74 protein-coding genes, 1 tRNA gene and 6 pseudogenes are annotated in these 95516 nt (G+C 70.1%); 42 read left to right on the top strand and 39 right to left on the bottom strand.

The annotated features are described in order from the left end of the window. Positions 1 to 200: 200 nt before the first annotated feature. Both ACFU95_RS27200 and ACFU95_RS27195 read right to left on the bottom strand, forming a co-directional pair. Positions 201 to 1499: a phosphatase PAP2 family protein gene (locus tag ACFU95_RS27200; RefSeq protein ID WP_383832298.1), complete on the bottom strand. Its 1299-nt coding sequence runs from the start codon at positions 1497 to 1499 to the stop codon at positions 201 to 203. Between the two features lie 188 nt (positions 1500 to 1687). Beyond that, positions 1688 to 1993 carry a hypothetical protein gene (locus ACFU95_RS27195; protein ID WP_383832296.1) on the bottom strand — a complete coding sequence of 102 codons (306 nt, stop codon included), beginning with the start codon at positions 1991 to 1993 and terminating at the stop codon, positions 1688 to 1690. Between the two features lie 406 nt (positions 1994 to 2399). Here ACFU95_RS27195 and ACFU95_RS27190 point away from each other — a divergent pair, with 406 nt between their 5' ends. Beyond that, positions 2400 to 3785, top strand: a complete 1386-nt coding sequence (locus ACFU95_RS27190; protein WP_383832294.1) for a M1 family metallopeptidase — start codon at positions 2400 to 2402, stop codon at positions 3783 to 3785. 37 nt (positions 3786 to 3822) lie between these two features. On the opposite strand, the gene ACFU95_RS27185 is transcribed toward ACFU95_RS27190, so the two are convergent. Beyond that, complete coding sequence (locus tag ACFU95_RS27185; RefSeq protein ID WP_383832292.1) at positions 3823 to 5700, bottom strand: trypsin-like peptidase domain-containing protein; 1878 nt, start codon at positions 5698 to 5700, stop codon at positions 3823 to 3825. A 155-nt stretch (positions 5701 to 5855) separates the two neighbouring features. Here ACFU95_RS27185 and ACFU95_RS27180 point away from each other — a divergent pair, with 155 nt between their 5' ends. Together ACFU95_RS27180 and ACFU95_RS27175 are read left to right on the top strand one after the other, a co-directional pair. Next, positions 5856 to 6389: a hypothetical protein gene (locus ACFU95_RS27180; RefSeq protein WP_383832290.1), complete on the top strand. Its 534-nt coding sequence runs from the start codon at positions 5856 to 5858 to the stop codon at positions 6387 to 6389. Between the two features lie 146 nt (positions 6390 to 6535). Next, entirely contained in the window at positions 6536 to 7309 is a 774-nt protein-coding gene (locus ACFU95_RS27175; RefSeq protein WP_383832288.1) for a DUF5707 domain-containing protein, read from the top strand. A gap of 52 nt (positions 7310 to 7361) precedes the next feature. Here ACFU95_RS27175 and ACFU95_RS27170 read toward each other — a convergent pair whose 3' ends face one another. Further along, a complete protein-coding gene (locus ACFU95_RS27170; RefSeq protein WP_383832286.1) occupies positions 7362 to 8966 on the bottom strand; it encodes a cation acetate symporter in 1605 nt (534 codons plus the stop codon). Continuing rightward, the gene (locus ACFU95_RS27165) at positions 8963 to 9673 is read right to left on the bottom strand and encodes a DUF485 domain-containing protein (protein ID WP_383832284.1); all 711 of its coding nucleotides are present in this window, start codon (positions 9671 to 9673) and stop codon (positions 8963 to 8965) included. Before ACFU95_RS27165 ends, ACFU95_RS27170 begins: the two co-directional genes overlap by 4 nt. Before the next feature lie 355 nt (positions 9674 to 10028). On the opposite strand from ACFU95_RS27165, the gene ACFU95_RS27160 reads away from it, so the two are divergent. Continuing rightward, positions 10029 to 11948, top strand: a complete 1920-nt coding sequence (locus tag ACFU95_RS27160) for a serine/threonine-protein kinase (protein ID WP_383832282.1) — start codon at positions 10029 to 10031, stop codon at positions 11946 to 11948. A gap of 103 nt (positions 11949 to 12051) precedes the next feature. Here ACFU95_RS27160 and ACFU95_RS27155 read toward each other — a convergent pair whose 3' ends face one another. The 3 genes from ACFU95_RS27155 to ACFU95_RS27145 all read right to left on the bottom strand — a co-directional run bounded on the left by ACFU95_RS27155 (position 12052) and on the right by ACFU95_RS27145 (position 14079). Continuing rightward, the gene (locus ACFU95_RS27155) at positions 12052 to 12675 is read right to left on the bottom strand and encodes an FG-GAP repeat domain-containing protein (RefSeq protein ID WP_383832280.1); all 624 of its coding nucleotides are present in this window, start codon (positions 12673 to 12675) and stop codon (positions 12052 to 12054) included. Between the two features lies 1 nt (position 12676). After that, positions 12677 to 12904, bottom strand: coding sequence for a hypothetical protein (locus tag ACFU95_RS27150; RefSeq protein ID WP_383832278.1), 228 nt, complete (start codon positions 12902 to 12904; stop codon positions 12677 to 12679). A gap of 137 nt (positions 12905 to 13041) precedes the next feature. Further along, the gene (locus ACFU95_RS27145) at positions 13042 to 14079 is read right to left on the bottom strand and encodes a polysaccharide lyase family 1 protein (protein WP_383832276.1); all 1038 of its coding nucleotides are present in this window, start codon (positions 14077 to 14079) and stop codon (positions 13042 to 13044) included. A 190-nt stretch (positions 14080 to 14269) separates the two neighbouring features. Between ACFU95_RS27145 and ACFU95_RS27140 the strand changes: the two genes are divergently transcribed. Beyond that, positions 14270 to 15355, top strand: coding sequence for a LacI family DNA-binding transcriptional regulator (locus tag ACFU95_RS27140; RefSeq protein WP_383832274.1), 1086 nt, complete (start codon positions 14270 to 14272; stop codon positions 15353 to 15355). Here ACFU95_RS27140 and ACFU95_RS27135 read toward each other — a convergent pair. The 4 genes from ACFU95_RS27135 to ACFU95_RS27120 form a co-directional block, all read right to left on the bottom strand. Further along, a complete protein-coding gene (locus ACFU95_RS27135) occupies positions 15336 to 15602 on the bottom strand; it encodes a hypothetical protein (protein WP_383832272.1) in 267 nt (88 codons plus the stop codon). The genes ACFU95_RS27140 and ACFU95_RS27135 overlap by 20 nt on opposite strands. A gap of 186 nt (positions 15603 to 15788) precedes the next feature. Further along, the gene (locus tag ACFU95_RS27130; RefSeq protein WP_383832270.1) at positions 15789 to 16772 is read right to left on the bottom strand and encodes a D-alanyl-D-alanine carboxypeptidase family protein; all 984 of its coding nucleotides are present in this window, start codon (positions 16770 to 16772) and stop codon (positions 15789 to 15791) included. 166 nt (positions 16773 to 16938) lie between these two features. Next, the gene (dacB, locus tag ACFU95_RS27125; protein ID WP_383832268.1) at positions 16939 to 18270 is read right to left on the bottom strand and encodes a D-alanyl-D-alanine carboxypeptidase/D-alanyl-D-alanine-endopeptidase; all 1332 of its coding nucleotides are present in this window, start codon (positions 18268 to 18270) and stop codon (positions 16939 to 16941) included. 134 nt (positions 18271 to 18404) lie between these two features. Beyond that, positions 18405 to 21764, bottom strand: coding sequence for a S8 family serine peptidase (locus ACFU95_RS27120; protein WP_383832266.1), 3360 nt, complete (start codon positions 21762 to 21764; stop codon positions 18405 to 18407). 176 nt (positions 21765 to 21940) lie between these two features. Between ACFU95_RS27120 and ACFU95_RS27115 the strand changes: the two genes are divergently transcribed. Beyond that, entirely contained in the window at positions 21941 to 25807 is a 3867-nt protein-coding gene (locus ACFU95_RS27115) for a hypothetical protein (RefSeq protein WP_383832264.1), read from the top strand. A gap of 153 nt (positions 25808 to 25960) precedes the next feature. Further along, positions 25961 to 26907 (top strand): annotated as a pseudogene (locus ACFU95_RS27110) (tyrosine-type recombinase/integrase); the annotation flags it as partial. A 435-nt stretch (positions 26908 to 27342) separates the two neighbouring features. On the opposite strand, the pseudogene ACFU95_RS27105 reads toward ACFU95_RS27110, so the two are convergent. Next, a pseudogene (locus tag ACFU95_RS27105) lies at positions 27343 to 27579 on the bottom strand (aldo/keto reductase); the annotation flags it as partial. Between the two features lie 432 nt (positions 27580 to 28011). On the opposite strand from ACFU95_RS27105, the gene ACFU95_RS27100 reads away from it, so the two are divergent. The 4 genes from ACFU95_RS27100 (at position 28012) to ACFU95_RS27085 (ending at position 33569) form a co-directional block, all read left to right on the top strand. Continuing rightward, positions 28012 to 29304, top strand: coding sequence for an extracellular solute-binding protein (locus ACFU95_RS27100; RefSeq protein WP_383832262.1), 1293 nt, complete (start codon positions 28012 to 28014; stop codon positions 29302 to 29304). A gap of 47 nt (positions 29305 to 29351) precedes the next feature. After that, entirely contained in the window at positions 29352 to 30203 is an 852-nt protein-coding gene (locus ACFU95_RS27095) for a carbohydrate ABC transporter permease (RefSeq protein ID WP_383832302.1), read from the top strand. After that, on the top strand, positions 30200 to 31126 hold the full coding sequence (locus ACFU95_RS27090) for a carbohydrate ABC transporter permease (RefSeq protein WP_383832260.1): 927 nt from the start codon (positions 30200 to 30202) through the stop codon (positions 31124 to 31126). Before ACFU95_RS27095 ends, ACFU95_RS27090 begins: the two co-directional genes overlap by 4 nt. A gap of 88 nt (positions 31127 to 31214) precedes the next feature. Then, complete coding sequence (locus ACFU95_RS27085; RefSeq protein ID WP_383832258.1) at positions 31215 to 33569, top strand: glycoside hydrolase family 3 N-terminal domain-containing protein; 2355 nt, start codon at positions 31215 to 31217, stop codon at positions 33567 to 33569. A 77-nt stretch (positions 33570 to 33646) separates the two neighbouring features. On the opposite strand, the gene ACFU95_RS27080 is transcribed toward ACFU95_RS27085, so the two are convergent. Both ACFU95_RS27080 and ACFU95_RS27075 read right to left on the bottom strand, forming a co-directional pair. Further along, entirely contained in the window at positions 33647 to 35779 is a 2133-nt protein-coding gene (locus ACFU95_RS27080) for an RICIN domain-containing protein (protein WP_383832257.1), read from the bottom strand. A 157-nt stretch (positions 35780 to 35936) separates the two neighbouring features. After that, complete coding sequence (locus ACFU95_RS27075) at positions 35937 to 36977, bottom strand: LacI family DNA-binding transcriptional regulator (protein ID WP_383832255.1); 1041 nt, start codon at positions 36975 to 36977, stop codon at positions 35937 to 35939. Between the two features lie 560 nt (positions 36978 to 37537). On the opposite strand from ACFU95_RS27075, the gene ACFU95_RS27070 reads away from it, so the two are divergent. The 3 genes from ACFU95_RS27070 to ACFU95_RS27060 all read left to right on the top strand — a co-directional run bounded on the left by ACFU95_RS27070 (position 37538) and on the right by ACFU95_RS27060 (position 43665). Continuing rightward, positions 37538 to 38380 carry a hypothetical protein gene (locus ACFU95_RS27070; protein ID WP_383832253.1) on the top strand — a complete coding sequence of 281 codons (843 nt, stop codon included), beginning with the start codon at positions 37538 to 37540 and terminating at the stop codon, positions 38378 to 38380. Positions 38381 to 38592: 212 nt separating this feature from the next. Beyond that, complete coding sequence (locus ACFU95_RS27065) at positions 38593 to 39591, top strand: esterase/lipase family protein (protein ID WP_383832251.1); 999 nt, start codon at positions 38593 to 38595, stop codon at positions 39589 to 39591. A 987-nt stretch (positions 39592 to 40578) separates the two neighbouring features. Then, positions 40579 to 43665, top strand: coding sequence for an FG-GAP-like repeat-containing protein (locus tag ACFU95_RS27060; protein ID WP_383832249.1), 3087 nt, complete (start codon positions 40579 to 40581; stop codon positions 43663 to 43665). Positions 43666 to 43762: 97 nt separating this feature from the next. Here ACFU95_RS27060 and ACFU95_RS27055 read toward each other — a convergent pair whose 3' ends face one another. After that, positions 43763 to 43969, bottom strand: coding sequence for a hypothetical protein (locus tag ACFU95_RS27055; protein WP_383832247.1), 207 nt, complete (start codon positions 43967 to 43969; stop codon positions 43763 to 43765). 162 nt (positions 43970 to 44131) lie between these two features. Further along, entirely contained in the window at positions 44132 to 45031 is a 900-nt protein-coding gene (arsM, locus tag ACFU95_RS27050; protein ID WP_383832245.1) for an arsenite methyltransferase, read from the bottom strand. Between the two features lie 108 nt (positions 45032 to 45139). Between arsM and ACFU95_RS27045 the strand changes: the two genes are divergently transcribed. The 3 genes from ACFU95_RS27045 to ACFU95_RS27035 are packed head-to-tail and all read left to right on the top strand — an operon-like array spanning position 45140 to position 46707. Then, entirely contained in the window at positions 45140 to 45514 is a 375-nt protein-coding gene (locus ACFU95_RS27045) for an ArsR/SmtB family transcription factor (protein ID WP_383832243.1), read from the top strand. Continuing rightward, positions 45511 to 46257 (top strand): aquaporin, encoded by a 747-nt coding sequence (locus ACFU95_RS27040; protein ID WP_383832241.1) that lies wholly within the window; start codon positions 45511 to 45513, stop codon positions 46255 to 46257. Before ACFU95_RS27045 ends, ACFU95_RS27040 begins: the two co-directional genes overlap by 4 nt. 24 nt (positions 46258 to 46281) lie before the next feature. After that, positions 46282 to 46707, top strand: coding sequence for an arsenate reductase ArsC (locus tag ACFU95_RS27035; protein WP_383832239.1), 426 nt, complete (start codon positions 46282 to 46284; stop codon positions 46705 to 46707). A gap of 261 nt (positions 46708 to 46968) precedes the next feature. On the opposite strand, the gene ACFU95_RS27030 is transcribed toward ACFU95_RS27035, so the two are convergent. After that, positions 46969 to 47042 (bottom strand) — tRNA-Gly (locus ACFU95_RS27030). Positions 47043 to 47620: 578 nt separating this feature from the next. On the opposite strand from ACFU95_RS27030, the gene dcd reads away from it, so the two are divergent. Both dcd and ACFU95_RS27020 read left to right on the top strand, forming a co-directional pair. Next, on the top strand, positions 47621 to 48196 hold the full coding sequence (gene dcd / locus ACFU95_RS27025) for a dCTP deaminase (RefSeq protein ID WP_383832237.1): 576 nt from the start codon (positions 47621 to 47623) through the stop codon (positions 48194 to 48196). 32 nt (positions 48197 to 48228) lie between these two features. After that, a pseudogene (locus ACFU95_RS27020) lies at positions 48229 to 48429 on the top strand (phosphoribosyltransferase); the annotation flags it as partial. A 227-nt stretch (positions 48430 to 48656) separates the two neighbouring features. On the opposite strand, the gene ACFU95_RS27015 reads toward ACFU95_RS27020, so the two are convergent. Together ACFU95_RS27015 and ACFU95_RS27010 are read right to left on the bottom strand one after the other, a co-directional pair. Then, positions 48657 to 48866 carry a DUF397 domain-containing protein gene (locus ACFU95_RS27015; RefSeq protein WP_383832235.1) on the bottom strand — a complete coding sequence of 70 codons (210 nt, stop codon included), beginning with the start codon at positions 48864 to 48866 and terminating at the stop codon, positions 48657 to 48659. Continuing rightward, a complete protein-coding gene (locus ACFU95_RS27010) occupies positions 48863 to 49699 on the bottom strand; it encodes a Scr1 family TA system antitoxin-like transcriptional regulator (protein ID WP_383832233.1) in 837 nt (278 codons plus the stop codon). Before ACFU95_RS27010 ends, ACFU95_RS27015 begins: the two co-directional genes overlap by 4 nt. A gap of 943 nt (positions 49700 to 50642) precedes the next feature. Here ACFU95_RS27010 and ACFU95_RS27005 point away from each other — a divergent pair. From ACFU95_RS27005 to ACFU95_RS26990, 4 genes and pseudogenes are all read left to right on the top strand, one after another. Then, positions 50643 to 52091, top strand: coding sequence for a replication initiator (locus ACFU95_RS27005; RefSeq protein WP_383832231.1), 1449 nt, complete (start codon positions 50643 to 50645; stop codon positions 52089 to 52091). A 109-nt stretch (positions 52092 to 52200) separates the two neighbouring features. Further along, a complete protein-coding gene (locus ACFU95_RS27000) occupies positions 52201 to 52386 on the top strand; it encodes a helix-turn-helix domain-containing protein (RefSeq protein ID WP_383832229.1) in 186 nt (61 codons plus the stop codon). 77 nt (positions 52387 to 52463) lie between these two features. Beyond that, positions 52464 to 53660: a tyrosine-type recombinase/integrase gene (locus tag ACFU95_RS26995; RefSeq protein WP_383832227.1), complete on the top strand. Its 1197-nt coding sequence runs from the start codon at positions 52464 to 52466 to the stop codon at positions 53658 to 53660. Positions 53661 to 53749: 89 nt separating this feature from the next. Continuing rightward, positions 53750 to 54079 (top strand): annotated as a pseudogene (locus tag ACFU95_RS26990) (phosphoribosyltransferase); the annotation flags it as partial. An 81-nt stretch (positions 54080 to 54160) separates the two neighbouring features. Here the strand turns inward: ACFU95_RS26990 and ACFU95_RS26985 are convergent. The 9 genes and pseudogenes from ACFU95_RS26985 to ACFU95_RS26945 form a co-directional block, all read right to left on the bottom strand. Next, the gene (locus ACFU95_RS26985) at positions 54161 to 55195 is read right to left on the bottom strand and encodes a glycoside hydrolase family 5 protein (RefSeq protein ID WP_383832225.1); all 1035 of its coding nucleotides are present in this window, start codon (positions 55193 to 55195) and stop codon (positions 54161 to 54163) included. Between the two features lie 185 nt (positions 55196 to 55380). Further along, positions 55381 to 56343, bottom strand: a complete 963-nt coding sequence (locus ACFU95_RS26980; protein ID WP_383832223.1) for a Yip1 family protein — start codon at positions 56341 to 56343, stop codon at positions 55381 to 55383. A gap of 172 nt (positions 56344 to 56515) precedes the next feature. Further along, positions 56516 to 57964: an FG-GAP-like repeat-containing protein gene (locus ACFU95_RS26975; RefSeq protein WP_383832221.1), complete on the bottom strand. Its 1449-nt coding sequence runs from the start codon at positions 57962 to 57964 to the stop codon at positions 56516 to 56518. A 37-nt stretch (positions 57965 to 58001) separates the two neighbouring features. Then, the gene (locus ACFU95_RS26970) at positions 58002 to 59453 is read right to left on the bottom strand and encodes a hypothetical protein (protein ID WP_383832219.1); all 1452 of its coding nucleotides are present in this window, start codon (positions 59451 to 59453) and stop codon (positions 58002 to 58004) included. Beyond that, positions 59450 to 60862 (bottom strand): FG-GAP repeat protein, encoded by a 1413-nt coding sequence (locus ACFU95_RS26965; RefSeq protein ID WP_383832217.1) that lies wholly within the window; start codon positions 60860 to 60862, stop codon positions 59450 to 59452. Before ACFU95_RS26965 ends, ACFU95_RS26970 begins: the two co-directional genes overlap by 4 nt. 106 nt (positions 60863 to 60968) lie before the next feature. Beyond that, positions 60969 to 62468, bottom strand: coding sequence for an FG-GAP and VCBS repeat-containing protein (locus tag ACFU95_RS26960; protein WP_383832215.1), 1500 nt, complete (start codon positions 62466 to 62468; stop codon positions 60969 to 60971). 232 nt (positions 62469 to 62700) lie between these two features. Further along, positions 62701 to 64155 carry an FG-GAP-like repeat-containing protein gene (locus ACFU95_RS26955; protein ID WP_383832214.1) on the bottom strand — a complete coding sequence of 485 codons (1455 nt, stop codon included), beginning with the start codon at positions 64153 to 64155 and terminating at the stop codon, positions 62701 to 62703. Positions 64156 to 64353: 198 nt separating this feature from the next. Continuing rightward, positions 64354 to 65032: pseudogene (locus ACFU95_RS26950) on the bottom strand (haloacid dehalogenase type II); the annotation flags it as partial. A 134-nt stretch (positions 65033 to 65166) separates the two neighbouring features. Then, a complete protein-coding gene (locus ACFU95_RS26945) occupies positions 65167 to 65874 on the bottom strand; it encodes a DUF5701 family protein (RefSeq protein WP_383832212.1) in 708 nt (235 codons plus the stop codon). Positions 65875 to 66083: 209 nt separating this feature from the next. On the opposite strand from ACFU95_RS26945, the gene ACFU95_RS26940 reads away from it, so the two are divergent. The 4 genes from ACFU95_RS26940 to ACFU95_RS26925 are packed head-to-tail and all read left to right on the top strand — an operon-like array spanning position 66084 to position 69062. Next, the gene (locus tag ACFU95_RS26940) at positions 66084 to 66389 is read left to right on the top strand and encodes a hypothetical protein (protein ID WP_383832210.1); all 306 of its coding nucleotides are present in this window, start codon (positions 66084 to 66086) and stop codon (positions 66387 to 66389) included. 5 nt (positions 66390 to 66394) lie between these two features. Continuing rightward, complete coding sequence (locus tag ACFU95_RS26935; protein ID WP_383832208.1) at positions 66395 to 67696, top strand: hypothetical protein; 1302 nt, start codon at positions 66395 to 66397, stop codon at positions 67694 to 67696. Further along, positions 67693 to 68436 carry a hypothetical protein gene (locus ACFU95_RS26930; protein ID WP_383832206.1) on the top strand — a complete coding sequence of 248 codons (744 nt, stop codon included), beginning with the start codon at positions 67693 to 67695 and terminating at the stop codon, positions 68434 to 68436. The genes ACFU95_RS26935 and ACFU95_RS26930 overlap by 4 nt, the downstream gene beginning before the upstream one ends. 14 nt (positions 68437 to 68450) lie before the next feature. Then, positions 68451 to 69062, top strand: coding sequence for a hypothetical protein (locus tag ACFU95_RS26925; protein ID WP_383832204.1), 612 nt, complete (start codon positions 68451 to 68453; stop codon positions 69060 to 69062). Positions 69063 to 69082: 20 nt separating this feature from the next. On the opposite strand, the gene ACFU95_RS26920 is transcribed toward ACFU95_RS26925, so the two are convergent. Continuing rightward, positions 69083 to 70396: an FG-GAP repeat domain-containing protein gene (locus ACFU95_RS26920; protein WP_383832202.1), complete on the bottom strand. Its 1314-nt coding sequence runs from the start codon at positions 70394 to 70396 to the stop codon at positions 69083 to 69085. 181 nt (positions 70397 to 70577) lie between these two features. Here ACFU95_RS26920 and ACFU95_RS26915 point away from each other — a divergent pair, with 181 nt between their 5' ends. Beyond that, on the top strand, positions 70578 to 71087 hold the full coding sequence (locus ACFU95_RS26915) for a MarR family winged helix-turn-helix transcriptional regulator (RefSeq protein WP_383832200.1): 510 nt from the start codon (positions 70578 to 70580) through the stop codon (positions 71085 to 71087). Between the two features lie 40 nt (positions 71088 to 71127). Here ACFU95_RS26915 and ACFU95_RS26910 read toward each other — a convergent pair whose 3' ends face one another. Next, positions 71128 to 71778 carry an FMN-dependent NADH-azoreductase gene (locus ACFU95_RS26910; protein ID WP_383832198.1) on the bottom strand — a complete coding sequence of 217 codons (651 nt, stop codon included), beginning with the start codon at positions 71776 to 71778 and terminating at the stop codon, positions 71128 to 71130. Positions 71779 to 71945: 167 nt separating this feature from the next. Here ACFU95_RS26910 and ACFU95_RS26905 point away from each other — a divergent pair, with 167 nt between their 5' ends. Further along, positions 71946 to 72677: a nitroreductase gene (locus ACFU95_RS26905; protein ID WP_383832196.1), complete on the top strand. Its 732-nt coding sequence runs from the start codon at positions 71946 to 71948 to the stop codon at positions 72675 to 72677. 95 nt (positions 72678 to 72772) lie between these two features. Next, entirely contained in the window at positions 72773 to 73501 is a 729-nt protein-coding gene (locus ACFU95_RS26900) for an SDR family oxidoreductase (protein WP_383832194.1), read from the top strand. Here the strand turns inward: ACFU95_RS26900 and ACFU95_RS26895 are convergent. The 3 genes from ACFU95_RS26895 to ACFU95_RS26885 are packed head-to-tail and all read right to left on the bottom strand — an operon-like array spanning position 73480 to position 74777. Continuing rightward, positions 73480 to 73956, bottom strand: coding sequence for a GNAT family N-acetyltransferase (locus tag ACFU95_RS26895; RefSeq protein ID WP_383832192.1), 477 nt, complete (start codon positions 73954 to 73956; stop codon positions 73480 to 73482). The genes ACFU95_RS26900 and ACFU95_RS26895 overlap by 22 nt on opposite strands. A 60-nt stretch (positions 73957 to 74016) precedes the next feature. Next, entirely contained in the window at positions 74017 to 74280 is a 264-nt protein-coding gene (locus ACFU95_RS26890; protein ID WP_383832190.1) for a helix-turn-helix domain-containing protein, read from the bottom strand. Then, positions 74280 to 74777 (bottom strand): DUF2975 domain-containing protein, encoded by a 498-nt coding sequence (locus ACFU95_RS26885; RefSeq protein ID WP_383832188.1) that lies wholly within the window; start codon positions 74775 to 74777, stop codon positions 74280 to 74282. Before ACFU95_RS26885 ends, ACFU95_RS26890 begins: the two co-directional genes overlap by 1 nt. A gap of 173 nt (positions 74778 to 74950) precedes the next feature. Here ACFU95_RS26885 and ACFU95_RS26880 point away from each other — a divergent pair. Next, positions 74951 to 76113 (top strand): annotated as a pseudogene (locus tag ACFU95_RS26880) (MFS transporter). Between the two features lie 325 nt (positions 76114 to 76438). Then, complete coding sequence (locus ACFU95_RS26875; RefSeq protein ID WP_383832186.1) at positions 76439 to 77140, top strand: DUF2637 domain-containing protein; 702 nt, start codon at positions 76439 to 76441, stop codon at positions 77138 to 77140. A gap of 41 nt (positions 77141 to 77181) precedes the next feature. Here the strand turns inward: ACFU95_RS26875 and ACFU95_RS26870 are convergent, their stop codons facing one another. Both ACFU95_RS26870 and ACFU95_RS26865 read right to left on the bottom strand, forming a co-directional pair. Next, positions 77182 to 77475 carry a zinc-ribbon domain-containing protein gene (locus tag ACFU95_RS26870; RefSeq protein WP_383832184.1) on the bottom strand — a complete coding sequence of 98 codons (294 nt, stop codon included), beginning with the start codon at positions 77473 to 77475 and terminating at the stop codon, positions 77182 to 77184. Between the two features lie 101 nt (positions 77476 to 77576). Continuing rightward, on the bottom strand, positions 77577 to 79859 hold the full coding sequence (locus ACFU95_RS26865; RefSeq protein ID WP_383832182.1) for a (Fe-S)-binding protein: 2283 nt from the start codon (positions 79857 to 79859) through the stop codon (positions 77577 to 77579). Positions 79860 to 80101: 242 nt separating this feature from the next. Between ACFU95_RS26865 and ACFU95_RS26860 the strand changes: the two genes are divergently transcribed. From ACFU95_RS26860 to ACFU95_RS26835, 6 genes are all read left to right on the top strand, one after another. After that, complete coding sequence (locus ACFU95_RS26860; protein ID WP_383832180.1) at positions 80102 to 81166, top strand: MraY family glycosyltransferase; 1065 nt, start codon at positions 80102 to 80104, stop codon at positions 81164 to 81166. 94 nt (positions 81167 to 81260) lie between these two features. Further along, positions 81261 to 83108: a molecular chaperone DnaK gene (dnaK, locus tag ACFU95_RS26855; RefSeq protein ID WP_383832178.1), complete on the top strand. Its 1848-nt coding sequence runs from the start codon at positions 81261 to 81263 to the stop codon at positions 83106 to 83108. Next, entirely contained in the window at positions 83108 to 83761 is a 654-nt protein-coding gene (grpE, locus tag ACFU95_RS26850; protein WP_383832176.1) for a nucleotide exchange factor GrpE, read from the top strand. The genes dnaK and grpE overlap by 1 nt, the downstream gene beginning before the upstream one ends. A 42-nt stretch (positions 83762 to 83803) precedes the next feature. Next, positions 83804 to 84988 (top strand): molecular chaperone DnaJ, encoded by a 1185-nt coding sequence (dnaJ, locus tag ACFU95_RS26845; protein ID WP_383832174.1) that lies wholly within the window; start codon positions 83804 to 83806, stop codon positions 84986 to 84988. A gap of 5 nt (positions 84989 to 84993) precedes the next feature. Then, positions 84994 to 85446, top strand: coding sequence for a heat shock protein transcriptional repressor HspR (locus tag ACFU95_RS26840; RefSeq protein ID WP_383832172.1), 453 nt, complete (start codon positions 84994 to 84996; stop codon positions 85444 to 85446). An 84-nt stretch (positions 85447 to 85530) separates the two neighbouring features. Next, positions 85531 to 86406 carry an NAD(P)H-binding protein gene (locus tag ACFU95_RS26835; protein ID WP_383832170.1) on the top strand — a complete coding sequence of 292 codons (876 nt, stop codon included), beginning with the start codon at positions 85531 to 85533 and terminating at the stop codon, positions 86404 to 86406. Positions 86407 to 86415: 9 nt separating this feature from the next. Here the strand turns inward: ACFU95_RS26835 and ACFU95_RS26830 are convergent, their stop codons facing one another. Next, positions 86416 to 88089: a PA14 domain-containing protein gene (locus ACFU95_RS26830; RefSeq protein WP_383832168.1), complete on the bottom strand. Its 1674-nt coding sequence runs from the start codon at positions 88087 to 88089 to the stop codon at positions 86416 to 86418. Between the two features lie 294 nt (positions 88090 to 88383). On the opposite strand from ACFU95_RS26830, the gene ACFU95_RS26825 reads away from it, so the two are divergent. The 3 genes from ACFU95_RS26825 to ACFU95_RS26815 all read left to right on the top strand — a co-directional run bounded on the left by ACFU95_RS26825 (position 88384) and on the right by ACFU95_RS26815 (position 92732). Continuing rightward, complete coding sequence (locus ACFU95_RS26825; protein WP_383832166.1) at positions 88384 to 89514, top strand: sugar ABC transporter substrate-binding protein; 1131 nt, start codon at positions 88384 to 88386, stop codon at positions 89512 to 89514. Positions 89515 to 89586: 72 nt separating this feature from the next. Beyond that, positions 89587 to 91074 carry a hypothetical protein gene (locus ACFU95_RS26820; protein ID WP_383832164.1) on the top strand — a complete coding sequence of 496 codons (1488 nt, stop codon included), beginning with the start codon at positions 89587 to 89589 and terminating at the stop codon, positions 91072 to 91074. 581 nt (positions 91075 to 91655) lie between these two features. Next, positions 91656 to 92732: a LuxR C-terminal-related transcriptional regulator gene (locus ACFU95_RS26815; RefSeq protein WP_383832162.1), complete on the top strand. Its 1077-nt coding sequence runs from the start codon at positions 91656 to 91658 to the stop codon at positions 92730 to 92732. Here ACFU95_RS26815 and ACFU95_RS26810 read toward each other — a convergent pair. Further along, positions 92662 to 93675 (bottom strand): helix-turn-helix transcriptional regulator, encoded by a 1014-nt coding sequence (locus ACFU95_RS26810; protein WP_383832160.1) that lies wholly within the window; start codon positions 93673 to 93675, stop codon positions 92662 to 92664. The genes ACFU95_RS26815 and ACFU95_RS26810 overlap by 71 nt on opposite strands. A gap of 20 nt (positions 93676 to 93695) precedes the next feature. Further along, positions 93696 to 94706 carry a helix-turn-helix transcriptional regulator gene (locus tag ACFU95_RS26805; protein ID WP_383832158.1) on the bottom strand — a complete coding sequence of 337 codons (1011 nt, stop codon included), beginning with the start codon at positions 94704 to 94706 and terminating at the stop codon, positions 93696 to 93698. 307 nt (positions 94707 to 95013) lie between these two features. Between ACFU95_RS26805 and ACFU95_RS26800 the strand changes: the two genes are divergently transcribed. Continuing rightward, positions 95014 to 95349 carry a hypothetical protein gene (locus ACFU95_RS26800; RefSeq protein ID WP_062673604.1) on the top strand — a complete coding sequence of 112 codons (336 nt, stop codon included), beginning with the start codon at positions 95014 to 95016 and terminating at the stop codon, positions 95347 to 95349. The last annotated feature ends 167 nt before the right edge of the window (positions 95350 to 95516 follow it).

The following is a 95516-nucleotide window of genomic DNA, read 5'->3' as shown; positions in this document are numbered from 1 at the left end:
AACGGAGAACTCCGGGCGGGCAGTCGGCGACGAAGCAGAAACCCTCACGGCGCGAGCCGTAAGAATCCCCCTCCTTCAGGAGGGGGAGAAGTCAAGGGTACGCATGGACCCACACGTAGGGTGCCGGGGCCGAGGGCCCCAGGGACAGAGGGGCACGGCGGGGGCAACGCGCCTTGCCCCACCCGCGAGCCCGCCCTGACCTAAGCCGGTTCGGGTTGGGGTGCCGGCTGCCGCACCGGTGCGGATTCCGGTTCCCAGAGTCGGGTGACGCGTACGTATCCGTAGATCACCGAGGCCATCGCCAGAATGAGCAGTGGTCCGACGATCCGTGGATGTGCCGCCATCTCCATCGGCGCATAGCGATAACACGTCAAGAGCGCCGCGAAGACGACGGTGCCGTGGGTGACCAGCTGGATTCCCGACCGGTCCCAGCCGCGTTCGTGCGAACGCAGCGCCGCCTCGATGGTGAGCGCGAAGACCACGCCGGCGATGAGGTCCACGCCGTAGTGGTAGCCGAAGCCGAGGGTCGCGGCGAGCGTGGCGACCAGCCAGAACGTGCCGGCGTATCGCAGCAGCCGTGGGCCCTTGCGGGTATGGACGAAGATCACGGTGGCCCACGCCGTGTGCAGGCTGGGCATGCAGTTGCGGGGGGTTATCGCGTCGTACGGCATCGGGCTCGGGGTGTTGACCGGCGGCGGTATCTGCGGCCACAGGTTGGCCAGCGCCCAGTGCACGCCGCCGGTTCCGGAGGCGCCCGGGCCGTAGGCGAAGACCGGTCCGACCACCGGGAAGATCATGTAGAAGGCCGGCCCGAGGAGGCCGATGACCAGAAAGGTGCGCACCAGGTGATGGCGCGGGAAGCGCCGCTCGGCCGCCACGTCGCGCAGCTGGTAGAGGGCGACGACGACCGCGGCCACCGCGAGCTGGGCGTAGACGTAGCCGAGGACATGGTCGGCGATCGGGCCGGTGGCCGTGAGGATCCGGCCTGCCAGCCATGCGGGGTTGCCCAGTGCCTGGTCGGCCATGGCCACGTAGGGGTCGAGCACCGTCGGGCGGGTCTTCGAAGTGATCAGCAGCCAGGTGTCGCCGGTCCTGCGGCCGGCCACCAGCAGCAGGCCCAGCCCGACGCCCTTCAGCAGCAGGACGCGTTCCGGGCCGGTGCGGCGGGTGACAGCGATGACCGCACACCCGAGCATCACCCACAACGCGCCGCTGCCGAAGAAATAGCCGTCGGGAGTCCGGGCGTCGACCGCCCACCGTCCCAGTGCGAAGACGGTGTCGATGCCGATCGCGACACCAGCCGCGACGAACCTCTGCCGCCAGGTGAGCACCACCATCGTCAGCGCCATGCCCGCGTAGAGCGGCCCCGGCTTGGCGGCGAATATCAGGTCTTTCGCCTGGGTGGTCATCGGCCCCGGTACGCCGCCGTAGCGCCGCGCGGCGATCTCCAGCGTGATGAGGAAGCCGAGTGCCACCACACCCGCCGTGGCCCACAGCACCGCCCGTGGCTGTGGCTGACGCCATCCGGCGGGCGTCGTTCTTTCGTCTCTTCGTGAGAAGACCCGCGATGGTTTAGGTATCAACTGCCTGGCCGATTTGTTATGTGGTCAACCAGGCCACCTTTTGGCGCTGGACGGCATGGTTTCTGGTGGAGAGTGGAGGGGTGGTCGTCGTCGGTTCGAACATGCTATCCCCTCGGGCGGCTGATCCAGGTGACGAATGTGACCTTGGCCGTACCGCACGTGGCGGTAGAGGTGTGGTCCCGGTACCGGAACGGGCCTTCGGCCACCCAGGTCCGGCCGTCACTCGCCCGGCAGTTCACCATGGCCTTGTGGCGCATCACCGCCGACGACCCCCCGGTGCAGAGCACCTTTCCATAGTGTTTCCCGTCGGACGAATAGGCGGATTTGGTGCACGTGTAGGGCCGGGCATCCGCCGCGGGTGACGCATGGGCGGTGCCGACCGCGGCGCCGAGTGCGGCGACGACAGCCATTCCCAGAGATGCTCCTGCCGCGACGTATTTCTTCATGTTCCCCCCAGTGGTGCAGGCATCGAGAATTCGAGAACCCCCGCGCCCGGACATTCGCATGCTTGGGTGACGCGATATCGGCGAGCTCATTTCCGGAGCCATTGCTCTCGGTATGCCGGCCGAACTCTCCCCGTTCGGAGCCAAAGGCCGGTGGTCAGTTCGGCCCGCGCTCTCCACCATCATTGATCATGGTCGTGATCGTGTCAGCCGGAAGTCGCGTAAAGAAACCTTTACCTGCCATGAGGCAACCAGCAGGCAATACAGGCTTTCTGACGTCTCGCGTCCCCCGATCGATTGGAGGCACGAGATGAACCCTCACACAGCTGCCCGTCTGTCCGGAATGGTTCCGGCCGCTGTACTCCTCCTGGCCATGACGACCTCCTGCACCGGCTCCGCGCCCGGGGACGGCGCCGCCGCGGCCGCGAAGCCCGGCGCGCCCGGCGTGGGCGACCGGCTGTTTCCCGCACTCGGCAACGGCGGCTACGACGTGGCGCACTACGGACTGACCCTGGACTACGTGCCCGAGACCAACCGCCTGAAGGGCACGGCGGTCATCACGGCGCGCGCCACCCAGGACCTGAGCCGCTTCGACCTCGACCTGTCAGGGCTGCACGTCCGCCGGGCCACGGTGCAGGGCGAGCGGGCCCGGTACACGCGGGAGAAGGACGAGTTGCTGGTGACACCGGCGAAGCCGGTCAGGAAGGGCGACATCTTCAAGACGGTCGTCACCTACGACGGCACCCCCCGCACGATCGAGGACGACGACGGCGGCCTGGAAGGCTGGATCGAGACCGATGACGGCTCGACCGCCCTCGGCCAGCCCGCCGGTTCCATGACCTGGTTCCCGGGCAACCACCACCCCTCGGACAAGGCCACGTACGACATCACGGTCACCGTGCCCCAGGACGAGGACGGCGACCCGTACGACGTCGTCAGCAACGGCGAGCTGACCGCGCAGGAGGACAACGGCGGGACGGTGACCCGGCACTGGCACACCGAGGAGCCCATGGCCGGCTATCTCGCGCACGTCTCCGTCGGCTACTTCGAGGTCCACCAGGGCCGGACCGACGACGGCCTGCCCGTCTACGTCGCCGTCGACCCCGACGAGTCGGAGAACGCCGCGGACGTCAGGGATCTGGTGCCCGAGATCGTCGGCTGGGCGAGCGAACGCTTCGGTCCCTACCCCTTCTCCTCCACGGGCGCCGTCGTCGACCACGTGCCCGGGCTCGGCTACGCCCTGGAGACCCAGACCAAGCCCTACTTCGATCGGGCGCCGGACGAGGCGCTGCTCGTGCACGAGCTGGCGCACCAGTGGTTCGGCAACTCCGTCACCCCGCGCGAGTGGAAGGACATCTGGCTCAGCGAGGGCATGGCCACCTACGCGGAGTGGCTCTGGGAGGAGGAGCGGGGCGGCAGGAGGACCGACGAGATCTTCGAGGACTTCTACGACGGCACGGATGCCGAGAGCGAGGGCATCTGGGCCTTCCCGCCGGCCGATCCCCCCAGCGCGGCACGTGTCTCCGACCCGCCCGTCTACGGACGCGGCGCCATGGTCGTGCACAAGGTGCGGGAGGCCGTCGGCGACGAGACCTTCTTCGACATCCTCCGCACCTGGACCCGGCAGCACCGGCACGGCAACGCCGACACCGCGCAGTTCGTCGCCCTGTGCGAGGACAGGTCCGGGAAGGACCTGACGAAGCTCTTCGACCTCTGGCTCTTCAGCGGGAAGAAGCCGGAGAAGGACTCTTCCGCGTAGGCGTGGGAAGAGCCCTTCTCCTGTTCTGGGGCAGACCCTAGGCGGGCGGGTACACCAGCGTGATCTCGCGGTTCAGGCCGGTCTCGTCGGCGTCCGGGTACATGGAGACCTCACCGTCGGACCACCGCACCAGGAAGTCGTCGGGGTGGCGGTTCTCCGTGTAGTCGCCGGCGCCCAGGATGGTGGCGTGGGTCCAGAGCCGGTTGGGCTTCTTGACCTGGACCTCGCCGTGGAAGCCGTTCTGGTCGAGGTCCTTGTAGAGGGTCAGTTCGCCGTCCGTCCAGCGCACCATGAGGTCGTACTGGTCGTTGCCGGTGAAGTCGCCCGACGTGAGCGTCGCGGCGTGCTTCCAGGTGCCGTTGGGCGCGGCGAGCTTCTTCTCGCCGTGGAAGCCGTCGCGGTTGACGTCGGTGTACAGGGTGACCTCACCGTCGCTCCAGCGGACCAGGAGGTCGTCGGTCCACTTGTTGCCGCTCGTGTAGCGGCCGCCGGTGATGGAAACGGCGTGCTTCCACGTGGCGTTGGGCTTCTGCAACTGGACCTCGCCGTGAAAGCCGCGCTCGTCCACGTCGGGGTAGAGCGTCAGCTCGCCGTCGGTCCAGCGGACGATCAGGTCGTCCGTGTCGGCGCCGCTGAAGTCGCCCGCCGCGATGGTCTCGGCGTGCTTCCAGGTGCCGTTGGGCCCGATGAGACGAAACTCCTTGTCGAAGTTGTCGCCCTCCTCACCGGCACCGCGGTACAGGGTCACCTCGCCGTCGGACCAGCGCACGATCAGGTCGGAGTAGTCCCACGTGCCGGGGTTGCCGTCGGTGAAGTAGCCCCCGGCCATGACCTCGGCGTGCTGCCAGGTCTCGGCCTTGCCCAGGACGCCACGGCCGGCCGGCTGGCGGTTGTTGACCGCGTCGTCGTAGAGCGCCTTGGCGTCGGCGTCGAGGTAGGAGCTGTAGGAGATGTCGTCCTTGTCACCGCCGGTCTTCCAGCCGCCGATGACGCCGATGACGCCCCAGCCGCCGCCTCGCTTGACGAGGAACGGGCCGCCGGACGCGCCGCCGGAGTACTTGTCGCACGCGATACGCAGGAAGCTGCCCGGGATCTTCGGGTCGGTGCTGTCGTACCGGACGGTCTTGTCCGTGCAGTCCAGCGGGCGCTTCTGGTTGGCCGGGTAGCCGATGAGGCGGACCGGGTCGTGGGCGTACCCGGCATTGATCATCAACTCGGCCCCGCCGACGACCTCCTCGACGTTCTTGCCGCCGCGCGGTTCGATCTGAAGGAAGTTGAAGTCGAGGTCGGCCGCGGCGTCCGGGCCCTTGGCCAGGTACCGCTTGTCGACGTAGATCCGCCCGGGCCTGACGGTGAAGGCGCCGTGCGGCTTCCTGCCGTCGTCGTACTGCGGGACGAACGTGAGGTTCTTGCGCGCGTCCTGGTCGTCGAAGCAGTGACCGGCGCTCATCACGATGTTCTTGCCCGGGCTCTTGACGACCGTGCCACCGCAGAAGCGGCCGGTGTCGGTGCCGTCGTTCCAGAAGAAGGTGCCGACGACGGGCAGTCCTTCGAACGGCTTGCTGGGGGAGCGGGGCGTCCTGGCCGGAGCGGGAAACCGCTTGGCCTCCTGCTCCTGGACGGGCTTCGCGGCCCGCATGCGCTCCGGAGTCCAGTAGCTGTCGGCGTCGGCCGGCGTGAACCCGCGCGCGTCGTCGTCCCCGCCCGCCGGAACGGGAGTCGGCACGACGGAAGGCTCTTCCGCCGAGGCGCTCGGGGTGGCACTGCCCGGGGTGGCACTCCCGGGGGTGGCGCTCCCCAGGGTCGCGTTGCCCGAGGGAGGTGGATCGGTCTGGTCCGCGTACGCCGGAAGGCCCGGCAGCAGAACGAGTGCCGCGGCCCCCGCCGCGGCTCTCAGCGCTCTGCGCAACTTCATGGTCAAATCCCCCAGATTTATTGAGACGCGCGTCACGCCGCCTGGCGTGACTGCGTCAAGGTCGGTCATGATCGTATGACCACTTCATGCGGGGGACAGCGCATATGATCCACTTCACACGCTCATCCGCGTACAGCGGACTTGCCGCAATTGCCGTGCCTCTGCTCCTGCTTGGGCACACCGGGACGGCCTACGCCGCTTCCCTCCCGTTCCCCGGACGGGGATACGTCTCCGTCAGCGGTCCGGCACAACCCGGCGCGGCGGTGGAACTCACGGTCAAGGAACGCCCCGGCAATCCCCACCCGACGGCGGTGGAGGTCTCCAGCCCGGCACTCACCGACGACACCACCCTCGGCGACACCGAGAGCGCCTGGGTGGGCGCCGGCCGGATCAGGGAGAACCTCAAACCCGGCACGTATCCCGTGACGTTCACGCTGCGCCACAAGGACGCCGACTGCGTGGCGGAGAAGGACCGCGACTACCTGTGCGACTACCCCGCGATCGTCCTGCGTGCGGAGGTGAAGGTCTCCGCTCCGGACGAGACCCCGGCGGCGGACGACGCCACCGGCTTCGGCGGCGGCTTGGCGCTCGGCGTCGCGTCGGGTGCGGTGGGAACGCTGGCGGCGGGCGGCGTGTTCCTGCGGCTACGGCGGCGCGGGGCTCGGGACAGGCCGTCGCGGAGCCGGTGAGTCGCGCCGGACGGCGGAGACCGGATCGCCGGTCGGAAACCGTACGGCGATGTCTCCACCCCTGATCGCCGGTACGTACACTGCCGCCCATTACTGGCGGCCCGTCGAAGAGACGGGCCCAACCCTTCGGGGACTCCATGCGAAGAATGACGATCGGCTCCGCGCTGCTCGGAACGCTGGCCATAGCCGCCCTCCTCACTCCCGGCGCGCAGGCGGCCGAGGTGGTGGGCAACGCTGATGTGGGCGACTTCCGGATCACCGGCGGGGGCGGCTCGGGCAACGACGTGGTCCTGGGCACCACCGACTCGCGGACGATCACCGTCAAGCTGACGGCGAGCGACGACTCGGGCATCAGCTCCGCGGACTTCACGCTCTACCACGGAAGCAGCCGAACCAACGCCGACGCGGTGCTGAAGCCCAGCGAAGCGGCGCCGGTGTGCACGGCGGCCGGAACCACCTCCGTCTGCACCAGGCACTACACGATCGCCCCCCGACGGGATCTGACGAACTCGCTGGCCGGCATCTGGAAGGTCAGCGTCGAAGCCCACGCCAACGACGGGGACTACGTGAAGGCGGACGGCCACACCACCTTCTTCATGAAGCGCTACGCCAAGCTGACCGCCAACGCCTCCCCCGAGCCGGTCGCCAAGGGCCGCACCCTCACCGTCACGGGCAAGCTCACCCGGGCCAACTGGGACACACACGACTACCGCGGCTACACCAACCAGCGCGCCTACCTGGAGTTCCGCCGACCGGGCACCGACTACTACGAGTCCCTGGGCTACACCACCACGAACTCCACCGGGGTGGCCACGGCGAAGGTGACCGCGACCACCGACCGCTACTGGCGGTACGATTTCAGGAGCACCATGACGACCCGGGGCGTCAAGGCGACAGGCGACTTCGTGGACGTTCGATAGGCGGAGCGAACCGCCGTCGGGGGCAAGTCCGTCCGGGTCGAACTGCCCGGGGTCAGTCGCCGTGGCGGGCGTCGCCCGCGCCGGTGAGGACACGGACCTCGGTCTCCGTGTAGTCGGCCCCGCCCGGCTCGCGCCGGTCGCGCAACGAGCCGGCCCAGCCGAGCAGGAATCCCAGGGGAATGGAGATGAGACCGGGGTTGCGCAGCGGGAACACCGCGAAGTCCAGGTCCGGCAGCAGCGCCGTGGGATTCCCCGAGACCGCCGGGGACAGTGTCGTCAGCAGTACGGCGACCAGCAGGCCGCCGTACATGCTCCAGACCGCTCCCCTGGTCGTGAAGCCCTTCCACCACAGGTTGAACAGCAGGGCGGGCAGGATCGAGGAGGCCGCGATGGCGAAGGCGAGGCTGACCAGGAAGGCGATGTTGAGGTGCTGGGCGATCATCGACAGCGCGATCGCGGCCACGCCGATCACCACCACCCCCAGCCGGGCCACCAGGAGTTCGCTCTTCTCGGACGCTCTGCCCCGCATGATCGTCGCCCCGTAGACGTCATGGGCCAACGACGCCGCCGCGGTGAGCGTGAGCGCGGCGACGACGGCCATGATCGTGACGAAGGCGACGCAGGAGACCACGGTCAGCAGGAACGAGCCGCCCAGGCGCTCGGCCAGCAGCAGCACGGCCGTGTTGCCGGAGGCGGCGTCCCCGGCGATGACCTCCGTGCCGATCAGTGCCGCGGAGCCCAGGCCCGTCACGATCTCGAACAGGGTGAAGACGACGACCATGCCGGCCGCCCATGCCGCCGACTTGCGGGCTCTGCGCCCGCTGGAGACCGTGCCGATACGCATCAGGACGTGCGGCAGGGCGGCGGCGCCGAGCACGAACGCCAGTTGCAGGCTGATCTGGTCGGTCTTGCTGGTGCGGTCGTGGAAGCGGATGCCGGGTTCCAGGAAGGGCTCGCCGAAGCCGCTGTGCGCCACGGCCGCGTTCAGCAGACGCGCGGGGCTCCAGCCGAACTCCGACAGGAGCGCGAGCACGACGACGAGACCGGTGGCGAGAAGGATTACGGCTTTGATGCTCTGCACCAGGGTGGCCGCCCGCATTCCGCCGATGAGGACGTAGAGCACCATCAGCAGTCCGAGTCCGGCCACGACGACCCGCTGGGCGCCGTCGCCGTCGATGCCGATGACCGTCGCCGACAGCGCCCCGGCACCCACGAGCTGGGCGGTCAGATACAGCAGGCAGACGACCACGCTCGTGATGCCGGACGCCAGATGCGCGGGCCGGGCGCGCAGTCGCAGGGCGAGGGAGTCGCCGATCGTGAACCGTGAGGTGCTGTGGTAGGGCTGGGCGACCACCAGCACCAGCAGAGACCAGGCCACCATCGGCGCCAGCACATAGGCGATGCCGTCGTAGCCGGTGAGCGCGATGAGACCGGGGTTGCCCAGCATCCCCGCCGCGGACATGTAGGCGCCGAAGATCGCCAGCCCGTTGACCACGGACAACAGCCGCCGCTGACCGAGGTAGAACCCGCTCAGTTCGTCCTCCTCGGGGAGGATCGAGCCGACGGACAGGAACAGCGTGAGGACGATGCAGAGGCCGAAGACGGCAAGGACGGGAAAGGTGCCGCCGGAACCGGAGAGAGCGAGCACGACGTTCACCGGTGGCTCTCCAAGCGCGAGGTGGGACTGGAACCGTGCTGTGCCGTCACGGGTTTCGGCGAGTTCCGTGCGTGGCGCGTGTACCACAGGACCGCCGAGCCGGTGATCACCAGTTGCGCCAGCACGAGGGTGAGCCCGACGTTCAGCGGACCCGCCCAGGAGACCGCCATGAGACCGGGCGCCTCGTTGGCCAGGACGACGCCGGCCATCTGCGCGCCGACGACCGCGACGGTGACCAGCGCGGGCCGGCGGCGCGCGGCACGCAGTTCGCGCAGGGTCACGGTCCGACCGGGGGTGGGAGCGGGGGTGGGGGAGGGCGCAGGGCCCGCCGGACCGGACGGTGACGTCGCACGGATACGCGGGGCCGGCTCGGAGTGGGCCACGGGCGGCTCCGCCCACGCCGGTTGCCCCGCGCTCGCGGCCCGGGGCCGGCCGTCGTCCAGAGCGAGGTGCCGGACCATGCGAAGGGCCCAGGATCTTCGTGCGGCCCGGACGTCCGGCGCGGCGGTCGGGGACGCCTGAACAGACCGGAGGTACAGCTCCAGCAGCGCGGACGGCTGGTCGACGGCCGCGTAGGCGCGGGAGACGGCCTGCCGCAACTCCGACGCCGAGTAGAGGCGTTCATGGTCGAGGGCGCTGAGATAGAGCGCGGCAACCGCGGGAGGGTCCTGATCGGGGGAGAGGGGGAAGAGGGCGAGAGTGTCCATGAGTGCTCTTCGGCAAGGAGTGGCGCGGGAAGGGGGAGCGGGAAGGAGCGGGAAGGGGTGCGCGGGAAGGGCGCGCGGCATCAGGGGCTTGTGGCCGCACGTGTACGGCCGACCCGTGGATGGGGGCCGATGCCGCTGCCGGTGACGAAGAGGCCCGACAGAGGGGTGGGCTGAAACGGGTGCCGGATCCGGGCCAACCGTGCCGCAGCGATCACTGCCCGACAAGGATGCGAACGGCAACAATCCGGGCTACTTGCGTACATTGCGTTCCCCGCGGCTCGGTCCGGCCAGGTGCGGGCTGAGTACACTCCGTCCTCGGGCAGGACCGTCGGCTGTGGGCGCGAGGGGTGGGGCGGTGCCGGTGACGCCGGAGGCCGGGGACAGGATCGCCGACCGGTATCTCCTGCGGGAGCCCGTCGGCAGAGGCGGGATGGGCGTCGTCTGGCTGGCCTGGGACGAACGGCTCGAACGGCCGGTCGCGGTCAAGTGCGCACGCCTGGACGACGACCGGTCCGCACGACGGCTCATGGGCGAGGCGCGCAACGCCGGGCGGCTGCACCACCCGAACATCGTGGAAGTCTTCGACCTCGTCGACGAGGGCGCCACCTGCTGGATCATCATGGAATACGTCCCCTCGCGCAGCCTCGCGCAGATCGTCACGGAGCGCGGCCCGCTGACACCCGAGGAGGCCGGGTCGATCGGCCGGCAGATCGCGGCCGCGTTGGCGAAGTCCCACGACGCCGGTGTGGTGCACGGCGATGTGACGCCGGAGAACATCCTCGTCACCGACGAAGGCGTCGCGAGACTGACCGACTTCGGGATCTCGCGGGCTCTGTGGAGCGACGTCACACAGAGCACGACGGGCGCCGTGCGCGGCAAACCCCGCTATCTGGCCCCGGAGTTGGCCAAGGGCCAGCCCGCCGGGGAGAAGTCCGACGTGTTCTCCCTGGGCGCCTCCCTGTTCGCGGCGGTCGAGGGCCGCTCGCCGTACGGGGAGGCCGAACACCTCATGACGTACCTGGCCCGGGCCGTCGCGGGACACATCGAGCCGACGCGTCGGGCCGGCCTCCTCGACGGTCCCCTCGCCGCCCTGCTGGAGGTGGAGCCCCGGCGCCGACCCGATGCCCTCAGGGCCCAGAAGCTGCTGTCACGCGCCGCGCCACCGCCGCCGCACATACCGCGGGAGCCGCACGACAGCGGTACGCCGGGCCCCACGCCCCGCAAACTCCGACTGCCGCGACTCGTACACCGACGCCGGAACCGTTCGGCGATCACGGCGGTGGCACTGGTCTCGGCGGGCGCGATCACAGCCGGGCTCGTCCTCTTCGGCCCGTGGGCCTCGAAGGACGAGGGCGGCAAGGGAGACAAGGGCGGCCGTACCGCCGCGACCGACGCGCAACCCTCGGCCACGGCCCAGGCCGGCGCCCTCGGCGACGAGCGCACGGCGGACCCCTGCGGGCTGCTCGACGCCGCCTCCCTGAGCCGCTTCGGCAGCACCGCACTGGACCCCGCCTACGGTGAGATCGACCGGTGCGACGTCCTGGTGCGCAACAGCAGCGGTGACGACAACGCGGACGTGCAGGTCAATCTCGACTCGGACCGGGACGACTTCGACGACATCCGGTCCACCCGCCTGGTCGGCGGACTCACGGTCGTGACGCTCAAGCGCGCCGGCAGAGCCTGCGAACGGGCCGTCCTGACCACCGACGGCAAGCAGATCCGGGTCATCGGCAAGCAGCTCGCCGACCTGTCCCCCGACCCGTGCCACATGGCCGACGCCGCCACCGACCACGTGGTCGGCGTGCTGGCCGCCGGCCCGGTACCCCGGCGTTCGTCACCACCGGCCACGAACTCCCTGGCCCGGCTCGACACCTGCGCCCTCCTCGACGCCACCGACCTCAAACGGCTTCCCGGCGTCGAGGCGGACAACCAGGACCGCGGCTTCGGTTCCTGGGACTGCGACTGGTCGAGCGACGACGGCCGACGCGAGGTGGAGATCCAGTTCAGCCGGGACAACTCGCTGGACGCGGACGACGGGACGCCGGTGCACGTCGCCGGCACGAAGAGTTACGTCATCGCGGACGAGGCGGAGACCGACAGCTGCACCGTACGGACCCCGCACCGCACCTACCCGACCCCGTCCGGCCCCCGCACCACCGAACTCTTCCAACTGACCGTGTACGCCCCACAGCCGACCGAGCGACTGTGCGCCGTCGCGGAGGAGTTCGCGGCTGTCGTCGTCCGGAACGTCACCAGGCAGCTGACGCGGCGGTGAATCGCGACGTCGCAGGGCCCTGGGGTTCCTCGACGTCGGAGCGATCGACAGACGCCCTGTGACGCAGGCCGACGGGACGGCCCGCGCCACAGGGCGAGGATGCTCATACGACGGCCTTGTACCCCTGCCAGCCCGTCGCGATCTTCGTACGGCCGCCGAACGACCCCTTGCCGTCACCGCTGTTGCGCCACACGTTTCCGCTCGTGTCGCGCGAGAGCAGGTCGGCCTTCCCGTCGCCGGTGATGTCGCCGACCCCGACGACCGCGTTGTACGAGGCGCCCCAGCCGGCGAACACCTTCACGCGGGCGCCGAACGTGCCCTTGCCGGTGCCGTGGTAGCGGTACAGGTTGTTCGCCGTGTCCTGCGCGAGCAGGTCGCCGATGCCGTCACCGTTCAGGTCACCGGTGCCGACGACCTTCTTGTACGTCCTCCAGTTGTCGTACAGCTTCACGCGCGCCGCCAGCGTGCCCGTGCCGGTGCCCTTGTAGAGGTAGACGGCGCCGGTGGAGGAACTGCGGGCGATCAGGTCCGGGCGGCCGTCACCGCTCACGTCACCCGGCGAGGTGAGCGTGTCGTACTGGTTCCAGCCGGAGGTGCCGAGCGAGGTGTACGGCGTCGAGGGGGTCGGCGCCTTGCCGCACGCCGGGCGGTAGGCGCGCAGGGCGCCGCTGCTCAGCCGGACCAGGACGTCGTTGCAGCGGTCGCCGTCGAGATCGCCGTACGGCAATCTACAGGGCCGCCGCGAGGATCCCCGGCGTACAGGAACTCCCCGACGCCGTCGACGCGGCCGGCCGCCACGGCATCGCCGTCACACGGGAGGACGCCTCCTCCGCGACCCGTGACGAGTGGATCTTCGACAAGGACACCCTCGCGTTCCTCGGCGCCCGCTCGTACATCACCAAGGACGACGTCAAGGGGATCACTTCCGACACCCTGTTCGGGACCAGCGCGATCATGAAGCGCACGGTCGTCGACCAGCACGGCGAGACACCGGCACAGACCGACAGCTGAGCCCCGGGCGCACCGGCGCCGGTCGCGCCGGTGCGCCCGCTGACCGTTGTGCCGACCGGGAGTGACCTCCCGGCGTCCGGCCTCAGTTGCCGATGTCGGCCTGCGGACCGGCGCCGTCCGCGAGGATGCCGGGGACCTCCTCGGCGTCGTCCAGGGTGTAGTCGTAGAACGCGCCCGGGTCGAAGCCGCTGCCGCCCGTCTGCTGTTTGCCCTCGCTGTCGACCACGACGCTGCCGCGCACGACGAGCGAGGCGCCGGAGTCCTTGTAGTAGGGGTCCTTGACGCCCTTGAAGTAGCTGTTCTCGATCACGGTGTTGGACTTGCCCCGCGACCAGTTACCGCTGCCGGTGTTCTGCAGGTAGTTGTTGTACAGGTGGGCGTTGGCCACGTTGTCGATGCTCGGGTTGCGGGCCTCGGTGCCGCTGAACCAGTTGTGGTGGATCGTCATCCTGGCGGTGACGTTGTCCGTCCAGCCGATGCCGAAGGTCTTGTGGTTCTCGTTGATGATGTTCCAGGACACCGTCAGGTTCGTGGTGTCCTTGCGGCTGTCGATCAGGCCGTCGTTCATCCGCTCCAGGCGGTTGTGGTCGATCCAGATGTGGTCGGCGGTGTCCATCTGGATGGCGTCGTAGTCGTAGCCGTCGTCGTCCGGGTCGTCGTCCGTCATCCGGGTGTCGCGGATGGTGAGGTTGCGGATGATGACGTTGCTGACGCCCGCCTTGAGGAAGAAGCCGCCGCCGACGATCTCTCCCTTGGTCCCGGCCCCGATGATCGTCTTGTTCGAGGCCACGCGCACCTCGTGACCCTTCTCGGGGTACGTGATCGTCCCGCCGACCCGGATGACGTAGGCGGCGGTGGCGGTGGCGTACTTCTTCAGGTCGCTGAACGTGGTGACGGTGACGGTCTGGCCGCCGGCTCCGCCGGTGGTGCCGCCGTCCAGGGAGGCGAAGCCGTCGGCCTTGTCCGACCACGCCCTGGGGGCGGCGGTGGCGGGTGCGGCGGAGGCCTCCGGGGAGAGTGCCCGGGGGCCCAGCAGGGCGCCGCCGAGGACGATCACCCCGGCCAGCACGGCGTACGGCCGACGACGGATCATGCGGTGACTCGCGGTGGGTGAGGCCAAGGTCTTCTCCAGCGTCGTGGGGGGACGGACCGCCGGTCGAAGCCGCACCGGCGCACGAAATTTTCGTGATTTCGAGGAGGAGCGCAGCGAAGATAGAAAGGGCTTTCTTATCCGTCAAGGCCTGTGACAAAAGGAAGTTCGCGACCGCGGGGTCTTCGAAAAGTTCGCCGCGCGACCTACTCTGCTCGGCATGTCCCCGATCGAGCAGGGCCGGCCGCCTCGCCAAGGGCCGGCCGCCGGGCCGCTGACCAACGCCGAGATAGCGGCGCACGCCGGGGTCTCCGTCGCCACGGTCTCCAAGGTGATCAACGGGCGGACGGACGTGTCACCCGACACCCGGGCCCGCATCGAGGAGATCATCCGCAGCCACGGGCACCGTCGGCAGAAGCGGGCCGCGCGCCCCGCCCCCGTGCTGGAACTCGTCTTCCGCCAGATCCGGGACGCCTACCACGTCGAGATCATCAAGGGGGTGCAGCAGGTGGCGCGCGAACACCGGCTCGCCGTCGTCATCTCCGAACTGCAGGGCCGGCTGACCCCCGGGCGCGGCTGGGTCGAGGACGTCCTGTTCCGGCGGCCGACCGGCATCATCGAGGTCTATTCCGTCCTCGCCGACACTCAGAGCGGCCAACTGCGCAGCCGGGGCATCCCGTTCGTCCTCGTCGACCCCAACGGCGAGCCCGCCCACGCGTCCCCCTCCGTGGGCGCGGCCAACTGGACCGGCGGCCTCTCGGCCACCCGCCACCTCCTCCAGCTCGGGCACCGGCGCATCGCGGTCATCACCGGCCCCGAGGACGCCCTGGCCAGCCGTGCCCGGGCGGACGGCTACCGGACCGCCATGGAGACCGCCGGTGTGCCCATCGCCCCGGAGCTGGTCCGCGTCGGCGACTACCGCGCCGAGGACGGACTCAGGCGCGCACGGGAGTTGCTGCGCCTGCCCACTCCACCGACCGCCGTGTTCACCTGCAACGACGCACTGGCACTCGGCGTGTACCGGGCCGCCGCCGAGGCGGGACTCTCCATCCCCGGCGACCTCAGCGTCGTGGGGTTCGACGACCTGCGCCCGGCCCAGTGGACCGTGCCGCCGCTGACCACCGTGCACCAACCGCTCACCGAGATGGCCGTCACCGCCGCGGCGATGGTGGTCAAGCTCGCGAAGGGGCAGCCCCTGGCGCAGACCCGGGTGGAACTCGCCACCGAACTCGTCGTCCGCGACAGCACCGCGCCCCCGCGCTCGCTCGGCGTTGGAGCCGCTGGGATCAGGGGGTCCGGCAGGTGACCGTTCCTATCCAGAGGTCGCCGGACGCGTGGTAGGCGTAGGTGCCGTCGACGGGGGTGCCGCCGATGTCGTAGCAGGCGTCGGCGGCGAACTGGGCGGCCTGGGTCCAGCCGATGCCGGCCTTGCCCTGGACGGTCTGTTCGGCGGCCGACGCGGGGAGTGCGGCCGCTCCGACGACGGCTCCGGCCATGGCCAGGGTCGCAAGGCCTCGCTTGGCCCAGGAAATGCCGGGGGTGTTCGTGCTCACGAAGACTCTCCTTCTCGGTGGTTCGGACACTCCGTGTGGCAGGGAGCGTTCTGCTGACGCCTGTCAGAAATTTAATCTGACAGGCGTCAAGAGTGTCAAGGGGGCTGTCGTCGCTTGAAGTGCCCTGCGCCCAGCCATGGATGACAGTCCGTCAGGCTGCCCGGGTCTCCTTCGGAACTGGTCGCTTCAGCGCCGGGTGGTCGACCCGAAGTGCGCCTTCTCGTTCACGTGGAACATGTAGTCGCGCCAGTGCGCCTTGATGTAGGTGTAGCGCGCCGGGTCGTAGGCCCACTGCTCGTCCAGCGCGTCGCCGATGAGGGTCTGGTTCGCCTGGACGAAGGCGAGGACCGCCTCCGCGACCGGGGCGTACGACCAGTGCCAGCGCTCCTCGCTGATCGCCGGGGAAGCCTTGGCCGACTGAGCCGTGTACGTCTGGAGGAAGCCGTAGTGGGCCGCGTTCGCGCGCAGCCACGCGTAGTTGGCGCTCTCCGGTCCGTTGTCCGCCCAGTCCTGGGGCGTGGTGTCGAAGAAGTCCGCGTCGGAGCCCAGGTGGTGGCGCGAGACGCCGGGCGCCGTCGAGGTGCGGAGTATCTCGATCTGGCGTTCTTCGGAGGTCATGGCCTCCCAGACCGAGCGGTGGGAGACCTTGTCGGGGTCCCACTGGGGGTCCGAGCCCAGCTGGGTGGGGTACTTGGCGCGTATCTCGTCGGTGATGACGCCGAAAGTGCCGGCTCCGCCCGAACCGGTGCGCAGGAACTCGTACTTGCGGTCCCATATCGTGCGCTGCGTCGCCGCGGTGCGCACCCAGGAGACGAGGACCGTGTCGCGGGAGGTGTCCAGGCCGGTCGCCGCGGCGTCGGCGAGACCGTTGACCTGGGTGTCCATCTCTGTCTCGACCGTGCCGGGGGCGGACCCGGTGCCGGTGATCCAGGCGGCGACATCCTTCGGGGCGGCACTGTCCAGGGTCTTGCGTACGGACCTCACGCGCAGGTCGATGTCCTGCTGCGAGCGGAACGTCCGCGGCGGGTCGGCCGGGTCCGAGGCGAGCGCCGACCGGCCGACCCAGGCCGTGCCGACCGCGGCCGCTCCGGCCGTGGCCAGTACGAGGACGCGGCGCCGACTGGTCCCGCGGCGGTGGGCGGGGGCCGGCTTGTTGTCTGTCAAGTCCATCGTTTCCGTTCGTGTCTCGGCTCCGTGAGCCGGTGTGGGGGGAGAGGCGGAGTTCGGTGAGGCGCGCTCGTGACGGCACGGCACGGCATGGCACAGCACGGCACCGCCCCCGGACCGCGGGACGGCCGGTCCGGGGGCGGGTTGTGGGGGGTGGTTCGGGGAGCCCTTACGCCCAGCAGCCGTTGGCGGTGGCGGCCAGGCCGTCGAGGGCGTCCTTGATGTCGTTCGCGTTGGCGGTGGAGTCGTTCTCGATGAAGGAGAAGATCCGCCAGCTGCCGTCCTCGGCCTTGGTGAGGCCGCTGAGGGCGACGGCGCCGGTGAGGGTGCCGGTCTTGGCCTTGACCTTGCCGACGGCGCACTGGGAGTCGGGGGTGTCGAAGCGGCCGAACTCCGGGCCCAGGGTGGCGCCGGCCTCACCGGAGACGGGCAGCCCGTCGACGATGTACTTCAGCGTCTGGGCGTTCTTGGAGTCGTCGGCGACGTCGAGGATGTCGGCGATGGTCCGCGCGGGGATCCGGGTGGCGCGGGACAGCCCGCTGCCGTCGTACATCTCGAAGTCGTCGAGCGAGACGCCGTACTTGGTGAGGATGTCGCGGACGACGGCCGTGCCGTCCTCGAAGGTGGCGGAGCGGCCCGCGCCGAGCGCGGTGAGCCGCAGCAGGGACTCGGCGATGTCGTTGTCGCTGACCTTGAGCATCTGCTTGACGATCTTGGAAAGCTTGTCGGAGGTGTGCGTCGCGACCGGCACGTCCTTCTGGCCGGCCGCCGCGCGCGTGACCTCGCCGTCGACCGTGACCCCGCGCTCGGTGAGGAGCTTGGCGAAGACGCCGCCGGCGTCGAGGGAGGTGTCCTCGACGTTGTGGGAGTCGACGACCAGGGCGCGTACCGGGGCGATGGAGTCCGGGTAGTAGCCCGTGTTCCAGCCCTTGGCGAGCGTCGGCTCGGGGAAGAGGCTGTCGTCGACGCGGACCTTCACCGAGGTGAGGCCGGCGTTCTTCAGTCCGGCGACGGAGTCCTTGGCGAGCGCGGCGAGGTCGTCGGTGGTCAGGGTGCGGTCGCCGCCGCCGACGAGGGTGAGGGTGCCGTCGCCGTACACGACCTTCGTGGTGAGCCGGTGGTCCGGGCCGAGCACGGTCAGGGCGGCGGTGGAGGTGGCGAGCTTGGTGTTGGACGCGGGCATCAGCGCGGTGTCCGCGTTGTGGCCCCAGACCACCTTGTCGGACTTCGCGTCGATGACGACACCGCTGAGGTTGCTGCCCAGGCGGGTGTCCTTCGTGCGGGTGTTCAGGTTGTCCGCGATCTTCTGCTCGGCGGCGTCGAGTTCGGTGGCACCCGCCTTGGTGGTCGCCTTGCCCGCGGCGAAGGCGGAGGGACCGGCCAGGATCGCCCCGGCGACGGGCGCGGCCACCGCGAGCACGGCCGCCCGGCGGAGCGCCGGGTTCTGCGCGCGGGCCTTGCGGTGACGGCCGGTGCCGCGGACTGCGGAGGAAAGCTGCATGGGGGGCCTCGAGATGCGTGTCATATGAGTGGAAGGGTTACGGGTGTGGGGGGTGGAGCTCATGGGGCAGGCGGGACAGCAGTTCTTGAAAGTGAAAGTAACGGCTGTCCCTGCCGCGGGGGGCTGCTTTCGGACTACTTCCGGAAGTACGCGTCGTAGACCGAGATCATCGACGTGTTGCCCTTCTTGTCGGTGACCTTGGCGCGCAGCGAGACGGACTTGCCCTTCGCCGGGTTCTTCACGGTGACCTTGCCGTGCGTGACCGTGACCTTCTTCCAGGTGCGGCCGTGGTCGTACGACGCCCACACCGCGAGGGACTTGAGGTTGCCGCCCTTGGCGGGACCCTCGACGGTGACCGGGAAGGTGGCGGTCCTGCCGGTCACCGCGCCGTCCAGGCCGGTGGCCGGGCTGAAGCGGACCGAGGAGGCCGGGAGCCGGACGCCGTCGGCGCCGGTCTTCTTCGAGCGGAACGTCCAGGTGGCGTCGGTGCGGGTGGAGACGGCCGACAGCTTGGCGCTGCGCCTGGCCGAGGTCGTCAGCTTGTACGCTGCCTCGCCCGCCGGGACCTTGAAGGAGGTACCGGAGACGAGCGGGGCGCCGCGGGTGGCGAGCTTCTTGCCGTTGCGGTACAGCGTCGTCGTCGCGGAGGTGAGGTCCGATTCGCCGGAGTGGCCCGCGCTGTCCGTGAACGGGGCGAGCGAACCCGAGATCCTGTTCCCGTCGCGTCGGACACCGCTGTCGGTGCCGGACGGCATCCGCGGGCCGGCCACCGCGGCGTTGAAGCGGATCCGGTAGGTGCGGCCGGGCTTGGGCTTCAGGTAGTCGTCGACCGAGGAGGTCACCTCGGAGACCGGGTTGCCCTCCGCGTCCTTCCTCCCGGAGTACTGGTAGAAGTCGGGCCGCCACTGGGCGCCGCCGACGGCCGACACGTGGTAGGTGCGGGTGCCGGGCAGCTTCTGCGGGACCTCGGAGGCGAAGCCGGACCGGTAGCCGAAGCCGTCGGGCACGATGGCGGTGAGCGCGACCCCGCCGGTCTTCCCCGGCACCGAGGAGCCCATGCCGACCTTCAGGGTGGCGAACTCGGACGCCTTGTAGTGGTGGACGTACGCGCCCTTGATCTCCTTCACCGGGGTGGCGGCCGCGATGTTGTACTCGGTGTTGTCGGCCGTGGTCCACTGCCCGGACCAGTTCTGGGACAGGTTGTCGACCTTCGGGCCGACGTGGGCGAGCCGGACGTCGGAGAAGGAGCGCAGGATGACGCCGTTGCCGTTCTGGCCGCTGGGCCCCGCGTAGTACTTGTACGACACCCACGCGTTGATCTGCTTGGCCTTGGGGTCCGGCACCGTGATGTCGGGTGACTTCGCCTTGTTCAGGTCCAGCGTGACCGTCATGTCCTTGGTGACGCTCAGCCTGGGCGCGATCAGCCAGTCGAGGCCGCCCTCGTAGGTCTCCATGTTGTTCGAGCTGGCCGACTCCAGCATGTACGAGCCCGGCGCCACCCGGAGGGTGACGGTGTCGTTCGTGTGCTCGTCGGTGACGGTCGCGCTCTGCTCCGGGCTGTCGATCGACAGCAGGGAGGCGCGGTGCTGCGGGGTCTGCCCGGGGCGGTTGATGTACTTGAGCGTGAGGTTGTAGTGCTCGGTCTCACGGATGACGCCCAGCGGCGTGGTGACGCTCTGGCCGTCGCCCGCGGCCGTCACACGCCCCGACCAGCCGCCGTCGAGCTGGCCGCCGAGGCGGGTGTTCACGGTGACGTCGACCGAGGCGCTGCCGCCGGCCGGCACGGTGACCTTGTCCGCGCCGAGCTTGAGGAAGCCCTCGGGGGCCGCCTTGTACCTGGGGTTGTAGGCGGTGCCGGTGAGGTTCAGGGTGATGGCCTTCGTCCCGCTGTTGCGGTACGTCAGCTTCCGGGTGACCGGGGTGTCGTCGGTGTGCGGCCACTGCTGGAGGGGGAGGTCCAGCGAGGCCGGCTCGGCGACCACGGTCTGCGCGACGGCCCGGTCGACGCGGATCTGGCCCGCGCCGCCCTGGAACGCCGTGTACGAGCCGCCCTGCGCGGAGGCGATGAGCGCGGTCTTCAGCTGGGTGTACGTCCAGTCGGGGTGCTGCTGCTTGAGCAGGGCGGCGGCGCCCGCGACATGCGGGGTCGCCATCGACGTACCCGAGAGCGTCACGTATCCGGCGGGCTTCTCGGGATACTCCCTGGCGACGATGCTTCCCTTGGCCAAGGCCGCGGTGATGTCCACGCCGGGTGCGGTGACGTCCGGCTTGAGCGCGCTGTCGGCGGTCGGGCCCCGGCTGGAGAAGACGCCCAGCTCGCCCCTGCGGTCCACCGCGCCGACGGTCAGCGCGTCGGCGGCGCTGCCCGGGGAGCCCACGGTCTGGTCGCCGCCCTCGCCCTCGTTGCCGGCGGCGATGGCGAACAGGATGCCCTTCTCCTTGGAGAGCTTGTTCACCTCGGCCTCCAGCGGGTCCACCCCGGGGGTGTCCTCGCCGCCCAGGCTGAGGTTGACGATGTCGGCGCCCTGCGCGGCGGCCCACTCCATCCCGGCGAGGATCGAGGAGTCGTCGCCGCCGCCCTCGTCGCCCAGCACCTTCGCGTTGAGCAGCTTCGCGCCCGGCGCGACGCCCGCGTACTTCCCCTTGGACATGGCGCCCGTGCCGGCCACGATCGACGCGACATGCGTGCCGTGCCCGAAGTGGTCGGCGGTGTCCTTGGAGGTGGTGAAGTTCTTGGCCCCGACCACCTGGTTCTTCAGGTCCGGGTGGGTCGTGTCGATCCCCGTGTCGAGCACGGCGACCTTCACGCCCTTGCCGGTCAGGCCCTTGGCGTGTGCGGCCGGCGCGCCGGTCTGCGGCACCGACGTGTCGAGGGCCGCCTTGCGGATGCCGTCCAGCCAGACGTGCGAGATGCCGGGGGCGAGGGTGTCGCCCTTGGAGACGGCGCCACCGTTGGTGACGGCGTCCCACAGGTCGGGCGTGTTCTGCCGGGAGGTGCGCACGGCGTCCGCGTTGAGGGTCCGGAAGGCCGAACCGAGCGTGCCGGTGTCCCGGACGCCGGCCTTGGCCGTCCGCGCCGTGCCCCGGTAGCCGACGATGACCTTCAGGCCGCTCGTCCGGCTCCCGCGGGCGGCCACCTTGCTCAGCTCGGTGACGTCGAACAGCCGCTGGTCCAGCCTGCCGTTCGCCACCAGCCGGTCCGCGTCCATCGGCACGACCAGGGTGTGACCGCCGACGTTCCGCACCTGTACGGGCACGCGCTCGCGCCCCTTGGCCCGCTCCACGCCGACGACCTGGTTCTTGGTGCCGAGGATCACACGGTCGCCGGTGATGAGCGTGACCCGCCGGGTGCCGCCGCCCGTCGGCTTCCCGGCGGTGGCTTGGGTGGTCGTACCGGCCGGTGCCGCCTGGGCCGCGGCGGTCGGGCCCGCGACGGTCAGACCGGTGGTGAGCGCCGCTGTCGCGACCGTGGCCGCGACAGCGGCGTTTCTCACACGCTGGCGCAAGGCTCCCCCTCTTGGAGTGTGTCGAGCGAACTGCTGGGATGACACCGAGGCTGGCAAGCGCAACGTTGATGCACTGCCCCCTCCATCAGGCGAAACAATTCGGAACCCGCCGTACCGGATCGGCCTCCACCTGGGTGGGCCCGTCGGCAGGAAGAGGTTGGCCCGTGGGACGTCCAGAACGGCCGCTCGACCCGGAGTCCGGGCCCGTGCAGCAGCTCGCGCACGGACTGCGTGAACTGCGCCGCGCCGCGGGCAGCCCGTCGTACCAGGCCATGGCGAAGACGGCCGGCTGCTCGGCGACGACACTGTCCCGGGCCGCGGGCGGCGTGCGGCTGCCCTCGCTCGACGTCCTGCGCGGATACGTGCGGGCCTGCGGCGGCGACACCGGCGACATGGAGGAGTGGGAGACGCGCTGGAAGGAGGCCGAGGCCGGCACCACGGCCCCCCTGTCGGCGGCCCCCGAGGACACCCCGAGCGCGCCTTACCGGGGGCTGGCCCGCTTCGAACCCGGCGACCGGCATCTGTTCTTCGGCCGCGACCAGGTGACCGAGGAGCTGGGCGCTCTGGTGCGCGACCACCGGCTGGCGGTGCTGTTCGGTGCGTCGGGGAGCGGGAAGTCGTCGCTGCTGCGGGCGGGCCTGATCCCCCTGCTGCGGGAGCGGGCCGGGCGCCACGACGGCGCCGGGGGGCGGCCGGCGGCGCTGCGGATCCTCACGCCGGGGGCGCGGCCCGCCGCCACCTACGGCCATCTGCTGGCGCCCGCCGAGGGGGAGCCGGAGAGCTGGGTGGTGGTCGACCAGTTCGAGGAGGCGTTCACGCTCTGCCACGACCAGGCCGAGCGCGCCCGGTTCATCGACCTGCTGCTCGCGGCGCGGGACCCGGGCAGCCGACTGCGCGTACTGATCGCCGTACGCGCGGACTTCTACCCCCGCTGCCTGGAACACCGGGGCCTCGCGGACGCCCTGCGCGGCGCCGGGCTCGCCCTGGGCCCGATGACGGCCGACGAACTGCGCGAGGCCGTCGTCAAGCCGGCCGCGACCGCCGGTCTGCTGGTGGAGCGGGAGCTGACCGCCCGCCTCGTCGACGAGATCCTCGACGAACCCGGCGCGCTGCCGATGCTCTCCCACGCCCTGCTGGAGACCTGGCGGCGCCGCCGCAGCCGGATGCTGAGCCTGGCCGCTTACGAGGCGGCCGGCGGGGTGCGCGGTGCGATCGCGGCGACCGCCGAGGAGGTCTACGGCACGCTCGGCCCCGAGGAGCGGACCGTCGCGCGCCGGCTGCTGCTGCGGATGGTGGAGCCCGGGGGAGAGCCCGCCGGCCCCCATGGCCAGGGCGACGGCGCGACCACCGCCGACACCCGGCGCCCGCTGAGCCGCGCCGAACTCGACGAGTGGGCCGACCCCTTGGTGCCCGGCGTCGTCGAACGGCTGGCCGGTGCCCGGCTGCTCACCGCCGACGAGGACGGCGTCCAGCTCACCCACGAGGCGCTGATCAGCTGCTGGCCGAGGCTGGCCGGGTGGCTGGAGGAGGACCGGGAGCGGCTGCGTCAGCACCGGCGGCTCGCGCAGGCGGCCCGCGCCTGGCTGGAGGCCGACCGCGACCCCGGCGCCCTCTGGCGCGGCACCCGGCTCGACCTCGCGCGCGAAGGGTTCACACCCGAGGACCTGCTCACCGCGGCCGAGCGGGACTTCCTCGCCGCCGCCCTGGAGTCACGCGACGCGGAACACCGTGCGGTCGCCCGGGCCGCGCGCCGCTCCCGGCTGCTGCTCACCACGCTGTCCGTCGTCGTCGCGGTGGCCGTGGCCGTCGGCCTGGTCGCGGTGACGCAGGCACGCGCGGGCCAGCGGCAGCGCACGGAGGCCGCCGCCCGCCGCGCCGCCGCCGTCGCCGACTCCCTGCGCAGCACCGACCCGCGCACCGCGATGGGGCTGAGCGCCGCCGCCTGGCGGCTGGCCGCGCTGCCCGAGTCGCGCCGCGCCCTGCTCGGCGCCCTCGCCCAGCCCGAACTGGACACCTTCGCCGACCCCGGGCCGAGCGGCATGTCGACGGACTACCTCGTCGACTCGGGCCGGTCCCTGCTCGGCGTCAACGGCCGCACCTGGCGCACCTGGGACGTGGCCACGCACCGCCGCACCGCCTCGGGAACGCTGCCGGCCGGCGCCCAGGTGTTCGCCGCCGGACCTGACGCCCACACGCTCGCGCTCGTCGTGGACGACGGCATCCGGCTGTGGGACACCGCACGGGACCGCTGGGTGGGGGAGCCTCGTCCGCGGCCCCGCCGGACCACGTATCTCGCCCTCGGCGGCAGCGGACGCGGCTATGTGGTGGGCGGTGTCCGGGCCGACGGGGCCGACGGGATCGACGGCCGGGTGGAACTGCGTTCCGTCGCCGACGGCCGGCTGCTGTTCGCCACCCAGGCGCCCGGTGGCGCCCAGGTCGTCCCGAGCCCCGACGACCGGTATGTGGCCCTCTGCCCCGCCGGGAAGGCGCCCAGGCTCCTGGACACGGGGGACGGCCACGAGATCACGGGTGCCTGGCAGAACGCCGGCGGGCTGTGCGGCGACGGCGTACGGCTGCTGTTCGGCGGCGGCGCCAAGGGCGCGCCCCAGCGGTTCGCCGCCGTCGACACCAACGGCGTGAGCGTCTGGGACACCGGCACGCGGCGCGAGGTCGCCGCCCTCTCCGACTCCGAGGTGTCCTCCGCCGTGATCAGCGCGGACGGGGCGTTCCTGGCGACGGCCAACGGCACGGAGATCAAGGTCTGGCGGCTGTCGTCCCCCGACGCCCCGGTGTTCCGCCGGCCCCTCGACGACCAGCAGGCCTACGGCACCCTCGCCTGGGACCTGGCCCACACCACCCTGCGCTACCTGGACGTCAACACCGTCCACTCCTTCGACACCACGACCGCCACCACAGCGGCGTGGCGCGACGAGGCCCTGGCCGACGCCCTGCTCGCCCCGGACGGCGACACCGTGGCCACCGCACGGCTCGCCGGCGACGGCTACCGCTTCGAGCTGCGGGGGACCGCGCAGGACCGCGGCCCCGGTGGCGGGGACGACGCCGACGGCCCGGGAGTACGGGCGCTCCCCGCCGTGCCGCTGCCCGGCCCCGCCGACCCCGAACGGCCCGTCCTGGCGGGGGAGACGTCGCCGTTGATGGCGTTCAGCCCGGACGGCGAGATGTTCGCGTACGGGGCGTCGGCCCCCGCGCAGGACCCCGCCGCACAGCGGATCACCGTCTGGGACGTGGCCCGCGGCCGGGTCCTGGCCACCTTCGGGACGGCCCCGGCGGGGCAGTCCGCCGGCAGCGTGCTCTCGATCGCGCTCGGCCCCGGCGGCCGCACCCTGTACGCGGCCCGCCAGAACGCCGAGGGCGAGGTGGCGGACGAGGTGTGGGACGTGAGCCGGGGCCGCCGGTCGGGTGTGCTGGCGAAGCCGGCGGGCTCCCTGCTCGCGGTCCGCCCCGACGGCCGGCTGCTCGCGGGCGACAACCGTGCCGTCCGCCTCCCCTCGGGCCGTCCCACGGAACTGGGCCCGGACCCGGACGACGGGACCACGGCGCTCGCCTTCACCGCCGACGGCACCCGCCTCGCCGCGGGCGACCGCACCCGCCGCGTCACCGTCTGGGACGGCGACCTGAGCGACCACGCGGACATCCTGCGGGACGCCTTCCCCGACGCCGGGGCGGGCAGCCCGGAGGAGATCGGCTCCCTGGCCCTGAGCCCAGACGGCCGTACCCTCGCAGTCGGCGGTGACGAGGGAACGCTCCAGCTCTGGGACCTCGACACCCACCAGCCGCTGGGCGGGCCCCTGCCCACCCCCGGCGAGGCGATCACCTCCCTCGCCTTCGCCCCTGACGGCCAGACCCTGTACGTGAGCGGCACCCACGTCCCCGTCCGGCGGTACGACCTCGACGCCGCCCACGCGCTCCGCCGCGTCTGTGCCCGCGCGGCGGGCCAGGGCCTGACCCGGACCACCTGGAGGACGTATCTGCCGGACGCGACGTACCGGAAGGTGTGCGACGACGACTAGACGGCGACTGGACGACTGGGCGGCGGCCAGCGGTGGTGTCCTGACTCACAGAAGCACTTTGTGAGACGAGCTGACTCGCAAAGTCTCTGCGGTACATGACGTCTCACAGGCGAGGAGACCGTCAGCCCGAGGAGCCAGGTCATGTCCACGAACGCCGACAAGTGGGTGGAGGAACGGGAGTTGGCGCCCTTGTCTCAGGACCTGTACCGCTATCTCCTCGACAAGCACCTGTTCGCCCTCGCCGAGTTGGACTTGGACGAGATCACCGCACCGCGCGTCCGCGAGTGGCGGGCCGAACGGCTACGGCTCACGGGCGCCAAGACGATCACGGCCAGGGCGTACCCGCTGCTGAAGGCCATCATGGAAACCGCCGTGGATGACGAGCTGATCACGCGCAACCCGTGCCGGATCAAGGGCGCCGGTAAGGAGAAGGCCGCCGAGCGACGTATCGCCACCGTCGCCCAGGTCGACGCCCTCGCCAACGCCGTCGGGATGCGGTGGCGCCTGATGGTCTACCTCGGCCCATACGGTCCGATGCGGCCGGAAGAGCTGGTCGGCCTCCGTCGTCGGGACGTCGACCTCGACACTCTCCGTATCCGTGTCCGCCTCGCCGAGCCGGAGCGGATGAACGGGCGACGCGTCCAGGGCGACACCAAGTCCGAGGCCGGTACCCGGACTGTGATTCTTCCCGCGTTCCTCCATCGGGAGCTCCGCTGGCACCTGGAGAGCTACGCCGAGTCGGGCCCGACGGGCTGCTGTTCGTCGGCGAGAAGGGCGCTCCCTTCCGGCGGAGCACCTTCGGGCGGAAGTGGCGGAAGGCGCGTGAGATTGTCGGCGTGCCGGAGGGCTTCCGGTTCTACGATCTCCGGCACACGGGGCACACCCTCTCCACCCGCTCCGGTGCCACCCTCAAGGACACGATGGTCCGCGCCGGCCAGTCCTCGGAGAAGGCGGCGTTGATCTATCAGCACTCCGACGACGAGCGGCAAGAGGAGGTCGCCGCCGGGCTGGACGCGACGGTTCGGAAGGCTCGTGCCACAGCGCGTGCGGAGAGGGAGCCTGACAAGCCTTCTGGCACGAATCTGGCACGCGACCGCTGATCACAGCGGACAGCAAAAAGGCCCGGGTCTCTGACCTGGGCCTTAATCGTGGAGCGGGTGACGAGAATCGAACTCGCACTCTCAGCTTGGGAAGCGACGGCGCATACGGAGCACTACACCACCTGACCTGGGCAGATCTGGTGGGGTGGCTGCTGGTGTGGGCGCTTGACGGCACCGTTGTTGACCGTGGTTGTCCGCTCTCAAGGGCACGCTGTGGGCACGACGCTCCACAACGGGCGGGTGTCGCGCTGATGTGGCCCACTTTTTGCACGGGGTCCGTCGGTGAGTGGGCCGACCAGGCAGAGACGTTGCCGTTGCACATGATGACTGGCCTTCCTCAGCCCTGGTGCGGTGGAACCGCCTCCGGTGGCGTCACCGTGCAGCAGCATGTGTGAAACACGCCCCTCGGTCACCAGCGATGAGGCCCGCAGTACATCATTCGTCGCTGCCCCTTGGCCTTGCCGGGGGCCTGGCCGCGTCCTGCTGGTGGCCGATCTTGTCCAACTCTGCGAGTTCCTCGTCGGAGCGCGAGAGTCCTGCGCCGGCGATGTTCTCGCGCAGGTGCGCCACGGACGAGGTGCCGGGAAGGAGCAGGATGTTCGGCGACCGCCGCAGCAGCCAGGCCAGGGCGACCGACATCGGCGTCGCATCCAGCCGGGCGGCCACGGCGGAGTGCCTGTCCGGTGACGGCGGCGATGCGCTCGAAGTCCCGGTCGCGGTGCTGTCCGGACCGTGGGACACGATCTTCGTGGCGCGGCAGGTCGCGGCCACCGGTCGGAGCGTCGCCTTCCTGGGCGAGCGTCGCTCCCACGCGACCCGACCCTCCAGCGGTCGACCGCGTGCAATTCGAGCCATCCACGTGCCGCCGGTTCCGTAAGGGACGCCACTGACGAAAATATTTCGTAACCGAGGTATTTCCCGTGCTTGTCCCGGCCGTGAATCCCGTGTCAGTGTCCCGGCCAGCAGGCAGGCCGTCGGCAGCGGGGCATTCGAAAGCCTTTCGTACCGGTCTCCGATCTGCCTGGCTCACCGACGGCATGTGGAAAGAAGAGAGGCACCGTCATGCGGAGAATCCCGGTCAGCGGAAATCCCGGAAGCAGGGGAATGCGGCGTGCGGTCGCGTCCGCGGTCGTCCTCGCGGCGGCCATGGGCCTTGCCGCGTGCGGGACTTCGGGCCCGTCCGGATCGTCCGGGAACTCGTCCGCCAAGGGGCTGACGATGTGGGCGCTCAACGACCAGACGATCCTCAAGGAGTCCGTCGACGCCTACAACAAGGACCACCCGGACGAGAAGATCACGCTGCGGCTGTTCGCGAACGACGACTACAAGCAGAAGCTGCGCGTCGCCTTCGGCGCGAACCAGGCCCCGGACATCTTCTTCAGCTGGGGCGGCGGCGCCCTGAACGACTACGTCAAGGCCGGCAAGGTCGACGCGCTGACGGAGGCCGACGCGGACACGAACCGGTTCATGCCGAGCGTGCTGAGCAGTGCCACCTTCGACGACAAGGTCTACGGCGTGCCCGCCAACGGCCTCGCCCCCGTCGTCCTCTACTACAACAAGAAGGTGCTGGCCGACGCGGGTGTCGAGCCGCCGAAGACGTACGACGACCTGCTGGCGGCCGTGAAGAAGCTGAAGGCGAAGGATGTCGTACCGATCTCCCTCGCCGCGAACTCCAAGTGGCCGACGCTGATGTACCTGGAGTACCTGCTCGACCGGGTGGGCGGCTCCCGCGTCTTCACCGACATCGCCGCGGGCGACGCCTCGATGTGGAAGGACAAGTCGGTCACCGAGGCCAACCAGTACCTCCAGGACCTGTCGAAGGCCGGAGCGTTCGGGGACAACGCCTCCTCCGTCAGCTACGACCAGGGAGCCTCGACCGCCCTGCTCTACACGGGCAAGGCGGGCATGGAGCTGATGGGCACCTGGGAGTACGCCAACATCGCCAAGGCCGCGCCGGACTTCCTGAAGAACGGCGACCTCGGCTACACCGCCTTCCCGACGCTTCCCGACGGAGCCGGCGACGCGAACAACATCGTCGGCAACCCCTCGAACTTCCTCTCCCTGAACTCGTCCACGAAGAACAAGTCCGCCGCGCTGACCTACTTCAAGGACTACGTGCTCAACGACTCCCAGGTCGACTCCTACCTCGCCGCCGGCAGCGTGCCGCCGGTCAAGGGACTGGAATCCAAGCTGGCTGCCGTGAAGTCGTCCACCGACAAGGACTGGCTCACCTTCGTCTACGACCTGGTGCAGTCGTCGCAGAGCTTCCAGCTCTCGTGGGACCAGGCGCTCCCCTCCGACCAGGCCGACCCGCTGCTGACCAACACCGACAAGTCGTTCCTGCGCGAGATCTCGCCCGCCGAGTTCGGTACGAACATGAACAAGGCGGGATCGTGACGCCCACCACCCCCGCGCGCCGGTCAGGAGGAGGCTCCGGCCTCCTCATGGCCGCCCCCGCGCTGCTCCTGTTCGGGCTGTTCGGGCTGGTCCCCCTGCTCGGCGTGGCGGCGCTCAGCGTCGCCCGCTGGGACGGCCTCGGCTCCATCGGCTGGGCCGGCCTTGCCAACTGGAGCGGCGTCCTGACCGACGGCGCCACCTGGCAGGCGCTCGGCCTCACCGTCAAGGTGATGGTGGTGAGCTGGCTGGTCCAGACCCCGATCGCGCTGGCTCTGGGCGTCTTCCAGGCGCCCACGGGCCGGGTGCGGGCCCTGTTCGCCGTGCTGTTCTTCCTCCCGCTGCTGCTGTCGGCGGTGGCGATCGGTCTGACCTGGCAGGCGCTGCTCGACCCTTCCTTCGGCATCGGCGCCACACCCGGCCTGCACTGGCTGGCCAAGCCCCTGCTCGGCTCCCCGGACCTCGCGCTGTACACGGTCATCGCGGTGATCGCCTGGCAGTTCGTGCCGTTCCACGCCCTGCTCTACCAGGCCGGCATCCGGCAGATCCCGACCGCCCTGTTCGAGGCCGCCGCCCTCGACGGTGCGGGGCCGATCACCCGCTTCCGGCACATCACCCTGCCGCAGCTGAAGTACACGATGGTCACCTCCAGCACCCTGATGCTGGTCGGCTCGCTGACCTACTTCGATCTGATCTTCGTCCTGTCCGGCGGTACCGGCGGCCCCGGCACCGCCACCCGTGTCCTCCCCCTCGCCATGTACATCACCGGATTCCAGGCCCACGACATGGGCCGCGCCAGCGCCGTCGCCACGCTCCTGGTGGTCCTCGGCCTCGGCCTGTCGCTGCTGACCACCCGGCTGTCCGGCTTCACCCGGATGGACAGCCGACAGGAGGGCATGTGAGCACCACCATGACCAAGGCCCGTCACGCCCGCCCGGACACCGGCCACGAGGGTGCCGGTGCGCCGCCCGCGCGGACCGGCGGCCCGCGGCACCTCACCGCCTTCGGCACGGTACGCCGCGCCCTCACCGGCTGCACGACACTGCTCTGGGCGGCGATCGTCGTCGTACCCGTGTACTGGCTGGTGGTGACCAGTCTGCGCACCCGGGCCGACTTCACCGCGGACAGCCCGCTCGCCCTGCCCGGCCACCCGACCCTGGACAACTACCGGACCGTGCTGGCCGGCGACTTCACGACCTACCTGCTCAACAGCGTGATCGTGACCGCGGCGACGGTCACGGTCACCGTCGCCGTCGCCCTGATGGCCGCCTTCGCGATCGTGCGGGGCGCCGGAAGCCGGCTGTCCCGGGTGTCCTTCCGGCTGTACCTGCTGGGCCTGGCGATCCCGCTCCAGGCGGTGATCATCCCGGTCTACCTGCTGATCATCAGGATGCGGCTGTACGACAGCCTGCTCGCGATCGTCCTGCCGTCGGTGGCGTTCGCGCTGCCGATCACCGTGATGATCCTGGTGAGCTTCCTGCGGGACGTGCCCCGCTCGCTCTTCGAGGCGATGATCGTCGACGGCGCCGGCGACTGGCGCATGCTCTTCTCGCTCGCCGCGCCCCTGGCCCGACCCGCCCTGATGACGGTCGCCGTCTACGACGGACTCCAGGTCTGGAACGGCTTCCTCTTCCCGCTCATCCTCACCCAGAGCGGCGACAAGGCCGTACTCCCACTGGCGCTGACCCTCTACCGGGGCCAGTTCGGCATCGACGTACCGGCCACGATGGCCGCGGTGGTGCTGTCCACCCTGCCGATGCTCGCGCTGTTCGTTCTGGCGCGGCGCCAGCTCGTCGCCGGTCTCACCGCCGGCTTCTCCAAGTGACCCACTTCAGCTGACAGTTCACCGACCTGCGGCCGGGCGGCGTGCCCGGCCCCGTCGGCGTGCCCGCAACTCCCCGAGGAGTCGTGAAATGACGACCACCATGCCGGACCACGGCAGCGTTCCGCAGTACGAGGACGACCGTCCCTGGACCGACACCGCCCTGCCGATCCCCGAGCGCGTCGAGGCGCTGCTCGCCCGGCTCACCCTCCCGGAGAAGGTCGCGCAGCTCAGCAGCGCCTGGGAGGACGTCGAGCCGGCCGGCCCCGAGGTGGCGCCGGGCACCAGCATCTTCGACCGGGTCGGCGACCTCACCGAGACCGCCCGGCACGGCCTCGGCCAGCTCACCCGCCCGTACGGCACCCTGCCCCGGCCCGCCCTGGAGCACTCCCACGCCCTGGCCGAGCGGCAGCGGCGGATCGTGGCGCAGAGCAGGCTCGGCATCCCGGCCATGGCCCACGACGAGTGCCTGACCGGCTTCACCGCCTACGGGGCCACCATCTACCCCACCTCGCTGGGCATGGCGGCCACCTTCGACCCCGAGCTGATCCGCCGGGTCGGCGCGGCCATCGGCGCCGACATGGCCGAGGCCGGCGTCCACCAGGGGCTCGCCCCGGTCGTCGACGTGATCCGGGACTACCGTTGGGGCCGCTGCGAGGAGACCTACGGCGAGGACCCGTACCTGGTCGGGGAGATGGGAGAGGCGTACGTCACCGGCCTGCAGAGCGCCGGGGTGTACGCCACCCTCAAGCACTTCGCCGGGTACTCCGCCTCCATGGGCGGGCGCAACCACGCCCCGGTCGGCATCGGTCGACGCGAGCTGTTCGACGTCATCCTGCCGCCCTTCGAGCGCCTGGTCGCCGCGGGCGTCGGCTCGGTGATGAACTCGTACGCCGAGATCGACGGCGAGGCGCCCGCCGCCAGCCGGTGGCTGCTGACCGACGTCCTGCGGGACGCCTGGGGGTTCGAGGGCACCGTCGTCTCCGACTACTGGTCGCTGCCCTTCCTGGTCAGCGCCCACCGGGTGGCCACCGACCTCGCCGACGCCGGGGCGCTCGCCCTGCGCGCCGGCCTGGACGTCGAACTGCCCGACCAGCGCGGCTTCGGCGACGCCCTCGTCCAGGCGGTGCGGGAGGGCATGGTGGCGGAGGACCTGGTCGACCGCGCCGTGCGCCGGGTGCTGCGGCAGAAGGCCGAACTCGGCCTCCTGGACGAGGACTGGGACCCCCGGCCCCCGGCCCTGCGCGCGGGCGAACTCGACCTGGACAAGCCGTCGAGCCGCGCGCTCGCCCGGGACGTGGCCCGCGCGAGCGCGGTCCTGCTGTCGAACGACGGGACGCTGCCCCTTCCGTCCGGCGGACGGATCGCGCTGATCGGCCCGTGCGCCGACGACGTACGCACCATGTTCGGCTGCTACAGCTTCCCCAACCACGTCCTCGCCGACCGCGACGACCTCGGCAACGGTGTCGAGGCGGTCTCCCTGCGCACCGCGCTGACCGAGGAACTCCCCTCTGTGGAATGGGAGTTCGCGCCGGGCTGCCCGATCAGGGACGAGGACCGCTCCGGGATCCCGGCCGCGGTGGCCGCCAGTACCGCCGCCGACCTGACCGTCCTGGTCGTCGGCGACAAGGCGGGCATGTTCGGCATCGGCACCTCCGGCGAGGGCTGTGACGTGGAGGACCTGCGGCTGCCCGGCGTCCAGGAGGAGCTGGTGGAGGCGGTGCTGGCGACCGGGAAACCGGTCGTGCTGGTCGTCAGCAGCGGTCGGCCGTATGCCGTGGGCCGGTTCGCGTCCGCCGCCGCGGCCATGGTCCAGGTCTTCCTGCCGGGGGAGGAGGGCGGCCGGGCGGTGGCCCAACTCCTTTCCGGGAAAGCCAACTTCAGCGGCAGGCTGCCGGTGCAGATCCCCACCTCGCCCGGCGGGCAGCCGTACACCTATCTCCATCCGCCGCTGGGCGACCGGCAGAGCTTCCTGTCCAACCTCGACCCCACGCCCGCCTTCCCGTTCGGACACGGCCTGTCGTACACCGACTTCGAGATCGACCTGCTTGCCGTCGACCGTGAAGTCGTCTCCACCGACGGGGAGTTCACGGTCAGCGCACGGGTGCGGAACACCGGGAGCGTTCCGGGCGCCGAGACCGTGCAGCTGTACGCCGTCGACCCGGTCGCCCAGGTCACCCGGCCGGTGCGTTTCCTGCTCGGCTTCGCCAGGACCGAACTCGCCCCCGGCGAGCGGGCGACGGTCCGCTTCCGCGTCCACACCGACCGTCTGGCCTTCACCGGGCTCGACGGCCGCCGCGTCGTCGAGCCCGGTGAGATCCTGCTCTACGCGGGCTCCTCCAGCCTCGACACCCCGGTGCGGGAGGCCGTACGCCTCGTCGGTCCGGAGCGGGACGCGACCGTGCTGCGGGAGCACTCCGTGCCGGTGACGATCGAGCGGGAGTGAGCCCGCGGAATCTCTCTCGCACACGAAGAGGCGCCCCCGGGTCGACCCGGGGGCGCCTCTTCGTGCCGTCGCTGGAGCTAGCTCCGGGTCCAGGTCTGGGTGGCGTTGCCCAGACCGGTCCACAGCTGGACCTTCGAACCGTTGGCCGTGCCCCAGGCGCTGACGTCGATGACCAGGCCGTTGGAGCGGTTGACGATGGTGCCGTCGACCCGGAAGGCCCACTGCTGGCTGGTCTTCCCGTTGCAGGCCCACAGGATCAGCTTGGTGCCCGCGGTGGTTCCGTCGGCGTTCGCGGCCAGGCACTTGCCCGAGACGCGCAGCTCGCCCGCCGCGGTCTGGGTGATGGTCTGGTTGGCGTTGCCCGAGCAGGTGTAGATCTGCACCTGGACGCCCGTGGCGCCGTTCGGGACGTCCAGGCACTTCCCGGAGTAGGTGCCCTTCAGGGTGAACGTGGCGGCCGTGGGCAGCGGGTCCTGGACCAGCTGCCAGTCCTGGGAGCCGTCGTCGGCCGACGCGGCGAGGGTGACGGAGCCGCCCGCGGTCGCTCCGGTCATGTACAGGCCGGTGTTCCGTACGGACCTGAGCTTGTAGTACCCGGATGTGGGCGAGGAGACGAGGGTCCACTGCTTGTCGGTGGCTCCGTCGTCGACCCACTGGGCCAGTTTCTGCCCGGCCGTCGCGCTGCCGGTCCAGATGGCGGCCGCGCGGCCACCGGCCTTGTTGAGCAGGGTGACGTTGCCGCCCGTGCTGATCGTGTGCCAGCGCTGGGTGTCGGCCGCGGAGTCCGCGCCGAGGACGACGTCCGGGGTGTCCCCGGTGAGGTTCGCGTCCTGCGTCTTGCCGGACGCGGTGGACAGCACCTGGCCGGTCAGCCGGTTGACGAGGCTGTAGTAGGCGCCGTCGGAGCGGCCGAGGTCGACCTCCGCGTACTTCACGGGCCCGACGCTGCCGCCCGCCCACGCGGCCTGGAGGATCAGGACCCGTCCCGTGCCGTCGACGTACTGCAGGTTGCGGCTGTACCCGCCGGCGATCGGCGTCTGATACTGCTTCCAGGTGCCCGTGCTCAGACCGGACTCGTTCACCCACACGCTGCCGCTGCCCGAGGCGTTGTAGACGATCCGGCCGTCGGGCATGGGCAGCAGGACCGGGCTGCCGCCGGTGGCCGGCGTGTTCCCGCCCGAGGGCACGGGCAGCGCGGTGATCGCGGCGTCCGTGGCCGAGAAGAACTTCAGCGGGTCGTCGGAGATCCGGTAGCGGACGTTGGTGCCGCCGCCCCAGTACTCGTACGTCAGGAGCCACTTGCCGTCGGTCGTCGGCGCGACGGTCGTCATGCCGGGGCGTCCGCCGCCGATCTCCGTCTTGCCGCCGCCCATGCCCACGGTGGCGCCGGGGACGTCGACGACCGGGCTGCTCCAGGAGGAGGAGCTGGTGCCGGCCCAGGTGCGGTGGGCGAGGATCTGGCCGTGCGAGTCGGTCGCGGTGTCGTTGTCCGGGTCGAGGGTCGGGGCGCCGGTGGTGGTGTCGTAGCCGGTGTAGTCGTTCTCGTCCGAGTAGTAGGCGATGAGCCGGCCGTTGTGGGCGAGCAGATGTGGTTCCCAGATCGGGTCGACCTGGTTCTCGGTGTTGGCGGCCGAGGCGAGGCCGAGGCTGCCCGCGCTGCCGCCCTGCCAGCCGCCGGCCGTGATGATGTTCTTGAAGCTCCAGCTGACCCCGTCATCCACACTCGCATACAGGGCCAGCGCTACGTCCTTGCGGTCGCCGTCGCCGGTCGGTGTCCAGTTGGAGTCCGCGGCCTTCTGCTCCCGGTAGTAGTGGTCGTCGCCCGAGACGATGCTCGCCAGCAGCAGCGTGCCGGCGCTCAGGTCCCCGACGGCCTGCGGGAGCACGTAGAGGTGGGCGTTGGTCCAGTTGCTCGTGTACTTCGCGTACGCGGAGTCACCGGAGAGGTAGGCGGGCGCCTGGACGTCGGACAGCTTCGACCAGGTCGTGCCGTCGTCGTCGCTCTTGTAGACGGGCAGCGTCTGGCCCACCGGATCGCTCTCGCTGTCCTCGAACGTGGCCACGATCCGGCCGCTCGGCAGCTGGGCGGACTTCGGGTAGAGGACGCAGGGTCTCTTGTTGCAGGCGGCGGTGTTGGTCGCCGTATACAGATTCGCGGTACTCGGCTGATATGCCGACGCGGTCGTCACGGAGACGACGGCGAATGCCACGCCTATACCGAAGGCGGTCGCCGAAGCGAAAGCCTTTCGCGCCCAGGATCTTTTCAACGGCTTTCCTTTGCAGCGGGGTGCGGGGAGGAAGCCAGTATTCGCAGCGGACACCGCACTGTCATCGGCGGATTACGAAAGGGTTTCGCGCCGAGAGGGCTTACGGGGTATTGACTCGGCGCCGGACGGACGTCGAGGTCCGCAGCACCAGTTCCGTGGCGAGCTCGACGCGCGGGGAGGCGGGCACCCGTCCCTGGGCGAGGTCCATGAGCACCCGGGTCGCCTCCCGGCCCAGTTCCTCGAACGGCTGGCGCACCGCGCTCAGCGGCGGACAGGCCATGGCCGCCACGAGTGTGTCGTCGAAGGACATGACCGACAGTTCGTCCGGTACGGACAGCCCCAGCTGCCGGGCGGCCTCCAGTACGCCGAGCGCCTGCGCGTCGCTGGCCGCGAAGACGGCCGTGGGCGGGTCGTCGGCCCGCAGGATCTGCCGGCTGGCGGCGAGCGCCTCGGCGTAGTCGAAGTCGGTCGAGCGCACGATCGCCGCGTCGTAGGCGATCCCGGCCTCCTCGATCGCGGCCCGGTAACCGTGCACCCGCGCCGCGCCGGCCAGCGAGTGCGAGCGCCCCGCGACCATGCCGATCCGGGTGTGCCCGAGCTCCAGCAGGTGTTGGACGGCGTCCCGGGCCCCGCTCCAGTTCGTCACCCCGATGCTCGGGATGTCCTGCGAGGGCGCGCTGAGCGGGTCGATCAGCACCACGGGCAGCCGTTGCTCGACGATCCGGCGCTGGTCCTCCTCGGCCAGCATCGAGATGACGATCACGATGCCCGCCGCGCCGAGCGCCACACACTCCTCCAGCCAGCCGGAGATCGACCGCCGGCTCGTCGTCCCGGTCACCACGTCGATGCCGAGTTCCCCGGCCGCGTCCACGATGCCCCGCGCGACCTCCAGCGTGTAGGGGCCGGAGAGATCCCGGAAGACGACGATCATCTGCCGGGACGCCGTGGGATCCTGCTCCCAGGGCCGCACGTACCCGGAGCGCGTCAGCAGTTCCTCGATCCGCTCTCGTGTCGTCGCGCCCACGTCCCGGCGCCGGTGCACCACCTTGGACACGGTGCTGAGCGAGACTCCCGCCTCGGCGGCGATGCTCGTCAGCAGACCGTGCTGCGCTTCCTGCCGGACCTTGCCTCTGCCTGTCACCCGATGTCCGTTCCGTACGCCGGACACCGATGCGCCGGACCACACCGCGTCACCTGGCCAGAAACCTGGCCGCAAGGTAACGGGGCCCGGCGGGGGAGGCAAGAGGGGGGCACTGCGCTGTGAACCGCTCCGTGGGCGACGGCGCTGAGTTGGGCTGCGGGTGTGCTAGGCATACCGGCTGCTTCTGGGCCATGGTGGCCGGCTCTGCCACGCTGGTGGCGTGGGCGCTGTTGACCTGGTCGTGCGCGGCCATGATGCTTCCGTTCGTCCGCCGACGTCGTATCGTCCGCCGGCGCCGTACCAGCCGGCTCACGGCGCGTGACCGTCGCACGGCAGCCGGGTCCGGGGCAACGTCCCGGAGGACCAGGAAGCAGTGGTCGTTCACCGGCCCGCGGGGGTTGCCGGAGACCGATACCGCGTCTGTTTGGTCCCCGGCGACAGGGAGCGGCGCCGTTCCACAGGACGTAACAGACCACCCCGGTCCGCAGCCGCCGCACCGAGCGGGAGCGCGGTCGGCGTTTCGCATGGAGACGGCCTGGCAGGCGATCTACTCTCGGCCCGTGGGGCAACCCGAGCAACGCGCCGAGGGCGTGGGACCGTTCACCACCCGGCTCACCTGGCACCTCCCTGACGGGGGCACCGCCGTATGGGAGTCACGACCCGCCCGTCGGCGCGGGATCATCGCAGTCCGCCCGCCCGGCTCATCCGCCACCCGGCACACCAGCGCCGACGAAGCCGCGCTCCGCCGTCTGCGCAGGCTCAACGCGGCCGCCGCGACCGCCTTCGTCATCGGCGGAGCCCTCTTCGCGGTGGGCGCCGGTATCGCCCAGCTCGGCTCCGGAGACCCGACCACCTGCGCCTCCGTCTACTTCGCCGGCGGCCTCTTCTTCAACACCGGCGGCTACGTCTCACTGCTCCAGGTCATCAACGCTCCCCGCCATGTACCCGGTGGCGAAGGCCGACTCGTCACCCACGGCTGGAGCCGGTGGAGTTACGAGCCGACGCGAGTGGACTGGCTGAGCGCGTTCGTCCTCTTCGCCGGCACCCTGGTGTTCGCCGTCGACCTGCTGGACTCCTTCCTCCAGGGGCTGAGCATTCAGCAGATCAACCGGCTGATCTGGGCGCCGGACGTGATCGGATGCGTGCTCTTTTTGATCTCCGGCCACCTCGCGTTCGTCGAGATCTGCCACGGCCGGCTCTGCATCCGCCGTCGCAGTCTCGGCTGGTGGATCGTCGCCGTGAACCAGCTCGGCTCCGTCCTCTTCATGATCTCGGCGCTCGCCGCGTTCACCCGGCCCTCCACCGGCAGCCTGATCAACGCCGACATCGCCAACTGGGCCACCTTGATCGGCGCCTCGTGCTTCTCCCTCGGCGGCTTGCTTCAGATCTACGAGCGCCCCTGACTTGGTACGACGGCCGGATCCGTCGGCCGCTGAATGGTCCAGCCCATGCCGAAACTGTCCTTGATCCGCGTCCCCTCACTGCCCGTGGGCTGGACGGATGAAAGCGGGCTGCTCCATACGTAGTGCCCGCGAGCGGCCGCCGGTCTCTGCAGTGATCCGCTCCTCGATCATCTTCGCGTCGGCGCCCGGCCGGCCTGAGACGAGGAGTGCGCGTGTCGGAGCGGAATGCTTCCCGGAGACGGTCGAGTCGGCTGCGCGCCAAGTGGGCCACGGTCTGTGCGGGGCTCGCCCTGGCGCTGACCGCGGGCCTGCAGAGCGCGGCGGCCGCAGCCGACGATTCCCCGCCGCCGCGGGGACAACTCCTCGCCGCCCCGGTGGCGTTCGTCGGGAGCCTCGTCCACCCGGACGCGTCACCGCCCGGCGCCAACGACTGGAGCTGTCGGCCCACGCGTGAGCATCCGCGCCCGGTCGTGCTGCTGCACGCGACCCTGGCGAACGCGTACAACAACTGGAGCCTGCTCGCCCCGTGGCTGAAGCAGCAGGGCTACTGCGTCTTCGCCCCCAACTATGGTGGTGTCCCGGGCAGTCCGTTCCAGGCTTCCGGGCCCATCCCGGCGGCGGCCCGGCAGGTCGCCCGCTACGTCGACCGCGTGCTGGAGGCCACCGGAGCGCGCCAGGTCGACCTCGTCGGGCACTCTCAGGGAGGCGGTCCGACGCCCCGCTGGTACCTGCGGTTCGAGGGCGGAACAGATCCCGCGCATCCCAAGCGGAACAAGGTGCACAGCCTCATCGGCCTCGCACCCTCCAACCACGGTGGCAGCTTCTCCGGTGTCGGCACGTTGACCACCAAGCTGGGCCTCAACCCGGCCGTGTCCGCCGTCATCGGGCAGGCGTGGTCGGACCAGATGGTCGGCTCCGAGAGGAACAGCAAGCTGGACAAGGACGGGGACACCCAGCCCGGGGTCCACTACACCGTCATCTCCACCCGGTACGACGAGTTCGCCACGCCGTACCGGAACAACTTCCTGACCGCGGGACCGGGCGCGACCGTCCAGAACATCCTGCTCCAGGACATCTGCCCGCTGGACGTCTCCGAGCACCTGGCCATCGCGTACGACTCCAACGCCGCCCAACTCGTGCGCAACGCCCTCGACCCCGCCCACGCGAAGCCCGTCAGCTGCGGCCTCACCCTGCCCGTACTCGGCGGCTGAGACCAGGCCCACGTCACGGTCCCGAACGCGCAGGATCGCACCGTTGTCGGCCTGGCTGACCGGACTTACGGGCACGCCATGGGCATGATGCCGTGCCTTGCGAAAACGGGCACTTGACCGCGAAGGAGCCTGCATCAGAGAAGTGGCTGTGCCATATCAGGGTGGTCGCTGCTTGGACGGCGTTCGCCGCCGCAGCTCATAGTTGATGTCCTGCTCCGTGGCGTCAGCACGCAGAACGCTGCGCTGTTTGGCCATGTCCTGGGCGAGCAGCCAGCAGTGAGGGCACCCTGTCTTCGGGCACATAACCCTGCGAGGCCTGCGGCGCCGCGAAACAGCACTCGAAGACATCGCGCGACAGCAGACCGCCGCCGGGAGAGTAACAGCCCATCCGAAGCGGCGCCCGAATGCGCCCGAGGTGGCCGCCTGGCCTCGGCTTAGGCACGTGAAGGGCTTGGCACTCTCAAATTGGACTGGACAATAAACAAACCCCAGGTTGCTGACCTGGGGTTTCACATGGAGCGGGTGACGAGAATCGAACTCGCGCTCTCAGCTTGGGAAGCGACGGCGCTTGGGTAGGCTGCACGGCTCTGACCAGCGTAGGAACCTGGTGCTCGAAGTGGTCGTACGGGTCGGATCGCACCGCTGTTGACCGTGGTTCCCCGTCCTTGAGGGCACACGGAGGGCACGGAACCTCGGAAGGGGAGACGGTCGGCGCTGCTGGCGGCGCGGCCGCGCATGGGCCGCCTTGCGCGGAGACCAACTGTTGAAGTGACGTTGCTGTCGCATACGAGTGGCCCCGGCCGGGACATCGCGGAGGCGACGTCGGAGAACGAAGCGGCGCTGTCCGCTGCACGAAGGGCTACGTGGCGAACTCCAGGGCTATGTGGAGCTGACGTTCCCTGACCTTCCCCGACCGCAACCTTGTCGCCCGTTGGCGAGTCTTGATCGTGCAAGTGTCCTCGCTTTCCCCTCCCGTGGAGGAACCAAGTGGGCAGACGTGCCCTCATCCGTGGCGGTATCGCCGCCGCCACCTCGCTCACCCTGGCCGTCGGTCTCGGACCGCGGGCCCTCGACGCGCACGCGGACGCGGCCACCGAGGTGGTCATCCCGGCGTCGACGTCCCTGACGCCCGCGACCGATCTGTTCAGCGCGGGCCCGTCGGGGTTCCTGCGCCGCGAACCTGGGCGCGGCCACGTGTGGACCACCTACACCGGTGCGGACACGGTGGTGGACGCCTCGGCCACCGAGACCCGGGGCATGCCGGAGTTCGGCGCCGGATCGGACGTCGTCGCCCGCTATGACGACGGCACCCGGACCGTGAAGCTGCGGGACATGGCGGCCGGGGGGACGGCGACGACGATCCCGCTCCCGGACGGCCACACCTACCGGGGGACGCTCGGGCGGACCGTCGTCACCACCGGCTGGACGGACAGCAGGCTGACGTGGCACCTGCTCGCCCTCCAGGACGACGGCACGGTCGGCGACCGCGCGGTGGCAGGGCCCCCGGACGCCGGCTCCTCCAACACCTCCGTGTGGACCGGCGACTCGCCCGTGGCCGACGCCCACGGCATGGTGGTCCAGTACTGGATCGACGGAAAGCTGCGCAGCGGCTGGCTCGACGCCGACAAGGGCACGCACACCGAGCTGCCGTACAACCCGACCGTCACCACCAGCGGGCGTGTGGTCCTCACCTCCACCCACCTGGTGTCGTGGGACGGGAACAACACCGTCTCCGTCTACTCCCGCGACGACCTGACCAAGGCCGTCCGCACCGTGCCGCTGGAGAACGACTACGCGACCCACCTGCTGGGCATGGTCGGCGACCGGATCCTGGTCTCCCGCTACGACTCCTCTCTCGGAGCCAAGGACGGCAACCTGCCCGTCTGGCGGGTCGACGCGCTCGCCTCCGACGGCTCGACGACCGGGACCGTACTGGCCCGCTCGCAGAGCCTCTCCTACGCCCTCCCCACCCCCGACGGCGGTCTCCTGATACCCGGCAGCGGCCCCGACACCGCCGACTGGGGAGTGAACCTGGTCCGCGCGGGCGCCGACGGCAACCCCATGGTCCAGAAGGTCGCCGCCTCCGTGGTAAGCCCGATGCCCGACCCCGTTCGGGCGCTCACCCTGGACAACGGCCGGCTCACCGTGACGGAGCACGACCGCGACACGGGCCGTACGCACCTGTACAGCCGGACGGTCGGCACGGCCGGCGACACCCTCACCGTCGGCTCCCGCACCGACCACGGTGTCAGCACCGACCCCTGGCCCCGCCTCGTGGGCACGGGGGACGGCCGTACGGTGATCTGGAACGAGTGGAACGGGCAGGGCGACCCTGTCCCCCGGGTCGTCCAGCCGAAGGGCACGCTGCCCGGTACGGCGATCGACTCCCGGCGCAACTACGTCCGCGTGTGGGACGCCGAGGGCCGGTACGCCGCGATGGCCACCGAGTACACCGAAGAGGCCGGGTCCGAGACGCGGGTGGTCGACCTCGACACCGGCGCCACGACGCTCACCTCGGCGCAGCACGGCCGGACGATGTGGGGCACCACCCTGTGGATGCCGGGCGACGACGCCATCGCGACGCCGGTCGACGTCCGTACCGGCACCAAGGGCGAGTCGGTGTGGCTCGGCCCGAAGTGCGGCCTGGAGGACCTGGAGGCGGTCGGCCGCTGGCTGCTGTGGACGTGTTCGGGCTCGGGCCTGAACGAGAGCCAGGGCGTCTACGACACCGTCACGAAGACCAGGCTGACGCTCACGCAGGGCACTTGGCGGACCGCGAAACTCGGCGACGGCTTCGTCGCCATGGACGTCGACGGCGAGCTGAGGGTGACCGACGTCCGCGGCGGCACCCCCGTGACGCACACGGTGGGCACCCTCCCGGGCGGGCAGCCCTGGGACGTCGACCCGTACACCGGCCTGATCGCGTATGTCGACGGCAAGGAGAACACCCACCTGGTGCCCAGCGGCGTCCCGGTCTCGGCACTGTCCCAGCTCGACTCCTCCGTCGCGGCCTCGGCAGACGTCAAGGGCGGCGCCGCGCTCTGGAGCCCCCGATGGTGGCTGTCGAAGCCGGCCGCTTCCTGGACGCTCGCGCTCAGGAACAAGGCCACGGGTACGACGGTGCGCACGCTGTCCGGCGGTACGGCACAGGGCGTGCTCGCGCCGTCGTGGAACGGCAAGAACACGGCCGGCAAGCTCGTCGCCAACGGGGCCTACACCTGGACGCTCACCGCCACCCCGGCCGACGGCCAGGGCGCGGCCCTCACCAGGACCGGCACGCTCAAGGTCACCGGCGCGACCCCGGTCAGACGGGACTTCGCCACCGCGGACGGCTTCGGCGAGGTGCTCACCCTCAACGGCTCCGGCGGACTGACCTACCAGTACGGCACCGGCACCGGCACCCTGACTGCCAAGAAGACGGGCTCCGGCTGGCCGACGAGCGCGAAGTTCGTGCCGTACGGCGACCTCGACGGCGACCGGTGCAACGACGTCCTCGTGCGCTACACCAGCGGTGCGCTGCGCGCCTACCGGCCCGCGTGCGGGGCGGCGGTGACCCCGTCGACGGCGTACACCTCGCTGGCCACCAGCGGCTGGACACAATACGACGTGCTGACCTCGCCCGGGGACATCAGCGGTGACGGCCGCGCGGACCTGATCGCCCGTCAGGCCTCCACCGGGGACGTCTACCTGTACAAGGCGACGAGCACGGGCAAGCTGTCGACGCGGACGAAGATCGCCTCCAACTGGACCGGCTACAAGAAGATCGTGGGCGTCGGCGACCTCAACGGCGACGGCCACGGCGACCTGCTGGCGCAGGACAAGTCGAACGAGCTGTGGCGCTACGACGGCACCACGACGGGCAAGTTCAAGAGCCGGGTGAAGGTCTTCAACGACTGGGGAGCCTCGTACAACGTCATCGTCGGCGCGGGTGACATCACCGGCGACGGCAGGGCCGACCTTGTCTCCCGCGACACCTCCGGTGCCCTCTACCGCAACAACGGCAACGGCAAGGGCTCCTTCGGCGGCCGCACCAAACTCGCCACCGGCTGGCAGAGCTACAAGGGCGTGTCCTGACCCACGCCACACATCAAGGACGGGGTGCCGAGGTTGCTGAGCGTCGCGGTGAGGGCGAGGGCTCGGAGTTCCCGGTTGCCGAAGACGTGTCGCGCAGTCACTCGGCGATCTGTGATCTCAACCGGGTGTGCCGACCTCGGACGGTTCGGGGCTGTGCCGGTGTGCGACGGATTGCGGTGAGCCGCAGCGCGGAGGCCAGATACGCCACCGCCGCGCAGGCCACGGCCACCGGCGCCGTGAGCAGTTGGACGAGCCCTCCGCCCGCGCCCCGCCCGGCGGCGTTGCCGGCGGCGATGAGGCTCACCACCGCGGCGTTGGCCGGTACAAGGCCGTCACGGTCGACCAGCTGGGCAGAAAGGCGACGGTGCTCGGCCCGGCGAGCGCGCCGACCTGGCCGGGGGCGACGTGGGTGGTGCTCGTGCCGAGCTGGCTCAGGGCCGTCGAGGCGAACAGGGTGCCAGGCTGGTCAGCTCTGGCAACCGCACCCTGAGGCGGCCTTGGCTTCCGTCACCGTGGTGGAGGCATCGGTGGCCTGTTCGTCCGAGGTGCAGCAGGCGGTGACGCCGCAGCACGCGTCCGTTGCCGTTGCCGCGTTCGAGGAGTCCGGCTCATCGGTGGTGGAGGGCTTGACCGCCCGAACGATGGCTGAGTTCATCCCGTCGGCGACAGCGTGGGTGGGCGTGATCTCGACTCCGGTGAACCCGGCGGCTTCGAGCCCTTCCCGGTATTCGGCGAAGGACAGCGCGCCGGCGATGCAGCCGACGTAGTCGCCGCGCTCGGCCCGCTGTTCGGGCGTGAGGGTGTCGTCGGCGACCACGTCGGTGACGCCGATACGGCCGCCGGGCTTGAGCACGCGGAACGTCTCGGCGAAGACGGCGGGCTTGTCGACGGACAGGTTGATCACGCAGTTGGAGATGACGACGTCGATGGTGCCGGCGGGCAGGGGGATCGCCTCGATGGTGCCCTTGAGGAACTCGACGTTGGTGGCACCCGTCTTCCGCGCGTTGGCCAGGGCGAGGGCGAGCATCTCGTCGGTCATGTCCAACCCGTATGCCTTGCCGGTCGGACCGACGCGCCGTGCGGAGAGCAGAACGTCGATCCCGCCGCCGGACCCGAGGTCGAGGACGCGCTCACCGGTACGGAGTTCGGCTACGGCCGTGGGGTTGCCGCAGCCGAGAGAGGCGGCGAGGGCCTCGGCGGGCAGGGTGTCGCGGTCGTCGGCGGCGTAGAGGGCGGAGCCGAAGCTCTCGTCGACCTCGACCGGCTCCGGCCCGCAACAGGCGCTGCCGCCCTCGGTCACCTTCACAGCTGCCGCGGCGTAGCGCTGGCGGACGGTTTCGCGCAGGTCGGTGGACTGCTCGCTCATGGCGTCACTCCTGGATGAGATGGGGCATGGCGGTGCCCCGAAACGGCCTGTATTGACGTTCATTGATTCAACCTTGCGCCTTGGATTGAAAAACGTCAACATAGAGGCATGTCGAAACAAGAGCTTGAGGTCCTCGGCCAGGACGCCGACTGCTGCTCGGGAGTGTCCGAGGCGCCGCTCGACGACGAGCGGGCGGCGGAGCTGGCCAAGGTCTTCAAGGCCCTGGGTGACCCGGTCCGGCTGCGTCTGCTGTCGATGATCGCCTCGCGCGGGGCAGGCGGCGAGACCTGTGTCTGCGAGCTCACCCCGGCCTTCGATCTCGCCCAGCCGACGATCTCCCACCACCTCAAACTCCTGCGCCAGGCCGGTCTCATCGACTGCGAGCGACGCGGCACCTGGGTCTACTACTGGCTCCTGCCGGAGGCCCTGGACCGGCTCGCCGTGTTCCTGAGGACGCCGACCGCGGCCGAGACACTCGCGTGAGCGCCTCGCTCGGCCGCCGCGCCCTGGCCGAGGCCGTCGGCTCGGCAGCGCTGGTCGCGGTCGTGGTCGGTTCCGGCATCCAGGCCACCGAGCTGTCGCGAGACGTCGGTGTGCAACTGCTGGCCAACTCGCTGGCGACCGTCTTCGGCCTGGGCGTGCTCATCGTGCTGTTCGGCCCGGTCTCCGGAGCCCACTTCAACCCCGTCGTAACCCTCGCAGCCTGGTACACGGGCCGCCGCGAAGGCGATGGACTCACCGCGCGGGACGTGGCCGCGTACGTCCCCGCCCAGGTCGCGGGAGCGACAGCGGGCGCGGTCCTGGCCGACGCCATGTTCGGCGAGCCGTTGGTGCGCTGGTCGACGCACGACCGATCGGCGAACCATCTCCTGCTCGGTGAGGTCGTGGCCACCGCCGGCCTCGTCCTCCTGATCTTCGGCCTGGCCCGAGTCGGCCGTGCCCACGCCGCTCCGGTCGCGGTGGCCTCGTACATCGGCGCGGCCTACTGGTTCACGTCCTCGACGTCGTTCGCGAACCCGGCGGTGACGATCGGCCGGACCTTCACGGACACCTTCGCCGGCATCGCACCCGGCTCGGTCGCCCCGTTCATAGCGGCACAGATGCTCGGCGCCGTACTCGGACTGGCACTCACGGCGGGAGTCTTCGGCCGGCGCCCGGCTCCCGCACGGGCCGATGCCATCGCCCTGCACGGCGAGCCCGAACTCACCGCCCCCAGCCATCCCTGACCCACCGCCCAGGAAGACCTCCCCATGAGCGCTCGCGCCACCGACCAGCCCTCCGTCCTCTTCGTGTGCGTCCACAACGCCGGCCGCTCCCAGATGGCGGCAGCCTTCCTCGCGCACCTCGCCGGAGACGCGGTGGAGGTCCGCTCGGCCGGCTCGGCGCCCGCCGACACGGTCAACCCCGCCGTCGTAGAGGCGATGAACGAATCAGGCATCGACATCTCCGCCGAGACGCCGAAGATCCTTACCGTCGAGGCCGTCCAGGCGTCGGACGTCGTGATCACCATGGGCTGCGGCGACACATGCCCGGTCTTCCCCGGCAAGACCTACCTGGACTGGACCTTGGACGACCCGGCAGGGCGGGGCGTCGACGCCGTACGCCCCATCCGCGACCAGATCGAGGGCCGCGTCCGGAGCCTGCTCGCCGACCTCGGTGTGACGCCGCACGTATGACAACCACTACGTGTCCGCCGGGGTTCGTGAACTGCCGCTTTGCGTAAGCGGCTTCGCGTACATTGCCCGTAATGATGGCGCGGGTCACACGAAATGCGCCTCACTATTCGAGACGCTCGGGGGTTTGGGTCGCTCAAGACGGCGCCCGAGCGCCCCTCAAGATGCCGCTTGACCTGCACTTAGGGCACGCAGAGGGCACGCCACCCTCAAATTGGACTAGACAACAAACAAACCCCAGGCCACTGACCTGGGGTTTCATCGTGGAGCGGGTGACGAGAATCGAACTCGCGCTCTCAGCTTGGGAAGCTGATGTTCTACCATTAAACTACACCCGCGTAAGACGCCCGCCCCGTGATCATCCGGAGTCGGTGTCTGATCGCCTGGTCACTGTACCTCATCACCGGCCCCCGGCGCTGTCGCCGAGGGGCCTGAGGGCGTTTCAGGGGGTGGATGTGACTGTGGGGTACCGGAGTTGGGGCGTACGGTGGAGGGGTCGGAGAGGGTCAGGGCGGGGTCGGAGTGCCGCCTGGAGGGCCGTCCCTTTGATCCCGTAATGTGGCCTCTCGTCGTCAGGCAGGAAGTAGCCGGACGCGGCTCTTGGGGAAGGGACTCTAGGACTTGATGGAGCGCACCGTCGTCCGTTGTGCCGATGGGCACGTGTTCAGCACCGCTTCGTTCCCGATGCAGCAGGCCGATCGCCTGGGCCCCGGGCGGCTCCTCCGGTGTCCCCGGTGCGCCCGGCTCCGCAGTGTGGTGCCGGTGGCGTTGGAGAAGCGGTAGCAGCAGAGCAAGCAGTAGTCGGCAGTAGTCGGCAGCAGTAGTCAGCAGTAGTCAGCAGTAACAGCGAGTGTGGCGCCCGGCGCGTGGAGACCGTGATGGTGGTCGTTCCACGCGCCTTGCGTATCCTCGGGACGTGCTTCTCTCAGACAAGGACATCCGGGCCGAGATCGACGCCGGGCGGGTACGGATCGATCCCTACGACGACTCCATGGTGCAGCCCTCGAGCATCGATGTGCGGCTGGACCGTTACTTCCGGGTGTTCGAGAACCACCGTTACCCGCACATCGACCCCTCCGTCGAGCAGGCGGATCTCACGCGGCTCGTGGAGCCCGAGGGCGACGAGCCGTTCATCCTGCACCCCGGGGAGTTCGTGCTCGCCTCGACGTACGAGGTCATCTCGCTCCCCGACGATCTCGCCTCGCGGCTCGAGGGGAAGTCCTCGCTCGGGCGGCTCGGGCTCGTCACCCACTCCACCGCCGGGTTCATCGACCCCGGGTTCAGCGGGCACGTCACGCTTGAGCTGTCCAACCTCGCCACGCTCCCGATCAAGCTCTGGCCCGGCATGAAGATCGGCCAGCTGTGCATGTTCCGGCTCAGCTCGCCCGCCGAGTTCCCGTACGGGAGCGAGCGGTACGGGTCCCGGTACCAGGGGCAGCGCGGGCCCACCGCCTCGCGGTCCTTCCAGAACTTCCATCGGACCCAGGTGTGAGCGCAGGCGTGAGCGAAGGGATGAGTGGCGGGATGGGCGACGGCGCGGGCGTACGGGAGAATCTGACCTACGAGCGGTTCGGCGTCGCCGTCCGGGAGCTCGCGCAGAGCATCGCCGACGACGGGTTCCAGCCGGACATCGTGCTCAGCATCGCGCGCGGTGGGGTCTTCGTCGCCGGGGGGCTCGCTTACGCCCTCGACTGCAAGAATCTGCACCTCGTGAACGTCGAGTTTGGTTTGGCGTGCTAATAGCACATGGCCCTGACCTGGGCAAACTTGCTGCTCAGGACTTTGCCGTGGTGCCTGTTGGTACCCCTTGGGTGTAGGTCTGACCGGTTGCTCTGCTGAGTTTCTGCTGAGGCTTCGGAGCTGGTTCGGGCAGTGAGATGTCCCACGCAGAGATGCCCCATCGTGGTTTGCACGATGGGGCACTTCTCACCGGCACGCGCCGGAGGGTGTAGTCAGATCGAACCAAGATCTCCGGCCTTGACGCTCGTCACGAAGGACAAGAACGCGTCGGCCGGGATGTCCAGGACGGGACCACTCGGAACCTTGGAGTCACGGACGGGGACCACGCCGCGAGAGGCGACGAGGTTTCCGGCGACCTCGATGCAGGCGCCGCCGTTATTGCTGTACGAGGACGTGAACCAACGGGGGGATTCGGTCGTCACGGGGTGACCTTTCGCAACTGGTTGATCATGGCCACAGATGCTGCCTGCGAGCAGGCTTCGGCCTGCAACTGATGGTAGGCCGCTAGCAAGGGCAGTACGAACGAACTTTCGCGCTCAAGATGGCCTCGGTGCGCGGACTCGGCGTATGACATGAGAGAGCGGTCTGCCATGGTCAGGATGTAGAGCGGTAGGTCGAAGGGGCGTTGTGCTCCCATGTCGTACGGGGCGACCTGGAGCACGGTGTTGGGGAGTTCGGCGAACTCGACCAGTCTTGCCAACTGGGCGTCCATGACGGCGGGCTCGCCGATGGGCCGACGGAGACAGCTTTCGTCCAGCATCACGAACACCAGAGGTGATGAGGGGCGGGCGAGTGCTGCTTGCCGCTCGGCGACGAGCGCTACCCGCTCGTGTGCCTGCTCGGTGGTGATCGCTCTCCGCTTGACGGCGCTGTCCGCAAGTACTTCTGCGTACTCCGGTGTTTGGAGGAGTCCGGGGATGATTCCGATCTCAAACAGCCGGATCTCTGCTGCCCGGCCTTCGTGACCAACGTATTCGGGGAAGCCTTCCAACAGGCTGCCGTGTTTGATCTCGCGATACTCGCGCTCGAACGAGTCTTCTGTGCCCTCGATGCCGAAGGCGCGGTCTACGTTGCGCGAGAAACGGAGGGTTGGAGATTTCCGACCGTTTTCGACGGCTGAGACATGCACGCTGGAGTAATCCGTGTGTTCAGCGAGGTCTTCTTGCCTCCAGCCTCGCGCTTCTCGCAGGCTGCGTAAGCGCGCTCCGTAGGCTGCCTGGGGTGAGGCGTCTGGGTTCAACTCGTTGCGATTCAAGGTCTGTTCACGAACCTTCCGTGTTCCTCCAATAGGTTGGTTGGTTCCCCGGCGGGGGCACGTTGAACCTGCTTGGTGGTGGTGACGCCACGGAGAGGCGTGATCGTGTCCGATCAGTGCCCCGGGCGAGCGTTCGCCGGCGCTTGGCTGGGGTTGGATCAGTGCCCCTCTACGGGGGAAAGGTGCTGGTCACGTGCGTGGTGACCTCACGCGCGCACGGACATGGACCACGATGAGACCCGCATTCGCGCGTGAGGTTGCCACGCCTGGGCGGGGTCCAGGGGCGCGCTGTAGCGTCCCTGGTACCACCGGCCTGGATTGGGGTCGTCACGGCGCTGTGAGCCTCGGTGAGAGGCGTTGCTCTCCTGCGTGAACGAATCTGCATGGGCGAGCGGAATTGGTGCTCGTGCTGGGAGAGTGCGGGCCTCGTCGGTCGTGCGGCTCACCTCCCCGGTGAACGACAGAGCAGACGACAGGAGTCCTCGCGCGACGATTCGGCGGAGTGCTTCGCTGCTTGGTCGGGGGCGGGTCGGGTGTGTCGGGCGGCTGGCCGTCCGGACGGGACCGGCCGAAGGCCGCATGCCCGGCCGAGGCGGCCAGAGCCGCCCGGCGCGCGCGGAGCGCGCGCCCTTGAACAAGTAAAGAGAAGTCACTCCGATCGGGATCAGCATCGAGTGGGGGCGCCTGGCGGCTGACTTCGTCGGGGGCGCTGGGTAGGTGAGCTGGCATGTGGGGCGAGGGCATCCACTCCTCACGCATGCAGCGGGCGGTCCTGGTCCGCGTCGGCGGTGATGTAGTGCGCGCTCAGCAGGAGCCCAACCACTTATCCGGATAAGTGGTTGACATGAATCCAGTGATCGGGTGACGATGGCGCGCAACTCATCCGGATGAGTGGCCGGGTGGGTTGGTGGCCGTTGCGCCTGTCCCTCTTGAAAGGGGGCCCATGTATCCGCTGTCCCATGAGGCGCGGCGTTCAGCCCTTGACGAGGCTGAGCGGCTGCGCCGTCTGTCGCCCACAGAGCGCGACCTCATCCGGCTCGTCCACGAACCCGGCTTCTCTCGCTGGCTGGAGCAGATCAAGGCCATTGGTGGGTGCGCGCACCCCATCTACCTCGCCGGGCACACCACCACCCATGACGCCGTGACGGGTGAGGTTCTGCGGCACTACGACACCAGCGACGATCCCGGCGGCCGTATGCCGGTGCGGTGCCGCAACCGCCGAGAGACACGCTGCCCACCGTGCTCCTACCTCCATGCAGGCGACACCTTCCACCTGGTCCGCTCCGGCCTCCTGGGCGGCAAGGGCGTCACAGACGGCGTGCAGCGCCACCCCCGCTTGTTCGTCACCCTCACTGCCCCCTCCTTCGGCGCCGTGCACCGTGAGAGCGGCCCTGACGGGACCCTGTGCCGCCCCAGACGAGACGGCGGCACTTGCGAACACGGGCGGCCCCTCGGCTGCGGCCACAAGCACGCCGACACCGATTCCCTGGTAGGTCAGCCGCTCTGCCCGGACTGCTACGACTACGCCGGACACGTCCTGTGGCACGCTTCCGCCGGCACACTGTGGAACCGCTATTGCCACATGCTCAGGCGCCATCTGGCGACCGTTGCAGGAATCACGCAAACCCGTCTGCGCGAACACCTGACGGTGTCCTTCGCGAAAGTCGCCGAATACCAAAAGCGCGGAGCCGTGCACTTCCACGCGGTAATCCGGCTCGACGGACCCGACGGCCCTTCCTCACCCCCGCCGCTGTGGGCGACAACCGAACTCCTAGAAGGCGCCGTGCGGTCGGCTGCCGATCAGGTAGAGGTGCATACGCCGTATTCCCCGGCAACAGGTGAGCGCGCCATCAAGTGGGGGAAACAGATCGACGTACACCCGATCCGCAGCGATGCATTCACCGAATCATCGGCGGTGACGGATAACGCCGTTGCGGCCTACGTCGCTAAATACGTATCCAAGAGCGTCGGCGACGCGGGCGGAATCGACTACCGAATACAAGACTTCGACAGCATCCGCCTGGCCCCCGTAAGCACCCACCTGCGCGCTCTCATGGCTGCCTGCTGGCGCCTGGGCGGCCTGGTGGAGCTGGAGGAACTCAACCTCCGGGCATGGGCTCACACGCTCGGCTACCGGGGCCACGTCCTCACCAAATCACGCCAGTACTCCACGACATACGGAACGCTTCGCGCCGTACGCGCGGAACATCAAAGCGGTGGCCTGCTCGCCCTGGAGGACCGAGAGACCCTTACCGATTCAGCATGGCGCTATGTCGGCTCCGGGCATTCTCCGGCTGAGTCAGATGTCGCTTACGGCATAGCTGAGGACCTGGCGGCTCTACGTGAAATCAGAAGAGAAATGATCGCAGAGGGCTGGAAATATGCTGCGTGACGAATATGTGAATTGACCAAATCAATGGAGCCTCCCTGGAGATAGGGCTCCAGAGAGGCTCCGGCCCACAAGGGGCCGACAAGAGGTTACCGCAAGGAGGAGAAGGCATATGGCTGCGGGTGGGTCGAATCGACTTCTGACACCGGATGACACAGCGGAGCGGCTTGCTGTCTCGAAGCGCACGCTCTATGCGAAGTGGCGCAAGTGGGGGATACCAGCCTACAAGGTGGGTAAGCATCTCAGATTTCGCGAACGTGACGTAGATCACTGGATCGCTCAACAAGCTTGTGGCTAGGGCGAGTTGGCGTGTAAAACATGATGCTGAGTCGGAGATAGGGCTCCGACCCAAGTCAGTAAGGGAGTTGAAGCCTCATGGCTTCAGTCATCAAGCGCTGTGACTGCAAGGTCGGCGCATGGCCGCGCTGCAAGCACTCGTGGGTGGTCCGCTTCCGGGACGCCAACGGCGCCCAGACAGAGGAGTGGTTCGCCCACAACAAGAAGACCGAGGCGAAGAACCTCGCGATCAAGGTCGAGAACGATAAGAAGCTGGGCGTCTACGTCGACCGCAAGCACTCCAAGCGGACTTTCAAGGACTGCTGGGAAGAGTGGCTGAACTTCGGGACGCGGGAAGAGTCCACCATCGTTCAGTACCGCAGCATCTACAAGAACCACTTTGCCGACATGTTCGGCGCTCGGCGGATTGGCTCCCTGGTTCCCTCGGACCTCACCGACTGGGAGAAAGACCAGAAAGAGCGCGGGTACAAGGAATACGGAATCGCGAACCGTAAGGTGGTCCTGAAATCGTTCCTCAAGTACTGCTATGAGGCCGAAATCATCGCTAAGTACCCCGGGAAGACCATCAAGGTCAACGGGCGCAACGAGTCGGCTTACCGTCCCGTCGAGGACGACGAGATCCCGACTACGGCAGAAGTCATGGCCATCTATGAGGCGATGCGCCCCGTCTATAAATCCACCGTGTGGACTCAGGCGGGCTGCGGACTCCGAGTAGGTGAGGCCCTGGCCGTTTCGCAATCGCACCTGACTCGCCGAGACGGCTGGTACTTCGTTCAGAACCAGCTCACCAACTTCGGTAAGAACGAGGGAGCGAACCGGGGAACCAACGTCAAGAACGAACCGAAGTGGAGCCGAAAGGGTCGTTGGGTGCCCGTCCCTCCCTCGGTGGCTGACGAGCTGGAGAAGCACAGCGCGTTCTGGACGCCGTGGGGCGATGAGGGCTGGTACTACGAGTCAGAGACCTACCAGGGGCGCCACCCGTCCCGGACGACGTACACGGACCGCTGGAACGATGCACTGAAGCGGGCTGGGCTGGAAGACTCCGGCTACACGCCGAAGGCTCTCCGGCACTACTTCGCGAGCATGTCCATCGCGTCCGGCGTGCCCCTGTACGAGGTGGCGCGCTGGATGGGGCACAGCTCCACGAAGGTCACGGAACAGGTCTACGCGCACATCGTTGAGGGGGCGGAGGAACGCATCACCGGAGCGTTCGAGGCTGCGCTAGCGGATGCCTTCCGGGCGCGTCTTACGGTGGTAGGTGAAGACGCAGCATGATGAGGGTCGCTGACCCCCAATGCTGAGTTTTTGCTGAGTTTCAGGGCCTCTCGCCTGCATCTTCGCAGGTGGGAGGCCCTTCCGTTTTTAACGTCGAGTTCTATACCGGGGTGGGGACCACCCTCGACATGCCCGTCATGCTGGCTCCCGTTCCCAACGCGATCGACTTCACCGACAAGAAGGTGCTGATCGCCGACGACGTCGCCGACACCGGCAAGACGCTGAAGCTCGTCCACGACTTCTGCGTCGAGCACGTCGCCGAGGTGCGGTCCGCCGTCGTCTATGAGAAGTCCCACTCCCTCGTGAAGTGCGAGTACGTGTGGAAGCGCACCGATGAGTGGATCAACTTCCCCTGGAGTGTGTTGCCTCCGGTGCACAGGTCCGGAGACGCGGCCAAGCCGAACAAGGAAGCCGTCTGAAGCCGGCCGCGGCTTCCCTCCCTCACGCCGGAGCGCCCCCGTGGCCAGGCCACGAAGGCGCTCCTGGGGCCGTAGTGCCGGCTACTGCCGCCAGGCCAGGTGCAGGCGGTCCAGCCCGCTCTGGTTGTTCACCTTCAGGCTGAGGGCGGTGCCTGTGCCCTGGAGGGTGGTGAGGGAGTAGGTGTCGCCGCTGCGCAGGCCGGGCCAGTAGACCGAGCCCAGGCCCAGTTCACGGATGGTGTCGGTCGCGGCCTGTATGTAGGCGACCTCGCTGGAGCCGCCCACCGGGCCGTTGTAGTCCAGACCGGTGGTCATGGAAGCGCCGAACTCGTCGAGGATCGTGCGCGAGGCGCAGTCACCGATGCGTGCCTTGAAGTCCGCCTTCCACTGGTCGACGCTGGTCCAGTCGGTGTGCCAGAAGCCGTAGTTGTGCAGGGCGAGCCGGGTGCCCTTGAGGCGCGGGTCGGCGCAGACGGGCTTGACGTCCTCGCTGTACTTGTAGCCGCCGATCAGCATCCGGTCGCGGGGCACGTTGCGGTGGGTGGAAACCCACTTCGCGGCGATGTCGGTCCACTCCTGGGCGGTGTAGCCGAACGGCTCGTTCATCGGCTCGAAGTACACCTTGGAGTCGCGGGCGTAGGCGGAGGTGATCCGTGCCCACATCTGGTCCCAGGCGGCCTGGTCGTCGATCTTGCCGTCCTTGGCGTTGTCGGCCTCCCAGTAGCCCAGGATGACCTTGAACCCCCTGTCGGTGGCGGCGTCGATCGCGCCCTTGTACGACTTCCAGAAGGGGCCGTTGACGGAGGTCGGGTTGACCGGCAGCCGGACGGTGTTGGCGCCCAGCTTGGCGAACCCGCCGATGATCGCTCTGGACTTGGCGTAGGTGGTGGCGTACCCGTCGGTGGTGGACAGGCCCGAGGGGACGACCGCGTCATCGGCGTAGTTGTCGCGCGGGTCGGCCCAGTTGACCCCGCGGAAGTCGCTGACGGGAGGCACGGCCGCCTTGCCCGAGGTGGGGGCGGCGGATGCGGGGGAGGCGAGTGCGCCCCCGAAGGCCGTGGCGCAGGCCAGCAAGGCGGCGAAGCAAGCTGTCCGGCGATGGTTCTTTCGTGGCACGGCGTCCCCTTCTGAGCAGTTGCGTGCGAAAACCTCGCAGACGCAGACGGCGAGCTGAATGGTTCCCGCAAACTAGAAGACGATCCGAACACAGGTCAACATGTCTGAACATAAAGTTTCAATGTCCGAGGCGCAAAGGGAAGGGCCCCCGGCGCGAACGCCGGGGGCCCTTCGACATGCCGCTACTAGAACGTGCCGAGCTTCACGATCGACAGCAGGGCGACCAGCTGGATCGCGCTGGCGCCCAGTGCCTTCGGCCACGGCAGGTCGTGGGACTTGGACACCATCAGGGTGAGCAGGACGCCCGCCGCCACCCAGGTCGCCCAGCCGAGGGCCTGGACGAACGTCGCGTCGCCGCCGGCGAACATCGCGAAGACCAGACGCGGGGCGTCCGTGAGGGACATGACCAGCATGGAGAGGCCGACTGTGGGCTGCCAGGCGCCGTCGCCGCCCAGCTGGCGGGCCAGGGTGTGGGTGACCACGCCCAGGACGAAGGACGACAGGACCATCGCCACGGCCGTCGTCAGGACGATCGGGACCGCGTTGGACAGGGTCGCGTTGATCGCGTCGTTGCGGGCGCCGTCGAAGCCGAAGACCGCGAGCAGGCCGTAGAGGAAGGTCACGATCAGGGCGGGGCCCCACATCGTGTAGTCCCGCATCCGCAGGAACGTCTGGCCGGGGGAGAGGACGATGCCCCGCAGCAGTTCCTTCCAGTGCAGGCGGGGACCGGCCGGGGCGGCCGGGGCCGCGCCCGCGTGGTAGGTCTCGCCCTGGGTGTACGGGTCGTCACCGACGGAGAACGCCTGGGTGTGGCCCGGGTTGTTCGCCGCGTACGGGTCCGGGGCGCCGCCCGGGCCGTGCGGGTAGCCGCCGTCGCCGAAGTACTCCGGCTCGCCGTGACCACCGTGACCGCCCTGGCCACCGTGCGCCCGGTGACCGCCGGGGCCGTAACCGCCGTGACCACCGCCGCCGTTGGCCTGCGGCCAGCCGCCTGCGCCGCCGCCCGAGCCGCCGTACGGCTGCTGCGACGGCGGGGGATAGCCGTACGACGGCCCCTGGGGCGCCTGCTGCCCGTACGGAGGTTGTTGGGGGCGCGTTTGCGGGGTGCCGTTGTTCCGGCTGCCCCGTCCGATCCTGAATCCAGCCACGTCTTCGAACGTACCTGGTCCCGGAGATTCGCGTGCCGGGCCCCACGGTCAGGGCCCGGCTTTGCGGCCGAGCTGTGACATCCCCTAAGGGAAGCCACCGGCCTGGCTCAGGGAGTCGTTCAGGGGAATCCCCCCGGGGGCGAACCACGGGGCGAACCACCGGGGCAACGGCCTAGCGCAGCATCCCCTGTCCCAGCCTCAGGTAGCCCGACGTCGGCAGGCCCACCGAACCCGGGCCGAAGCTGATCGCCTTGCTGGTGGTGATGCCCGATGCCGAGCCGCGCAGGTGGTAAACGGCTCCGGCGGGGTGGTTCTCGCCGTCGGCGCTGACGGACAGGTCCGCCTTGCCGTCGCCGTTGAGGTCGGACAGGCGTACGGAGGCGCCGAAGCGGTCGGCGGTCTCGGCGGTGCCGGGGACGCCGGCGGTGTTCTGGGTGAAGGACTGGGCGCCGGTGCCGGTCAGACCGGCGGACGTGCCGCGCAGCACGGTGACGCTGCCGGCGATGTCCGCGCTGCCGATGTCCTCGAAGAGCGTGCCGACGGCGACGTCCGCGTAGCCGTCGCCGTTGACGTCGGCGACGGAGAGGTCGTTGCCGAACCAGTCCTCCTCCTCGTCCGCGCCCGGCACCCCGGGGGTGTCCTGGTTGATCGTGGTCTGCGGCTGGGTACGGACGCCGTCCGCGCCGCCGAGGTAGGCGCTGACGGAGCCGCCGAGGCTCTTCACCCCGTCGCCGTACGTCGCCGCGACCACGTCGCCGTAGCCGTCGCCGTTGAGGTCGCCGACGACCGCCAGCTCCCAGGCGCCGTTCTTCAGGAACGTCTGGTACGTCAGGCCGGCGGCGGAGCTCAGGTACACGAAGGTGCCGTCGTCGTACGTCCCGTCCTGCTGGCCGCTGACGACCAGGTCGGCCGTGCCGTCGCCGTTGACGTCTCCGGCGGCGAGGCTCTGGGCGCCGTAGATGCCGCCGCCGGTGTACAGGTCGGTGTCGAGCTCGTGGTGGGAGGCGGCGCCGGCGGCCTTGGTGAAGCCGCCCCGGTGGATCCAGATGTCGTCGCCGGTGCTGCCGACCGCCAGGTCCACCCGGCCGTCGCCGGTGAAGTCGCCGACGGCGAGGGACATGCCGTACTCGTCGTGGGCCGAGACCGCGGGGTCGGAGACGCCCCGCCCGCCGGACAGGCCGCTCTTGCCGCCCCAGACGACCGTCACGGAGCCGCCGTCGGCGTCGCTGCCGACGTCCTCCCCCACACTGCCGATCACGAGGTCGGCGTAGCCGTCCCGGTTCAGGTCACCGGAGGTGAGGGCCGTGCCGAAACGGTCGCCCTGCTCGGCGGTGCCCGGGACGCCGGCCGTGTTCTGGGTGAGCACGGTGCGGCGCGACGCGCTGATGCCGTTCGCGGAGCCGTAGTTGACGACGACGGCGCCCGCGTCGGTCTTGCCGCCGACGGGGGTGTACGGCGCGGCGGTCGCGAGGTCGCGGTAGCCGTCGCCGTTGAAGTCGTCGGCGTACTTGGTGGGGGCCGCGGTGGCCGGGGCGGCGGTGAGCAGCGGGGCGGCCGTCAGCGCGGCGGCGACGGTGGCCGTCGCGAGGGCGAGGGAAGGGAGGCGATGGTGCCGGAGCATGTGGGGCTCTCCTGCGGTGGGGTGGATGGTCGGCTGATCAGGAATTGAGGGCCGTGCCGTAGGCCGGGGCGCCCGCCGTGGACACGCCCGTCGTCCCCGGGCCGAAGCTCGTCGCCCCGCCCGTGGTTCCGCCGGTCGTCACGCCGGTCGTCGCGCCGCGCAGGGACCAGACGGCGCCGTCGCCGTTCTCGCCCGTCGCGGAGACGGTGAGCTCGGCGCGGCGGTCGCCGGAGTGGTCGGCGAGCAGGACGCGGGCGCCGAAGCGGTCGCCTGCCTCGGAGGTGCCGGGCACGCCGGCGGTGTTCTGCGTGAAGGACTGGACGCCGGTCGTCCTGAGGCCGGAGGCCGAGCCGTACAGGACGGTCACGGAGCCCGCCGCCGCGTTCTCGCCGGGCGCGCCGACGGCCAGGTCGGCGTAGCCGTCGCCGTTGATGTCGCCCAGGGAGACATGGCTGCCGAAGCGGTCGCCGGACTCGGCGGCGCCGGGGACGCCGGCGGTGTCCTGGGTGAGGACGAGCGGGGTGCGGGAGGAGTCGACGCCGGCCGGTCCGCCGTACACGACCGTGACCTTGCCGCCCTTGGCGCCGGCCGGGTCCTCGGAGGTCTCGCGCTCGTTGCCGATCGCGATGTCCCCGTACCCGTCCTTGTCGATGTCGCCGATCGAGGAGACGTAGCCGGCGGGCAGCTCCTGCAGCCAGTCGGTGTAGTTGCCGACGTTCGGCTCGGTCACCAGACGGGTGACCGCGTCCGCGTCGCTCTCGCGGCCGTGCACGACGAGGTTGGTCTGCCAGGCGTTGACCGGCCCGGCGGACAGGGACGTGATCCCGTACGCCGACGAGTACGGGGCGGGGAAACCGGATCCGGAACCGCCTTGGAAGGCGCTGGACTTGGTGAACGGGCCGTTGATGAAAGCGAGTTGGACGGGTCCGTTGGCGCCGATCACGAGGTCGAGGTCGCCGTCGACCTCTACGTCGCCGACCGCCAGGGACTGCCCGTAGCGGTCCAGGTCCGTGTCGAACGGGTTGGGTACCGAACGCGCCCCGGACAGCCCTGACGGGGCGCCCCAGATGACGACGACCGTGCCGTCGTTGGTGTCGCCGTCGACGTCCTCGCCGGGTGCGCCGATCAGCAGGTCCGCGTAGCCGTCGGTGTCGAGGTCGGCGGAGGCGACGGCGGTCCCGAAGGCGTCGTCGGCCTCGGCGGTGCCGGGGACGCCGGCGGTGTTCTGGGTGATCAGCGTGCGCGTCGAGGTCTTGAGCCCGCTGGAGCCGCCGTAGACCACGGAGACCGCTCCCGCCTTGGCCTTGCCGCCCACGGTGGCGCCCGGTGCGCCGATCGCGAGGTCGGTGCGGCCGTCGCCGTTGAAGTCGTACGGCCTGGCGGCGGTGGCGGCGTGGGCGGCCGGGGCGGTGAGGGTGAGGGCGAGCGGGGTCAGGGCCGCGGCGAGGAGGGCGGCCGGGAGGCGCCTTCCCAGGAGAGGGTGCGTCACTGTGCGATCACCGAGCCGAAGTAGTTGGTGGCCTTCAGGGAGACAGCGGCGGCCGTGACGCCCTGGGCGCCGGAGGTGGTCAGTCCGGTGGAGGTACCGCGCAGGCTCCACACACCGCCGGGGCCGTTCTCGCCGTCGACGCCGACGACGAGGTCGGCCTTGCCGTCCTTGGTCACGTCGGTGAGGGCGACCGCGGAGCCGAAGCGGTCCCAGGACTCGGCGGTGCCGGGGACGCCGGCGGTGTTCTGGGTGTACGACTTCGAGCCCGAGGTCTTCAGCCCGGACGCCGAGCCGAACAGCACGGTGACCGAGCCGGCCTCCACGGCGGCGCCGAGGTCCTCGCCGGGCGCGGCGACGGCGACGTCGGCGAACTTGTCGCCGTTGATGTCGCCGGTGCTCAGGAACATGCCGAAGCCGTCGTCGGCCTCGCCCGAGCCGGGCACGTTCGTGCTGTCCTGGTGGATGACCGTCGGCGTCTGCGCGGGGTCGGGGCCGTTCGGGCCGCCGTACCAGACGGTGATCTGGCCGCCCTTGTGCCCGCTGGGCTTGTCGGGGCCGGGGTCCGTGGAATCGCCGAGGACGAGGTCGCCGTAGCCGTCCCCGTTCAGGTCGGCGACGGAACCCGACATGCCGTCCGCGTTGGGCAGCTCGGTGAACCGGTGGCTGCCGCCGGTCCAGGTGTAGTAGTAGATCTGGCCGCCGGAGTCGCCGTCCACGGCGAACGGGTAGACGCGCTCCGCCGCGCCGTCGCCGCTGAGGTCGCCCGCGAACACGTCGTAGGTGGTGCCGATTTCACCCACCCGGGAGTGGCTGAGCGGGCCGCCGGTCCGGGTGAACGGGCCCAGGTAGAGATGGGTGTTGCTCTGGCCCGTGAGCGTGACGTCCGTGTCGCCGTCGCCGTCGAAGTCACCGGTCGCGACGCCGCGCGAGAAGCCGCCCCACTCGGAGAGCCCGGATGGCTGCGGCAGCCCCTTGCCGCCCGACAGCCCGGACTTGCCGCCCCACAGGACGGTGCCGGCGCCGACGCCGTCCCGGTCGCCGACGCTCTCGCCCGAGGACCCGACGACGAGGTCGGAGTAGCCGTCGCGGTCCAGGTCGGCGGCGGCCAGGGAGGACCCGAACAGGTCGCTCGACTCGGCGGTACCGGGCACCCCGGGGGAGTTCTGGGTGATCACGGCCTTGCGGGTGGCGGACACCCCGGACGACGAGCCGTACAGCACCACTACGGCCCCGGCGCAGGACGCGGTGCCGACGTCGGTGCACATGGCGCTGACGGCCACGTCGCGGTAGCCGTCGCCGTTGAAGTCGCCGGCCAGGCCGGAGGGGGCGGCGGACGCGCTCGTGGCCGGGAGGGCAGTGAGCAGGCCGGTGGTGAGGGTGGCGGCGAGGAGGAGGGGGCGCTTGCGCAAGGTGGGTGCTCCTGGGAAGAGGGCCGGGCCCGCGGGGGACGGGCCCGGCCGTTCAGGGGTACGGCGGCCTCGTGGTGCCGTACGTCCGGATGTCCGTCCTGCGGACTCAGTCCGCGAAGACGGCGCCGAACGCCGGGGATCCGGTCGTCGAGAGTCCCGAGGTGCTCGGGGCGACGGCGCGCGAGCCGGACGTGATGATCTTCGTGCCGTCGGAGGGCAGGTAGGTCAGACCGCCGTTGCCGGTGTTCTCGTACGAGCCGACGACGAGGTCCGCCCTGCCGTCGCCGGTGACGTCGTCGAGCTTGACGTCGGCGCCGAAGAGGTCGTTCTTCTCGTCGTTGCCGGGGACGCCCGCGGTGCTCTGGGCGAGGCCCTGGACACCCGTGACGGTGTCGATGCCGTTCGCGGAGCCGTACAGGACGGTGACCTGGCCGGTGTCGGCGACGCCGGCGATGTCCTCGTTCGGGGAGGCGACGACGAGGTCCTGGTAGCCGTCGCCGTTGATGTCACCGAGGTCGAGCTCCCAGCCGAAGCCGTCGCCCTTCTCCGCGGTGCCGGGGACGTTGCCGCTGTTCTGGGTGATGCCGGCGGTGGTGGCGGGACCGGAGGCGGAGCCGTACGTGATGTTCACCTTGCCGCCGTTGGCGGCGTCCGGGACGGGCGTGCCGTCCTCGGTGGTGCTGTCCCAGCCGGCGCCGCTGACGATGTCGCCGTAGCCGTCGCCGTTGATGTCGCCGATGGCGGTGATGATGCCCGGCTTGAGGGCCTTGGCGTCGCCGGCGCTCGGGCCGCCGGCGGTGCCGGGCAGGTAGTAGTTGGTGTTCCAGCCGTAGTCACTCTGGGTCTCGTACCCGTCGACGATCAGGTCGGTCCGCTTGTCGCCGTTGACGTCACCGGCGGTGAGGCTCATCGGGCCGTACGGGTAGTCGTTGGAGCCGTTCTGGATGGGCGGCTTGACGGTGTAGCGCCCGCCGGGGGTGCCGGCGGAGTCGAAGCCGCCCTTGAAGACGTGGATGGTGCTGGACGAGTTGCCGACGGCCAGGTCGGCCGTGCCGTCGCCGTCGAAGTCGCCGGCCGCCAGGTCCTTGCCCCAGTAGTCGTGCGAGGAGGGGGCCGGGTCCGCGACGGTGACGCCCTTGCCGGTGAGACCGCTCGCCGAGCCCCACAGGACGGCGACGCCGCCGCCGTTGGTGTCGGTGCCGACCTTCTCCCAGGGGGAGGAGACGGCGAGGTCGTCGTAGCCGTCTCCGTTGAAGTCGGCGTACGCGGACTCGGCGCCGAAGCCGTCGCCCGCCTCGGCGGTGCCGGGGCTGCCGACGGTGTTCTGGCTGATGGTGGTGCGCTTCGCGGACGATACGCCGGTGGCGGTGCCGTAGAGCACGACGACCTGACCGGCGCTCTGGCGCCCGCTCACATAGGCGCCGTGCGCCGAGGCCACGACGTCCCCGATCCCGTCGCCGTTGAAGTCGGCGTACGGGACCTGGACGGAGTCGGCGGCGGTGGCCGACGTGGCCGCGGCGAGGGTGAGCAGTCCGCCCGTCAGCGCGGCCGCGGTGGCCGTCGCGAGGGCGAGTCGTGCCGGGTGGCGCGGGTGGTGCTTGTGCATGCGGTTCTCCTGCTGCATGCGGGGGATGCCTGGCAGGCATCCGCAGTTGGTGGGGTGCGACCTCGGGTGTTCTCCGGGAGTTGTCCTCGGGTTCACCGGTGGGGTCGGCGATCAGGAGACCCACGATGGGGCGGAAGGGTTGTACGTGAGTTCGTTAAATCTTTGATGTCTCTGGGGCGTAAGGGCATGGGGGGGGGTGGCCGGCCGTGCGCCGGCCACCCGTGGGGTGATGTCAGTCCGCCATCTGGGCGCCGAACAGCGGAGTGCCGGACGCCGACACCTGGGCGGCGGTCAGGCCGATGCCCCGGCCGGACGTGCTGATCTTCGAGCCGTCGGAGGCGAAGGCCACGACGTAGCCGTCGCGGTTGTTCTCGTACGGCAGGCCCACCGTCAGGTCCGCCTTGCCGTCGCCGGTGGTGTCGGTGAGCAGCAGCTCGCCGCCGAAGCCGTCGCCCTTCTCGTTGTCACCGGGCACGCCGGGCGTGTCCTGGGCCAGGGACTGGGCGGGGCCGCCCTGGAAGCCGGACGTCGAGCCGTAGAGGACGGAGACCATGCCGGCGTCGGCGACGCCGTTCAGGTCCTCGCCGGGCGAGCCGATGGCGAGGTCGTCGTAGCCGTCGCCGTTGATGTCCCCGAGGGAGAGCTCCCAGCCGAAGGCGTCCCCTGTCTCGCTGGTGCCGGGGATGCCGTCGCTGTTCTGCTCCAGGGTCCCCGTGCCGCCGTTCGGGCCGGCCGACGTGCCCCAGACGACCCGGACGGCACCGCCCTTGGCGGCCCCCGCGCTGTCCGAGGAGGCGTCCCAGTGGTTGCCGATGACGATGTCGCCGTAGCCGTCGTTGTCGATGTCGCCGATGTCGGAGATGAGCCCGGCCGGCAGCTTGTGGGCGCCGGAGGTGGTCACACCGCCGGTGGAGCCGGGCAGGTAGTAGTTGGCGTTGAAGTAGTAGTCGCCGCTCGTCTCGCCCTCGTAGCCGTCGACGAGGAGGTCGGTGCGGCCGTCGTTGTTCACGTCGCCCGGCGTGAGGTTGAAGATGTCGTTGCCCTGCACCTTCAGGACCGGCGTGGTGACCTTGTAATGGCCGCCGGTGGCGCCGGACTTGGTGAAGCCGCCCCGGTAGACGTCGACCGTGTTCTGGTCCGAGCCGACGGCGAGGTCGGCACGGCCGTCGCCGTTGTAGTCGCCGGCGGCGAGCGGGGCGCCGAAGGAGTCGTGGCTGCCGGGGGCGGGGTCGGAGACCGTGGTGCCGCCCGACAGGCCGGCCGAGCCACCCCACAGGATGACCGCGGTGCCGCCGTCGGTGTCCGAGCCGACGTCCTCGCCGGGCACGCCCACGGCCAGGTCGGCGTAGCCGTCGCCGTTGAAGTCGCCGGCCGAGGTGTGCGAACCGAAGCCGTCGCCCGCCTCGGCGCCGCCCGGGACGCCCGCGCTGTTCTGGGAGAGGGACTGGATCTTGCCGGCGCCCGCCCCGGTCGGGGAGCCGTACAGGACGGTCACCGAACCGGCCGTCGCGTGGCCGGCCACGGAGGCACGCGGGGCGGAGACCGCCACGTCCTGGTACCCGTCGCCGTTGAAGTCGCCCTCCAGGCCGGAGGCGGCCGCCGCGGGAACGGCGGCGACGACGAGCAGACCGCCCGTGAGTGCGCCGGCGGCCGCGGTCGCCACAGCGGTACGGAGGTTTTTGCGCATGCGGTTCTCCTGCGGATACGGATGCCTGCCGAATAGGGGGCGACCACCTCCGTCGGCCCGGTGTTCTCCTGGGCTTTACGGGGTGATCGCGGTGCAGGAGACCTCTGAGGTGTGCGGATGGTTGTACGTCGAACAGGAGATGGCCACGACGCCAGGAGACCTTGGGCGGGATCCCGTACGAAGCCGTGAGGCGTGATCGAGTTGGCCGGCCAGGCCGGTGAGGTCGTCGGCGTACAGGTCGAACCGGTCCGCGGAGGTGGGCGGGCCGCCGACGGGGCGGGCGACGTGGGCGGTGCGCAGGCCGAGGCTCTGTGCTCCGCGCAGGTCCCAGGCGTGGGCGGCGACCATCAGGAGCCGCTTTGGCGGTCGTCCGGAGACGGTGACGGCCAGCTGGTAGACCGCCGGGTCCGGCTTGTACGTCTGGCGTCCTCGGCGGACAGGGTCTGGTGCCAGCGCATCCCGGCGTGGGCGTTGAGCTCCAGCAGCGCAGCGCCGTCCGGCTCGCGTTGGAGAGCCCGACCAGCCGGAACCGCTCGGCGATTCGGGCGAGCCCTGTCACGGTGTCGGGCCACGGCGGGAGCCTGCGACCCGACAGGGCCGGTGCCGCCACGGCGGTCGGGTCGTCGACTCCGGCGGCATCGGCGACGAGCCGGGCGGCTTCCAGGTCCAGGAGGTCGCTGGTGAGGTAGGGTCGGACGCCGTCGAGCACGCGCCGTTGCTCGCGGTCGATGTGCTGCCACAGCGACAAGAGCTGCTCGACCCCGGGGTCGTCGAGCGACGGGGCGAGTTCACGCATGCCGGCGCGGAAACCGGCGGGTTCGTCGACGAGCGTGCCGAGCACGTCGAGCACGACGGCATCGATCTCTGGCGGTGCCATGCGCGAGGCATCCTGGAGTAAGCAGCGGCGTTCGAGCGGATGTTGGCCGAACACGGCGGAGGCCACCCGGATTCCCGACCCGCACGGTGGCCGACCGGCCGGCCCCCGTCAGCCGAGCGGAACAACGCCGCGGGTCACTGCACCTGGCGTCCCTGCCCGTGCCCGTGCCCGTGCCCGTACCCGCGCCCCGTCGCGGACGCGAAGCCCAGCCACGTATGCCGGTTGCCCCACCAGCACCAGCCGACCTTCGGGGCGTCGCGCCGCTCGCGGCCGTCGCGTCCCGTGCCGTTGCTGATCCAGATCGCCGGGGTGCGGGCGTCCGGCGTGCCGTTCGGCTTGCGCAGGCGGGAGCCGATCGTCATGAAGCAGCGGTTGCGTTGGAGGGCCGCCGGTTGCTGGAGCACCCAGTGGATGCCCTCGGTGAGCAGCAGGGGCGTGCGGTCCGCCTCGGCCAGGGCCGGCAGCGCCTCCTCCGGGCTCCAGTTGGCCATGTGGTCGCCGCGGTCGACGCCGCTGACGACGTAGAGAGGCGAGTCCGGCAGCTCGACGGCGTCCGGGGCGAAGTCGTCGACATCGGGCATGTCGACGACGACGAAGCCCGGCTTGTCGCCGCGGCGGAGCAGCGGGGTGAGGGCGGACGCGGGGACGCGGTCCGGGTGGACGGCGAGCAGGGCGTCGCCGTCGCCGCCGTGGGCGCCCTCGGCGAAGGCGCGCAGTTCGTCGGCCGGTGTCCCGGCGAGTTCGTGCACGCCGAGGGAGATCAGGTGCTCGGCCTGGGCGGGGAGCGGCGGGAGCGGGGGCAGGGGGGTGGTGGCGTCGGGTGATGTGGAGGTGTCGGGCAAGGCACTCCTCGGGCCAGCGGTCGGTGGGCCTGAGGGCAACGAGGGTGCCTGCCGGAATGTTCCCGGCGCGGGGTCCCGACAGACGTGTGGATTCCGTGACCCCCGCCCGGTTTCTTTACCCTTTCATGGCATGATCGGGCCCATTCGGCCGCCGGTCACCGTCCGGCGTTTGCCGATGCGACCGTGAAATGCGAACGGGGAGGACCGGCGTGGGGGGCCACTTCAAAACGGATATCGATCAGCTCGCCGCCTTCACCAAGGACCTCGACAGCGCCCACGACTCCCTCGAACAGGTGCGGACCGCCCTCCAGCATGTGCGGTCGGACCAGATCGGGACGTCGGAGCTGGACGAGGCGTGCGACGCGTTCCAGGAGCGCTGGAAGTACGGCAACGAGCAGATCAAGGAGCGCATCGGCAAGCTCACTGAGGGGCTCCAGAAGAACACGGACAACTACCGCGAAGTGGAGACCTCCCTGGAGGAGAGCTTCAAGCGTGCCGCGGCTGCGGGGAAGTGATCACGGTGGCACGGAATCCCTATGTCCACCTGGGCTGGAACCCGGTACCGGGACAGCCGGGCGAGGTCGAGAAGCTCCGCACCCAGCTGGTCAATTCGGCGAGCGCGCTGCAGACGGCGTACCAGAAGATCGACAAGCTGCTCGGCGAGTCCAGCTTCTGGGAGGGGGACGCGGCCGTCGGCTTCCGCGAGGCCCTCGACGGCGATCTGCCGAAGTACATGAAGGACGCCCACAAGTCCCTGTCGCTGGCCGCCGGTCACCTCGGGGCATGGCACGGCGGGCTGACCAGCCGTATGGAGCTGGCGCACAAGTACGACATCGAGGCGGCCGACCACCAGGGCGACCTGAAGACCGCCAACGCGCAGCACGACACGGCCAAGCAGGACCCTGACCTGAAGCTCGCCGGGCAGACCTTCGAGGAGGGCCCCGAGCTCCAGTCCGCCCAGGCCCGTCTGAACGCGGCCAACGCCCGGCTCACCGACGCCGTCACGGCCGTCAACAACGCGCAGGGCGCCCTCGACACGGTGATGCGCAAGGCGCGGGAGCTGGAGGGGACGCACGAGGACGAGGCGCGGAACATCGCGAAGCAGCTGAAGGACGCCACGAAGGATCTGGCGCCCGAGGAGCCGGGTTGGCTGAGCAAGGCGCTCAGCTGGATCGGTGACAACCTCACGAACATCCTGAGTGTGCTGGCAGCGGTTGCGGGGTTGCTGGCGCTGCTGTGCACGGGGCCGTTCGGGATCGCGATGCTGCTGGCCGCCGGTGCGCTGAGCCTGGCCACGATGGGCTCCCGGCTCGCCGACCCCAAGGTACGGGCCTCGCTCGCGGACGGGTTCACCAAGGGCGAGTTCGACGCGGACTTCTGGGAGAACTCGGTGGGGCTCGTCGGTGACGCGCTCGGCGCGGTGCCGGGCGTGGGCGCCGTGAGCCGTGGCCTCAACGGTGCGATCCAGTCGACGAGGTTCGCGTCCGAGGCCGTGACCGCCGGGCAGTTCCTCGGGCGGTTCGCCGACGACACCGTCACCGCCGCCGGCCGGATCGCGACCGCGGGTTCCTACAACCCGGTCGGAGACCTGGTGGCGCACGCTGCGGGCGGCAGCCAGGCCGTCAGAGCGGGCGCGGACCTGGTCTCGCCGATCACGGGTGTCGTCACCGCCGGCTACGGACTGGCCGCCGAGAACATCGACGCCCTGAAGAGCGACGGCGGCAAGAACACCGCCACCGGCGTCGACGCGGCCCGCGCGGGCCTGTTCGACGGTCCCGGCGCCGTGGCGGTCATCGGCAATGTCGCGAGGGTGCTGCGATGACCCAGGAAGCCGCCGGGCAGCCGCCGCTGCGTCTCGTCATCGACGACTCGGCCCGGGATCCCAGCTCGAAGATCTGGTACGCCCTGCCGGCCGGGTACCTCAACGTCCCCCTCGACGCCCTCGACCCCGAACCGGGCTCGGAGCAGGAGGCGTACCTCCAGCAGGCCATGGAGCTGGTCCTCGGCCTGGCCCCCGAGGACCAGCGCGACCGGTACACGGGCGCCCTGCGCGACGTCCGGTTCATGACCGCCCGAATGCGGAGCGAGGGCGTCATCGCCTGCTCGCTCGGCATGCACATCGCGGACAACGGCACCTCCGCCATGTCCGTGTTCACTGTGGCGGTCAAGGACATCGACTGGGCCCCGGCCAAGATCACGGCGGTGCGCGCGGTCTCGCTGCGCGAAAGCACCGAGAACGTCGAGCTGCTGACGCTGCCGGGCGGGCGCCCGGCGTCGGTCTCCGACACCCTGATCACCATGCCCGACCTGGAGGGCGTACCCGGCCAGGACCTCTACCAGTGCACCCTCCACATCCCGGCTCCCTCGGGCACGCAGCTGGGCGTCCTGACGCTGAGCAGCACGGCCGTGGGCTCCCGGAAGCACTACCGCGACATGATGACGGGCATCGCGCACACGGTGTCCTTCCACGACCCGATGCCGGAGATCGAGCGCGCCGCACGCGGTGACGGGCCCGACGGCACGGGTGGTGTCGCGGGCGACATCGCCTCCGACTTCGGCTGACCCGGGACGGGCACATGACCATGAACCTCGACAAGCAGGGCTTCGACGGCCCGGTGGCGTGGGACACGCCGGGCACCCGAAGCGCACTACGCCGCTTGATGGCGTGGAACCTGACCAAGTTCCTCGTCTGGATGGCCCTTTGGTGGGCCGCTCTGTACGCCACGGTCATGCTGCCGGTGGCGGCCGTGGCGCCCATGGTGCTCGTCCTGCTCGTCCTCGCGGTCCTGGAGGTCCGGGCCCTCGGCCGCCTCGGCAGGGGCATGCGGATGCGGCGCGTCCTCGCCGTCTACCCCTGGCGTCAGCAGCCGGGTACGGTCCGGGTCGACAGGGGCAAGGCGGTCTTCGTGCTGCCCGACCCCGACCACCCGGAGAAGACGGTGTCGCTGAAGCTGGCCGACGTGCTGTTCCGGCCCTGGACCCACGAGGCCCTCAAGGACTACGACGACGAACTCTGGTACGCGGGCGACCCCCGCTTCGCCTGCGTGGTGGCCAAGCCGGGCCTGCGCGGACTGGACTGCCTCAGCCAGCCCACCGCGTACGACCACCGCACCGACGCCCGCCGCAAGGGCCTCAGCCCCGAAGCCCGCCGCCGCGCCAAGGCGATCGGCGCCCGGGTGGCCGACTGACGGGGCCGGCGCCGGCCCGGCTACCGCGCCAGGAACTCCGAGCTGGAGAACCGCACCGACGGCTCCGCCGCCACCAGGCCCTTCTTGGCGCCCGGGTACACGGCCACGGTGTCCTTCGTCTCGCCGACGTACGTCCGCACCACCAGGTCCGCCCGTCCGTCCCCGTCGAAGTCGCCGACCGTCACGACACGCGTCGTGCCCCGCGCGGGTGGCCGCACGGTCACCATGCCCGCCGTCGCCAGTCCTGCCGTACGGCCGTGCAGGACGCGCAACTGTGAGCCGCTGGTGACGAGTTCGCTGAGCCCGTCGCCGTCGAAGTCGGCGGCGTCGAGCACCGAGCCGGGGGTGGCGAGGGTTCCGCGTGCGGTGGCGGCCGGGAGGTCGTAGCGCAGGGACGTTCCGCCCATGGTGCCGATCGCCGCGTCGAGGGTCGCCCTGCCCTTGCCGAAGGCGCCGAGGGCCACGTCGATGCCGGCGGGGAGGGTGACTCCCGTGCGGGTGGGCCCGGTCGGGCCGCCGAGGACGACGGCCGACTTGCCGGTGCCCTCCGTCGTACGGACCACCAGGTCGTCGTATCCGTCGTCGTCCACGTCGGCCGCCGGGCCCGTGGGGGCGTTGCCGGGGGCCTGGATCGGGGCGGGGGCGGTGCGCGGGCTGCCCTTGCGGGTGAACGGGCCCCGCAGGTAGCTCAGTCGGCCGCCCGACGCGTGGACGACCAGGTCCTGCGCGTCGTCGCCGTCGAAGTCGCCGCACACCGGCTGGTCGGGCCAGTCGTTGCCGACGCGGGCGCGGCCCGGGATCACGAGCTTGACCGCTTTGCCGGTGAGGCCGCCCGGGGAGCCGTAGAGGATCTGCAACGGCACCGGCGGCTGTCCCTGGCCGTCGAAGGGCGGGTCGGTGGAGATGACCAGGTCGGTGAAACCGTCGCCGTCCAGGTCGCAGCTCGCCTCCGCGTCGAAGACGGCCGGCAGCTGTCCCTTGGTCGGCGCCGCCTGGCGCCGCGGGCTGAGCAACTGCCGTGCGCCCGGGGTCAGTCCGCGCTCGCCGCCGTAGACGATGCCGATGCCCGCGTCGTCGGCGTGGGCCTGGGCCTTGACCAGGTCGTTGAGGACCAGGTCGCGGTGGCCGTCGCCGTTGAAGTCGACGGGGGTCTTGCTGCCCTTGCCGTGCGGGACGGGGAGTTGGGCGGGGGCGTCGGCCACGTGGACGGGGGTGTGCCGGGCCTGTTCGGCGTCGTCGTGCGAGGCGGGGCCACAGGCGGCGACCGTGAGGGCGATGGCTCCGAGGGTGCCGGTCAGGGCCGCCGTACACTTCCCGCTTCTTCGCGCGCGCACCGCTCACTCACCTCGTCCGCATCAAGGGCAACACCGCCCGACAACTGGGCAATGATGCACGTGTTCGAGGCGGGGTGACAGACCTGTGCCGGGACAACGGCCGGGACCTGACGACACCGAACCGTACATTTGGTTTCATTCGATACCGTATCGAATGACTGGATGGCGGTAATCTGGCCGCATGACCGCCGATCTTCCGCAGCCCGCCACCGCCACCGCCACCGCCACCGCCTCGCGAGCGACCGACGGCCCCGGTGACGCGTCGCCCTTCGCGCTCGGTCTGCTGCTGCGCCGGGCGCACTGGCGGGCGCAGACGGTGATGACGGAGGCGCTGCGGCCGCTGGGTATCGAGCTGCGCCACTTCTCCGTGCTGATCGTGCTGGTCAACCACGGGCCCACGGTGCAGCGCGACCTTGCGGCGGCGACGGGCACGGACAAGGCCGGGATCATGCGGGTCGTGGACGACCTGGAGCGCAAGGGGCTGGCCGTGCGCAAGGCCGTGCCGGGGGACCGGCGGGTGCGGGCGGTGGAGATCACGCCCCAGGGGATGGAGCTCTTCGACGCGGCCCATGTGGCGGCGGAGCCGCTGGCCGGGAGTCTGGTCTCTGGGCTGGGGCCCGGCGAGGCCGAGCAGCTGACGGATCTGCTGACCCGGTTCGCCCACCCCGAGGGGGATGAGGACGCCGTGTGACGTCCGGGGGAAGGGCGTCACACGGCGTCCGGTCCGGGGGTCACGCCGCGAGGCGCTCCGCGAGTGCCTTGGCCTTGGCGGCCGCGTCCTCGAAGGCCTGCTTGCGCGAGGCCTCGTAGAGGGGGACCAGCTCCGACATGGCCGGATTGCGGGGGGCCATGGTGAGCTCGGGGACGATGAAGTCGAGATCCAGGCCGAGCGTGCGCTCCAGCACGGCCTCCAGGTAGTTGCGCACGTACTCGAAGCCCTCGCGCGGCGTGCCCGGCGCGTAGGAGCCGCCGCGGCTGGCGACGACGATGACCGGCGTGCCCTGTGCCGAGGGGTTCTCGCCGGCGGTGCGGCCGAGCAGGAGCACGTTGTCCAGCCAGGCCTTGAGGGTCGACGGGATCGAGAAGTTGTGCATGGGGGCGCCGATCAGGACGGCGTCCGCCCGCTCCAGTTCCACCATGAGCTCCTCGCGCCCCGCGAACGCGGCCGACTGCTCCGGGGTGCGTTCGGACGGGGCGACATAACCGGCGGACCACGCGGCGGCCGTGATGTGCGGGACGGGGTCGGCGGCGAGGTCGCGGTGGATCACCGTGCCCCGTGGGTGCTGCTCCTCCCATGCCGCGCGGAAGGCGGCCGCGACCGAACGGGACGAGGACGCCTCGCCGGGGAGCACGGACGAGTCGATGTGCAGCAGCGTGGCCATGGGCTTTCTCCAAGGGGTGATGGCTTGTACTCAACCATAGTTAAACACGAGACGGTATTGAATGATACCGTCGCGAATGCAACGGGGATGGTGCGCCGCGCGAACGGTGTACGGGCAACCGGATCAACGGGCAACCGGATCAACGGGTAAACGGGAGGCTGACGACCTTGGACGTCTTCGAAGCGGTCACGAGCAGGCGGGCGGTACGCGCATTCACCGACCGGCCCGTCCCCAAGGAGGTGCTGGAGCGGGTCCTGTCCACCGCGGCCTGGGCGCCCTCGGCATCGAACCTCCAGCCGTGGCACGCCTACGTACTGACCGGCGACCCGCTGGCCGCCCTGAAGAAGTGCGCCGGTGAGCGTCTGGCCGCGGGCGAGCCCTGGGACGAGCCGGAGTACGAGCAGTACCCGCCCGCGCTCAAGTCCCCCTACCGCGAACGCCGGTCCGCCTTCGGCGAGCAGCGCTACGGCGCTCTCGGCATCCCGCGCGAGGACGTCGAGGCACGCCAGCGGGCCGCCTCCGCGAACTGGGACTGCTTCGGCGCGCCGGCCGCCCTGTTCTGCTACATCGACCGCGCCCTCGGGCCGGCCCAGTGGTCCGACCTCGGCATGTATCTGCAGACCGTCATGCTGCTGCTCCGGGCGGAGGGGCTGCACAGTTGCACACAGATGGCGTGGGCCAAGTACCACCGGTCCGTCGCGGAGATCCTGTCGCCCCCGGACGAGCTCATCCTCTTCTGCGGCATGTCGATCGGGTTCGAGGACGTCGCGGCGGACCACGTCCGCACGGGCCGCGCGCCGCTCGGCGAGACGGTCACGTTCGTCGACGGCGACCGACCCCGCGCGGCGCCGCACTCGCCGCGCGAACATCGTGGCTCATATGCCACATTGCAGACATAAGGCCGTCATCGCAGGCATGGCATCGCAGGCATGGGATCGCAGGCATGGCATCGCAGGCATGACATCGCAGGCATGACAGGGACGAAGGGCACCTCATGAAGTTCGCGGTCATCGGCGGCACCGGCCTGATCGGCTCGCAGGTCGTCAGGAACCTGAACGCCGCCGGGCACGAGGCGGTCCCGCACTCGAAGTCCACCGGAGTCGACGTCATCGCCGGCCAAGGGGTGGACGAGGCGGTGGCGGGGGCCGATGTCGTCGTCAACCTGACGAACTCACCGACCTTCGACGACGCCTCCCCCGCCTTCTTCCGGACCTCGATGGAGAACCTGCTGGCCGCGGCCCACAAGAGCGGCGTCGGCCACTTCGTCGTCCTCTCGATCGTCGGCGTGGACCAGGTGCCGGAGCTGGACTACTACCGGGCCAAGGCGCTCCAGGAGGAGATCCTCGCGGCGGGGCCCGTCCCCTACTCGGTCGTCCGGGCGACGCAGTTCATGGAGTTCATGGACGCCGTCATGTCCTGGACCGCCGACGGCGACACGGTCCGGCTGCCCGCGACGCCGATCCAGCCGATCGCCGCCGCGGACGTGGCCCGGGCGGTGACGGACGTCGCCACCGGCGCCCCGCTGAACGGGGTGCGCGACGTCGCCGGCCCCGAGATCTTCGCCCTGGACGAGCTGGGCCGGATCACCCTGTCCCACAAGGGCGACCACCGTACGGTCGTCACCGACCCCACCGCCGGCATGTTCGCCCTCGTCAAGGGCGACGTCCTCACCGACAAGGAGGCCCGGCTCGCCCCCACGCGCTACGCCGACTGGCTCTCCTGACGAGGACGGGCCCCCACGCTGCCGCCGCGCACCATGAACACGTCCACGGGATCCTCCGTCTCGACCGTGAACCCGTGCCGCTCGTACAGCCGCCGGGCGGCGCTGCCCTGAAGCACGTTCAACCGGACGAGGACGCCGCCCCGGTCGCACCGCGCGAGCAGTTCGCGCAGTACGTCCGAACCGATGCCCCGGCCCTGAAGGCGCGGGGCGAGGTAGAAGTGCTCCAGCCACCGGGTGTCCCCGTCCGGGCGCAGCGCCACGCAGCCCGCGAACGTTCCGCCCACTTCGATCACCCAGGTGTGGGCAGGGTCGAACCCGTCCCGCAGCCGCTGCCGCACCCGGTGCTCGTCGTACCGCCCGAGCCGTTCCAGATCCGCCCGCAGTACCACGGCACGCACCTCGGCCATCGCCTCGACGTCCGGCGCCGATGCCGCCCGAAGGCTCCACTCCGCCATGATCGCCACGCTATCGGGCGGGGCCGCGGCGGCGACACCGTCCACCGCCGAACCCGTACGTCACCGCTGGGCCACGCCCTCTGCCACGCCCGCTGCCTCCGCCGCGTCCTCCGTCCCCGCCTCGGCCTCCCAGCGCAACAGGTCGCCCGGCTGGCATTCGAGCACCTCGCAGAGCGCGGCGAGGGTCGTGAAGCGCACCGCCTTCGCGCGGCCGTTCTTGAGTACGGCGAGGTTGGCGGGGGTGATGCCGACGCGCTCCGCCAGCTCGCCGACGGACAGCTTCCGTCTGGCCAGCAGCACGTCGATGTCGACGACGATCGGCATCAGATCACGGCCTCCAGCTCGGCCCGCATCCGCGTCGCCTCGACATCGCGCGCCACGGCCTGGGCGAGCAGCATCCGCAGGACCAGCACGATGAGCGCGACGGCCATCACCGCCATGGACGCCCCGCAGACCAGCAGGACGACGCCCGGAGCGATGGCCTCGCCCGGGGCCAGCAGGACCGCGAGCGCGAACACCAGGAGCGACGCCGCCGCGATCGCGCCGATCGCGATGTGCACGTACCGGAAGGCGCCGTGGGAGAACACCGTCCCGCGGCGCACCATGGTCACCAGCCGCCAGACGCAGACCACGACGACCTGGCACGTCACCAGGCCCAGGAGGACGATCGCGAGCAGCGGGGCGCGCACATAGGCGTACTCCGGGCGAAGCCCCTCCAGGTCACCGGCCAGCAGCGGCACCATCACCGCCTGCACGAACACCGACCCGGCGAGCAGCGTCCCGAGCACGACGCGCAGCGTCGGCACCATCAGCCTTCCCATCGCGTCCCGTCCTTTCTCGTCTATCGACCTGCGATGGGAATCTATCGATATTCGATAGGTGTGGCAAGGGGGCGGCGTGGATGCAGCACTGAGGTAGGAGGAAGAGGGCAACCGGAGGCGGAGGAGCGATCGTTTGGAGCGTCGGCACCGGGATCCGGCGGTCCGCCCGCCAGATGTGGCCCCTCTACGCTGCCGGCTTCACCACCGCCTTCGGTGCGCACGGCATCGCCGCCAACCTCGGCGCTCACACCGACGACGCGGTGACCTCCCTGCTCGTCCTGGGCGGCCTGCTCGCTCTGTACGACGGCGCCGAGGTCGTCCTCAAGCCGCTCTTCGGGACGCTCGCCGACCGGATCGGCGCGCGGCCGGTGCTGCTCGGCGGTCTCGTCGCGTTCGCGGTCGCCTCCGCCGCCTACGCCGTAGCCGACAGCCCCGGCTGGCTCTGGGCCGCCCGCCTGGGCCAGGGAGCCGCCGCCTCCGCGTTCTCGCCGTCCGCCTCGGCACTGCTGGCCCGGCTCAACCCGGCGGCCAGGCACGGCCGGGCGTTCGGCGGTTACGGCTTCTACAAGTCCATCGGCTACACCTCGGCCCGCTCCTCGGGGGCGTCCTGGTGTGGGCCGGCGGCCTGCGGCTGCTGTTCACCGTGCTGGCGGCGCTCGGTGTGACGGTCGCGCTCTGGGCCGCGCTCGCCGTCCCGCCCGTACCGCCCCTGCCCAAGCAGCGGCAGACGGTGCTGGACCTGGCCCGGCGCCTGGCCGACCCGGCCTTCCTCCGCCCCACGGCCGCCCTGGCCGCCGCGACCGCCGCCCTCTCCGTCGGCGTCGGATTCCTGCCGGTCTCCGGCGCCGCCGCCGGGCTCGGCACGGTCGCGACCGGCGCGGCGGTCTCGGTACTGGCGGCCTGCGCGGCCGTCGTCCAGCCGAAGGCCGGGCGGGCCCTGGACGAGGGCCGCCTCACCGCCCGCACCGGCCTGACCGCCGGGCTGCTGATCACGGCGGCGGGCCTGGCCTGCGCGATGCTGCCCGGTCTGGCCGGCGTCCTCGCCGCCGCCGCCCTGATCGGCGTCGGCACCGGCCTGATCACCCCGCTGGGCTTCGCCTCGCTGGCCGCCTCCACCCCCGCCGAACGGCTCGGCCAGACCATGGGCTCCGCCGAACTCGGCCGCGAACTCGGTGACGCGGGCGGGCCCCTGCTGGTCGCCGCCGTCGCCTCCCCGGCCACCCTCACCTACGGCTACGCGGCCCTCGCCCTGCTCCTCGCCGCCGGTCCCGCGCTGGCCCTCACCCTCGCCCTCGCCGCCCGGCGGCCGAGGGCCTCGCGCACCGGGGAACGGTAATCGTAAATCCCTCGATAACACCGCGTCATACATATTCCGAATTTCATCGGCCGGGCCCTGTCATTGGATATTCCAGATAATCACCGTTGACGCATATTCCCCCGAATGCCAGATGTCCTGCCCTGCGTGGCGCTCGTTAGGTGGGCGTGACTTGGCAGGAAAAATATGCGGCTGAGGCTTCGCTCCGCTCGCGTCAGACAGCTGATCAGATCACTGCGGATGGCATCACACACTGCTCGGATCTGCTTGAGGACTTTCTGAAAACCATCAGTCGGATGGAGCGAGAATATCTTCGGGCGGCGCTGGAAGGGGAAAATTTCTAGCAATGAGGTCCGACTATGACGCGGTAGACGAACAGGCTCATTACACGCAGCAGCTGGATATGCAGAACCTCTGGCAGGTTCAGGATCAGGCGATGTCGCCGGAGGGCTGGGACCTGGACCAGGAGCTGGCACAGATGCTCGGTGCCACGCACACCCCGGATCCCGTTGCGCCCCGGCAGAACTCCCGGCAGGACAAGGACAGGCAGCCGCTGCCCCGCCCGGTCCACCGAAAGCGCCCGCAGCCCGGCGCGCACACGCTCACCCGAAACCCGAGGTTCCTCACCGTCTCGGTCTTGGTCACACTCATCACCCTGTGTGCGGTGACGATGCTCACCTGGTCCATCTCGTATTCGTACGATCAGCTGCGTTCCATCGCGCTGCTCGTGGTGTCGCCGAAGCTGGCCCACTGGTGGCCTCTGACGGTCTACGGGCCGTGGCTGCTGGCCGGTCTGTCCATTCTGCGGGCATCCGTGCAGCGCCGGACCGCTCGCCGGTCCTGGGCCGTCATGTTCATCTCCTCCGGGACCGCGGTGGCGCTGTGCATCGGCCAGTCGGCGCATTCCCTGCTGGCGATGGTCGTCGTAGGAATTCCGCCGATCACCGCCCTGGTCTGCTTCCGCGAACTCGTCGGCCAGTTCTCCTCGCGGCGCGGGCCCCGCCATGCCGCCGACGCCATGAACGGACCCAAGCAGCCCAAGTCGTGAGCCGCCCGGGGGCGTTCCGGACGGAATGCCCGGCCGGCGGGTCAGGACTGGTACGGCTGCTGCGGCTGCCCGTACGACTGCTGACCGCCGGGCCCGCCGGAGACGGCCTGCGCCTGCAACTGCTCCGCCTGCTCGCCGGTCACCTTCTGCTCCGCGCCGCAGAAGGTGCACTGCGTCGCGTACTTGGTCGAGACGGGGAACAGCGGCACGAAGAACAGCGTGAACTTCGTGACGCGCTTGCGCAGGGTGTGCGCGGAGGGGTTGCCGCACTGGCCGCACACCAGCGTCAGTATCGCGAGCTGGTAGAGGTAGCCCTTGGTGCCGAAGATGATCACTTGCCGGGTCCTTTCGGATCAGTTCCTGCCTACAGCCTGCCGTAACACGGCGCCCCCTGTCCCGTGCGGGACAGGGGGCGCCGTGGCGTTGTCGGGCTCGGCTACTTCACGGGCTCGGGCTCCGGCTCGCTCTCCGTTGCCGCCGTGTCCTCGGGGTCCACCGGCGTCTTGACGGACTCCAGCAGCAGCTGGGCGACGTCGACGACCTGGATGGACTCCTTGGCCTTGCCATCGTTCTTCTTGCCGTTCACGGAGTCCGTGAGCATGACCAGGCAGAACGGGCAGGCGGTGGAGACGATGTCCGGGTTGGTCGCGAGGGCCTCGTCGACGCGCTCGTTGTTGATGCGCTTGCCGATCCGCTCCTCCATCCACATCCGCGCGCCACCGGCGCCACAGCAGAAGCCGCGCTCCTTGTGGCGGTGCATCTCCTCGTTGCGCAGGCCCGGGACGCTGGCGATGATCTCCCGCGGCGGCGTGTAGATCTTGTTGTGGCGGCCCAGGTAGCAGGGGTCGTGGTAGGTGATGATGCCCTCGACCGGCGTCACCGGGACCAGCTTGCCCTCGTCCACCAGGTGCTGGAGCAGCTGGGTGTGGTGGATGACCTCGTAGTCGCCGCCGATCTGCGGGTACTCGTTGCCGATCGTGTTGAGGCAGTGCGGGCAGGTGGCGACGATCTTCTTCGCCGACTTCGGCTTCTTCGACTCGGGCGTGACGTTGCCCTCGTCGTCCATCTCCTCGCCGAACGCCATGTTCAGCGCGGCGACGTTCTCCATGCCGAGTTCCTGGAACAGGGGCTCGTTGCCGAGGCGGCGGGCGGAGTCACCGGTGCACTTCTCGTCGCCGCCCATGATCGCGAACTTGACGCCCGCCATGTGCAGCAGCTCGGCGAAGGCCTTGGTGGTCTTCTTGGCCCGGTCCTCCAGGGCGCCGGCGCAGCCGACCCAGTAGAGGTACTCGACCTCGGTGAGGTCCTCGATGTCCTTGCCGACGACCGGCACCTCGAAGTCGACTTCCTTGAGCCACTCCAGGCGCTGCTTCTTGGCCAGGCCCCAGGGGTTGCCCTTCTTCTCCAGGTTCTTGAGCATCGTGCCCGCCTCGGACGGGAACGCGGACTCGATCATCACCTGGTAGCGGCGCATGTCGACGATGTGGTCGATGTGCTCGATGTCCACCGGGCACTGCTCGACGCAGGCGCCGCAGGTGGTGCAGGACCACAGGACGTCCGGGTCGATGACGCCATTCTCCTCGGCGGTGCCGATCAGCGGACGCTCGGCCTCCGCGAGGGCGGCCGCCGGCACGCCGGCCAGCTGCTCCTCGGACGCCTTCTCCTCGCCCTCCATCGTCTTGCCGCCGCCGGCCAGCAGGTACGGGGCCTTGGCGTGCGCGTGGTCGCGCAGCGACATGATCAGCAGCTTGGGGGAGAGGGGCTTGCCCGTGTTCCAGGCGGGGCACTGCGACTGGCAGCGGCCGCACTCGGTGCAGGTGGAGAAGTCCAGCAGGCCCTTCCAGGAGAACTGCTCGACCTGGGAGACACCGAAGACGTCGTCCTCGCCGGGGTCGGTGAAGTCGATCGGCTTGCCGCCCGACGTCATCGGCAGCAGCGCGCCGAGCGAGGTCCCGCCGTCCGCGTTGCGCTTGAACCAGATGTTCGGGAACGCCAGGAAGCGGTGCCAGGCCACACCCATGTCGGTCTTCAGGGCGACCGTGATCATCCAGATGAAGGAGGTCGCGATCTTCACGCCGGCGAAGAGGTAGGTGAGGTTCTGGAGGGTGGAGAGGTCCAGGCCCTCCAGCGCCGACACCACCGGGTACGAGATGAAGAACGAGGCCTCGTAGCCGTCCACGTGGTGCTGGGCGCCCTCCAGCGCGTGCAGCATGAAGATGCAGACGCCGACGATGAGGATGACGCTCTCGACGAAGTACGCCTGGCCGGTGTTGGAGCCGGCGAAGCGGGACTTGCGGCCCGGCTTGCCCGGCCGGTTCAGCTGGCGGATCACGATCAGGGTGAGGATGCCGAGCACCGTCATCGTGCCGAGGAACTCGACGAAGACGTTGTACGGCGCCCAGTCGCCGATGACCGGCAGCAGCCAGTCGGCCTGGAACAGCTGGCCGATGGCGTTGACGATCGTCAGCAGCAGCGAGAAGAAGCCCACCGCCACGAACCAGTGCGCGACACCGACGATGCCCCAGCGGTTCATCCGGGTGTGGCCGAGGAACTCCCGGGCCACGGTGACGGTGCGCTGGACGGGCTCGTCGGTACGGGTACCGGCGGGCACGTTCTGGCCGAGCCGCATGAAGGTGTAGATCTGGAGGAGGGCGCGGGCGAACAGGGCCACGCCGACCACGATCAGAACCAGCGACACGATGATCGCGGCGAGTTGCATTTCGGGGCTCCTCGGGCCTGCGAGGGGTGGTTCGAGGGGGTCCTCGACATTACTGAGATCGATCCTGGGATCGACATTACTAAGCGGTAACTTATGCAGTCCGTCTGAGACTACCCCCATCCCCTGTCGCACTGTAGCCAGGGGCGGAGTGATGTGAGTCGCTGAGGGTTGCCTTAAGAAGCGATCGAGAAGCGATCGTGTTATTCATCCCGAAATGGTATATACGGCACTAACCTATCCCCGTGCTTTACGGGATCGCAGCAGCCACGACCGCCCTCCTCCTCGCCGCCTTCCTCGCGGCGCTGCTCCGGCTGCTCGCTCAGCGCCTCGGCATCCTCGACCGCCGGCGGCAGCGGCCGCTGCCCCTGCTGGGCGGGGTGGCGGTGGCGCTCGTGACCTGTCTGGTGGCAGCCGCCGGCGAGTGGACGCGGTTCGCCCCGCTGGGCTCGGAGATGGGGCGGCTGCTGATCGCCGCGGGCGCCGTCGCCGTCCTCGGGCTGGTCGCCGACGTACGGCGGGTGAAGGCGCGGTTCCTGGTCGGCGGTACGGCCGTGGCGGCGGCCTGCGTGGTGCCGTACGACGACACGGGCTTCCTGCTGGGGCTGCCGGCCGTGGGCTGGATCGTCCTGGTCACCGTCGGCTTCAAGGCGCTCGACCACGCGGACGCGCTGGCCGGCACCGTCGGGGTCGTCACCGCCTTCGGTGTCGGCGTCTGCGCGGCGGCCGAGGTGATGGACGAGCTCGCCGTACTGCTGAGCGTGCTGGCCGCCGCGCTGACCGGCTTCCTCATGCAGAACTGGCACCCCGCGCGGATCGGGCTCGGGGCCTGTGGATCGCTGTTCGTCGGGTTCGTGCTGGCCTCGTCGGCCGTGATGACCCGTGCCGGGCACGACCCGCTGTCGAGCGTGGGCGTGCTCTGCTCGCTCACCGCCCTCGCCACCGCGGACCTGGTCCTGGTGGCGCTGTCCCGGCGGCTGGCCGGACGGCCGCTGCTGCGGCGCGGGCCCGACCATGTCGCCCATCGCCTGCGCCGCACCGGCCTCACCCCGCAGGGCGTGACCGTCCTCCTGGGGGTCGGGGCCTTCGCCACGGTGCTCGTCGGTGTCCTCGTGCACATGGGATGGGCCGCGCGGTCCGGGGTGTTGTGGGTGGGGGGCAGCGTCCTCGTCGCGGTGTTCGCGCTGCTGCACATCAAGCCCTATGGTCCTCGGCGGCAACCCTCGTTTCCCGTGGGGGGTGACGCCCGGCCCCCCGCTCAGGTTAGATCGTCGCAGGTCAGCGGCCAGTTGCGTGTAAGGAGCGGATAAGAGTTGAGCGGGGTCGACTCAGCTCTGTTGACCGCGTGGGAGCCGTCATGCACACTTGAGTCCGTTCCACTCAAGTCAGCTGGAGGAATTCACCATGGCACGTGCGGTCGGCATCGACCTGGGCACGACTAACTCTGTCGTCAGCGTTCTTGAAGGCGGCGAGCCCACCGTCATCACCAACGCCGAGGGCGCCAGGACCACGCCGTCCGTCGTCGCCTTCGCCAAGAACGGTGAGGTGCTCGTCGGCGAGGTCGCCAAGCGTCAGGCGGTCACCAACGTGGACCGGACCATCAGGTCCGTGAAGCGCCACATGGGCACCGACTGGAAGACGGAGCTGGACGGGAAGCCCTTCAACCCGCAGCAGATGTCCGCCTTCATCCTGCAGAAGCTGAAGCGCGACGCCGAGTCCTACCTGGGCGAGAAGGTGACCGACGCGGTCATCACCGTCCCGGCGTACTTCAACGACTCCGAGCGCCAGGCGACGAAGGAAGCCGGCGAGATCGCCGGTCTCAACGTCCTTCGCATCGTCAACGAGCCCACCGCGGCCGCGCTCGCGTACGGCCTCGACAAGGACGACCAGACGATCCTCGTCTTCGACCTCGGTGGCGGCACCTTCGACGTGTCCCTCCTGGAGATCGGCGACGGCGTCGTCGAGGTGAAGGCCACCAACGGTGACAACCACCTCGGTGGTGACGACTGGGACCAGCGCGTCGTCGACTACCTGGTGCAGCAGTTCAAGTCCGGTCACGGCGTGGACCTCGCCAAGGACAAGATGGCCCTCCAGCGTCTGCGTGAGGCTGCCGAGAAGGCCAAGATCGAGCTGTCCTCGTCCACCGAGACCTCGATCAACCTGCCCTACATCACCGCCTCCGCCGAGGGCCCGCTGCACCTGGACGAGAAGCTCACCCGGGCTCAGTTCCAGCAGCTGACGGCCGACCTGCTGGAGCGCTGCAAGACCCCGTTCTTCAACGTCATGAAGGACGCCGGCGTCTCCATCAACGAGATCGACCACGTCGTCCTCGTCGGTGGCTCCACCCGTATGCCCGCCGTCGCCGAGCTCGTCCGCGAGCTGACCGGTGGCAAGGACGCCAACAAGGGCGTCAACCCGGACGAGGTCGTCGCCATCGGCGCCGCCCTCCAGGCCGGTGTCCTCAAGGGTGAGGTCAAGGACGTCCTGCTCCTCGACGTGACCCCGCTGTCCCTCGGCATCGAGACCAAGGGCGGCATCATGACCAAGCTCATCGAGCGGAACACGACGATCCCGACCAAGCGGTCCGAGATCTTCACCACCGCCGAGGACAACCAGCCCTCCGTGCAGATCCAGGTCTACCAGGGCGAGCGCGAGATCGCGGCCTACAACAAGAAGCTCGGGATGTTCGAGCTCACCGGTCTGCCGCCGGCCCCGCGCGGTGTCCCGCAGATCGAGGTCGCCTTCGACATCGACGCCAACGGCATCATGCACGTCACGGCCAAGGACCTCGGCACCGGCAAGGAGCAGAAGATGACCGTCACCGGCGGCTCCTCGCTGCCGAAGGACGAGGTCAACCGGATGCGCGAAGAGGCCGAGAAGTACGCGGAGGAGGACCACGCCCGCCGCGAGGCCGCCGAGTCCCGCAACCAGGGCGAGCAGCTCGTCTACCAGACGGAGAAGTTCCTCAAGGACAACGAGGACAAGGTCCCCGGCGAGGTCAAGACCGAGGTCGAGGCCGCCGTCGAGGAGCTGAAGACCGCGCTCAAGGGCGAGGACACCGCCGAGATCCGCACCGCCACCGAGAAGGTCGCCGCGGTCTCCCAGAAGGTCGGCCAGGCCATGTACGCCGACGCCCAGGGCGCGCAGGCCGCGGGCGGTCCGGAGGGCGCTGCCCCCGGCGGCAAGGCCCCCGAGGACGACGTCGTGGACGCCGAGATCGTGGACGACGAGCGTAAGGACGGTGTCGCGTAATGACGGAGGAGACCCCGGGCTTCGAGGAGAAGCCCGACGTCCCCTCCGGCGCGACCCCCGACGGCGCCGAGTCGAAGGCCGCACCCTCGTCGAACAGCGAGGGGGCGGCCCCGGCCGGGGACGGAGCAGCGGACGCGGGCCTGGTGGCCCAGCTGGACCAGGTGCGTACGGCGCTCGGTGAGCGCACGGCGGACCTCCAGCGGCTCCAGGCCGAGTACCAGAACTACCGCCGCCGCGTGGAGCGGGACCGGATCACGGTCAAGGAGATCGCCATCGCGAACCTCCTGACCGAGCTTCTGCCCGTGATCGACGACATCGGCCGCGCGCGTGAACACGGCGAACTCGTCGGCGGATTCAAGTCCGTCGCGGAGTCGCTGGAGACCGTCGCGGCGAAGATGGGCCTTCAGTCGTTCGGCAAGGAGGGCGAGCCCTTCGACCCGACGATCCACGAAGCGCTGATGCACTCGTACGCGCCGGACGTCACCGAGACGACCTGCGTCGCGATCCTCCAGCCGGGGTATCGCATCGGCGAGCGCACCATCCGCCCCGCGCGGGTGGCCGTCGCCGAGCCCCAGCCGGGCGCGCAGACCGTCAAGGAGGAGTCCGGCGAGGCGGCCGACGACAAGGAGAGCGGTGGCCCGGACGAGGGCTGACGTTGAATTGACGAGGGACTACGGGAAGGGGGTACGTCGAGGATGAGCACCAAGGACTTCATCGAGAAGGACTTCTACAAGGTCCTCGGCGTCCCCAAGGACGCCACCGAGGCCGAGATCAAGAAGGCGTACCGGAAGCTCGCCCGCGAGAACCACCCGGACGCCAACAAGGGCAACGCCAAGGCTGAGGAGCGCTTCAAGGAGATCTCCGAGGCGAACGACGTCCTCGGCGACCCCAAGAAGCGCAAGGAGTACGACGAGGCACGCGCCCTCTTCGGCAACGGCGGCTTCCGTCCGGGGCCGGGCGGCGCGGGCGGCGGTTCCTTCAACTTCGACCTGGGCGACCTCTTCGGAGGCGGCGCCCAGGGCGGACAAGGAGGAGCCGGCGGCTTCGGCGGCGGAATCGGTGACGTCTTCGGGGGCCTGTTCAACCGCGGCGGCACGGGGACGACCCGTACCCAGCCCCGGCGCGGCCAGGACATCGACACCGAGGTCAACCTCAGCTTCACCGAGGCGATCGAGGGTGCGACGGTCCCGCTGCGGATGTCCTCCCAGTCACCCTGCAAGGCCTGCGCCGGCACCGGCGACAAGAACGGCACGCCGCGGGTGTGCCCGACCTGTGTCGGCACCGGCCAGGTGGCGCGGGGCTCCGGCGGCGGGTTCTCCCTCACCGACCCCTGCCCCGACTGCAAGGGGCGCGGCCTGATGGCCGAGCACCCCTGCATGGAGTGCAAGGGCAGCGGCCGCGCGAAGTCGTCCAGGACCATGCAGGTCCGCATCCCGGCCGGGGTGTCGGACGGCCAGCGCATCCGCCTGCGCGGCAAGGGCGCACCCGGTGAGCGAGGCGGCCCGGCCGGCGATCTGTACGTCACCGTGCACGTCGACACGCACCCGGTGTTCGGCCGCAAGGAGGACAACCTCACGGTGACCGTCCCCGTGACCTTCACGGAGGCGGCCCTCGGCGGCGAGGTCAGGGTCCCCACCCTGGGCGGGCCGCCGGTCACCCTGAAGCTGCCGCCCGGCACGCCCAACGGCCGCACCATGCGGGCGCGGGGCAAGGGCGCGGTCCGCAAGGACGGCACCCGCGGCGACCTTCTGGTCACCGTCGAGGTGAGTGTTCCCAAGGACCTGACGGGGAAGGCTCGTGACGCACTGGAGGCGTATCGCGAGGCGACCGCGGGCGAGGACCCGCGGGCGGAGCTGTTCCAGGCCGCGAAGGGAGCATGAGTCAGATGGACGGTCGTCGACGCAACCCGTATGAACTGACCGAGGAGACCCCGGTCTACGTCATCTCGGTGGCGGCCCAGCTCTCCGGCCTGCACCCGCAGACCCTGCGCCAGTACGACCGTCTGGGCCTGGTCTCCCCGGACCGCACCGCCGGCCGGGGCCGGCGCTACTCGGCCCGCGACATCGAACTGCTGCGCACCGTCCAGCAGTTGTCGCAGGACGAGGGCATCAACCTGGCCGGCATCAAGCGCATCATCGAACTGGAGAACCAGGTCGCCGCGCTCCAGTCCCGGGTGGCCGAGCTGACGGCCGCCGTCGAAGGGGCCGCGACGGCGATGCAGCAGCGTGAGGCGGCGGTGCACGCGTCGTACCGCCGGGACCTGGTGCCGTATCAGGAAGTGCAGCAGACCAGCGCGTTGGTGGTGTGGCGGCCGAAGCGGCAGCAGACATCCGACTGACGGTCTGTCAATCAGAGCCCCGGGCCCGAGGGTCCGGGGCTCTTTCTTGACCTCAAGTTCGGTCGAGGTCCTAGCGTCACCCGCATGATTGTCGTGACCGGGGCAACCGGAAACACAGGAAGCGTCCTTCTGGAGGAACTCCGGGGGATCGGCGCCGGGCCGGTGAGAGGGCTCACCCGGGACCCCGCGCGGGCGGTCTTCCCGGAGGGCGTCGAAGCCGTCGAGGGAGACCTCGCACGGGCGGCTTCACTGAAGCCCGCGCTGGAGGGGGCGCGTTCACTGTTCCTCGTGCCGGGCGTGGGGGCGGACGCCGAGATCCTCGAAGCCGCCCGCGCGGCAGGGGTGGACCATGTGGTGCTGGTGTCGTCGATCACCGTGGAGACGCATCCGCACCTGGGCCCGGCCGCGGGGAACCTGGCCGTCGAGCGGCTGCTCGAGGAGAGCGGCATGGCGTGGACGATCCTGCGGCCGACGCAGTTCGCCTCGAACGCCCTGTGGTGGGCGGGGGCGATCCGTGACCACGGGGCCGTCCGGGTGCCCTACGCGGACATCGGCCTGCCCACGGTCCACCCCGCGGACATCGCGGCGGTGGCCCGGGTGGCGCTGACCGAGACCGGCCATCGAGGGCGGACGTACGCGCTGACCGGTCCGGAGCGGATCACCGCCCGCCAGCAGGTCGGGACCCTCGCGGAGGTACTGGGCCGGGACGTGGCGCTCGTCGAGATCAGCCGGGCCGAGGCCCACCGCGACATGGCCGCCTTCCTGGGCGACGAGACGGCGAACGCGGTGCTCGATGTGACGGGCGGCGCCGTCAACGCCGAACTGCTCAGGGTGCGCGACACGGTTTCCCGTGTCACCGGCGCCCCGGCCAGGACGTTCCGGCGGTGGGCGGCGGAGCACGCCGCCGCCTTCGGGCCCGCAGACGGAGGCGGGCCCGGGGCGGCGGCGAGCCGGGGCTGAGGCGGGACGTCAGCGGTTGACCATGAACTCCACCGCGGAGCTCTGCTCGCCCGTACGCCCGTAGGCGTCCACCGCGAACACCGTGGCCGTGCAGGGGCCGTTGTACGGCGGCGTCCACTCGATGGTGCCCGTCGTGGACAGGCGGCTACCGCTGTCCCCGCAGGCCCCGGAGATCTCCCAGGAGTAGCCCTTCAGCAGGCGCTGTTCGTCACCCGCTCCGGGCTTGGCCGCGATCTGCACGGGGAACCGGGTGCCGCCCGCCGAGATGAGCGTCAGCTTCGGTGCGGCCGGACCGGTCGCGGTGGCCGGGGTGAGCCGCTCGACGGTGGCTTCGCCCGACGGCACCGACTCCGCGCCCGTGCCGTCGACGGCGACGACGTGGTAGTACGCCTTGCCCCGCGGGGCGGAGGTGTCCTCGTACGACGTCTCCGACGCACCGGCGCTCCCGACGGGCACCCAGCCGCCGATGGCCTCGGTGCGCCGGTAGACGCGGAACCCGGTGACGTCGCCTTCCGGCGGGGTCCAGGTGAGACGGGTGTGCTGGTCGGCGGGCGTGCCCTGCGCCGAGGCCGGGGCCGCGACGCCGGACGCCACGGGCCGGGTGACCGTCACCGCGTCGGAGACGGGCGCGAAGTTCCCGGCGGTGTCGACGGCCTGCACCCTGTAGGTGAACGCCGTCCCCGGGGCGGCCGTGGTGTCCGTCCACGAGGTGCCCCAGACAGGCTGCGGTCCGTCCGGATCGTCCTGGCCCACCGGTGCGCCCCACACCTCGTAGTGGTCGACATCCGGCGCCGAAGGGGCCTGCCACGTCAGCGAGTTGCCGGCGGTGGTCCCGAGCGCCCCCAGCCCGGTGACGACGTCCGGCCCGGTCCGGTCGGCGGTGGTGACCGCCTGGTCCGCCGTGCCGGTCGACACGTTGCCGGCCTTGTCGTAGGCGCGGATCTCGTAGTAGTAGGTCGCGCCGGTGACCGGGAGGGTGTTGTCGGTGTAGGTGGTGGAGGCGGTGGCGCTGGTTGTCGCGAGAGGGGTGCCGGGGAAGGCGGCGCCCTTGAGGCGGCGGTGGATCCGGTACCCCGCGAGGTCCATCTCCTTGTTCCTGGACCAGGTGAGCTTCGCCTTGCCGGTGGCTTGGTCGTAGGAGAGGGAGGTGCCGGTGGGGGTGAGGGGCTTGACCTTGTCGATGGTCGCTGAAGTGCGGGGCGTGTAGCCGAACTTGACCTTGGCGCCGCCGGTCCAGTTGGCGTAGTCGACGCGCAGGGTGTGTTTGCCGGCGGGGATGGTGAGGTTGACGGTCTTGGAGACGGTGGTGGAGGTGTTCTTCCACAGGTCGATCTTGCGGGTGCCGTCGAGGTGGACGCGGATGCCGTCGAGTGCGGAGGCGGCGAAGGAGAAGGGGCCGCCGGAGCCGAAGTCGCGGGTCAGGGTCCAGCGGACGGCGAAGTTGTCCTTCGGCAGTCCGGAGGCGGGCGCGTTGGTGCCCCAGTTCTGGTCGATGGCGGTGTCGCAGTCCGTCTTCTTCGGGGTGCCGGAGAAGGTGGTGTTCGCGAAGAACTGCCGCTTGAAGACGGGTGAGGCACAGGTCACGGCCGCGGACGCGGAGGGGGCCGTCGTGAGCAGCGTGCCCGCGGTGGCGAGCACGACCGTCGCCGCCGCCGCGGCGGTCGTGCGTCTGGCTGGGTTCATTCGATCCTCTGGTCGAGTACGGGACAGCACTGAGGGAGCTGTCGTGATCACGACTCGCGAGAAATGACATTGGTTGTGCAGATCTCAACCAGTTCCTTGATCGGCTTTTGGTGGAGGGGGTGTAACGGGTGTTTGGAGGCGTTCCGTCATGTCTTCACAAGCTCAGCGGAGCGTGGTGTTGCGCACTCGTTAAGTAGTTCCGCTTGACGCCCGGGGCCGTGGGCGCGTTGTCTTTTCAGACATCTGGGCGCAATGGCGCGTCCATGTCCCGAAGCACCAGAAGTGAGCTCCTGTATGCGTCCCTTGCGCCCCCTGCGCCGTACCGCCACCGTCGTGGCCGCCGCGTCCACGATGACCCTCGCGCTGAGCGCGTGCGGGGCCCTGGGTGTCACGGGCGACAGCAGTGAGGCGAGCCCGACCAAGGGCGACGACATCACCGTGGGGCTGCTGCTGCCGGAGACGGCGAACACGCGTTACGACAAGTTCGACTACCCCATCATCCGGAGCAAGGTCCAGGAGCTCACCGACAAGCAGGGTCAGGTCGTCTACCTGAACGCCGACGCGGACGCGGCCAAGCAGGCGCAGCAGCTCCAGAAGATGATCGACGACCAGGTCGACGTGATCCTGCTGGACGCCGTCGACGCGCACGCCATCGCCGACGGGGTGCAGAAGGCCAAGGACGCCGGGATCCCGGTCATCGCCTACGACCGCCTGGCCGAGGGGCCGATCGACGCGTACGTCTCCTTCGACAACGAACTGGTCGGCGAGGTCCAGGCCCGCACCCTCCTGGACGCCATGGGCGGCTCGGGCGTCGACTCGTCCGACAAGATCGTGATGATGAACGGATCGCCCACCGACCCGAACGCCAAGCAGTTCAAGGCGGGCGCACTCTCCGAGCTCAAGGGCACGGTGGGCATCGCCAAGACCTACGACACCAAGGACTGGAAGCCGGAGAACGCCCAGGCCAACATGGCCCAGGCGATCAAGGACGTCGGCGTGAACAACATCAAGGGCGTCTACGCCGCCAACGACGGCATGGCCGGCGGCATCATCAAGGCCCTGGAGGCCGCGGGCGTGACCGACCTGCCGCCGATCACCGGGCAGGACGCCGAACTGGACGCCGTGCAGCGGATCGTGTCCGGCCGGCAGTACATGAGCGTGTACAAGTCGTACCCGCAGGAGGCCGAGAGCGCCGCGGAGATGGCCGTGGCCAAGGTCCAGGGCCACGACATCCAGTTCGACTCCCTCACCCAGGACCAGGTCGACAGCCCGACCGACAAGGGTGTCCCGGCCCTGCTGGTCCCCGTGGTCGCCCTGACCCAGAAGAACATCAAGCAGACCGTCGTCGCCGACGGGATCTACGAGCTGTCGGAGATCTGCACGGGGCAGTACAAGGCGGAGTGCACGGCCCTCGGTCTGAAGTAAACAAGGCCAAGATCAAGAACTGGTCTAGGATCACGCCCGATCATTCTCGAACGCGGGGGAAGGTACGGGCAGTTGAGCACTGGACATGGCATACGGGCCGTAAGTGACGGAACCGGCGACGGCATACGGCTGCGCAGGCGCGCGGCCGTCGCCGGACTCGCACTGTCGCTGGCACTGCTGACGGGCTGCGGCGGCGACGACACGGAGAACACCACCGGCAAGGGCGGGGACGGATCCGGGTCCTCAGGTGCCGCTTCCGGGAAGCCGGCGGCCGACGGCCCGGCGTACAAGGGCGTCGCCCTGCCCGGCTATGCGAAGCAGGCCGCCTGGAGCCTGCCCACGGACAACGCCTCGCTCGGCGTCCTCGACCTCGACGGCGTCCTGCTGTTCGCCAAGGACGCGAGCGGGGAGTACGTCACCGACGCCCAGGTCGACGGCGAGCCGTCGGACGTCAACCGCGTGCTGTTCTCCTCCGACGAGGCGGAGAAGCTGACGCTGGAGTTCCGGGACGCCAGGACCGGCGCCGTCCGCGGGACCCTCAAGGTGACGGGGGAGTCGGTCGAGGGCGTCACCTGGAAGGACGGCGCCCCGGCGGTGGCCGTCGGCAGCTCCGAGACCACCGAGTCCGACGGCCTGACCCAGGAGGAGACGACGACGTCGGCGGCGCTCTACTCCGCCGACGGTACGAAGCTGGGCGAGACGTCGGCCTACGAGTTCGGCCACGTGGTCGACGGCTACGTCGTCACGAAGGCCGAGGGCGACAAGACCCTGACCCTCACCCCGGTCGGCGGCGGCACCGCCCGCACGATCCCGTGCAACGGCGACGACGACGCCGAGTGCGACTTCGACGCCGAGACGGGTGTCGCCAGCGGCGACAAGACCTATGCCCCCGCCGTCGTGGCCGGCTACTACCCGGGCTTCGAGGCGGCCGGCAACTACGACTACGACCCCTCGAACGTCACCCTCAACGACCTGGCGACCGGCAAGCAGGTCTGGTCCTCCGCCGACGCCGAGGTCCCCAAGGGTGTCGTCCTGGACGACGAGGGCAAGCCGACGGACCGCACCGTCCGCGTCATCCGCGCCGCGGACGGCAAGGCGCTGATCGCCTGGAAGAAGGACATCGGCCTCAGCCCCAGCACCCAGGTCTACGCCTGGTACGACCTGGCGACCGGCAAGCTGACCTCCTCCTACGAGGCCGCCCAGGACCTCGTCGAATCGCCCGACGGCGAGCTCGCCGCGCTCGACAAGGACGAGTTCGACTCCGGCTACGACGGAACGACGCTCTGGCAGACCACCGACGGCACCCGCCTGTGGTCCCAGAAGGAGGGCGAGACCCCCTTCGACCCGATCCGCTTCTCCGGCAACGGCAAGGTCCTGTACGGCGACGCCTACGACCCCAGGAGCCTCGACGGCTCGCACGCCACCCTCGCGGTGGACGCCCGCACCCGCAAGGTCCTCGCGAAGGACCTGCCGGACAACAGCATTCCCGCGGTGGACGCGACGACGGGCTTCGGCTTCCTGGCCACGGACGACGGGTTCTTCGTCTTTCCGCCTGCGTAGTCCGGCACCGCCCGGCCGGGGCGGCCCTGCCCGCCCGCGGGCGGCACCCCCGACGTGTCCGCCAGCTCCATGAGCCCGTCGCCAGGCCGGGAACAACTCCACGTCGGGGAGGGGTGGTTCCGCTCCGAGGCGGTACCGGCCGAGAGCCGGGACGGGTGCGGGGCGGGGCTTGTCGCCGACAGCCCCGCACCCCCGGCGTTCGCGAGTGCGACGTTGCGGCACGCGCCTCCGGGTGTACCCGGCAACGGGAATCTCCCGCGCATCGCGGGATGCGCGGCGCGTGGAGCAAGGGCTGGAGGCCACACCATCAGCTTGTTGCAAGTCGCCGGACGGAGGCCCGGAAATAGCAGGGCGTAACGGTAGTTAACGGCGGCCGTCCCGGGGTGAGCCGTGTTGCGGAGCACGGCCTGTCCGCGCATAGTTGCGCTGCGGAACGCGAACGAACCGTCACCCGACGGGTCGAGCACGGTGGGCCTGACGACCAGGGCTCCGCCCGGCAGGGGTGTCCCGGCAGGGATGTCGCACCGCGCTCCGGAGGTGAGCGAGCCGGCGAGAGAGGCAAGAACCGGGGGTGGATGGCGATGGCCGGGCACGGGACGGACGAGCATCCCCACGGTGCCGACCGGCTGTGCGAGGCCGGGGATCGCGTGTATTCCCGGGCCGTGCGACGCGGACGGGTGCCGCGCCGGGACGCGGAGCCGGTGCCCTGCCTGCTGGAGCTGGCGCTGCTGCATCCCGACCCCGACGACATGGACTGGCTGGTGCCGACCTCCCCGCAGGAGGTCATGACGCGGCTGCTGCGCGGCGTGTACGACGAGGTCAGCGCGAGCCAGCGGCGGATGGGCTCGGCCGTGGCGGCCTTCGAGTGGTACGCCGGGCTGGGCCCGGTCCCGGCCCAGGCGTCCGGCGTCGAGGGCACGGCGATCCGGGTCCTGGACGGTGACTCGCGCATCCAGGGCGCGCTCGACGAGGCGACCCAGGCGTGCACGACGGAGGTGCTGACCGTGCAGCCCGGCGGCATCCGTCCCGAGCACGAGCTGACGGAAGGGCTGCACCGGGCGCTGACGCTGCGCGGCCGGGGCGTGCGGATGCGCGACCTGTACACCCATGTCGCCCGGCACGGCCAGGGCCTGCTCAACTACCTTGAGCTGATGGGCGATTCGGTCGAGGCCCGCACGCTGGACGAGGTGATCGACCGGCTGATCCTCTTCGATCGCAAAGTGGCGTTCATCCCGGCGAACGCGGACCGCACGATGGCGTTGGAGCTGCGCCATCCCGGCCTGGTGCACTACCTGGTGACGGTGTTCGAACGGCTGTGGCGCCTGGCGATCCCCCTGACGGCACCGCTGCCGGACACGGGCATCGAGGGCATCTCCCACCGCGAACAGTCCATCGCCGCACTGCTCGCCGAGGGGCACCAGGACGCGGTGATCGCGGAGCGGCTGGGGATAAGCGTCCGTACCTGCCGGGCGCACATCGCGCGGTTGTCGGAGACGCTGGGGGCGGCGAGCCGTACGCAGTTGGGGGTACGGATCGCCCAGGTGGGGCTGGACGGCCCGCGGGCCTCGTCGTCCGAGCCCGCGGTGATCAGTGTGGCCGGGGTGCCGGGTGCCCCGGCGATCCCTGGAATCCCCGGTCAAGAATCCCCGACCGGCTGATGAGGTAACCGAGTTGGGCCCGGCTCTCGCTGCCCAGCGTCGCCGCCAGTTTGGCGATGTGGACGCGGGCGGTGCGGATGTTCATGCCGAGCCGGCCGGCTATGACGGCGTCGGTGTGGCCTTCGACGAGGAGGGCGGCTATGGCCCGCTGGCGGGGGGTGATGCCGTCGAGGGTGGGCTGCTGGACGGCTTCGGGGTACATCGGGGTGGCCAGACGCCAGAGGCGGTCGAAAGTGGTGGCCAGGTAGGCGACCAGGGGCTGGAGGCGGATCTCGAGGGCCAGGGTGCGGTCCCTGTTGGCCGGGATGAACGCCACTTCGCGGTCGACGACGATGAGCCGGTCGGTGACCTCGTCGAGGGTGCGGGCCTCGGCGTCCCCCGTCAGCTGTTCGTAACGGGCGATGACGGCGGGGGAGTGGCGTTGGGTGTCCTGGTAGAGCGCGCGGATCCGGCCCCCTCGGTCCAGCAGGTCCTGGTCGCGCTCCAGCGACTCCGCGAGGCGGACCGCGACGCTCGTGCCGTGGTGGGGCTGGATGGCGAGGGCCTCTTCGGAGGCCTCGGCCATGGCCTCGGCGAGGCGCTGGCGGATCTGGGCGAGACCGCTCAGGACGGTGATCCCGGCCGCGTCCGCCGCGGGCGGCTGCCCCGGGTCGACGGCCAGGAGCGGCTCGAACGCCTCGGCCAGCAGCTCCTCGGCCCTGCGCTTGCGGGCGATGTCCTCGGCGATGTTGCGCAGCAGCCTCGGGAGGGCCAGGACGGGAGCGAGGGGGTGCAGCCCGCGCGCGTCGTCCATGGCCGGGCGGAGCACTCCCGAGCGCACCACGCAGGGCACCGGCGCGGCGTCCTGCTCCGGTACCGATCCCTCCCGCAGGGCGCGGGCGTACAGTGCCAGGCCGTCCGCACACAGCTCCTCGGCCGGGTGACTGTGCGCCATTGCGGTCATGCGAGGCTCCCCCTGTCGGTTCAGTGGTCCGTGTCGAGGATTCCGGACTGTGCGATGAGGTAGCCGAGCTGGGCTCGGCTCCCGCTGCCCAGGGAGGTGGCCAGTTTGGCTATGTGGGCCCGGCAGGTGCGTACGTTCATGCCCAGCCGGCGGGCTATCGCCTCGTCGACGTGGCCCTCCACGAGGAGTTTCGCGATGGAGTGCTGGATCTCGGTGATGCCGTCGGGCGCGGTTTCGTAGGGCGCGTGCTCGGTCAGCGGCACCGCGCGGCTCCACATGAACTCGAAGACCTTGATCAGGTAGCGGATGAGCCCGGGGTGGCGCAGCTCCAGGGCCACCTGCTGGTCGTCGCGGGTGGGGATGAAGGCGACCGTCTCGTCGCAGATGATGAGGCGCTCGACCAGCTCGTCGATGGTCCGGTACTCCACCTTGCCGTCGGAGAGCTGGGCGACATAGGCCAGCTTTCCCGGGTTGTGCCGCACCGTGTGCTGGTAGAGGGTCCGTATCCGCACGTCACGTTCGATCAGCGGCCGGTCCCGCTCCAGCCCCTGGAGCAGGCTGTGCTCCGAGATGCGGTTGCTCGGCTGGATGGTGAGCATTTCGGTCTGGCACTGGGCCGTGGCCAGGTTGAGGGCGGCGTTGATGCGCTCGCCGCCTTCCAGCACGGTGATGGAGTGTGTGCTTCCCGTCACCTGGGCGCTGAGATCCATGAACGGCTGGAGTGCGTCGGCCAGCTGGACGGACAACCGTCTGCGCTCGGAGATCTCCCGCTCGATGGGATTGAGCCGCTGAGCCAGGGCGACCGACGCCGGAACGGGACGCAGCCAGTTCGCGTCGTCGGGATCGGGGTAGAGCAGTGCGAACTCCGTCAGACACGGAGTGGCCTCCACGTCGACGCGAGCGATTCGCCCATTGCGCAGCGCGTTCGCATAGAGACGGCCACCTTCGGCGCACATCTCAGCCAACGCATGGGGATGTGTCGCTTTAGTCTGATTCGCTGCCAAATCTCCACCCCCCAGGGTCCTGAACATGCAGGAACATGATGCACCGATCGTGTGGCCATGAAGTGCCTGAATGAGCCATCGTCTTACTCGACGGGGGAAGAGGGGACCTTCAAGTGAGGACGAAGCCGACTATGCGGAACAGAATGCTTCGCTCGATTCTTGTCGCCGCCTTCTCCACCGTTATGGCCTTCGGAGTCCTGAGTGGCCTCTCGGAAGCGAAGAGCGACTCGCGAGCGGACAGTAGCTGGCCTGCCCGGACCGACACTGTCACCATCGCCAAGGACAGTTCGTGGCCGGCCATCGCCGAGGAGAGCAGCGGCAAGCAGGAGTCGGCATGACCACCCCACCCGACGACCGCTCCTTCCGAAGAGAGATGGCCACCGCCTACCGCTCGGGCTGGCACTTCATCGACCTGGTCACCGCGATCCCCCACCCCGGTGACTCGTTGATGGTGACGGTCTTCGGCGAGCCGGTCGTCGTCACCCGGGACGAGGACGAGGACGTGCGGGCCTATCGGTGTCTGCGGCGGCCTCGGGGGGCGCCGCAGCCTGTGCGGTGTGCCATCCGGTACGGAATGATCTTCGTCAACCTCGATCAGCGCGACCACCGCCTGGTGGAACCGGAGGCTCCGGCCCCAAGGACCATCTCAGCCACCCCCCGCAGTGCCTGACGCGATTCCCCCGTCGTAACAGATCGCTCAGGTGCTTCCCCCCGCAGCGGGGGGGGGGGGGGGGGGGGGACGGGGGGAGGCCCCCTGAGGGTTTCTGGGAGCGGTCCTTTCTTCTACGCTTTCTGGTATCGGTGTACACCGAGGGCCATGTGTCGTCCTCTCCGGTG

Origin of the sequence: Streptomyces sp. NPDC057623, from assembly GCF_042800355.1 — a bacterium.
In the GTDB taxonomy this organism is placed as follows: Bacteria; Actinomycetota; Actinomycetes; order Streptomycetales; family Streptomycetaceae; genus Streptomyces.
The sequence above is the reverse complement of the archived record's forward strand: the minus strand, read 5'-3'. Positions and strand labels throughout refer to the sequence as shown.

Coding starts and splice junctions, on each gene's coding strand:
- ACFU95_RS27195 (WP_383832296.1), bottom strand. CDS start 1,993: ATGGCTGTCGTCGCCGCACTCGGCGCCGCGGTCGGCACCGCCCATGCG.
- ACFU95_RS27190 (WP_383832294.1), top strand. CDS start 2,400: ATGACGACCTCCTGCACCGGCTCCGCGCCCGGGGACGGCGCCGCCGCG.
- ACFU95_RS27185 (WP_383832292.1), bottom strand. CDS start 5,700: ATGAAGTTGCGCAGAGCGCTGAGAGCCGCGGCGGGGGCCGCGGCACTC.
- ACFU95_RS27175 (WP_383832288.1), top strand. CDS start 6,536: ATGACGATCGGCTCCGCGCTGCTCGGAACGCTGGCCATAGCCGCCCTC.
- ACFU95_RS27165 (WP_383832284.1), bottom strand. CDS start 9,673: ATGGACACTCTCGCCCTCTTCCCCCTCTCCCCCGATCAGGACCCTCCC.
- ACFU95_RS27150 (WP_383832278.1), bottom strand. CDS start 12,904: ATGATCGCGCTGGTCCCGAACAGGGTGTCGGAAGTGATCCCCTTGACG.
- ACFU95_RS27140 (WP_383832274.1), top strand. CDS start 14,270: ATGTCCCCGATCGAGCAGGGCCGGCCGCCTCGCCAAGGGCCGGCCGCC.
- ACFU95_RS27130 (WP_383832270.1), bottom strand. CDS start 16,772: ATGGACTTGACAGACAACAAGCCGGCCCCCGCCCACCGCCGCGGGACC.
- dacB (WP_383832268.1), bottom strand. CDS start 18,270: ATGCAGCTTTCCTCCGCAGTCCGCGGCACCGGCCGTCACCGCAAGGCC.
- ACFU95_RS27100 (WP_383832262.1), top strand. CDS start 28,012: ATGCGGCGTGCGGTCGCGTCCGCGGTCGTCCTCGCGGCGGCCATGGGC.
- ACFU95_RS27095 (WP_383832302.1), top strand. CDS start 29,352: ATGGCCGCCCCCGCGCTGCTCCTGTTCGGGCTGTTCGGGCTGGTCCCC.
- ACFU95_RS27085 (WP_383832258.1), top strand. CDS start 31,215: ATGACGACCACCATGCCGGACCACGGCAGCGTTCCGCAGTACGAGGAC.
- arsM (WP_383832245.1), bottom strand. CDS start 45,031: ATGAGCGAGCAGTCCACCGACCTGCGCGAAACCGTCCGCCAGCGCTAC.
- ACFU95_RS27045 (WP_383832243.1), top strand. CDS start 45,140: ATGTCGAAACAAGAGCTTGAGGTCCTCGGCCAGGACGCCGACTGCTGC.
- ACFU95_RS27035 (WP_383832239.1), top strand. CDS start 46,282: ATGAGCGCTCGCGCCACCGACCAGCCCTCCGTCCTCTTCGTGTGCGTC.
- ACFU95_RS27005 (WP_383832231.1), top strand. CDS start 50,643: ATGTATCCGCTGTCCCATGAGGCGCGGCGTTCAGCCCTTGACGAGGCT.
- ACFU95_RS27000 (WP_383832229.1), top strand. CDS start 52,201: ATGGCTGCGGGTGGGTCGAATCGACTTCTGACACCGGATGACACAGCG.
- ACFU95_RS26995 (WP_383832227.1), top strand. CDS start 52,464: ATGGCTTCAGTCATCAAGCGCTGTGACTGCAAGGTCGGCGCATGGCCG.
- ACFU95_RS26975 (WP_383832221.1), bottom strand. CDS start 57,964: ATGCTCCGGCACCATCGCCTCCCTTCCCTCGCCCTCGCGACGGCCACC.
- ACFU95_RS26960 (WP_383832215.1), bottom strand. CDS start 62,468: ATGCACAAGCACCACCCGCGCCACCCGGCACGACTCGCCCTCGCGACG.
- ACFU95_RS26955 (WP_383832214.1), bottom strand. CDS start 64,155: ATGCGCAAAAACCTCCGTACCGCTGTGGCGACCGCGGCCGCCGGCGCA.
- ACFU95_RS26930 (WP_383832206.1), top strand. CDS start 67,693: ATGACCCAGGAAGCCGCCGGGCAGCCGCCGCTGCGTCTCGTCATCGAC.
- ACFU95_RS26925 (WP_383832204.1), top strand. CDS start 68,451: ATGACCATGAACCTCGACAAGCAGGGCTTCGACGGCCCGGTGGCGTGG.
- ACFU95_RS26915 (WP_383832200.1), top strand. CDS start 70,578: ATGACCGCCGATCTTCCGCAGCCCGCCACCGCCACCGCCACCGCCACC.
- ACFU95_RS26910 (WP_383832198.1), bottom strand. CDS start 71,778: ATGGCCACGCTGCTGCACATCGACTCGTCCGTGCTCCCCGGCGAGGCG.
- ACFU95_RS26900 (WP_383832194.1), top strand. CDS start 72,773: ATGAAGTTCGCGGTCATCGGCGGCACCGGCCTGATCGGCTCGCAGGTC.
- ACFU95_RS26895 (WP_383832192.1), bottom strand. CDS start 73,956: ATGGCGGAGTGGAGCCTTCGGGCGGCATCGGCGCCGGACGTCGAGGCG.
- ACFU95_RS26890 (WP_383832190.1), bottom strand. CDS start 74,280: ATGCCGATCGTCGTCGACATCGACGTGCTGCTGGCCAGACGGAAGCTG.
- ACFU95_RS26885 (WP_383832188.1), bottom strand. CDS start 74,777: ATGGGAAGGCTGATGGTGCCGACGCTGCGCGTCGTGCTCGGGACGCTG.
- ACFU95_RS26875 (WP_383832186.1), top strand. CDS start 76,439: ATGAGGTCCGACTATGACGCGGTAGACGAACAGGCTCATTACACGCAG.
- ACFU95_RS26865 (WP_383832182.1), bottom strand. CDS start 79,859: ATGCAACTCGCCGCGATCATCGTGTCGCTGGTTCTGATCGTGGTCGGC.
- dnaK (WP_383832178.1), top strand. CDS start 81,261: ATGGCACGTGCGGTCGGCATCGACCTGGGCACGACTAACTCTGTCGTC.
- grpE (WP_383832176.1), top strand. CDS start 83,108: ATGACGGAGGAGACCCCGGGCTTCGAGGAGAAGCCCGACGTCCCCTCC.
- dnaJ (WP_383832174.1), top strand. CDS start 83,804: ATGAGCACCAAGGACTTCATCGAGAAGGACTTCTACAAGGTCCTCGGC.
- ACFU95_RS26840 (WP_383832172.1), top strand. CDS start 84,994: ATGGACGGTCGTCGACGCAACCCGTATGAACTGACCGAGGAGACCCCG.
- ACFU95_RS26835 (WP_383832170.1), top strand. CDS start 85,531: ATGATTGTCGTGACCGGGGCAACCGGAAACACAGGAAGCGTCCTTCTG.
- ACFU95_RS26830 (WP_383832168.1), bottom strand. CDS start 88,089: ATGAACCCAGCCAGACGCACGACCGCCGCGGCGGCGGCGACGGTCGTG.
- ACFU95_RS26825 (WP_383832166.1), top strand. CDS start 88,384: ATGCGTCCCTTGCGCCCCCTGCGCCGTACCGCCACCGTCGTGGCCGCC.
- ACFU95_RS26815 (WP_383832162.1), top strand. CDS start 91,656: ATGGCCGGGCACGGGACGGACGAGCATCCCCACGGTGCCGACCGGCTG.
- ACFU95_RS26810 (WP_383832160.1), bottom strand. CDS start 93,675: ATGACCGCAATGGCGCACAGTCACCCGGCCGAGGAGCTGTGTGCGGAC.
- ACFU95_RS26805 (WP_383832158.1), bottom strand. CDS start 94,706: ATGTTCAGGACCCTGGGGGGTGGAGATTTGGCAGCGAATCAGACTAAA.
- ACFU95_RS26800 (WP_062673604.1), top strand. CDS start 95,014: ATGACCACCCCACCCGACGACCGCTCCTTCCGAAGAGAGATGGCCACC.